This window comes from Pseudomonas sp. S44 (assembly GCF_016624805.1).
GTDB classification, from domain to species: domain Bacteria; phylum Pseudomonadota; class Gammaproteobacteria; order Pseudomonadales; family Pseudomonadaceae; genus Aquipseudomonas; species Aquipseudomonas machongensis.
Genome location: NZ_JACVTY010000002.1, coordinates 55,417 through 166,509, shown reverse-complemented (window position 1 = coordinate 166,509; position 111,093 = coordinate 55,417). Strand labels below are relative to the sequence as shown.

The 111,093-nt window shown below is 61.8% G+C and carries 109 protein-coding genes, 6 tRNA genes, 2 pseudogenes and 1 riboswitch (1 of these 118 only partly in view); of the genes and pseudogenes, 63 read left to right on the top strand and 54 right to left on the bottom strand.

Features of this window, described 5'->3' with window-relative positions:
• The first annotated feature begins 303 nt into the window (after positions 1-303).
• From IAE40_RS03940 to IAE40_RS03930, 3 genes are all read left to right on the top strand, one after another.
• Positions 304-1,212, top strand: coding sequence for an NAD synthetase (locus IAE40_RS03940; protein WP_200602707.1), 909 nt, complete (start codon positions 304-306; stop codon positions 1,210-1,212).
• Positions 1,209-1,658: a hypothetical protein gene (locus IAE40_RS03935; RefSeq protein ID WP_153772541.1), complete on the top strand. Its 450-nt coding sequence runs from the start codon at positions 1,209-1,211 to the stop codon at positions 1,656-1,658. Before IAE40_RS03940 ends, IAE40_RS03935 begins: the two co-directional genes overlap by 4 nt.
• Positions 1,659-2,181: 523 nt before the next feature.
• On the top strand, positions 2,182-2,631 hold the full coding sequence (locus tag IAE40_RS03930) for a hypothetical protein (RefSeq protein ID WP_125930728.1): 450 nt from the start codon (positions 2,182-2,184) through the stop codon (positions 2,629-2,631).
• Between the two features lie 90 nt (positions 2,632-2,721).
• Here IAE40_RS03930 and IAE40_RS03925 read toward each other — a convergent pair whose 3' ends face one another.
• Positions 2,722-2,943, bottom strand: coding sequence for a hypothetical protein (locus IAE40_RS03925; RefSeq protein WP_186667693.1), 222 nt, complete (start codon positions 2,941-2,943; stop codon positions 2,722-2,724).
• 572 nt (positions 2,944-3,515) lie between these two features.
• Here IAE40_RS03925 and IAE40_RS03920 point away from each other — a divergent pair.
• Positions 3,516-3,773 carry a DUF2790 domain-containing protein gene (locus tag IAE40_RS03920; protein ID WP_197892807.1) on the top strand — a complete coding sequence of 86 codons (258 nt, stop codon included), beginning with the start codon at positions 3,516-3,518 and terminating at the stop codon, positions 3,771-3,773.
• Positions 3,774-3,825: 52 nt separating this feature from the next.
• Here IAE40_RS03920 and IAE40_RS03915 read toward each other — a convergent pair whose 3' ends face one another.
• The 3 genes from IAE40_RS03915 to IAE40_RS03905 all read right to left on the bottom strand — a co-directional run bounded on the left by IAE40_RS03915 (position 3,826) and on the right by IAE40_RS03905 (position 6,712).
• Complete coding sequence (locus tag IAE40_RS03915) at positions 3,826-4,986, bottom strand: PAS domain-containing sensor histidine kinase (RefSeq protein WP_200602706.1); 1,161 nt, start codon at positions 4,984-4,986, stop codon at positions 3,826-3,828.
• On the bottom strand, positions 4,979-5,791 hold the full coding sequence (locus tag IAE40_RS03910) for an alpha/beta fold hydrolase (protein ID WP_200602705.1): 813 nt from the start codon (positions 5,789-5,791) through the stop codon (positions 4,979-4,981). Before IAE40_RS03910 ends, IAE40_RS03915 begins: the two co-directional genes overlap by 8 nt.
• Before the next feature lie 417 nt (positions 5,792-6,208).
• Positions 6,209-6,712 carry a winged helix-turn-helix transcriptional regulator gene (locus IAE40_RS03905; RefSeq protein ID WP_063542999.1) on the bottom strand — a complete coding sequence of 168 codons (504 nt, stop codon included), beginning with the start codon at positions 6,710-6,712 and terminating at the stop codon, positions 6,209-6,211.
• Positions 6,713-6,808: 96 nt separating this feature from the next.
• On the opposite strand from IAE40_RS03905, the gene IAE40_RS03900 reads away from it, so the two are divergent.
• Entirely contained in the window at positions 6,809-7,750 is a 942-nt protein-coding gene (locus IAE40_RS03900) for an aromatic alcohol reductase (protein ID WP_197892800.1), read from the top strand.
• 603 nt (positions 7,751-8,353) lie between these two features.
• Here the strand turns inward: IAE40_RS03900 and IAE40_RS03895 are convergent.
• The 4 genes from IAE40_RS03895 to IAE40_RS03880 form a co-directional block, all read right to left on the bottom strand.
• Entirely contained in the window at positions 8,354-9,574 is a 1,221-nt protein-coding gene (locus IAE40_RS03895) for an MFS transporter (RefSeq protein WP_200602704.1), read from the bottom strand.
• 123 nt (positions 9,575-9,697) lie between these two features.
• Complete coding sequence (locus tag IAE40_RS03890; protein ID WP_063542993.1) at positions 9,698-10,558, bottom strand: N-acyl homoserine lactonase family protein; 861 nt, start codon at positions 10,556-10,558, stop codon at positions 9,698-9,700.
• Positions 10,559-10,720: 162 nt separating this feature from the next.
• Positions 10,721-11,269 carry a TetR/AcrR family transcriptional regulator gene (locus IAE40_RS03885; RefSeq protein WP_232233582.1) on the bottom strand — a complete coding sequence of 183 codons (549 nt, stop codon included), beginning with the start codon at positions 11,267-11,269 and terminating at the stop codon, positions 10,721-10,723.
• A gap of 66 nt (positions 11,270-11,335) precedes the next feature.
• Positions 11,336-12,280, bottom strand: a complete 945-nt coding sequence (locus IAE40_RS03880; RefSeq protein ID WP_112897404.1) for a GlxA family transcriptional regulator — start codon at positions 12,278-12,280, stop codon at positions 11,336-11,338.
• 105 nt (positions 12,281-12,385) lie between these two features.
• On the opposite strand from IAE40_RS03880, the gene IAE40_RS03875 reads away from it, so the two are divergent.
• The 6 genes and pseudogenes from IAE40_RS03875 to IAE40_RS03855 all read left to right on the top strand — a co-directional run bounded on the left by IAE40_RS03875 (position 12,386) and on the right by IAE40_RS03855 (position 17,251).
• Positions 12,386-13,180 (top strand): SDR family NAD(P)-dependent oxidoreductase, encoded by a 795-nt coding sequence (locus tag IAE40_RS03875; protein WP_112897402.1) that lies wholly within the window; start codon positions 12,386-12,388, stop codon positions 13,178-13,180.
• A gap of 25 nt (positions 13,181-13,205) precedes the next feature.
• Positions 13,206-13,970, top strand: coding sequence for an SDR family oxidoreductase (locus tag IAE40_RS03870; protein WP_063542985.1), 765 nt, complete (start codon positions 13,206-13,208; stop codon positions 13,968-13,970).
• A 2-nt stretch (positions 13,971-13,972) separates the two neighbouring features.
• Positions 13,973-14,083: pseudogene (locus tag IAE40_RS25690) on the top strand (carboxymuconolactone decarboxylase family protein); the annotation flags it as partial.
• A gap of 180 nt (positions 14,084-14,263) precedes the next feature.
• Positions 14,264-15,271: a zinc-binding alcohol dehydrogenase family protein gene (locus tag IAE40_RS03865; RefSeq protein ID WP_153772551.1), complete on the top strand. Its 1,008-nt coding sequence runs from the start codon at positions 14,264-14,266 to the stop codon at positions 15,269-15,271.
• Positions 15,272-15,298: 27 nt separating this feature from the next.
• Positions 15,299-16,450: an L-dopachrome tautomerase-related protein gene (locus IAE40_RS03860; RefSeq protein ID WP_200602703.1), complete on the top strand. Its 1,152-nt coding sequence runs from the start codon at positions 15,299-15,301 to the stop codon at positions 16,448-16,450.
• 12 nt (positions 16,451-16,462) lie between these two features.
• On the top strand, positions 16,463-17,251 hold the full coding sequence (locus IAE40_RS03855) for a glycine betaine ABC transporter substrate-binding protein (RefSeq protein ID WP_063542979.1): 789 nt from the start codon (positions 16,463-16,465) through the stop codon (positions 17,249-17,251).
• 39 nt (positions 17,252-17,290) lie between these two features.
• On the opposite strand, the gene IAE40_RS03850 is transcribed toward IAE40_RS03855, so the two are convergent.
• Positions 17,291-18,181: a LysR family transcriptional regulator gene (locus IAE40_RS03850; protein WP_200602725.1), complete on the bottom strand. Its 891-nt coding sequence runs from the start codon at positions 18,179-18,181 to the stop codon at positions 17,291-17,293.
• A gap of 51 nt (positions 18,182-18,232) precedes the next feature.
• Between IAE40_RS03850 and IAE40_RS03845 the strand changes: the two genes are divergently transcribed.
• Complete coding sequence (locus tag IAE40_RS03845) at positions 18,233-19,363, top strand: L-dopachrome tautomerase-related protein (protein WP_200602702.1); 1,131 nt, start codon at positions 18,233-18,235, stop codon at positions 19,361-19,363.
• 88 nt (positions 19,364-19,451) lie between these two features.
• Here the strand turns inward: IAE40_RS03845 and IAE40_RS03840 are convergent, their stop codons facing one another.
• Entirely contained in the window at positions 19,452-20,387 is a 936-nt protein-coding gene (locus tag IAE40_RS03840) for a DMT family transporter (protein ID WP_200602701.1), read from the bottom strand.
• A 138-nt stretch (positions 20,388-20,525) separates the two neighbouring features.
• On the opposite strand from IAE40_RS03840, the gene IAE40_RS03835 reads away from it, so the two are divergent.
• Positions 20,526-21,029 (top strand): Lrp/AsnC family transcriptional regulator, encoded by a 504-nt coding sequence (locus tag IAE40_RS03835; RefSeq protein ID WP_200602700.1) that lies wholly within the window; start codon positions 20,526-20,528, stop codon positions 21,027-21,029.
• A gap of 8 nt (positions 21,030-21,037) precedes the next feature.
• On the opposite strand, the gene IAE40_RS25980 is transcribed toward IAE40_RS03835, so the two are convergent.
• Positions 21,038-21,160 (bottom strand): hypothetical protein, encoded by a 123-nt coding sequence (locus IAE40_RS25980; protein ID WP_196759878.1) that lies wholly within the window; start codon positions 21,158-21,160, stop codon positions 21,038-21,040.
• Positions 21,161-21,260: 100 nt separating this feature from the next.
• Entirely contained in the window at positions 21,261-21,611 is a 351-nt protein-coding gene (locus IAE40_RS03825; protein ID WP_200602699.1) for a putative quinol monooxygenase, read from the bottom strand.
• Between the two features lie 365 nt (positions 21,612-21,976).
• Between IAE40_RS03825 and IAE40_RS03820 the strand changes: the two genes are divergently transcribed.
• On the top strand, positions 21,977-22,237 hold the full coding sequence (locus IAE40_RS03820; protein WP_200602698.1) for a DUF2790 domain-containing protein: 261 nt from the start codon (positions 21,977-21,979) through the stop codon (positions 22,235-22,237).
• 50 nt (positions 22,238-22,287) lie between these two features.
• On the opposite strand, the gene IAE40_RS03815 is transcribed toward IAE40_RS03820, so the two are convergent.
• Positions 22,288-23,235: an AraC family transcriptional regulator gene (locus IAE40_RS03815; protein WP_200602697.1), complete on the bottom strand. Its 948-nt coding sequence runs from the start codon at positions 23,233-23,235 to the stop codon at positions 22,288-22,290.
• 172 nt (positions 23,236-23,407) lie between these two features.
• Between IAE40_RS03815 and rclC the strand changes: the two genes are divergently transcribed.
• On the top strand, positions 23,408-24,007 hold the full coding sequence (rclC, locus tag IAE40_RS03810) for a reactive chlorine resistance membrane protein RclC (protein ID WP_112897383.1): 600 nt from the start codon (positions 23,408-23,410) through the stop codon (positions 24,005-24,007).
• Between the two features lie 818 nt (positions 24,008-24,825).
• On the opposite strand, the gene IAE40_RS03805 is transcribed toward rclC, so the two are convergent.
• Both IAE40_RS03805 and IAE40_RS03800 read right to left on the bottom strand, forming a co-directional pair.
• Positions 24,826-24,901 (bottom strand) — tRNA-Thr (locus tag IAE40_RS03805).
• 52 nt (positions 24,902-24,953) lie between these two features.
• Complete coding sequence (locus IAE40_RS03800; protein ID WP_200602696.1) at positions 24,954-25,394, bottom strand: pilin; 441 nt, start codon at positions 25,392-25,394, stop codon at positions 24,954-24,956.
• 213 nt (positions 25,395-25,607) lie between these two features.
• Between IAE40_RS03800 and IAE40_RS03795 the strand changes: the two genes are divergently transcribed.
• Genes IAE40_RS03795 through yacG form a run of 4 tightly spaced genes read left to right on the top strand, consistent with a single transcriptional unit; the run spans position 25,608 to position 28,504 of the window.
• On the top strand, positions 25,608-26,816 hold the full coding sequence (locus IAE40_RS03795; protein WP_200602695.1) for a type II secretion system F family protein: 1,209 nt from the start codon (positions 25,608-25,610) through the stop codon (positions 26,814-26,816).
• A gap of 1 nt (position 26,817) precedes the next feature.
• Entirely contained in the window at positions 26,818-27,684 is an 867-nt protein-coding gene (locus tag IAE40_RS03790; protein WP_200602694.1) for a prepilin peptidase, read from the top strand.
• The gene (gene coaE, locus IAE40_RS03785) at positions 27,684-28,307 is read left to right on the top strand and encodes a dephospho-CoA kinase (RefSeq protein ID WP_054895241.1); all 624 of its coding nucleotides are present in this window, start codon (positions 27,684-27,686) and stop codon (positions 28,305-28,307) included. The genes IAE40_RS03790 and coaE overlap by 1 nt, the downstream gene beginning before the upstream one ends.
• Positions 28,304-28,504, top strand: a complete 201-nt coding sequence (gene yacG / locus IAE40_RS03780; RefSeq protein WP_054895240.1) for a DNA gyrase inhibitor YacG — start codon at positions 28,304-28,306, stop codon at positions 28,502-28,504. Before coaE ends, yacG begins: the two co-directional genes overlap by 4 nt.
• A 178-nt stretch (positions 28,505-28,682) precedes the next feature.
• On the opposite strand, the gene IAE40_RS03775 is transcribed toward yacG, so the two are convergent.
• Positions 28,683-29,378, bottom strand: coding sequence for an energy-coupling factor ABC transporter permease (locus IAE40_RS03775; protein ID WP_200602693.1), 696 nt, complete (start codon positions 29,376-29,378; stop codon positions 28,683-28,685).
• Between the two features lie 112 nt (positions 29,379-29,490).
• On the opposite strand from IAE40_RS03775, the gene IAE40_RS03770 reads away from it, so the two are divergent.
• The 3 genes from IAE40_RS03770 to IAE40_RS03760 all read left to right on the top strand — a co-directional run bounded on the left by IAE40_RS03770 (position 29,491) and on the right by IAE40_RS03760 (position 31,817).
• On the top strand, positions 29,491-30,120 hold the full coding sequence (locus tag IAE40_RS03770) for a DUF1780 domain-containing protein (protein WP_054895238.1): 630 nt from the start codon (positions 29,491-29,493) through the stop codon (positions 30,118-30,120).
• Positions 30,121-30,263: 143 nt separating this feature from the next.
• On the top strand, positions 30,264-30,437 hold the full coding sequence (locus tag IAE40_RS03765; protein ID WP_054895237.1) for a DUF3094 family protein: 174 nt from the start codon (positions 30,264-30,266) through the stop codon (positions 30,435-30,437).
• An 84-nt stretch (positions 30,438-30,521) separates the two neighbouring features.
• Positions 30,522-31,817, top strand: coding sequence for an NAD(P)/FAD-dependent oxidoreductase (locus IAE40_RS03760; RefSeq protein ID WP_054895236.1), 1,296 nt, complete (start codon positions 30,522-30,524; stop codon positions 31,815-31,817).
• 104 nt (positions 31,818-31,921) lie between these two features.
• On the opposite strand, the gene phnN is transcribed toward IAE40_RS03760, so the two are convergent.
• The 8 genes from phnN to IAE40_RS03720 form a co-directional block, all read right to left on the bottom strand.
• Entirely contained in the window at positions 31,922-32,482 is a 561-nt protein-coding gene (gene phnN, locus IAE40_RS03755; RefSeq protein WP_200602692.1) for a phosphonate metabolism protein/1,5-bisphosphokinase (PRPP-forming) PhnN, read from the bottom strand.
• 346 nt (positions 32,483-32,828) lie between these two features.
• Positions 32,829-32,904: transfer RNA gene (locus tag IAE40_RS03750), tRNA-Lys, on the bottom strand.
• Between the two features lie 6 nt (positions 32,905-32,910).
• Positions 32,911-32,987, bottom strand: a tRNA-Pro gene (locus IAE40_RS03745).
• 4 nt (positions 32,988-32,991) lie between these two features.
• A tRNA-Asn gene (locus IAE40_RS03740) sits at positions 32,992-33,067 on the bottom strand.
• A 335-nt stretch (positions 33,068-33,402) separates the two neighbouring features.
• Positions 33,403-35,967 (bottom strand): ATP-dependent chaperone ClpB, encoded by a 2,565-nt coding sequence (gene clpB / locus IAE40_RS03735; RefSeq protein WP_054895234.1) that lies wholly within the window; start codon positions 35,965-35,967, stop codon positions 33,403-33,405.
• 208 nt (positions 35,968-36,175) lie between these two features.
• Positions 36,176-37,540 (bottom strand): DUF1329 domain-containing protein, encoded by a 1,365-nt coding sequence (locus IAE40_RS03730; protein ID WP_200602691.1) that lies wholly within the window; start codon positions 37,538-37,540, stop codon positions 36,176-36,178.
• Positions 37,541-37,564: 24 nt separating this feature from the next.
• Positions 37,565-39,451: a DUF1302 domain-containing protein gene (locus tag IAE40_RS03725; protein WP_112897345.1), complete on the bottom strand. Its 1,887-nt coding sequence runs from the start codon at positions 39,449-39,451 to the stop codon at positions 37,565-37,567.
• A gap of 324 nt (positions 39,452-39,775) precedes the next feature.
• Positions 39,776-41,458 (bottom strand): fatty acid--CoA ligase, encoded by a 1,683-nt coding sequence (locus tag IAE40_RS03720; protein ID WP_200602690.1) that lies wholly within the window; start codon positions 41,456-41,458, stop codon positions 39,776-39,778.
• 195 nt (positions 41,459-41,653) lie between these two features.
• Between IAE40_RS03720 and IAE40_RS03715 the strand changes: the two genes are divergently transcribed.
• From IAE40_RS03715 to IAE40_RS03705, 3 genes are all read left to right on the top strand, one after another.
• The gene (locus tag IAE40_RS03715; RefSeq protein WP_112897343.1) at positions 41,654-42,613 is read left to right on the top strand and encodes a 2-hydroxyacid dehydrogenase; all 960 of its coding nucleotides are present in this window, start codon (positions 41,654-41,656) and stop codon (positions 42,611-42,613) included.
• 304 nt (positions 42,614-42,917) lie between these two features.
• Entirely contained in the window at positions 42,918-43,916 is a 999-nt protein-coding gene (locus IAE40_RS03710; protein WP_200602689.1) for a class I SAM-dependent methyltransferase, read from the top strand.
• A 40-nt stretch (positions 43,917-43,956) separates the two neighbouring features.
• Positions 43,957-44,081: riboswitch (yybP-ykoY riboswitch) on the top strand.
• Positions 44,082-44,167: 86 nt separating this feature from the next.
• Positions 44,168-44,755, top strand: coding sequence for a TMEM165/GDT1 family protein (locus IAE40_RS03705; RefSeq protein ID WP_054895644.1), 588 nt, complete (start codon positions 44,168-44,170; stop codon positions 44,753-44,755).
• Positions 44,756-44,958: 203 nt separating this feature from the next.
• Here IAE40_RS03705 and IAE40_RS03700 read toward each other — a convergent pair whose 3' ends face one another.
• Positions 44,959-45,774 (bottom strand): M48 family metallopeptidase, encoded by an 816-nt coding sequence (locus IAE40_RS03700; RefSeq protein ID WP_054894582.1) that lies wholly within the window; start codon positions 45,772-45,774, stop codon positions 44,959-44,961.
• Positions 45,775-45,929: 155 nt separating this feature from the next.
• Between IAE40_RS03700 and IAE40_RS25975 the strand changes: the two are divergent.
• Positions 45,930-47,180 (top strand): annotated as a pseudogene (locus tag IAE40_RS25975) (HAMP domain-containing protein); the annotation flags it as partial.
• Between the two features lie 12 nt (positions 47,181-47,192).
• Positions 47,193-48,035, top strand: coding sequence for a methyl-accepting chemotaxis protein (locus IAE40_RS25970; protein WP_371105661.1), 843 nt, complete (start codon positions 47,193-47,195; stop codon positions 48,033-48,035).
• An 82-nt stretch (positions 48,036-48,117) separates the two neighbouring features.
• Here IAE40_RS25970 and IAE40_RS03690 read toward each other — a convergent pair whose 3' ends face one another.
• The 3 genes from IAE40_RS03690 to IAE40_RS03680 are packed head-to-tail and all read right to left on the bottom strand — an operon-like array spanning position 48,118 to position 49,196.
• Positions 48,118-48,738: an SOS response-associated peptidase gene (locus IAE40_RS03690; RefSeq protein WP_200602688.1), complete on the bottom strand. Its 621-nt coding sequence runs from the start codon at positions 48,736-48,738 to the stop codon at positions 48,118-48,120.
• A gap of 12 nt (positions 48,739-48,750) precedes the next feature.
• Positions 48,751-49,011, bottom strand: coding sequence for a putative signal transducing protein (locus IAE40_RS03685; protein WP_054894585.1), 261 nt, complete (start codon positions 49,009-49,011; stop codon positions 48,751-48,753).
• Positions 49,011-49,196, bottom strand: a complete 186-nt coding sequence (locus IAE40_RS03680; RefSeq protein WP_054894586.1) for a CPXCG motif-containing cysteine-rich protein — start codon at positions 49,194-49,196, stop codon at positions 49,011-49,013. The genes IAE40_RS03685 and IAE40_RS03680 overlap by 1 nt, the downstream gene beginning before the upstream one ends.
• Positions 49,197-49,323: 127 nt before the next feature.
• On the opposite strand from IAE40_RS03680, the gene IAE40_RS03675 reads away from it, so the two are divergent.
• Positions 49,324-50,490 carry a 1-acyl-sn-glycerol-3-phosphate acyltransferase gene (locus IAE40_RS03675; RefSeq protein WP_054894587.1) on the top strand — a complete coding sequence of 389 codons (1,167 nt, stop codon included), beginning with the start codon at positions 49,324-49,326 and terminating at the stop codon, positions 50,488-50,490.
• A gap of 85 nt (positions 50,491-50,575) precedes the next feature.
• Here the strand turns inward: IAE40_RS03675 and IAE40_RS03670 are convergent, their stop codons facing one another.
• Positions 50,576-50,836, bottom strand: coding sequence for a hypothetical protein (locus IAE40_RS03670; RefSeq protein WP_054894588.1), 261 nt, complete (start codon positions 50,834-50,836; stop codon positions 50,576-50,578).
• 157 nt (positions 50,837-50,993) lie between these two features.
• On the opposite strand from IAE40_RS03670, the gene IAE40_RS03665 reads away from it, so the two are divergent.
• Positions 50,994-51,200, top strand: coding sequence for a hypothetical protein (locus tag IAE40_RS03665; RefSeq protein WP_153772571.1), 207 nt, complete (start codon positions 50,994-50,996; stop codon positions 51,198-51,200).
• 197 nt (positions 51,201-51,397) lie between these two features.
• Here the strand turns inward: IAE40_RS03665 and IAE40_RS03660 are convergent, their stop codons facing one another.
• Positions 51,398-51,982 (bottom strand): YajG family lipoprotein, encoded by a 585-nt coding sequence (locus IAE40_RS03660; RefSeq protein ID WP_054894590.1) that lies wholly within the window; start codon positions 51,980-51,982, stop codon positions 51,398-51,400.
• A gap of 144 nt (positions 51,983-52,126) precedes the next feature.
• Between IAE40_RS03660 and IAE40_RS03655 the strand changes: the two genes are divergently transcribed.
• Both IAE40_RS03655 and mqo read left to right on the top strand, forming a co-directional pair.
• Positions 52,127-52,360 carry a hypothetical protein gene (locus IAE40_RS03655; RefSeq protein ID WP_153772572.1) on the top strand — a complete coding sequence of 78 codons (234 nt, stop codon included), beginning with the start codon at positions 52,127-52,129 and terminating at the stop codon, positions 52,358-52,360.
• 605 nt (positions 52,361-52,965) lie between these two features.
• Complete coding sequence (mqo, locus tag IAE40_RS03650; RefSeq protein WP_153772573.1) at positions 52,966-54,471, top strand: malate dehydrogenase (quinone); 1,506 nt, start codon at positions 52,966-52,968, stop codon at positions 54,469-54,471.
• An 85-nt stretch (positions 54,472-54,556) separates the two neighbouring features.
• On the opposite strand, the gene IAE40_RS03645 is transcribed toward mqo, so the two are convergent.
• The 4 genes from IAE40_RS03645 to IAE40_RS03630 form a co-directional block, all read right to left on the bottom strand.
• Positions 54,557-54,847, bottom strand: a complete 291-nt coding sequence (locus IAE40_RS03645) for a PA4642 family protein (RefSeq protein WP_054894593.1) — start codon at positions 54,845-54,847, stop codon at positions 54,557-54,559.
• A gap of 69 nt (positions 54,848-54,916) precedes the next feature.
• Positions 54,917-55,387, bottom strand: a complete 471-nt coding sequence (locus IAE40_RS03640; RefSeq protein ID WP_054894594.1) for a hypothetical protein — start codon at positions 55,385-55,387, stop codon at positions 54,917-54,919.
• Between the two features lie 65 nt (positions 55,388-55,452).
• Entirely contained in the window at positions 55,453-55,926 is a 474-nt protein-coding gene (locus IAE40_RS03635; RefSeq protein WP_197892548.1) for a WbuC family cupin fold metalloprotein, read from the bottom strand.
• A gap of 2 nt (positions 55,927-55,928) precedes the next feature.
• Entirely contained in the window at positions 55,929-56,486 is a 558-nt protein-coding gene (locus IAE40_RS03630) for a hypoxanthine-guanine phosphoribosyltransferase (protein WP_054894596.1), read from the bottom strand.
• A 165-nt stretch (positions 56,487-56,651) separates the two neighbouring features.
• On the opposite strand from IAE40_RS03630, the gene upp reads away from it, so the two are divergent.
• Both upp and IAE40_RS03620 read left to right on the top strand, forming a co-directional pair.
• The gene (upp, locus tag IAE40_RS03625; RefSeq protein WP_063542927.1) at positions 56,652-57,290 is read left to right on the top strand and encodes a uracil phosphoribosyltransferase; all 639 of its coding nucleotides are present in this window, start codon (positions 56,652-56,654) and stop codon (positions 57,288-57,290) included.
• A gap of 2 nt (positions 57,291-57,292) precedes the next feature.
• Positions 57,293-58,567, top strand: coding sequence for a uracil-xanthine permease family protein (locus IAE40_RS03620; protein ID WP_054894598.1), 1,275 nt, complete (start codon positions 57,293-57,295; stop codon positions 58,565-58,567).
• A gap of 60 nt (positions 58,568-58,627) precedes the next feature.
• On the opposite strand, the gene hemH is transcribed toward IAE40_RS03620, so the two are convergent.
• Positions 58,628-59,641 (bottom strand): ferrochelatase, encoded by a 1,014-nt coding sequence (hemH, locus tag IAE40_RS03615; protein ID WP_200602687.1) that lies wholly within the window; start codon positions 59,639-59,641, stop codon positions 58,628-58,630.
• A 13-nt stretch (positions 59,642-59,654) separates the two neighbouring features.
• Positions 59,655-60,560: a TIGR01777 family oxidoreductase gene (locus IAE40_RS03610; RefSeq protein ID WP_200602686.1), complete on the bottom strand. Its 906-nt coding sequence runs from the start codon at positions 60,558-60,560 to the stop codon at positions 59,655-59,657.
• A 187-nt stretch (positions 60,561-60,747) separates the two neighbouring features.
• Here IAE40_RS03610 and IAE40_RS03605 point away from each other — a divergent pair, with 187 nt between their 5' ends.
• The 5 genes from IAE40_RS03605 to IAE40_RS03585 all read left to right on the top strand — a co-directional run bounded on the left by IAE40_RS03605 (position 60,748) and on the right by IAE40_RS03585 (position 65,820).
• Positions 60,748-61,734 (top strand): NAD(P)/FAD-dependent oxidoreductase, encoded by a 987-nt coding sequence (locus tag IAE40_RS03605; protein WP_063542920.1) that lies wholly within the window; start codon positions 60,748-60,750, stop codon positions 61,732-61,734.
• A 94-nt stretch (positions 61,735-61,828) separates the two neighbouring features.
• Positions 61,829-62,794, top strand: coding sequence for a YbgA family protein (locus IAE40_RS03600; protein WP_153772578.1), 966 nt, complete (start codon positions 61,829-61,831; stop codon positions 62,792-62,794).
• Positions 62,784-63,653: a MerR family transcriptional regulator gene (locus IAE40_RS03595; protein ID WP_153772579.1), complete on the top strand. Its 870-nt coding sequence runs from the start codon at positions 62,784-62,786 to the stop codon at positions 63,651-63,653. The genes IAE40_RS03600 and IAE40_RS03595 overlap by 11 nt, the downstream gene beginning before the upstream one ends.
• A gap of 23 nt (positions 63,654-63,676) precedes the next feature.
• Complete coding sequence (gene phrB, locus IAE40_RS03590; RefSeq protein ID WP_200602685.1) at positions 63,677-65,104, top strand: deoxyribodipyrimidine photo-lyase; 1,428 nt, start codon at positions 63,677-63,679, stop codon at positions 65,102-65,104.
• A gap of 11 nt (positions 65,105-65,115) precedes the next feature.
• Positions 65,116-65,820, top strand: a complete 705-nt coding sequence (locus tag IAE40_RS03585; protein WP_153772581.1) for an SDR family NAD(P)-dependent oxidoreductase — start codon at positions 65,116-65,118, stop codon at positions 65,818-65,820.
• 37 nt (positions 65,821-65,857) lie between these two features.
• Here the strand turns inward: IAE40_RS03585 and IAE40_RS03580 are convergent, their stop codons facing one another.
• The 6 genes from IAE40_RS03580 to hemA all read right to left on the bottom strand — a co-directional run bounded on the left by IAE40_RS03580 (position 65,858) and on the right by hemA (position 71,222).
• On the bottom strand, positions 65,858-66,376 hold the full coding sequence (locus IAE40_RS03580) for an acyloxyacyl hydrolase (protein WP_054894606.1): 519 nt from the start codon (positions 66,374-66,376) through the stop codon (positions 65,858-65,860).
• 117 nt (positions 66,377-66,493) lie between these two features.
• Entirely contained in the window at positions 66,494-67,294 is an 801-nt protein-coding gene (gene murI / locus IAE40_RS03575; RefSeq protein WP_200602684.1) for a glutamate racemase, read from the bottom strand.
• On the bottom strand, positions 67,287-68,042 hold the full coding sequence (locus tag IAE40_RS03570) for a molybdopterin-synthase adenylyltransferase MoeB (RefSeq protein ID WP_054894608.1): 756 nt from the start codon (positions 68,040-68,042) through the stop codon (positions 67,287-67,289). The genes murI and IAE40_RS03570 overlap by 8 nt, the downstream gene beginning before the upstream one ends.
• Positions 68,036-68,866: a peptide chain release factor N(5)-glutamine methyltransferase gene (gene prmC, locus IAE40_RS03565; protein WP_112897334.1), complete on the bottom strand. Its 831-nt coding sequence runs from the start codon at positions 68,864-68,866 to the stop codon at positions 68,036-68,038. The genes IAE40_RS03570 and prmC overlap by 7 nt, the downstream gene beginning before the upstream one ends.
• Positions 68,866-69,948 (bottom strand): peptide chain release factor 1, encoded by a 1,083-nt coding sequence (gene prfA / locus IAE40_RS03560; protein ID WP_054894610.1) that lies wholly within the window; start codon positions 69,946-69,948, stop codon positions 68,866-68,868. Before prfA ends, prmC begins: the two co-directional genes overlap by 1 nt.
• Positions 69,945-71,222, bottom strand: coding sequence for a glutamyl-tRNA reductase (hemA, locus tag IAE40_RS03555; RefSeq protein ID WP_063542909.1), 1,278 nt, complete (start codon positions 71,220-71,222; stop codon positions 69,945-69,947). Before hemA ends, prfA begins: the two co-directional genes overlap by 4 nt.
• A 271-nt stretch (positions 71,223-71,493) precedes the next feature.
• On the opposite strand from hemA, the gene IAE40_RS03550 reads away from it, so the two are divergent.
• From IAE40_RS03550 to IAE40_RS03505, 10 genes are all read left to right on the top strand, one after another.
• On the top strand, positions 71,494-73,221 hold the full coding sequence (locus tag IAE40_RS03550) for a tetratricopeptide repeat protein (protein WP_063542907.1): 1,728 nt from the start codon (positions 71,494-71,496) through the stop codon (positions 73,219-73,221).
• 3 nt (positions 73,222-73,224) lie between these two features.
• Positions 73,225-73,842: a lipoprotein insertase outer membrane protein LolB gene (gene lolB / locus IAE40_RS03545; protein ID WP_200602683.1), complete on the top strand. Its 618-nt coding sequence runs from the start codon at positions 73,225-73,227 to the stop codon at positions 73,840-73,842.
• 4 nt (positions 73,843-73,846) lie between these two features.
• Complete coding sequence (ispE, locus tag IAE40_RS03540; RefSeq protein WP_153772584.1) at positions 73,847-74,707, top strand: 4-(cytidine 5'-diphospho)-2-C-methyl-D-erythritol kinase; 861 nt, start codon at positions 73,847-73,849, stop codon at positions 74,705-74,707.
• Between the two features lie 20 nt (positions 74,708-74,727).
• Positions 74,728-74,802 (top strand) — tRNA-Gln (locus tag IAE40_RS03535).
• 47 nt (positions 74,803-74,849) lie between these two features.
• Positions 74,850-75,791, top strand: a complete 942-nt coding sequence (locus IAE40_RS03530) for a ribose-phosphate pyrophosphokinase (RefSeq protein WP_029614333.1) — start codon at positions 74,850-74,852, stop codon at positions 75,789-75,791.
• Positions 75,792-75,912: 121 nt separating this feature from the next.
• Entirely contained in the window at positions 75,913-76,512 is a 600-nt protein-coding gene (locus tag IAE40_RS03525) for a 50S ribosomal protein L25/general stress protein Ctc (RefSeq protein ID WP_054894615.1), read from the top strand.
• Positions 76,513-76,592: 80 nt separating this feature from the next.
• Positions 76,593-77,177 (top strand): aminoacyl-tRNA hydrolase, encoded by a 585-nt coding sequence (gene pth / locus IAE40_RS03520; protein WP_054894616.1) that lies wholly within the window; start codon positions 76,593-76,595, stop codon positions 77,175-77,177.
• A 22-nt stretch (positions 77,178-77,199) separates the two neighbouring features.
• Positions 77,200-78,300, top strand: coding sequence for a redox-regulated ATPase YchF (gene ychF / locus IAE40_RS03515; protein WP_200602682.1), 1,101 nt, complete (start codon positions 77,200-77,202; stop codon positions 78,298-78,300).
• A gap of 237 nt (positions 78,301-78,537) precedes the next feature.
• Positions 78,538-79,257, top strand: coding sequence for a putative quinol monooxygenase (locus IAE40_RS03510; protein WP_200602681.1), 720 nt, complete (start codon positions 78,538-78,540; stop codon positions 79,255-79,257).
• 27 nt (positions 79,258-79,284) lie between these two features.
• A complete protein-coding gene (locus tag IAE40_RS03505) occupies positions 79,285-79,752 on the top strand; it encodes a DoxX family protein (protein ID WP_197892563.1) in 468 nt (155 codons plus the stop codon).
• Between the two features lie 16 nt (positions 79,753-79,768).
• On the opposite strand, the gene IAE40_RS03500 is transcribed toward IAE40_RS03505, so the two are convergent.
• Entirely contained in the window at positions 79,769-80,695 is a 927-nt protein-coding gene (locus IAE40_RS03500) for a LysR family transcriptional regulator (protein WP_153772617.1), read from the bottom strand.
• Between the two features lie 147 nt (positions 80,696-80,842).
• Here IAE40_RS03500 and IAE40_RS03495 point away from each other — a divergent pair, with 147 nt between their 5' ends.
• Positions 80,843-82,465: an FAD-dependent oxidoreductase gene (locus IAE40_RS03495; RefSeq protein ID WP_200602680.1), complete on the top strand. Its 1,623-nt coding sequence runs from the start codon at positions 80,843-80,845 to the stop codon at positions 82,463-82,465.
• Positions 82,462-82,788, top strand: a complete 327-nt coding sequence (locus IAE40_RS03490) for a 4Fe-4S dicluster domain-containing protein (protein WP_197892567.1) — start codon at positions 82,462-82,464, stop codon at positions 82,786-82,788. The genes IAE40_RS03495 and IAE40_RS03490 overlap by 4 nt, the downstream gene beginning before the upstream one ends.
• Before the next feature lie 17 nt (positions 82,789-82,805).
• Here the strand turns inward: IAE40_RS03490 and IAE40_RS03485 are convergent, their stop codons facing one another.
• From IAE40_RS03485 to IAE40_RS03475, 3 genes are all read right to left on the bottom strand, one after another.
• Entirely contained in the window at positions 82,806-83,684 is an 879-nt protein-coding gene (locus tag IAE40_RS03485) for an SDR family NAD(P)-dependent oxidoreductase (RefSeq protein WP_200602679.1), read from the bottom strand.
• Positions 83,685-83,749: 65 nt separating this feature from the next.
• Positions 83,750-84,325: a TetR/AcrR family transcriptional regulator gene (locus tag IAE40_RS03480; RefSeq protein ID WP_197892571.1), complete on the bottom strand. Its 576-nt coding sequence runs from the start codon at positions 84,323-84,325 to the stop codon at positions 83,750-83,752.
• A gap of 121 nt (positions 84,326-84,446) precedes the next feature.
• Positions 84,447-85,463, bottom strand: a complete 1,017-nt coding sequence (locus IAE40_RS03475) for a 1-aminocyclopropane-1-carboxylate deaminase (RefSeq protein WP_063542893.1) — start codon at positions 85,461-85,463, stop codon at positions 84,447-84,449.
• Positions 85,464-85,620: 157 nt separating this feature from the next.
• Between IAE40_RS03475 and IAE40_RS03470 the strand changes: the two genes are divergently transcribed.
• Positions 85,621-86,130: an Lrp/AsnC family transcriptional regulator gene (locus IAE40_RS03470; protein ID WP_200602678.1), complete on the top strand. Its 510-nt coding sequence runs from the start codon at positions 85,621-85,623 to the stop codon at positions 86,128-86,130.
• 61 nt (positions 86,131-86,191) lie between these two features.
• Here the strand turns inward: IAE40_RS03470 and mdeB are convergent, their stop codons facing one another.
• Together mdeB and IAE40_RS03460 are read right to left on the bottom strand one after the other, a co-directional pair.
• Positions 86,192-88,900, bottom strand: a complete 2,709-nt coding sequence (gene mdeB / locus IAE40_RS03465; protein ID WP_200602677.1) for an alpha-ketoglutarate dehydrogenase — start codon at positions 88,898-88,900, stop codon at positions 86,192-86,194.
• 43 nt (positions 88,901-88,943) lie between these two features.
• Positions 88,944-89,411, bottom strand: coding sequence for a transketolase (locus tag IAE40_RS03460; RefSeq protein WP_197892577.1), 468 nt, complete (start codon positions 89,409-89,411; stop codon positions 88,944-88,946).
• 226 nt (positions 89,412-89,637) lie between these two features.
• Between IAE40_RS03460 and IAE40_RS03455 the strand changes: the two genes are divergently transcribed.
• The 6 genes from IAE40_RS03455 to IAE40_RS03430 all read left to right on the top strand — a co-directional run bounded on the left by IAE40_RS03455 (position 89,638) and on the right by IAE40_RS03430 (position 96,330).
• Positions 89,638-90,117 (top strand): Lrp/AsnC family transcriptional regulator, encoded by a 480-nt coding sequence (locus IAE40_RS03455; RefSeq protein ID WP_200602676.1) that lies wholly within the window; start codon positions 89,638-89,640, stop codon positions 90,115-90,117.
• Positions 90,118-90,250: 133 nt separating this feature from the next.
• Positions 90,251-90,940 carry a hypothetical protein gene (locus IAE40_RS03450; protein WP_200602675.1) on the top strand — a complete coding sequence of 230 codons (690 nt, stop codon included), beginning with the start codon at positions 90,251-90,253 and terminating at the stop codon, positions 90,938-90,940.
• 48 nt (positions 90,941-90,988) lie between these two features.
• A complete protein-coding gene (locus IAE40_RS03445) occupies positions 90,989-92,779 on the top strand; it encodes a hypothetical protein (RefSeq protein WP_153772593.1) in 1,791 nt (596 codons plus the stop codon).
• 132 nt (positions 92,780-92,911) lie between these two features.
• Positions 92,912-93,301 (top strand): YybH family protein, encoded by a 390-nt coding sequence (locus IAE40_RS03440; RefSeq protein WP_200602674.1) that lies wholly within the window; start codon positions 92,912-92,914, stop codon positions 93,299-93,301.
• Positions 93,302-93,386: 85 nt separating this feature from the next.
• A complete protein-coding gene (locus tag IAE40_RS03435) occupies positions 93,387-94,886 on the top strand; it encodes a purine-cytosine permease family protein (RefSeq protein ID WP_200602673.1) in 1,500 nt (499 codons plus the stop codon).
• A 13-nt stretch (positions 94,887-94,899) separates the two neighbouring features.
• Positions 94,900-96,330, top strand: a complete 1,431-nt coding sequence (locus tag IAE40_RS03430; RefSeq protein ID WP_200602672.1) for an aldehyde dehydrogenase family protein — start codon at positions 94,900-94,902, stop codon at positions 96,328-96,330.
• A 156-nt stretch (positions 96,331-96,486) separates the two neighbouring features.
• Here the strand turns inward: IAE40_RS03430 and IAE40_RS03425 are convergent, their stop codons facing one another.
• The 3 genes from IAE40_RS03425 to IAE40_RS03415 form a co-directional block, all read right to left on the bottom strand.
• Positions 96,487-98,889, bottom strand: coding sequence for a DUF3772 domain-containing protein (locus tag IAE40_RS03425; RefSeq protein ID WP_200602671.1), 2,403 nt, complete (start codon positions 98,887-98,889; stop codon positions 96,487-96,489).
• Between the two features lie 54 nt (positions 98,890-98,943).
• The gene (gene ada / locus IAE40_RS03420) at positions 98,944-100,005 is read right to left on the bottom strand and encodes a bifunctional DNA-binding transcriptional regulator/O6-methylguanine-DNA methyltransferase Ada (RefSeq protein ID WP_153772598.1); all 1,062 of its coding nucleotides are present in this window, start codon (positions 100,003-100,005) and stop codon (positions 98,944-98,946) included.
• Between the two features lie 154 nt (positions 100,006-100,159).
• The gene (locus IAE40_RS03415; protein WP_200602670.1) at positions 100,160-100,786 is read right to left on the bottom strand and encodes a DNA-3-methyladenine glycosylase family protein; all 627 of its coding nucleotides are present in this window, start codon (positions 100,784-100,786) and stop codon (positions 100,160-100,162) included.
• Positions 100,787-100,967: 181 nt separating this feature from the next.
• On the opposite strand from IAE40_RS03415, the gene IAE40_RS03410 reads away from it, so the two are divergent.
• The 3 genes from IAE40_RS03410 to IAE40_RS03400 all read left to right on the top strand — a co-directional run bounded on the left by IAE40_RS03410 (position 100,968) and on the right by IAE40_RS03400 (position 105,018).
• Positions 100,968-101,483, top strand: a complete 516-nt coding sequence (locus tag IAE40_RS03410; protein ID WP_063542868.1) for a sigma-70 family RNA polymerase sigma factor — start codon at positions 100,968-100,970, stop codon at positions 101,481-101,483.
• Entirely contained in the window at positions 101,470-102,426 is a 957-nt protein-coding gene (locus tag IAE40_RS03405) for a FecR domain-containing protein (protein ID WP_153772599.1), read from the top strand. The genes IAE40_RS03410 and IAE40_RS03405 overlap by 14 nt, the downstream gene beginning before the upstream one ends.
• A 120-nt stretch (positions 102,427-102,546) precedes the next feature.
• Positions 102,547-105,018 carry a TonB-dependent siderophore receptor gene (locus IAE40_RS03400; protein ID WP_151926520.1) on the top strand — a complete coding sequence of 824 codons (2,472 nt, stop codon included), beginning with the start codon at positions 102,547-102,549 and terminating at the stop codon, positions 105,016-105,018.
• Positions 105,019-105,164: 146 nt separating this feature from the next.
• Here IAE40_RS03400 and IAE40_RS03395 read toward each other — a convergent pair whose 3' ends face one another.
• Positions 105,165-106,334 (bottom strand): MFS transporter, encoded by a 1,170-nt coding sequence (locus IAE40_RS03395; protein WP_153772601.1) that lies wholly within the window; start codon positions 106,332-106,334, stop codon positions 105,165-105,167.
• A 353-nt stretch (positions 106,335-106,687) separates the two neighbouring features.
• Entirely contained in the window at positions 106,688-107,911 is a 1,224-nt protein-coding gene (locus tag IAE40_RS03390) for an MFS transporter (protein ID WP_200602669.1), read from the bottom strand.
• A 578-nt stretch (positions 107,912-108,489) separates the two neighbouring features.
• Here IAE40_RS03390 and IAE40_RS03385 point away from each other — a divergent pair.
• Both IAE40_RS03385 and IAE40_RS03380 read left to right on the top strand, forming a co-directional pair.
• A complete protein-coding gene (locus IAE40_RS03385) occupies positions 108,490-109,422 on the top strand; it encodes a FecR family protein (protein WP_200602668.1) in 933 nt (310 codons plus the stop codon).
• A gap of 94 nt (positions 109,423-109,516) precedes the next feature.
• Positions 109,517-109,593: transfer RNA gene (locus tag IAE40_RS03380), tRNA-Met, on the top strand.
• Between the two features lie 58 nt (positions 109,594-109,651).
• On the opposite strand, the gene IAE40_RS03375 is transcribed toward IAE40_RS03380, so the two are convergent.
• Positions 109,652-110,269, bottom strand: a complete 618-nt coding sequence (locus IAE40_RS03375) for a LysE family translocator (protein ID WP_153772603.1) — start codon at positions 110,267-110,269, stop codon at positions 109,652-109,654.
• A gap of 172 nt (positions 110,270-110,441) precedes the next feature.
• Here IAE40_RS03375 and IAE40_RS03370 point away from each other — a divergent pair, with 172 nt between their 5' ends.
• Positions 110,442-111,093, top strand: partial view of a LysR substrate-binding domain-containing protein gene (locus tag IAE40_RS03370; protein ID WP_153772604.1) — the 5' portion only. It continues 266 nt past the right edge of the window; the window shows 652 of its 918 coding nt (coding positions 1-652); its start codon is at positions 110,442-110,444; its stop codon lies off the right edge, out of view.

Here is a 111,093-nt window from a genome sequence, read left to right as displayed (position 1 = left end):
CGATCGAGCCGAAATCCGCCCCGGCGACCTCCACCGTCGAACCTCACAGCGGCATGCGCGCTCGGAGTGGCGGGCATACGCCTCGGGCGCGGTAATGGTGGCTGAAACTGCCGATAATCTTTGTTATGCCTGGCGGTAAAAGGACAATTTCATCTATCCATGACCTGCCAAGCCTCCTCCGACCACCATCCCGGAACAGTCTGACATACTCCCCAATGCCACCTTCTTATGCTCGCGAGTCCCTCAATCGCGGGCTAGCGGCTGACCCAACGGTCTCTCCTGACGCCCTGCTCAGGACCCGTCATGCCTCGCCCGCCCATCACGGAACTAGGTGGCAACCCGTTCAAGCCTTTCGCCCGAGAGCGGATCGAAAGCTCGATCGATCTTTCCAAACTGTATGCCGCAATCGACCGCGATCCCGCCATCGTTGGGGCGGGGGTGGTTTATGTCGATGTTCATTACAACGCGATTACCTTGCGGGCGTTTCAGCCTGTTTGCAGTGTGCTGCCGAAGAGGGTGGTGTTGCAGGAGCTGCCTAGGGCGGTTACGGCTGAGCAGTATCTTGAGCAACAGGTGAAGGATCCGCGGCAGTCCAGGTTGATTTCGGATATTTGGGATGCGGGGTTGGCGTGTGCAGGGTTGATAGGTGGAGTGGTACTGATGTGGTCGGGCGGCACTGTAGCCGCTTTCACAGGGGGTATCGGACTTGTGATAAGCGCTGCTGGTCATGCTGCACTTGGAGCTTCCGCCGTTCAGTGTTATCTGGGTGGAACGCGTGTTTATCTGGAACTCACGCGACCGGAAGCAAACGATGAACTGGACCACGAAACTTGGTTTAAAATTCTCTCACCGCTTCTGGAAACAATCTCTCTCCTTGGCATCGCCAGCGCATCCCTTAATACAATCAAATATCTCCAGATACTTAAGCGAACCACAGGCTTGGGATGGTTCGGATCGAGCAGAGAGCTGACGCGTCAGCAACGCAGCAAGCTGATGACAGAAATACTTTCCATCCGGCACCCATCGCTAACAGCCAAGCAACTTAAGCTCAAGCAGCGCCTTGGCATTTTCCCCAAACGGTTTACACCTACACAAGTCAGGAACACGACAAAAGCACTTATTATTGAGTCCATTCTCAGCGGCATCGGTATTGCCAGCAGTGAAATAATCCAAAATCTTGCAGTAATTTTGCTTGAGGAGTTAGCAGAATGATGTTCCTCACATTTCCTTGGAGCAAATTTTTCAAACGCTTTTTTCCAATCAAAGCTCTAGGCATGCTCCTGACTATGGTAACTGTCCCGATAGCATGCGGACTGATTACCGATATCTATTTTCACAAGCACCCCCACTACCTTGAGTACATGGTCGCCATGCTTGGACTGTGTGGCGTTGTGCAGGGCAGTGCTCAGTACTCCGTTATTCGCGGTAGAACAGGAGCGACATGGTGGATCGTGGGGATGCTAGCCATATGTCTTATTGCCAGCGGTAGAGGATATTTCGAACCTGGCATGAAGTTGATATCGCTGACTGGCATGCTCTTCGCCGCCTTGGCTCTCGCCTGCTACAACAGCCGCCGCTACCGCCAAATGTGTAAAAGACTTCAAGTGATCCGGCGAATGCGCGAGGAATGGATCGCCTATGAAAAGCTCCGTCGGTAGCTCAAACCCAATCCGTATAGGAGTGGCCTCGTGCCGCGAAAGGGTCGCAAAGCGGCTCCGGCAATTCCAAAGCAGCTAAAAAGGCTCTCGGAGGTAGTCACGATGCAGGCCAGTGGCATCCGGAATTGGCTACGCCAAGTTCGCAGAAGCAATGTCTGGACATTCTTACTTGTGGCAATCCTACTAGTAGTAAAAGCTTGGGCCGGCTACCAGAGCTTTCTCCATCGGGCCGAATTACAAGCCCGCGCAGCAGCCAAAGCCAAGGCGGCCCAAGTGACACCGGTAGCACCACCGCGAAGTCCACCGAGAATCGAAGTCACCGCCCCCCAGGGCATCAGACCCGAAACGATCAAAGCCATAGAGCAGGCAATCCGTCGCTGATCGTGAGAGATAGCCAATTCTTCAACCCAGCCACGTAGTGCGACTCAGCAATGATTGGTGAGTCCTTCAACAGCGGAGTCGGCATCATAGGAAACGGGATGATCGAAAATCTTGCAGTAACGTTGATCGAGGATGTCGGTGAATGATGTTCCTTACCTTTTGTGTGAGGACTTTCCTCAAACGATTTTTCCCGATCCTTGCGCTGGCAATGTTGCTGGCAATTATCGCCATCTCTACGGGAGCAGGCGCCATAGCAGATGTCTACTTTCGCAAGCATCCAAACTACCTTGAGTACTCCTTTACTCTGCTGATGTTGGGCACGACCGTGCTGGGGTGCGCTCAGTACTCGGTAATCCGTGGCAGAGGAAAATTCACATGGTGGATTGTAGGGGTATTGGTGATATGCCTTGCAGCCAACTGCATAAGCTACTTCAAGCCTGGATTAGAGTTGTTTTCGTTGGTGGGCATGCTCTCAGCCGCCTCGGCCCTCGCCTGCTACAACAGCCGCCGCTACCGCCAAATGTGTAAAAGACTTCAAGTGATCCGGCGAATGCGTGAGGAATGGATCGCCTATGAAAAGCTCCGTCGGTAGTTCAAACCCAATCCGTGTGGGAGCGGCCTCGTGCCGCGAAAGGGCCGCAAAGCGGCCCCTGCAGTCGAGGGCCAACAACACCTCCAACAGCTACACAGCCTCCCCCGCCAAATCAATCAACCTCCCACACTCCTCCGCCGTCATCCGACCGATGATGCGGATGGCCTGATGAATCCCCGCCGCACCTCGACCGCTCAACTGCGGGTTGTGCTCACACTCAAGCAGTTCGTCGTATTGAGCCAGTGCCTCGCCCAGGAGTTCGAGGGTCCAGGCATAGGACTGGATTGTGGAAAGGCGCTCGTGGTCAGTCATGGGACACCTGTCTCAGTTCGCGGGTGGACTGACTGTGGATAGGGAAAAAGCGATGGGGTCGAGATACCGGAGCCGATGAGCAGCGGCGGAGAGCGGATGCGAGGATCCTGTAAGGGATAGCGATAAACATGCATGAAACTCCAAGTTAGGTTGGAGCTGCCACGCATCGTCGCCAAACAATTGGGTGGCAGCTGTACGCAGGTTGGCGAACCGGGAACTTGGAACCCGGCAGACCCGAAGGTCTCCCACGCACAGCCGCCATGGCACGAGGCTGCGGACGCAAAAAAAGCGCCTGCAATCGTGTGGGGCGCTTTGCGCCAAGTTTTCCCGGGTCGCCAAACCCGGTCGCGGAGGTTGCCGCGACTGGGGGAATTTATGCCTAACGGGGCATCAGTGCAAGGCGCGGCGAAGCCAGAAGAAGCCGTGAACCGAATTTTGGGAACAGTCCGACATACGCGTTGAGAGGTCGCCCCTGGTCTGTTAACCCTCAACTAATCCGCCTGTAGAACACTGGGTGCAACTCGGCGCTCGCGGCGCCGCAAGCCCCCTCACGACAGACAGGTAACTCCAAAATGAAAGCATTAGTGGCATTGGTGTTTGGCGGCCTTTGCAGCACGGCAATGGCCAATGAAGTGACGCAGGCTTTCAAGCAGCCGCCGGTTGAGCGGTACAACTACTCGCAGCACTTGGACATTGCCCGAGTGATCTCCGTGAGCGAAGTGCCCGACGTGCGCGAATTGGTGCCCGCGCGCATGATCTACGAAGACTCCAAAGGCCAGCGGCATACGCTTGAATACACAGCGATGGGGAAAGGTTTGACTGACGACTGAGACTTTGGAGTGTTTCTGAATCCGTGAAGGAATGTGCCGCAGTGCCGACAGATCAATAGGGCAAGTGGATGATGAAAGTGGTGCCATAGATTGGGTTGGACGTCACGGTAACCCGGCCACCATGGGCTTCGGCGATCTGCTTGACAATGAACAAACCAAGCCCGAGCGAACGCAGCGCATCTTGCCGGTCGCTACCACGCGTCATCGGCTCGAATAACTTCGGCAACAGTTCCTCGGCGATGGCAGGGCCGTGGTTGTGAACGCCCAAAACCACACCTTTGGCGCAGAACTCGGTAGTGAGCGTGATGGGATAGCGAAGGTCGCCATATACCGCACTGTTGGCGACCAGGTTACCGATCATCTGCTGCAACCTGTCCTGGTCCACCTCGAATGTCCCTTGCCCACGAGATAGATGACGAATGCTTGCATTGCCAAAAACAATCCTGAGCTCACTCACGGATTGATCCATGGCCTTCAGAAGATCAACTTGTTGGCGCCGGATGCCGATGCCTTGACCGAGTTTGATCGACGCAAAATCCAGAAGATCGACGATCATCCGCTGAGCTCGCTCAGCAGAAGTGCTAATGCTGTCCAGCAGTCGACGCCCCCGGTCGGATTGGACATCGCGTGCAAGCAACTCTGTAGCCATCTTGATGGCCGTCATCGGATTCTTCAGGTCATGGCTAGCCACAGCGACCATTCGTTCAGCCAGCAGTGCCCGATGTTGCACATCCTCATAGGCTGCGGCCAACTCGACTTGGGCACGTTGCAAAGCCGATTCGGCAGCCGCCTTCTGCGCCAGCAGTTCCTCGGCGCGCTGCATTGCCAAGAATATCCCCCGCTCATTGCGGTCTCGCTGGCTAATGCCGAACAACGCCAACTGGTAGACGACACCGTCTTCACTTGCCTGCCGTACACCATTCAGCAACATGGCAACAGCTGTTCCATTGCGGTGTTGCAGATCGACCTTAACCTCCGCAACAGAGCCCTGCATGTCCATCAATGGCTTCCAGTGTGTGCTTTGGAACACACGCCCAGCCACCGTCAGCAACTGGTCGAAACTGCACGCGTGCATCCGCGTCGAGTCGTATCCCAGCCAATCGCAGAACGTCTGGTTGGCGCGGATGATGGCGCCATCCGCGGCCATGACAACCAGTCCGCACGGGGCATTCTCGAAATACGATGCTGTGAACAACTGCACGGCGTCATCCATCACTGAACCCACGTTCTACGAAGAAAGCATCCATTGCAGCCGTGCATGCACTGGGTGCGCTCAACTGCGGGTAATGGCCGATGTTGTTGATGATGCTCAACTGACTGTTGGGCAGCACGCGGTGCAGATAATCGCCAACCCCCATTGGCACGACCACGTCGCCGGGACATTGCAGGATCAACGTGGGTGTCGACAGCCCGCAAATGTCCTGCCGGTGATCGGACAGGAAAATCACACGGGCAAAATGCCTGGCGATAAAGGCGTTGGTGCGGGCAAAGTTTTCCAGCAGCTCTTCGTGAAGCCCCGGCTGCCCCGGTGCCCCCATCAAGACAGGCGCCATGGTCCCGGCCCAGCCGAGATAATTGTCGTCGATGGTGGCCAGCATTTGCAGCACTTCATCCGGCGAGAATCCGCCGGTGTAGTCACCCTTGTCTACGTAGCAAGGCGAACCGCCGATCATCACCAGTGCAGCAATCCGCTCTGGCGACTGCACAGTGGCCAAGGCACAGATCATCGCGCTGACCGAGTGCCCGACCAGGATCACAGGGCCTTTCGCAAATTCGTTGATGATCTCGTTAAGATCCGCTGCGTGCCCCCACAGCGACGCGTGCCTGCCATGATCGTAAGCTCCCAGGTCAGACTGCCCGGCGCCGGTCAGATCGTAGGTGACAACGCGAAAGCTCTTGGCGAAATGTGGCACCAGCAACCGCCACATGCTCTGGTCACAGCCAAACCCATGCGCCAGGATCAAGGTTGCCCCTCCGTCCCCAGCAATATGCACGTTGTTACGCTTCTGCAGGGTCATAAAAATCCTGGGGTAATTGGCTATTAGCAGCGACTGACCGCCCCAATCTACCGAAAGATTAGGTGAGTCATGGGACAAGCGGGGTACGACTATGGTTTGCGCAGCGGTTGAACGTGACTGTTGTGCCAGCACAGGCACACGTGGGCACCATACGCGATAAGCCTGGACATAGCCCGCGGATTATTGAGCGAGGCGCCGTTCGAGCAGATTTCGGGACGGGCGGGCTCAGATGTAGGCCAGTTTCAAATGCTCGACCTGCTTGCTGATCGAGCACAGATCCGATCTAGAGGTTCAGCGCTAAGCCCCGCCATGTGGACAGGACGTGGCTGTAGGCGTTGTAAAGCGGAAGCGTTAGCGGCCATGAGGGTATCGCGGACCAGACACTTTCGAGGTGAACTCTCGATGTGTCCGCAACAATCATTTGTCTCTCTTCGCTGTTATAGCCTGCTCTATCAGCGGGCTGTCATAGCCAGTAACCGAACTTGCAGGCATCGGAACGGGCTCTTGCCAGAACGGTGTCTTTCCGTCCTGACTGTCGAACCTGTGGCGGGCCTCGCGGATCTGCTCCACGTTTTCAACCACCCACGTCCAAATAGGCGACATGCGGACAAGCAGCTGCATCCCTAGTGCAGTCAGGTCATATTCAACACGGGGCGGAATCTCTTGGAACTCGTGTCGGCTGACCAAGCCATCCCGCTCAAGTGATCGCAGTGTCTTGGTCAGCATGCGCTGTGTAATGCCACGCAACTGCCGTTTGATATCGGCGTGGCGCATCGTGCCGTAGACACCTAGCGCATGCAGAATGCCCAGAGACCAGCGACTGCCCGCATGTGCAAGTACCTCACGCCTGACCCCATCGTCATCCTCTCTAAGCGTCTGGCAGATGGCTTGCGCCTGCCTCAAAGCTTCATGATCGGCCATGCTTCCCCCTGGTATCACGCGTGTGCCTTCTTACGAGCGCTGCATAGTCGTGCAAGCATTTGTCCATCTTACAGGCAACTTTAACCAGGACAAATCATGACCCATCCCACCCAGCCAACCCCTCAATCGATCCTCGTATTAGGCGCAGGAGAGCTTGGGCTGCCCGTGCTTCGCAACCTTGCTCGGGTTGCAGAACGAGCCCCAGGCTCAACGGTCAGCGTGCTGCTGCGCGAATCCACCATCAACACCCAAGTCCCGGCGAAAAAGGCCGAAATCGATGAACTTCGTAGCCTCGGCATTCAGATGGTCGCTGCCGATCTGGTGAGCGACTCCATCGACCAGCTGGCGGCGGTATTCGCTCAATTCGATACCGTCATTGGCTGCGCAGGGATGGTTGCAGGCCGAGAAACTCCGATGAAGCTTGCCACTGCGGCTCTGAAATCCGGCGTCAAGCGCTATTTCCCGTGGCAGTTCGGCGTGGATTTTGAGGTGATTGGACGCGGAAGCCCGCAGGACCTTTTCGATGCCCAGCTTGACGTCCGCGAGTTGCTGAGGGCTCAAGACAAGACTGAGTGGGTCATCATCTCGACGGGGATGTTCACCAGCTTCATGTTTGAGCCCATTTTCGAAGTGGTGGACTTCGAGAATGACACGGTGAACGCGCTGGGCGGCCTGGATAACAGCGTCACCCTGACCACACCCGATGACATCGGAGCGCTGACAGCAGAAATCGTTTTCTTCGAGCCCCGCTTGCGCAACGAAATCGTGTACCTCTCGGGCGATACGGTTACTTACGATGAAGTTGCTGGGCTGCTCGAACGTGTCCTTGGACGACCTTTCAAACGTAACGAATGGACGGTTCCGTATCTGATGGACGAACTGGAAAAAGACCCGACTCATCACATCAAGAAGTACCGGGCCGTGTTTGCCCAGGGCCGAGGCGTGGCCTGGCCGAAAGCGGGCACCTTTAATGAACAGCAGGCGATTCACGTCACGACCGCCGAGCAGTGGGCTCGCGCAAACCTTCAAGGGAGATAAGCGCTAACAGAAGGTGAGGAAGTTCGGAGATGCGCCTGGGAGGGTGAAAGGGTGGGCCTGGTGCGGGAGCCAGGAGTCGTACCAACACGAAAGGGACTGAATTCGTCCGCAGGTGCCAACTGCCTGGGCCGCAGAGCAACTCGGCGACGCTCCGGAGAACCCGGTATTTCCCGTAGAAGCGGTAATGCAGGTCCTCAAGACCACCGACATCCCAGTACTTCACATAGGCGGTGATCACGATATCGTATTCCCTGCAGAGAACTAGGGTCTGTATGAAAAGTTATGAGACGAAGGTCAGGCAAGGCGAAAACAGCCGAGGAACGGTCGGAGTCGCGCTCGACTTTACGGGTTGTAAATGAGCATTTCGACCGGGCTGGCGCACCAGGCTGTTTTCAACGCAGCATCACCGAGTATCAAGGCTTTTCGTGCAGAGCCTAGCAGGCGCTGACCCAACTCAGCTTGCCGGATGCCGGGCACGGCCCCCACATGCAATACCCCATCGCCACTGCCAGGCACATCGGGGCATTCGTCGCGGAGTCGCTGACCAGAAGCTGCACATAGAAAAGGCCACTTAATGTGGCCTTTTCTACTTTTCTACTAGCGTCATACCTTACCGCCACCATTCATCATCCTGAAAACCGCTACGAATGAAAGACTCATTACCAGAATGGCGAAGACTATTGCGGTATCGAAGATGCCGTATCCGCTAGCTACCGCGTACCCAGCGATCATCGCCGGAACACCCATACCGAGGTAGCAACAGAGGAAGACAACGGACAATACACCCGCAACCTCCTCGGCACGTGACTTGGATAAAACCAGTCTGATGCCACCTTGAAAACCAGCACCAAAGCCAGCTCCGGAAATCACAACGCCAAAGATAAAGGGTGTGAGCGAACCGGTGATCAATGAGGCCAAGACCATAGCCATACCGGTCAGCAGCCCCAGTGCACCAATCCAGGAGAGGGTATGCATTGACCGATTAACGAATGTCCCGATAGCAGCTACCCCACTTCCAGCGAAAGCCGCCAACACCAATCCTCCTGCCCATGACGCGGGTAGCGCAAAGAGCTGCTCAATTAGCCGTGGCCCCATCGAAGCAAAAAAACCGGCGACAGCCCAGCCAGCAACGAACAGCGACGATGCAATGATCATTGGTCCGCGCACATGCACGGGTATGCTGAATTGAGGCATCAGTGACCGGGCAGCCCCAGGTATTCTTGCGCGGACATCCCTCATGATGAGTAGACCAACGCCCTGAATGGCCAAAATAAAAGCTAGCGCCGCGAACACGGTATGAGTGGGGTACGGTAATGCCTGTGCGAATACGCTACCCATCAGAGCGCCAACAGCGCTGCCGATGGCAGGAGTGAGGGCATTCACGACCGCGCCGCGCTTGTGGTTGAGGTCAATCAAGGCTGCGCCTACCGCTGGAACAGCAGCTCCTGTCGACACGCCTTGAATCAGCCTGCCAAGCACTAGATCCGTGAAGCCATCAGCTACACCCAGCATGTACATGGCCACCAATTGCAAAACAGTCGTCCACAACAGTACTGATCGACGACCGACATAGTCGGACAGCCGTCCAAACACTAGCAGTCCGGCGAGTACTGATATGGCATAAATACTGAAGATAAAGCTGATGCCCATCGCAGTGAAATGCCACTGGTCCTGATAGATCGGATACAACGGCGTAGGTACGCTGGATCCAGCCAGGAAAGTCACTGTGATGGAAGCAAGCAGCCCAAAACGAGTCCGCGGGCCAAGACGCTGCTTGTCGTCATTGGCAATGCTTATTCCAGGGGTTATCAGAATCTGGTCCATGACTTGTGCTCACAGTAAGCGGTTGATCAACAGGCATACGCCCATCGCAAATACCAGTGTTCCCGTCCCGAAGCGCACGGCTCGCCAAGGGCGAGCGCGTGCAAAGGTGATGAAAGCCATGCGTCACACTGAAGCCAAAAGCGAATAGTTGATCGCTTTTGTAGCGTCAGCTTGTGGATTAGAAATCGCATCGAGCATACGCCCTACGACTTTTCCGCCCTTGATCAAGGCAGGGGCGTCGTGACTTGGAAGCAGGAATTTGCTGTCTGCAAGCGCCCTCTTGAGAGCTCTCTTTTCATCCAGTGTGGACATGGCACGATTCGCTGTAATCGTCGGCTCATGGGACGCTTGATCGAGAATGGGCTCAATCAATTGGTCGTGGATGTCATAGGCGATGTCGCCGCAGATATTCGCCATTCCTTCGTCAGTTTCGACCAGGACCGATATCGAGCCTGGCGTGTGTCCCCCTGACAGTCGAACTGCTACGCCAGGGATAACCTCTTCTTCGAACGTGCCGTCGACATCGAACAGGCGAATTGCGCCTCGAGTGTGGAGACGATCAATCAAATGCTTGGTATCAGCCGCGGTGTACATGAGCGGTCCCATGATGCCGGATGCAGCGAACTCCAGCTCACGACGGGAGATGCCGACAGTAGTCGCCATCGGGAAGAGATCAGTCATGCCGACATGATCGATATGAGCATGCGTGTGGACGATGTGCCGGATGTCTTTCATCCGCAACCCATGCTGGGCCAGATGGTATTCAAGCGTCATTTGCGGCGTCACTTCGTACGTCAGTCCATATTCTTCATACTGCTGGGCATTGCGTGACCCCGTATCGACCAGGATCGGTTCCTCCCCTCCAGTAATAAGAAAACCCAGAACCGGGATGGTGACGTGCTCGCCGGGGTTCCGGAACATGACCAGACCGCTCGAATCCATCTGCATGTTTCCGAGGTTAATAGGATGGATCTTCAGTGCCATGGTGATTCTCCTTGCAGGCGACGCTTGGGTTAAGACAGACCGTCAGGACGGGTAAGACCGTCTTGCACTGCCCCGTTAAGAACCGATCGGTTCAATATAGGGCGACCCAAACTCAGGCGCAAGAGAAAAAACCATTCGGTTCAAAAAGGTGATAGGTCTTGCTCAGAGAGCCCGCAACGCTTCCATGAAGTGGCTGACCCGATCGCCAGTCCCATCAGCAGGCAAGCAGCTTTCAACGCACACCCCAGAGAAAAACACCATGATGATGTCCGCAACAATCTCTGGAGCCAGTCGGGTCTTCTCAGCCCTTACGTTGTCAGCGATTTGCGGGAGCAGGCGACGATGACAATCCACGAGCAGTTGACGGACCTGATCGGAAAGCACGGGAAACTCACGTAGCGCATTGACCGAAAAGCAGCCCATACACCCGTTAGCTTGAGGGTCGCCAAGCCGAAGAAAACGCTCGATATTTGCCCATCCTTGCGGCTGAGCAGTCAGGATTTCTGGTGCTCCGCGGTTTGCGTAGTAATACGCCAAAGCGCTCAGAAACAGATCATCCTTATCCTTGAATTCTGAATACAGGCCTGACTTATTCACGCCCGTAGCCTGCTCAAGATGATGAAGAGAGGTGCCGGAGTAGCCGTACTGCCAGAACACGGGCAGTGCCTTCTCCAGAACCGTCTCACGATTGAATTTTCGAGGGCGTCCCATTTTCGGTACCTAAACGGTCGACATGATCCCAGTATCGAACCGTTCGGTTGGATAGGAAAGCGATTTCTATCCGACTCGCCTAGCATCGCGGCGAACGGCTTGCGGGGGAACCCCAAAACCTCGGATGAAGACCTCGCGCATGTGTCGACGATCCCTGAACCCGGTTTCCCTTGCTACCGTGTCCAGGCTATGGCGACTCTGCTCGATCATTAGCCGAGCTGCCTCTAGTCGTAGACTCTCCACCGCTTTCGCAGGTGATTGACCAGTTTCGGCAGTGAAGACGCGCGTGAATTGCCTTGGGCTCAGATGAACAACTTCCGCGAGCTCTTCAACACTCAGTGCCCTGTTCAAATGCTTACGTGCATAATCCAAAGCGCTCTGAATGCGATCAGACTTGGGCGCCAGAGCAAGCAATTCAGAGTGCTGAGACTGCCCTCCTGATCGGCGTTGGTGCATTACGAGCTTATGGGCCACCGATTTCGCAAGCTCCGTTCCCAAATCCTTCTCCACCATCCCCAATGCCATGTCGAGGCCCGCGGTCATTCCTGCAGAGGTCCAAACAGGGCCGTCCACAATGAAGATTCGATCCTCTTCCACCTCAATGCTCGGGTGCATGCTTTGAAGAGTCTTGGCATATGCCCAATGAGTAGTCGCACGTCGGTTATCGAGGACACCCGCTTGAGCTAAGACGAACGCTCCTGTGCAGATGCCCGCGATGCGCCTGGAGCCCTGGGCAAATCCCTGCACGCTGGACAGAACCTCTGCAGCGGGAGGCGTAAGCGGAGTGAGTGTACCTGTGATCATCCAGCTATCTGCAAGCCCTGGATCATCCAAAGCCAGCGTATCGATGTGCATACCCAAGGATGATCGAATGGTCCCTCCTGACACCGAGTAGTTCTGAATCCGGTACACAGGCTCGCCCGCGACCATGTTCGCGAATTCAAAAACCGCCTGGGTGGCCAGAGACATCACCTGAAATCCATCCGTGACCAAGTAGCCGATTCGATGCATAACCGTGCTCCGATTGCGACGTCCTAAAACATGACCATATGCGTCGTTTAAGACAAATCTATTTTTTTGCATCATGGCTCCACACCCAAACAACGGAGCTGGACCATGACTCAGGAATACAAAGGCACCGCCCTGATCACAGGCGCATCCACCGGCATCGGCGCAATTTTCGCAGACCGCCTGGCTCAACGTGGTTATGACCTGATTCTGGTCGCCCGCAATCGTGATCGCCTGAACGCTCTTGCGAGCCGCATCACCAACGAGACTCAGCAGAGCGTTGAAGTCTTCCCCGCAGACCTGGCCAACGCAGCGGACCTGGCGCGAGTGGAACGCAAATTGCGCGAAGACGCCAGCATCAATCTGTTGGTTAACAACGCAGGCATCGGTACTCACACCCGTTTGCTGGACAGCGATGTGGAGCGAATGGCCGAGATGATCAGCCTCAACGTCACGGCACTCACTCGACTGACCTACGCCGCAGTTCCGGGCTTCATCGCTCGCCAACAGGGCGCAATCATCAATATCTCATCAATCGTCAGCCTGGCACCGGAAATTCTGAATGGCGTGTATGGCGCAAGCAAAGCCTACGTCACGGCCTTCACTCAGTCGCTGCACAAGGAGCTGACAGAACAGGGCATCAAGATTCAGGCGGTACTGCCAGGAGCTACGGCTACCGATTTCTGGGAAATCGGGGGACTGCCCGTCGAGAACCTTGATCCCAACATCGTGATGTCAGCAACCGATCTGGTGGATGGCGCCCTTCAAGACTTCGACAACGGTGTCCTGATCTCCATCCCCTCCATGCAGGACATACAGCATTTCGAGCTGTACGAAAGCAGCCGCAAGGCGCTGTTCGGACATCTCTCCAGCAACAAACTCGCTCCGCGTTACGACGTTTAATCAATCAATTGAAGGGATACAAATCATGAAAACTAGCGCGAACACCATCTTCATTACTGGCGGCACCTCGGGCATCGGCCGCGCTCTGGCCGAAGCGTTCCACCAGCGTGGAAACAAAGTCATCATCGCGGGCCGACGCCAATCGCTGCTGGATGAAATCGCCAGCTCCAATCCCGGCATCGACACCGTTCAGCTTGATATCAATGATCCCCAGCAGATCAAGGATGTCGCACAAGAGGTTATCCGTCGCCATCCCTCGCTGAACGTCATCATCAACAATGCCGGCATCATGCCTTTCGACAACCCAGGCTCTGGCGATTATGACGATGAGCAGGCGGTAGGGCTGCTGCAAACCAACCTGCTGGGCCCGGTGCGTGTTAGCGCAGCGTTTGTAGAACATCTCAAGCGCCAACCCGATGCCTACATCATCAACAACAGCTCGGTACTGGCCTATCTGCCACTGGCCGCGACAGCCCTCTATTCAGCGACCAAAGCGGCGATTCACTCCTACTCGCTATCGCAACGTTTTGCCCTGCGCGATACCAGCGTCAAGGTTCTGGAAATCGCACCGCCATGGGTCGACACCGATCTGATTCACAAAAGTGGTGATGAACGCGCCATGCCGCTGGACGAATTCATCCAAGAGACCCTGGAAAAACTGGAGACAGCGACAACCGAAGTCCTGGTTGACCGCGTCGTACCAATACGAGCCAACCAAGGGCCAAACGAGCATGAACTGATCAACCAGTTCAACGAGGCACTGGCCGCAAACCCTATCCCTGTCGCCTGAACAGCGATGCAAAAATCGTTGATGTCATCGCGCAGGTCTCGCTGCTGACCTTGACGAACTACCTGAACAACGTGGCGAAAACAGATATCGATTTCCCACCGAAAGCGATCTGATCGGACGCCTAACTTAAGCGACGTGTGCGCGCCTCCTAAAACGATCAGCCATTCCGTGAATGGCTGATCGCCTCAACCTTCAGCGAAACGGCGAAAGTCTTCCTCGGGTTAGCTAGTTTTTGAGGCTTACGAAGGGAGTTAGCCTGACATCACTCTCTGACCTGTAAAGGACAACCTCATATGAAAGCCGTAGTTTTCCAAGAAGCTGGTTTGCCGATCCAAAACGCTCGTTCCCTGTTCGAAACGGACCTGCCGAAGCCCACCCCAGGTGCTCGAGATCTGCTTGTCGAAGTGAAGGCGATTGCGGTGAACCCGGTAGATACGAAGGTGCGAGCCCGCAGTACCAGCCAAGAGGTCCAAGTGCTGGGTTGGGATACCGTTGGTGTCGTCCGTGAAGTAGGCAGCGACGTTTCACTGTTCAAAGTTGGCGACGAAGTTTTTTACGCCGGCGCGATCGATCGTCCTGGTAGCTACAGCGAATTTCACTTGGTGGATGAGCGCATCGTCGGCCAAAAACCACGTAGCCTGGACAATGCCAGTGCCGCAGCCTTGCCGCTGACCTCCATTACTGCCTGGGAGCTGTTGTTCGATCGACTGGGCGTTCAGGAGAACGGTGGTAAAGGACAAAGCCTGCTGGTCATCGGCGCCGGTGGCGGGGTTGGCTCGATCCTGGTCCAGCTGGCCCGCAAACTTACCCAACTCACCGTCATCGGTACAGCGTCGCGGCCAGAGACCCAGTCTTGGGTACAAGAACTGGGCGCCCACCATGTGATTGATCACTCCGCCTCGATCCCGCTGCAGCTTGAAAACCTGAAACTCAACCCGGTCGACTACGTTATCAGCCTGACCCACACCGAAACCTACCTGCACCAGATCGTTGAGGTGCTTCGCCCGCAAGGCAAACTGGCGCTGATTGATGACCCAGCACAACTGGACGTCATGCCACTCAAGCGCAAATCGCTTTCGCTGCATTGGGAACTCATGTTCACGCGCTCTCTGTATCAAACCGCAGACATGATCAAACAGCATGAATTGCTGAACAGAATTTCCGAGCTGGTCGATAACGGCGTCATCCAGACCACCATTGGGGAACACTTCGGCAAAATCGGCTCAGATAACCTGAAGCGCGCCCATGCTCTGATCGAGAGCGGTAAAGCCAAAGGCAAGATCGTTCTCGAAGGTTTCTAACCCGCAGATACGCTCAAGGACAAGCATATGAAAGCTTTCTTCCAAGCCACTGGCGTGGCTGTCGCGGTCTCGCTCAGTGCAATGGCCATGGCCGATACCGCCTCGGGCACAGGCACCAACCCCGAACGTGTTTTCGCTTTCAATGGCGCCATGCCTACAGGCGTGACCGTCACCGAAACGGGTCGGATCTTCATCAACTTCCCTCGTTGGGGAGATGAAGTACCCTACACCGTGGCGGAGATTAAACAGGGCCATCTGGTTCCTTACCCGGACCTGAAAACGAATGTGGAAAACGCCAAGGATCCGGCCGCCGGGTTCATCAGCGTGCAGAGCGTCGTAGCTGACGGTCAAGGGCGTGTCTGGGTATTGGATACAGCCGCTCCCGCCTTCTCCGAGCCCAAGGCAGGTGGAGCCAAGCTGATCGCAATCGACTTGAACACCAACAAGATCGTGAAAACAGTTGTGTTCCCGCGTGAAGTGATTCTGCCAACTACCTATGTGAATGACGTACGTTTTGATTTTCGCGTAGGTAAGGAAGGTACCGCTTACGTCACCGATTCGTCGGTAAAAGGGCCAGGTGGAATCATCGTGCTGGACCTGGCCAGCGGTACGGCAACCCGCCGCCTCAGCGGGGCCAAATCGACTTCCGTAGACCCTGAGTTCCGACCTGTCATCGAAGGGAAACCAGCACTCATCACACGCGACGCGCAGGGTAAATCAGGATTGCTGACCGTAGCCTCGGACGGCATCGCCCTGTCGAGCGATGGTAAGACGCTGTATTTCTGTCCGCTTTCGAGTCGACACCTGTATTCGGTTCCAACGGCTTTGTTGCGAGACCCCAATGTAAGCGAAGCCGAACTTGAACAAGCAGTTGTTGACCTTGGTGAAAAAGGCGCCTCCGACGGTCTTGAGGCTGATGCTAACGGTGCAGTCTATGCGGGGGATTATGAGCACAACTCCATCCGCAAACGCCTTGCCGATGGCACTTGGCAAACCGTGGTTGAGGATTCGCGAGTCCTTTGGCCGGATACGTTGTCGATCGGCCCAGACGGATATCTGTACTTCACTGCCAACCAGCTGCACCGCTCACCTGGCTTCAACGATGGCCAAGACAAACGGGTGAAACCTTACAGCCTGATGCGCGTCAAGATCGACGCCAAGCCTGCGCAAACGCATTGATAAGGAAATGACATGCAAAAGCACATTCGCTTGGGCTACATCGACCTCAGCTTCCATGCCGCTAGCGCAGCGCTTGTGCAGCGTACGCTAGAGCGACATGGTTATCTGGTGGACGTCAGCACAGCGCCTCATGAGGAAATGTTCCGGTTGTACAGCGAAGGACAGGTAGAGATGCTCGTATCAGCCTGGCTGCCAGCCAGCCACGGTGCCTACCTGGCAGCTTGCAAGAAACCGAGCACTTCCCTTGGAGTTCTATACAACCCATTCTGCATTTGGGGTGTACCTGATTATGTACCGGAGGATCAGGTCGCTACGATTGCAGACCTGCTGAGGCCGGATGTTGCCCAGCGGATGAGCCGCCGCATCCAAGGCATAAACCCTGGTGCTGGTATCAGTCGCTTTTCCAAAGCCATGGTGACGCAATACGCGTTGGATGCTGAAGGCTACTTTTTTGCGCAAGGCACCGAGGCTGATTGCTTCAATCGTTATGAGCAATCCTATGCCGAGCGGGAATGGTTTGTCGTGCCGCTGTGGCATCCTCAATATTTGCACCATGCCTATCAAATCCGAGCCCTAGATGAACCGCTCGGGCTGTTGGGTGGTGAAGATCAAGCAACGCTCATTGCCGCCAGTGACGTTGTGCAAGAAATGCCGAAAGAGCTGATTGAGGACCTAATCTCGCTACAACCTGGCAATGCCGCGGTCAGTGAGCTTGATTTTCTTATCCGTCACAAAAAGCTTTCAGCCTTGGAAGCTGCAGACATCTGGCTCGCACGTCAGTCGGCACCGGCGGGAGCTTGAATCAGTAGCAGGGCCCCGTGCCCCGCCACTGAGCCCCGACTAGCTTTCGAAACGTTTTGCTAGAAAGGCTCTAAGCGATTGGATGGCCGGCGTGAGCGATGTGCGATGGGCACATACCAGCTGAAGCGGCGCCGGCTGCCCATAGCTTTCCGGGAATAGCTCAACCAGACGGCCGCTACGAAGATCCTCAGCAACATCGAGCCTGGACTTGTAAACGATCCCCAATCCGGCGACAGCCCAACGTCGAACAATGTCGGCATCATCGCTGATTCGATCACCCGTCACCTGAACCGTCCGCACTCCCTGTGGAAAATTGAAGCTCCAACGCTCGTAAGTTTGCTCGCCCATTACATATCTCAGGCAATTATGCCCGCTCAACGCCTCAGGAGATTCCGGCATACCATGACGCGCGAGATACGCCGGCGAGGCGCAGACTGTTCTGCGGTTCATCGGTGCGAGCGCTAAGGACACCAGGCCCGAGTCACTCAACTGTCCATACCTGATACTAGCGTCCAGATGTTCCCCCACCAGATCGGCCACCTGATCACTAACCCGCAATTGCAGACGTACCATGGGGTGCGTTTGCTGAAACTCATCTAGCCATGGGAGCAACACGTTCCTGCCGAGATCAGATGGCATCGACAAACGAATAGTGCCAGCGATCTCGTCACGGCCCTGGGTCAACGCTACCTCACCATTATCAAGTGCTTCCAAGGCTTGCCGCGCGTGCGGCAAGTAGCGTTCGCCATCATCGGATAATCTCAACCGACGCGTCGAGCGAACAAACAATCTCGCGCCCAAGTTGCTTTCCAGACGCTGAATGGCACCGCTCGCCAAGGCGGGCGAGATGTCAAGCAACCGCGCCGCGGCGGAGAAACTACCCGCAGCAGCCGTCGATACGAAGACCTGCAGATCATCGATTCGTATGATTTTCTTCACTTTGACGAAATTCTTTACGTGATGGCGAGGTTTTTCAGCGTAATGGGAAAAATGATCATTGCCCAGCCCTTCAAACAGGAACTTGCAATGACCTTCTCTAAACGATTTGTACTAACAGCTGTGATGGCAGGCTTGATCGGTGTAGCCCACGCCGAAGTGCCGCCAACCCTTCACGTGGTAGCCCAATCGGCAAATGCCGTATGGAATGCGGTGGCTGTGGACAGCGCCGGAAGCCTATACGTATCGGGCCCAAAATGGACTGGCTCAGCGGGGCCATCCGTATCGAAGCTAGACCCAGCAGGCCAGCCCCATCCCTTTCCAAATGAGCGCTGGAATAGCAATGACGCAACCATTCCGGCCGAACAGCGCTTCGTCAATGTCAATGCAATGCGTGTTGATGACAATAGCCGGCTGTGGATTGTCGATGCAGGCGTAACTGACTTCGGCGGTAAAGTCATTCCAGGTGGTGCAAAGGTCGTGGTCGTTGACCTAAAAAGCGGCGAAGTGATCAAGGTCATCCCATTCGACAGCAGCATCGCTCAAGAACATAGCTACATCGACGATATCCGCCTCAATGGCAAGCATGCCTACCTGACGGACGCTGGCGTTCCTGGCATCGTTGTCTTGGACTTCGAAACCAACAAAGCCCGGCGCGTCTTAACGACCAGTCCTGCTGTACGCGCACCCAAGAACCGCGACATTATCCTGAGCGGCAAAGTAGTCAGAGCGCCAGATGGGACAGCATTGAGGGTGCACTCCGATCCCCTTGAAGTATCCCCGGACGGAAAATGGCTCTACTTTGCACCGTTGGAAGGCCCTTGGCACAAGATTGAAACGCGCTGGCTGGATGACGCCAACCTGCCTGAGGCTGAGCTCATCAAACATGTCGAGTTCTGGCGAGACCTGCCGCCGGTCGGTGGAACAGTCATGGACAGCAAGGGCAATTTCTACTTCAGTGACCTGGCTGAGGATAGCGTCAAGCGAATCGCCACTGACGGCACCATTCAGACCATTGCACTGGACAGTCGCCTGCACTGGGTCGATGCACCGGCGTTCGACAACCAGGGCAGATTGTACTTGCCGGCAGCACAAGTTGATCGAGTAGGCTTGTTCAACAATGGCGCATCGAAGGTCGAGCGACCACTGAGCGTCTATCGTATAGACCCTAAGTAACCTCACTGCACCCGTTTCAGAGCCGATGCCTTGTGCATTGCGAGCTCTGAAACGGGTTTATCGAAAAGCCTCCGCCAACCTTTATGGTTTAGGTCCGGCGGGAGCGCGAAGCTAATGCAGAAACCACGACCCCCAAAACCACCAGGCCGAGCCCGGCAAGGAACATGGTGGAAACGGTCGCACCAAAAGCCAAGCAAGAGAACACTGTTCCAATCAGGGGTACCCCAAGGGTGAAATTTGACATGCCAAACGTCGAAATTCGCCGTCCGTACTCCGCAGAGATCACAAAGCACGCCGATGTCGCAATCGGACCAATGAAAAACAATTCCTCAGCCAGTTTCCTATCCAAGACAAGGGATGTCGGTGGGCCTTCGCTGACATATGCTGCAATCGCCAACGGTATGGTAGCCAAGAGCATCTGCCACGGGGCAAGCGCCAGAGGCGGGGTCACCCACCGATGACGTTTCACGTGAAGGATGACAATTGCCCAACTGACCGCTGCAAGAAGCAGGAATATTGCCCCCAACACTGTTTCCCCGTTTGTCCATTCGAGCTCTCCTGGGGAGCACACAGCCGCGATCCCTGACATCCCTATGACAAGCCCTGCAATCTGCAACCGAGAGGGCATTTCACTGAACATGACCCAGGCGACAACCACACACCACAGTGGCGTTGTGTATGCCAAGAGCACAGCGCGGCTAGTATCGACATGAACCATCGCCACCATACCCAGACCTGTGAAAGCCATCATCTGCAACAAACCCACGCTTGCGATGATTGGCATATCCCCTCTAACGGGAAGCTTGAGCTGTCCTCTCGCGACCAGATAAGCAACAAGACAAACCGCGGCACTGGCGAAACGAATGGTAGCCAGCCAGAGCGGAGGTACGTCATGCAATGCAAGCTTAGTAACCGGCCAGCTACTTCCCCACAGAAGCACCATGACACCAAGCCAAACGTAAGTTGAAGATATCCCGAAATTCTTGGAGCGAGTCTTAAACACTTGCTGGGTTGAAGCGCGCATGGTGCCACCTCGTTGCAATCTAGTTACGTAGCACCATGATATTTTTGAGCACGCGAAAAAACGTACCTATCTCTTCCTCAAAAGTAGAAATACCGGTACATTTCATTGGAAAGCTCTCATGCAGAGGAAAAATTCACCATGAGCCGCTCAAAGCTCGATGACGCTAGCCTGCGTATCCTTGATGCACTCCAAGAAAACGCGGAGTTAAGCAATGCCGAACTCGCTGAAATGGTAGGGCTTTCAACTTCGCCGTGCTGGCGACGTGTCTCAGAGATGAAGGTAAGTGGGGTCTTGCGAGGCGCCGTTACACTAGTTGATCCTGCAGCGCTCGGCCTTGCAATAAATGTATTCGTACACGTGTCGCTCAAACTCCAGGACAAGCAGTCTCTAGAAGTATTTACGAACGCGATCAGGGAGCGCCCAGAGGTGATGGAGTGCTATTTGATGAGCGGCGAGGCGGACTTTATGCTGAGGGTGGTAAGCGAAGACCTGACAAAGTATCAGACGCTACTGCTTGACTGTTTGACGACCATACCCGTTGTGGCAAGCATCAAATCGAGTTTCGCACTTAGCCAAGTTAAATATACGACTGCACTGCCCACGAATCACTTGAGAGGGCGCACTTCAGCGAGCAATAACTAACGTTCGTTCTATCTTTCGCTCCTCAACCGAGGAGTGAACTCTTCCTCCATTTCCTTGATCCATCGACTCAGCGTTGGGACGGCAATATTTAGGGAAAATGTGGCGCTAGTAAAATGACTGGCTTCAGCCACCGCCAAGAACACTTAAAAGTTCTGGCCTCCACTAACTTATGTCTCACCTGAGAACCTGAAAAGTCCGAAACCAAACTGAGACGCTACGTTAGCTTAGAGCTCATGGCAAACCGTTTCCAAGCCAGAAGTTTGGGTTTACAACAGTCTCCACCTGTACAGCAGAAGCAGCTGGAGCCAAGCGAAAAACCTGGACACTCGCTTTGCCGTCGATAGCCGCGCTTAAATTTTTAAACGCCTCACCGAGTGTATGTTGAGTCAGCGCATCATCATTTTGCCAAAGCTCAAGCATGGTCCAGTGGCCTTGAGTGTCCATGTTTTCAAAAAGACGATAATGAAGACACCCGTGCTCTGACTGCGTCGCTTCGACAGCTATTAGCAGAGCGCTGTGAACCTCAGCTACTGATGATGGATCTGCGGGGATATGCGCTACAACGGTAATCGTACTAGTCATGCCGAGCACCCAGTTTGTTGATACCTTAGCTTGATCACTTCCACTAGCACGTGAAACCCAAAGGGTAGCGAAACAGTTTCAACAAATTGACGAAAGTCCCTTTGTTGCTCCTGGATGTAGCCCGCGCGTTCAAGGGTAGGAGCAGCCTTACTCCTAACGTCTGCTCTGGCAAGCATCGCACTCCGGAAGGTCGGATCTATCGGCAAAACGGTGCGCTGAGCTACCTGAGATGATTGGACAAGAACCTGAGCCGAAAGCGAAAGAGCTCGTGCAGCTTCGCCAATAGCATGGTCATCAAGGGAGTCGAATAGATCCCGCCAACAAACGAGCGACACGCCGCTCATGCAAACAAATTGGAGATGATCATGAAAAAATTCATTGTTGCACTCGCCTTAATGACCCCGGCCGCTTTCGCGGTAGCACAAGGCAACAATCCGGACACAGACGCTCACCAGTACCGCTACGGTGACGTGATTGACGTGGATAAAGTAGTCTCGCAAGACGTTGTGGATCAGTCCGAAACTTCACAGGCGCTGGAAACGGTGAAGCTGGTGTACCGTGATCACGCGGGGGTAGAGCACGACCTTTACTACAAACGCGTCGCTGAAACTCACCAAGACAGCTGATATACGATTTGGTGATTGGCCCGTCGCAATGCGCCGGGCCCACCGCGAAGTCAATCCGCATCCTTAGCGAGCCTAGCCTCCAATTCACCCAGCTTTCGCTCTCGCCGATATTGTCCAGGGGTCTGCCCCAGCACATCCTTGAAGACTTTGCTGAATGACGCCTGCGTTTGGTAACCCACCTCCAAAGCGATATCACTCAAACCAGAGTCCGTCTTTGCCAACAGCAAGCATGCGATTTCCATCCTGATTCGAACCAGCAAGGTTCCCGGAGGACAACCTGCTATGCGCGTAAAGGCCCTAATAAAGCTGGCGCGCGACATGTTGGCCATTTCTGCCATGCGCTCAACGGTCCAGGCATCTGAGGGATCCTCTAACAACGCATGCCATACCTTGGATAGACGCCGGTCGGCCAGAAGACAGATGCTACTTTCAACAGGTGGGCTGGTATCCAGCCATGACCGCAGAACCATTGTGAACAGCGCGGTAGTCAGGGCATCAACTATAGACCGAGCTCCATGGTGGTTGACTTCGGCTTCGCTACGAATCAGTCCAGTGATTGCAGAGAGCGCAGAAGCGGACTGTGTTGAACTCAAGCTGACATGGATGTACTCAGGCAGCGCCTCGAAAAGTGATGAGCCTGGCTGGTAAATAAACCTCCCACATAGCAGATCCAAGGGCTCACCTTCGCCTTTTAACCGATGCAAGGGTAAAAGCCCCTCGCGAACGACCACCGGACGATTTGGCTGATCAACATCCGAATCACTTTGAAGCCAGTGGTCGGTGCCGTGTGGGAGCAACAGGATGTCGCCCGCGTTGAGTTCTATAAGGCTGTGGTCAGGCAAGCGTAATTGGCAGCGGCCTGAGAGGACGATGTGGTAACGCGCAGTACCGAGCTCATCCGGCTGATGGCCAATCGACCAACGCCCCGCAAAATGGCAACGCAGATCCATGCTGCCGCGCACATCAGCAAGCGTGATGAGTTTGTCTAACGTCGTCATGGTCATCTCTTCAGAAGGCTATCCGGGCGCAATTTAAACCAACCCAGGGGAAAGCGCAGTCGCCAAAGGCGATGAGTGAGACGATTGGCAAAAAGGCGGAGCGCATCCGGCAAAATCGCGAAGCGGAATCTTCTTAGGATGGACTCATCTTGAAACCACAAGGAATCACACCATGAGTCCCTTTCAACTGCTGGTCATTGCAAGCCGCCTGGATAAGCTTGGAATTCATCTCGTTCGCTTTGGCGTGGCCATTGTTTTCCTGTGGATTGGTGCGTTGAAATTCGTGCCCTACGAGGCTGACAGCATCACTCCATTTGTGGCAAACAGCCCATTCTTCTCGTTCCTCTATGCACACCCAGAGGCCTATCGGGAGCACTTCACGCATGAAGGCCAGCTCGACCTAGCGCAGCGTGCTTGGCAAGTTGCCAACCATACCTATGCCTTCTCAAATGGACTGGGCGTGGTCGAGATCAGCATAGGGTTTTTGGTATTGGCTTACCTTGTCTCACCGAAGCTGGGGCTCGCGGGAGCTGTGCTCGCTTTCCTCACACCCATCGTGACGCTGTCGTTCCTGATCACAACGCCTGAAGCGTGGGTAGCGAATCTAGGAGATGCTCAATTCGGCTTCCCGTACCTTTCTGGAGCTGGACGCTTGGTCTTGAAGGATGTGTTGATGCTGGCAGGTAGTGTGTTGATGATTGCTGACTCTGCTAAGCAGCTAATTAATGGCACCAGCCTGATCAATCTGGATAAGAAGAGAGTGAGTGGTTAGGTAGCCCTCCCGCCCCGAGCCAGCGCTACGCGCGGTCGAGAAAAAGGTATCCATGGGTCGATCGCGGTCAGTAGTGACCGGCTGCTTTCGACCCATAGCGGACGTAGTCGTACCTGACTATTTGCCGTTCGGCGAGCCACATTCACTCATGAAAGAGCAGACTCATTTGCCCTAGTGCTGCGGCGAATGCTACTGGCGTCGGGCTCTCCTGCCATTGCGCGATAGTCCCTGGCAGCACCAGCCATGACTGCTTGCGCCGTGTCCAGATATGCGTAACTGGCTCGAAAACGCATTGCTCCTCAAGCTCCTTGAGATACCCTCCCAGCGCCCGGTCGTTTCGATACCTTACGACGTCGAAGTCAACAGGGGTGCCTGACACGAGTAGCTCGGTAGCCACGCGCTGAAAGCTAACGTCGCCCCTGTGAAGCGCAGCCATCACAGTCCAAACCACGTTCATCCCTTTTCGTACTTGGCGCTTCCAGGTGTTGAAGCCCAGCACAGCAAAAATGACTAGCGCTAGAGAGGTGACGGCTTGTGCCGCGGTGGACCAGGCGCCCACCAGCCGCAATTATGTCCTTCATCTCGGCAGCGCTAATCGCGGCTGACGCCAATTGCTGCAGTGAGCAGCAAAAGCGTAGCGGCTAGGCACCAAAAGCCAAAGGCATAAGGATTTCTCATCCCGGATTCACTTTGGTATCGTTGAATCTAATAATGAAAAAAGCTCCACCAGTAAAAACTGCGCGGGGCTTTTTGCTGTCAGGCTGGTGTGACGGTCAGTTAGATCACTGAAAAAAGGACTTCGTAGGGCCCGAATTTACTGGTGCCGGAGACAGGAATCGAACCTGCGACCTTCGCGTTACGAGTGCGCTGCTCTACCGACTGAGCTACACCGGCGTGTCCGCAAAGCTACCACCGCCGCCATCCATACGCAAACCCCTGTTTCCCTTCACTTATTACCCTGCGCCCCACCCTGCCCCGCCGAACCTGCACAGCCGCTGGGCGCAAGATCCTCTTCGATGTCGGTGCTGCACGTCCACCCGGTCGCCGCGCGGGTCAGTGTCAGGCGCTTGCCCACCACGTTCGCAGGCGCATCCGCTAGGGTGCAGACGATGCTACCGGTGCCTGCGGCGGCATTGCCGCTGGCAACGATGGCGCAGTGGTTGGTCGTGGGTTGCCCGCCTAGCGCGGTAACGTCGGCGACGTCCTTGCCTTCGTTCAGGCGCAGGTCCATTGGGGTCTTGAGCGCGGAGATTTCCAGCAGGCCGGCCGCTGCTTTGGTGCGGGCCTGGTGGTTGGTGTACATGGGGATCGCGATGGTCGCGAGGATGCCGATGATCGCGACGACGATCATCAGTTCGATGAGGGTGATACCGCGTTGCCCTTTCATAACAGGTTCCTTGTCGATTCGGTCAGGCCTCGAGCCGCTGGGCGGGCCGGGGTCGGCTGGGGCGCAGTAGAGCCCAATGGACACCTTTTGTCACCCCTGCGTGGCTGGACGTCGTGTCCGCTCAACTACTCTAGTGAGCGTCTGGAATTTCTGCCCTGGGATGGGCGCGGCAAGCTGTTACGGGGCTTGTCGGGTGTGGCAAGGAGCTGGCGAATGAAGGATTCGACTCGGTTGTATGCGTGGCGAGGCGTAGATGCGCAGGGGGCGCGGGTCAGTGGGCAGATGCAGGGGCGTAGCCCGGCATTCGTGCAGGCGGGGTTGTTGCGCCAGGGAATCAAGGGCGCGCGGGTGTGGCCAGCGGGTGGGCGAGGTTGGAAGCTGCCGCTGCGGCGGGAGAAGGTGGATGCGCCGGGGTTTTCGCGTCAGTTGGCGACGCTGTTGAAAGCGGGGGTACCGCTGTTGCAGGCGTTCGAGGTGATGGGGCGCAGTGGTGCAGACGCTGGGATGGTGCGGTTGCTGGGGCGCTTGCAGCAGGATGTTTCTGCAGGGTTGGGGCTGGCGGATGCGCTGCAGCGGCACCCGTGTTGGTTCGATGCGTTGTACTGCAACCTGGTGCGGGTCGGGGAGCAGTCGGGGACGCTGGATCGGCAACTGGAGCAGTTGGCAGACCTGCTGGAACGGCGTCAGGCGCTGCGGCGCAGGGTGCGCAAGGCGATGCTGTATCCGCTGATTTTGCTGCTGACGGGGCTTGGGGTGTCGGCGTTGCTGTTGCTGGAGGTGGTGCCACGCTTCGAGGGGATGTTTGCGGGGGTGGGCAAGGAATTGCCGGTCTTTACACGGTGGGTTATCGAATTGTCTGACGCGCTGGGGCGGCATCTGCTCGGTGTGCTGGGGATATTCGGTGTGGCGGGGCTGGCGGTGCGCAAGCTGTATCGGGAGCACTTGCCGGGGCGCTTGTGGATGATTCGCCAGGCGCTGCGGGTGCCGGTGTTCGGGCGCTTGTTGAGCCATGCGGCGTTGGCGCGCTTCGCACGCAGCCTTGGGACAGCCTATGGTTCGGGGGTGGCGTTGCTCGATGCGCTGGAAACCGTGGCGGCGGCGAGCGGCGATGCCTTGCACGAGCGGGCGATCCGCCAGTTGCGTCAGGGCATGGCCAATGGCTTGGGACTGCATCAGGCGATGGCGCTGGAGCCGTTGTTCGCGCCACTGCTGGTGCAGTTGACGGCGATCGGTGAGTCGAGCGGCACGCTGGAAGCGATGCTGAACAAGGCGGCCTGTCATTACGAGGAACAGGTCGGGCAGGCGCTGGAGCAGTTGACCAGCCTGCTGGAGCCAGCCATCGTGCTGGTCCTCGGTGTTGTGGTGGGTGGCCTGGTGGTGGCCATGTACTTGCCGATCTTCCAGTTGGGTAGCCTGATCTGACATGAATCTGTGGACTTTTCTTGCCGACCAGCCAGGGTTCTTCCTGGTGAGTGCAGCCGTGCTCGGGCTGCTGGTGGGCAGCTTTCTGAATGTGCTGGTGCATCGGTTGCCGCTGATGCTCGAACGCCAGTGGCAGAACGAGGCGCGTGAGGTGCTGGGGATGCCGGTGGAGGCGCATGAGCGTTTCGACCTGTACCTGCCGGCCTCGCACTGTCCGGGCTGCGGGCATCGGATTCGGGCGTGGGAAAACATTCCGGTGGTGAGTTACCTGGCCCTGCGTGGGCGCTGCTCGGCGTGCAAGGGGCGGATCAGCCTGCGTTATCCGCTGGTGGAGCTGGCCTGCGCGGGGCTGTCGCTGGTGGTGGCCTGGCATTTCGGGGTGAGCGTGCAGGCGCTGTTCGCGATGGTGCTGACGTGGTGCCTGCTGGCCCTGAGCCTGATCGATGCGGAGCATCAATTGCTGCCGGATGTGCTGGTGCTGCCGACGTTGTGGCTGGGGCTGGTGGTCAATGCCTTCGGGGTATTCGTGCCGTTGGCCGATGCGCTGTGGGGTGCGGTGGTCGGTTACCTGAGCCTGTGGTCGGTGTATTGGCTGTTTCGGTTGGTCACCGGCAAGGAGGGCCTGGGCTATGGCGACTTCAAGCTGCTGGCGCTGCTGGGCGCATGGGGCGGCTGGCAGGTGCTGCCGCTGACGCTGTTGCTGTCGTCGGTGGTGGGGGCGGTGATCGGGCTGTGCCTGCTGCGGCTGCGCAAGGCTTCGCTGGGGACGACGATGCCTTTTGGGCCCTATCTGGCAATTGCGGGCTGGATCGCATGGCTCTGGGGTGATGAAATATACGCTTCCTACATGCAACTGCTCGGATACTGATGACCACTGCTGCATTTACCCCCTGGATTCTCGGACTGACCGGCGGCATCGGCAGCGGCAAGAGCGCTGCCGCCGAGCGTTTCGTCGAGCTTGGCGTGCACCTGGTGGATGCCGACCAGGCGGCGCGCTGGGTGGTCGAGCCGGGTCGGCCGGCGCTGGCGAGCATCGTCGAGCGCTTTGGTGCGGGCGTGCTGCTGGATGACGGCACCCTTGATCGCTCGGCCCTGCGCCAGCAGATCTTTGCCGACCCTGCGCAGCGGCGCTGGCTCGAGCAACTGCTGCACCCGCTGATCGGGCAGGAGATCTTCAGCTACCTGGCCAAGGCCGAGTCGCCCTATGCGGTGTATGTGTCGCCGCTGCTGATCGAGTCGGGGCAGTACCAGAAGACCCAGCGCATCCTGGTGATCGATGTGCCGCAAGCGCTGCAGATCGCGCGCACGCTGCAGCGTGACAACACCAGCGAGGAGCAGGTGCAGGCGATTCTCAAGGCGCAGTTGGCGCGGGAAGAGCGCCTGCGCCATGCCGACGATGTGGTGGTCAATGACCGCGACCTGCCGTGGCTGCATGAGCAGATCGACCAGTTGCATGCCTTTTACCTGACTTTGCGAGGAGGCCAGCCTTGAGCCAGCCAATGACCGTCGATTGCCCGACCTGTGGCGCACCTGTGGAATGGAGCGAGAAGAGCCCGAACCGGCCGTTCTGCTCCGATCGCTGCAAGCTGATCGACCTGGGGGCCTGGGCGGCCGAGGAGCACAAGATTCCAGCGGCGCCGGAGTCGGAGGATGAGCTGTATTCGGGGGATCTTGAGCCTCGGCATTGATTTGATGAGGGGGTGGGGATGGCACCGGCTTTGCCGGTGATCGCGGGACAAGTCGGAGCGCCGAACCGCCGCCCCCACAGGGATTGGGCTGGTCTTTATTTTGAGCAAGCCAGTTGCTCCCACAGATCATTTCCACAGGGATTTTTAGAAAGGGTTCCACTGGGGTTTTAGAGGCGATTCAGTCCTTCCCCTCGCCCTCTTCATCCTTCCACGGGGCCTGCAGATAGCGGGTGCGGTTGAAGGTTTCCAGCCACTCGGGGCAGAACACCACCAGGGCGCTGATCACGGTGCCGTTGATGAAGGCCTCGGGGAATATCATCAGCCACAGGTAGCCGACGAAATCGCTGAGCCACTCGGGCATGGCGAACAGCCCGTCCAGCCATAGCACACCCAACGCGGCCATCAGGCACAGCAGGGTCGCCAGGGCGGCCGCGAAGAATCCCGAACAGAAGATATAGACGAACAGGTTACGCGGCTGGGCGCGTTCGACCAGGATCGCGCACATCTCGGTGACCAGCACCGGCAAGCCGATGATCAACAGGCCGTTGACGCCCAGCGCTGCCAGGTCCTGGCGGCCGAGGGCGAGCAGGCCGAGCTGGGCAAGAAAACCGCCGAGTATGGCCAGCGGCCAGTCCAGCAGGAGGGTCACGGCGGTCATGCCGATGAAGTGGTAGGACACGCCGGTGTCGAAATCGCGCCGCACCAGCCACAGCGCGAACAGGCCGAATACGGTGCCGAACAGCAGGTGCTGGCGGCGCGGGTCGCTGAACAGCTCGACCCAACGGGTGCGGCTGGCCGCCCAGATCAACAGGGGAACATAGGCCAGCCAGCCAAGCGTGAGACTGGTGGAGGACAGGACCTGTGCGCTGATCACCGCGACCTCGCGTGCATGCCGGATGCTTTCGAGTCTACACCCATTCCCTGATGACGATTCCCACGAACAAACAAGCCCTTATCCTTCACAATTGCAGGCTAAGCTTGTTCCCATGGATGACTCAGACTACCTGCGCCTGCTTACCATCCAGGCCGAACAAGCCAACGCGTTCCTGTCCAATGCCCGCAAATGGGAGCGTGAGCGTTGGGTCTGCCAGCGCCTGCTGCAAGGGTTGAACATTCCCTACCGCAGCGAGGACTTCACCCCGGCCGGCCAGGAGCCGCCTGACGTGCTGTTTCGCGATGCGGCGTTCGAGGTGTTCTTCGTCCTCGACGAAGGGCGTCGGCTCAACGACGAATGGCGCGAGGAGCTGCAGCGTCGGCGCAGTGCCTTCTCCCTGGCCCAACTGGTGCGCCGCGAGGCGCGCCCCCGGCGAATCAGCGCACAGGAGCTGCTCGCGCGCCTGGCCCCGACCCTGCGCAAGAAGGCGCACAACTATCGCGAGCGCGGGCTGGACTTGGGCGAGCTGGACATCATCGCCTTCGCCAGCCTCAAGCGCGAGGTGCTCGACCTCAACAGCCATTTCCCACCGCCCACCGAATACCTGCGCCAGGGCTGGCGCTCGTTGTCGCTGGTAGGGCCGACCTTCGCCCGGGTGCTGTTCGCCCACCCAGACGCGCCGGATTTCCTGCGCGGCAACCTGGGGCGCAGTATTCTGTTCGATGTCGGTATCAGTCTTTGATCGCGTGCCGGGTGTCTTTGCGATGGCGTACACTCGGCGGCGGAGATGAAAGGTATTATCATTTGTTTCACGTGCTTGCGATAACGCTGCAGGAAAGGTTGTAGCGTTCTCGTCATCCCAAGCGTCTACCCACGAGGCCCACCATGACCAGCCGCCTGAATCCGGAAGATCAGCGTCGCGTCGATGAGTATCTGCGAGCCCCCCAGCATCAAGTCGAGCGCAAGCCTTTCAGGCCCTGGCTGCTCCTTGCCCTGGTGGTGATCGTGACCATTGGTCTGGGCCTGTTGAGCCGCTTGCTGAGTGGACTGGTGCTATGAGCTGCCTTGCGCTCGCCCTCCTCTCTTGCACGCAGCGGCCGGACCTTGTGTCCAGGAATTCCGTAAAACTTGTGAGATATCCCCATGACTCATCGCATCGTGATTGTCGGCGGCGGCGCCGGCGGCGTGGAACTGGCGACCCGCCTGGGTAAGAGCCTCGGCAAGCGCAAGCGCGCCGAGATCACTCTGGTCGACGCCAACCTGACGCACATCTGGAAACCGCTGCTGCACGAAGTGGCTGCCGGTTCGCTGAACTCCTCGGAAGACGAGCTGAACTACGTGGCCCAGGCCAAGTGGAACCACTTCAACTTCCAGCTGGGGCGCATGAGCGGCCTGGACCGTGAAGGCAAGCAGATCCAGCTGGCCGCGACCCTCGACGAAGAAGGCCGCGAGCTGCTGCCGGCGCGCACCCTGGGCTACGACACGCTGGTGATCGCCGTAGGCAGCAACACCAACGACTTCGGCACCCTGGGCGCGGCGCAGCACTGCCTGTTCCTCGACAGCCGCAAGCAGGCCGAGCGCTTCCACCAGCAACTGCTCAACCACTACCTGCGCGCCCACGCGGGCGATCAGGCCAGCGAGCAGATCAGCGTGGCCATCGTCGGCGCCGGTGCGACCGGTGTGGAACTGGCGGCGGAGCTGCACAACGCAGCCCACGAGCTGGCGGCCTACGGCCTGGACCGCATCCAGCCCAAGGACATGCACATCACCCTGATCGAGGCTGGCCCGCGCGTGCTGCCAGCGCTGCCGGAGCGCATCAGCGTGCCGGTGCACAAGACCCTGGAGAAACTCGGGGTGACGGTGATGACCAACGCTGCGGTCAGCGAAGTGACCGAGGAAGGCCTGAAAACCGCGACCGGCGAAGTGATCCAGGCGAGCCTGAAGGTGTGGGCGGCAGGTATTCGTGCGCCAGGCTTCCTCAAGGATATCGACGGCCTGGAGACCAACCGGATCAACCAGCTGGTGGTGCGTCCTACGCTGCAGACCACGCGGGATGACGACATCTTCGCCTTCGGCGACTGCGCCGCCTGCCCGCAACCAGGCAGCGACCGCAATGTGCCGCCACGGGCGCAGGCGGCGCACCAGCAGGCTTCGATGCTGGCCAAGAGCCTGAAGGCGCGGCTGGAGAACAAGCCATTGCCGACCTACGCGTACAAGGACTACGGCTCGCTGGTGTCGCTGTCGCGGTTCTCGGCGGTAGGCAACTTGATGGGCAACCTGACCGGCAGCGTGATGCTGGAGGGTTGGCTGGCGCGGATGTTCTATGTGTCACTGTACCGCATGCACCAGATGGCGCTGTATGGGGTGTTCCGCACGGCGATGTTGATGATCGGCAGCAAGATCGGCCGCGGCACCGAGCCGCGCCTGAAGCTGCACTGATCAGCTGAGATCACGAGGGCCGCTTTGCGGCCCTTTTTGCGAGCACGTCGCCGCGCAGGTGCCGCAAGCTCTGGCGTGATCGGCAGGGCAGAGGCCAGGCAGGGTCAGTTGCATGGCCGCTCAAGGTGCGCGAGCAGACGCGAGACGGTGTCGGCCAGTGGCCCGGAGTTGTCGAGCACCAGCAAGCCGGGGTCGGCCTCGCGCGCTTCGCTGGCAAAGCGGGCATTACGCGCCAGGCGCGCCTCCACTTCCTCCTGCGACTCACGTCCCCGCGCCAGCAGGCGCTGGCGCAGGATGTCCTGTTCGACACTGAGCAGTACCACCTGCAAATTCGGATAACGCTGCCGCGCCGTGTTCAGGTAGCCACGCGAGCCGTTCACCAGCACGTCGTGCCCTTCCCCCAGCCACTGGTCGATGCCCCGTGGAATGCCGTAATGCAGGCCATTGGCCTGCCAGTGCAGGGCAAAGGCGCCGTCCCCGCGCATCTGCTCGAACTGTGCGGCGCTCACCGCCAGGGCGGCTTCGCCCATCGCTTCGGCAGACCGGGTGATGACCCGCCGGGCAATGCGATAGCCACGCGCTGTCAGTTGTTCGCGGGCGGCGTCCAGCAGGCTGTCCTTGCCGGATCCGGACGGCCCGATCAGGTAAATCAACCTGCCTGCCATCAGTACACCCTCTTCGCTTCTCGCCATACCTGCCGCACCGACGCGGATATCGCCACGGTCATGCAACCCTCACAGCACTGACCCTTTGGCACAATACGGGGCAAACCGATGCCGCTTTGCTCGGCTGTGCCGAGAATGAACACGGCAGCAGGCTGGTCGAATGATAATCGCTGGGAGGATATCCAGCAGCCCCTAGCGCGCCAAGTCGGCCGCTGCCACAGAGATTGTGGCTGGCCTTCAGATTTTGAACAGGACAGTTGCTACCCAGGAAAACAGCCGCGAGTTACGAAATGATTTTCTTGAGACAAAAGAAAAAGGGCATCTCATTCGAGATGCCCTTTTTACATGGTGGGTCGTGTAGGATTCGAACCTACGACCAATTGGTTAAAAGCCAACTGCTCTACCAACTGAGCTAACGACCCGGAAAATGGTCGGGGTGAGGGGATTCGAACTCCTGACATCCTGCTCCCAAAGCAGGCGCGCTACCGGACTGCGCTACACCCCGAAATTGGCTCCGCGACCTGGACTCGAACCAGGGACCCAATGATTAACAGTCATTTGCTCTACCGACTGAGCTATCGCGGAACTGAACTTCGTACAACTCTTACAGCTTCGAAGCTTGTGTTAGCTTCAATCTCTTTAGCGTTGTCGCTGCTGAGGTCGGCTATTCTACATTCTTCGTTTTGCTTGTCAACCACTTTTTTTTACCCAACTTACTGATTTGTAAGTTGTTTTCAGATCATCTTTACCGCCGGTGATCTGCGTAGTGCCTGACAGCGGGGCGAATATTAGGGGCACTCGTTTTTTTGTGCAAGCATTTTTTTCAAAATTTTCAGCGAGTTAGATCCAGCGCCGAAAAATCAGGGGTTTGCGGGGTTGCGCAGGTGCCATCGCGGGGCAAGCCCGCGATGGCAACACCGTCAGGCGAAGACGATCTCGTCGCCCTCCACCTTCGCCGTGATCGCGGCACCCGGCACGAACTGGCCACCGAGGATCAGCTGCGCCAGCGGGTTTTCGATCCAGCGCTGGATCGCACGCTTGAGCGGCCGTGCGCCGTACACAGGGTCGTAGCCAACGGCAATCAGCTTGTCGAGGGCCTCCGGGCTCAGGCTCAGCGACAGCTCGCGCTCGGCCAGACGACCGCGCAGGCGGCCCAGCTGGATCTCGGTGATACCGGCGATCTGTTCGCGGCCCAGCGGTTCGAACACCACCACTTCGTCGATCCGGTTGATGAACTCCGGACGGAAGTGCGAACCCACCGCATCCATCACCGCCGCACGTTGCGCCTCACGGTCGCCGACCAGTTCCTGAATCTGCGCCGAACCCAGGTTGGAGGTCATGACGATGACCGTGTTGCGGAAATCAACGGTACGCCCGTGGCTGTCGGTCAGGCGGCCATCCTCCAGTACCTGCAGGAGCACGTTGAACACATCCGGGTGCGCCTTTTCCACCTCGTCGAGCAACACCACCGAGTAGGGCTTGCGACGCACCGCTTCGGTCAGGTAGCCGCCCTCCTCGTAACCCACATAGCCTGGCGGTGCACCGATCAGGCGAGCGACAGAGTGCTTCTCCATGAACTCGGACATATCGATGCGCACCATGGCCTCCTCGGTGTCGAAGAGGAATTCGGCGAGCGCCTTGCACAGCTCGGTCTTGCCCACGCCGGTCGGGCCGAGGAACAGGAACGAGCCGCTCGGGCGATTCGGGTCGGACAACCCGGCACGCGACCGGCGCACGGCGTTGGCCACGGCAGTGACCGCCTCGTCCTGACCGATCACCCGCTCGTGCAGCAGGCCTTCCATCTTCAGCAGCTTCTCGCGCTCGCCTTCGAGCATCTTCGACACCGGGATGCCGGTCCACTTGGAGACGACCTCGGCGATCTCTTCCTCGGTGACCTTGTTGCGCAGCAACTGGTTCTCGGTCTTGCCGTGCTGATCGACCATCTGCAGGCTGCGCTCCAGGTCGGGGATCACCCCGTACTGCAACTCGGCCATGCGACTCAGGTCGCCTTTGCGGCGGGCGGCCTCGAGTTCCTGGCGAGCCTGTTCGATCTTTTGCTGGATCTGCGCCGAACCCTGTACCTCGGCTTTTTCCGATGCCCAGATTTCCTCGAGATCGGAATACTCGCGCTCAAGGCGCTCGATTTCCTCGGTGAGTTTTTCCAGGCGCTTCTTCGCCGCTTCGTCCTCTTCCTTCTTCAGGGCCTGGGACTCCACCTTCAGTTGGATCAGGCGACGGTCAAGACGGTCGAGCACCTCTGGCTTGGAGTCGATTTCCATGCGGATGCGGCTGGCGGCTTCGTCGATCAGGTCGATGGCCTTGTCCGGCAACTGGCGGTCGGTGATGTAGCGGTGGCTGAGCTTGGCCGCAGCGATGATCGCACCGTCGGTGATGGCCACCTTGTGGTGCACTTCATAACGCTCTTTCAGGCCGCGAAGGATGGCAATGGTGTCTTCCTCGCTCGGCTCCTCGACCAGCACCTTCTGGAAACGCCGCTCGAGCGCTGCGTCCTTCTCGATGAACTGGCGGTACTCGTTGAGCGTGGTGGCGCCAACGCAGTGCAGCTCGCCACGGGCCAGGGCCGGCTTGAGCATGTTGCCGGCGTCCATCGCGCCCTCGCCCTTGCCGGCGCCGACCATGGTGTGCAGCTCGTCGATGAACAGGATGATCTGGCCTTCCTGCTTGGACAGCTCGTTGAGCAGGCCTTTGAGGCGCTCTTCGAACTCGCCGCGATACTTGGCGCCAGCGATCAGCGCACCCATGTCCAGGGCGAGCAGGCGCTTGCCCTTGAGGCCATCGGGCACTTCACCATTGATGATGCGCTGGGCCAGGCCTTCGGCGATAGCGGTCTTGCCGACGCCGGGCTCGCCGATCAGCACGGGGTTGTTCTTGGTGCGGCGCTGCAATACCTGCACGGTGCGGCGAATTTCGTCGTCACGGCCGATCACCGGATCGAGCTTGCCTTCTTCGGCACGCTTGGTCAGGTCGACGGTGTACTTGTCCAGCGCCTGGCGCGATTCCTCGGCGTTGGCATCATTGACCGCCTCGCCGCCGCGCAGGTTGTTGATGGCGTTTTCCAGAGCCTTCTTGCTCACGCCCTGGCCAAGCAGCAGCTTGCCAACCTTGCTGTTCTCGTCCATGGCGGCGAGCAGCACCAGCTCGCTGGAAATGAACTGGTCGCCCTTCTGCTGGGCCAGGCGGTCAGCCTGGTTGAGCAGGCGCGCCAGGTCCTGGGACATGTTCACGTCGCCCGTGGGGTTCTGGATTTTCGGCAGCTGGTCGAGCTCTTTGGTCAGCGCCTTGCGCAGGCTGCTGATGTCGAAGCCTACCTGCATCAGCAGGGGCTTGATCGAACCGCCCTGCTGCTCGATCAGAGCCTGCAGCAGATGCACAGGTTCGATGGCCGGGTGGTCCATGCCAACGGCCAGGGATTGGGAATCGGATAATGCCAGTTGCAGCTTGCTTGTCAGTCGGTCTATTCGCATGGGGATACCTTCCTTTAAAGGGCAGGCGGAGCGATGGACAGCACCTGTAATGAAGAACCTGCCTGAGATGACCAATAGATAAGGCTGATTCTGGAAGATTCAAGCTTAGCGGGGTTGACCGAGGTCAGCCTGATGAACCGACCGAAACAGAAACGCCCCGGCAAGCCGGGGCGTTCTGGGAGATGACACGGAGTTGGTTTTTGAACGCTTAACGCACACCACTCTGACGCAGGGCCGCAGGCTGGAAGTCAGCCTTGTTGGCGCTGAAGGTGAAGTCGTAGGATTTTTTCTCCTCGTTCTTCATGCCCAGTGCCAGGTAACGGCCCGACTGCAGGTCATAGATCGCTTCGAGGGTGTACCACGGCACCTGGTTGTTGTAGTACGGCTGGGCATGCGCCTCGGACACGCGCCACAGCTGGTTGCGCCCGTCGTACTGGTCGATCACCGCGGCCTGCCAGGTATCTTCGTCGATGTAGAAGTCACGCTTGGCGTAGATGTGGCGCTGGCCTGGCTTCAGGGTCGCGACCACATGCCACACACGGCGCAGCTCGTAGCGGGCCAGGTCCTGGTTGATGTGGCCGGCCTTGATGATGTCGGCGTACTTGAGCTTCGGATCGTCGAGCTTGTAGGCGTTGGAGGCGATATACATCTCCTTCTTGCCTTCGAGCTTCCAGTCGTAGCGGTCCGGCGCGCCGTTGTACATGTCCAGGTTGTCGGAGGTGCGCAGGCCGTCGGCGGCGGTACCCGGGCCGTCGTAGGAAACCTGCGGCGCCTGGCGCACACGGCGCTGGCCGGCATTGTAGATCCAGGCCTTGCGCGGTTCCTTGACCTGATCGAGGGTCTCGTGCACCAGCAGCACGGTCCCGGCCAGACGCGCCGGCGCAGTCACTTCCTGCTTGAAGTAGAACAGCACGTTGCCCGGGTTGTTCGGGTCGTAGTCCTTCATCTTGTCGCGGAACACGAACTGGTCGTTGAAATACACCAGGCTGTAGGAACCGTTCTGCTGCGGCGTGGCCTGGGTGACCAGACGCGACACACTGCCACCGCGATAACGGGTGATGTGGTTCCAGATCACCTCGACACCGCTCTTGGGAATCGGGAACGGGATCGCGCCACGGAAGTTGTTCAGGCCGTTGCCGCCTTCGACCAGGGTGGTCTGGGTGGCGTTGGACTTGATGTCGGCGTACACGGCATCCGGCACGGTGGCGCCGCGGTGGGTCTTGTACACCGGCAGCTTGTAGGTGTCCGGATAGCGCTTGAGCATCGCCAGTTGGCCAGGGGCCAGCTTGTCCTTGTACTGGTCGGCGTTCGCGGCGGTGATGGTGAACAGTGGCTTTTCGCTGCCGTACGGGTCGGACAGGAAGCCCCTGGCATCGACACTGCCGGCGGTCTTGGCCAGCGGCTCCCACGGGCCGATCGAGCCATCGGCGTTACCGGCCTTCTCCGCGCCCATCGGCGTGAGCGTGGTACCGAGTTTGGCCGCCTCATCGGCGGAAACCGCAGCCATGACGCTGGTCGCCAGCAGGGACATGCCCAGCACACCGGCTTTCAGCAGACTTGTGGTCATCTTCATCGTTGTCGTCCTGGATCAGAGTTCTTAGAAGTTCACGCCGAAGCTGAGGGCGACGAAGTCGCGGTCATCCACGGTGCTGTACTTGCCATCGAAGAAGTTGGTGTACGACAGGCTCGCCGTGTAGGTGTTCTGGTACTCCGCGTCCAGGCCCAGGCTGATCGCCTTGCGGCCTTCCTCGAAGTTGCCACCAGGGCCCGGCGAGTAGCCGGACACGTCGTGGGACCAAGCCACGTTGGGCTTGAGGTTGACCCCGGCGAAGACGTCGTTGTAGTCCCAGATCACCCGGGCGCGATACCCCCAGGAGGTGCTGGTGGTATAGCCGTCGTTCTCGCACTTGCGATTGAGGTTGGTGGTCGAGGCGCCTGCACCGGCACCAGCGATGGTGCTGGCATTGAGTGCCTGGCAGGTGTTGGCGCCGCCGGTGGCCGGCAGCGGGCCTGGGCCGAACACCGGGTCACGGCCGTAACGGGTGTCGTGTGCGCTCTCCAGGCCGCCCACATGGGTGACGCCCAGTTCGCCCACCACGGTCATGCGGCTGGCGCCCATCACCTGGTCGAAGAAGTGCGTCAGGGTGGTCTGGAACTGGGTGATTTCCTTGCGGCGATAGCCGTGCAGGTCCTGACCCGGGGTACCGTTGAGCAGCGAAGCGTTGGCCAGGGCGCCGCCCAGTGGACGCACACCGGCGAACAGGATGTCGGTGGTATTCAACTGCACAGGAGCGTTGGGACGGTAGCTGATTTCACCGCTCCACGCCGTGCCGGTGGGCAGGGTGGTGGAGAAGCTCAGACCGTACAGGCGGATGTCTTCAGGGTACTCGACGAAGTACTGCGAGTTGCCCGCGACGATCAGCGGCGCCAGCGGACGCAAGTTGGCTGGCAGCGACGGAATGCCAGCGAACACCGCAGGCGAGGCGCCGGTGGCGCTGAAGATCGGCGCACGGCTGTGGTAGTTCATGAAGTAGGCACCGAACTCGGTGTCCAGCGGTTCGAACATGTAGCGCAGCGCCACGCCGAACTGGCCGCTGTCACGCGCGTCGCGGTCCGGACCACGGCGCACCATCACGCCTTCTTCGTTGATGTTCACGCCACGGGTGGCGAGGAACTGCTGCGCTGCGCCTGGCACCGTGCGGCTGCTGTTGAGCACGCGCAGGTTGTCGGTGCAGCCGTCGGAGATGATGTCGGGCTGGGAGAAGAAGGTGCCGCAGTTGTCGGTGACGGTCTGGTCCCATTCGAGCTGGTAGAAGGCTTCGGCCGACAGGTTGTCGGTCAGGCTCTGGGAGATGTAGAACATGTTGACCGGGATCAGGCCTTCCTTGATCTCGGCGCCTGGGCGGCGGAAGGCAGCGACGTCGATCGGGTTGATCGAGTTGATGCCGCCCCCGATGAAGGTACTTTCACCCCAGCTCACCACCTGCTTGCCGAAGCGCACCGAACCCGGCATGTCGGCGATGGCGTAGTTGTGGTAGATGAACGCGTCGAGCAGTTGCGCGCCCGAGGACTTGGCCCCCGACTTGCGCCCCGAGTCGCTGATATCCTTGAACTCGCGGCCTTCGTCCTTGAGCTCGAAGTCGTACCAGTACTTGCCACGGACGAAGACGCCGGTGTCGCCGTACTTGAGTTCGAGATCGTGGATACCCTTGAAGATCTTGGAGAAGGTCTCGCCTTTCTTGAAGTTCAGGTGGCCATCGTCGGAGGTCTGGGACAGGCCCTTGCCACCGTTGTTGACGCCGATCAGGTTCTTGTTGGGGTTGGCAGTCGACCAGCTGGCCCCGATGGAGAGCGATGAGTCGAACTGACCTTCGATTTCCCCGATGTTGAAACTCACACCGAATGCGGGACTTGCGAGCGTGGAAGCGAGGCTGACGGCCAAGGGCAGCTTGGCCCGGCGCCAGAACGGGTTTGCAGATGTCATCGACGCTACTCCATGTACTTTTTTGTTATGGCAGTGAGTCCTTTCAGAAACGGCCCCGAGCGCTGCGAGCAGGCTCCTGCCAGAGGCAGCACGGCATGCGCGTGCGCCCTCCCCCATTTCTGAAAATCCCCTGACCCGACTATAGCCAGCGGCCACACGCGCTTGATCCCTCTAAAGTGTGATTTGCGTCTCGCAAGCAGAGGCATCGCAAATGGCCACTTCGATCGCTGGCAGTGCAGAAGCATGGCTCAATTTCGTCGTTTGACAAGGCGCGATACCTCTAACACGCGGGTCACGCCAGAACAGGCGTGACCCGGGCAAGTGTTACAGGGTCGAGAGGAAAGTACTGTTACTGGCCTGCCACTGGGTGACGTCCACGCGGATACGCTTCTTGTCGAGCTTGCCCACGCTGGTCTTGGGAATTTCAGTAACAACGGCGATCTGGCTCGGAATCGCCCACTTGTTGATGTGCCCCAACTCGACGAACGGCTTGAGATGCTCCTTGAGCACCTTGGCGTCCAGCTGCTGGCCTTCGTGCACGACCAGCAGCGCGAATGGCCGCTCGCCCCACTGCGGATCGGGCACGCCGACCACCGCCACCTCGCGCACGGCCCCGTGACGGCTGATCAGGTCTTCAAGGTCGAGGGACGAAATCCACTCGCCACCGGTCTTGATCACATCCTTGATGCGGTCGCGGATGTCGATGTAGCCCATGCCATCGAGCGTGGCGACATCGCCGGTGTGCAACCAGCCGCCAGCCCACAGCTCGTTGCTCTTTTCCGGTTCGTTGAAATAGCCCATGGTCAGCCAGGGGGCGCGCAACACCAGCTCGCCCTGGGCCTCGCCGTCGGCGGGCAGGAAGTTGCCGTGGTCGTCGACGATGGCCGCCTCCACCAAGGGTACGGGTACGCCAGCCTTGATGCGGTAGCTGACGCGCTCGTCTTCACCACCGGCCAGCAGTTCTTCGTTCAGGTGCGCGCAGGAGATCAGCGGGCAGGTTTCCGACATGCCATAGGCCGCAGTGAGCTGGATGCCCCGCGCCAGGGCAGCCTCGTACAGCGCCCGGTTGAGCGCGCTGCCGCCGATGATCACCTTCCAGCCACCGAAGTCCTGGCCCTTGGCTGAAGGGCAGTTGAGCAGCATCTGCAGGATGGTCGGCACGCAGTGGGAGAAGGTGACCTTTTCCTCGCGCCACAGCTTGATCAGCATGTCTGGCTCATAGCGCCCCGGATACACCTGCTTGATGCCCATCATGGTCGCCGCGTAGGGGATGCCCCAGGCATGCACGTGGAACATCGGCGTGATCGGCATGTAGACGTCGTTGGTGCTGAGCAGGCGCACGCTGTCGAGACTGCCGAGCACCGAGGTTTCGGCCAGGGTGTGCAGCACCAGTTGACGGTGGGTGAAGTACACGCCCTTGGGGTTGCCGGTGGTACCGGTGGTGTAGAAGGTGGTGGCCACCGAGTTCTCGTCGAAGTCGGGGAAGTCGTAATGCGGGCTGGCGGCGGCGAGCAGTTGCTCGTACTCACCGACCAGGTTCGGCAGCTCGGCGGTCTTGTCCGGGCCGTCAGTGATCAGCAGGGTCTTGTCGACCGTGGTCAGTTGCCCGGCGATGGCCTGGTAGAGGCCGACGAAATCGCTGTTGACCAGCACGAAGCGATCTTCGGCGTGGTTCATGGTGTAGAGGATCTGCTCGGGAGACAGGCGCACGTTGATGGTGTGCACCACCGCGCCGATCATCGGGATGGCGAACATGCATTCCAGATAGCGGTGACTGTCCCAGTCCATCACCGCCACCGTGTCACCGGCCTTGACCCCGGCTTCGGTGAGCACGTTGGCCAGCCTGGCGATGCGCTCGCCGAGTTCGGGATAGGTCAGCCGCACCTTGTCGCGGTAGACGATTTCACGGGTCTTTTCGTAGCGGCTGCCAGACATCAGCAGGCGTTTGATCAGCAGCGGGTAGGTGTAGGCGCCGTCGGCGGGCTTGAGGAGGCGGGTCTGCAGCATGGGTATCCCTTTTCTGAAAAGCGTGCCGGATATTCAAGGATTTACTGTAGATCGGTGACGCGACGGTCAAATCAGCCGAAGGAATGATTTGGCGTCGCAAAGTATGAGTGGCAATGTGCGAACAGGGCGTTACAGCGCCGCAGAATCCGGAGCCGATGCGCTCCCCACCTCTGGCCTTTGCCGACGGAGCCGCCAATGTCGCGTCATGCAGTTTTTCTCGACCACCACTCCCTTGACCTGGGAGATCTCGACCTTTCTGCGCTCGAACAGCAGTTCGACAGCCTGCAACTGCATGCCGCCAGCGCAGCGGAACAGGTCAGCGAACGCCTGCAGGGTGCCAGCGTGGTGATCAGCAACAAGGTGATGCTCGATGCTGCGGCGCTCGCGGCCAATCCACAAGTGAAACTGATCCTGGTGGCCGCCACCGGCACCAACAACGTCGACCTCGCCGCCGCCCGCGCCCAAGGCATCACCGTGTGCAACTGCCAGGGCTACGGCACACCTTCGGTGGCGCAGCACACACTGGCGCTGCTGCTGGCCCTGGCCACCCGGCTATGCGACTACCAGCAAGCGGTAAAGGACGGCGCATGGGCCAAGGCTAGCCAGTTCTGCCTGCTGGACTTCCCCATCGTCGAGCTGGAAGGCAAGACCCTGGGCCTGTTGGGGCACGGCGAGCTGGGCGGCGCGGTGGCGCGCCTGGCCGAGGCGTTCGGCATGCGTGTGCTGAGCGGGCAGATCCCTGGACGACCGGCGCGCGCCGACCGCCTGGCGCTGGATGAACTGCTGCCGCAAGTCGATGCCCTGACCCTGCACTGCCCGCTGAACGAGCAGACCCGCCACATGATCGGCGCCCGTGAACTGGCCTTGCTCAAGCCGGGTGCCCTGGTGGTGAACACCGCCCGCGGCGGCCTGATCGATGAACAGGCGCTGGCCGATGCCTTGCGCAGCGGTCACCTGGGCGGTGCGGCGACCGATGTGCTGAGCGTCGAGCCGCCGGTAAACGGCAATCCGCTGCTGGCGGCAGACATCCCGCGCCTGATCATCACCCCGCACAGTGCCTGGGGTGCGGTGGAGTCGCGCCAGCGTATCGTCGGGCAACTGGCCGAAAACGCCCAGGCGTTCTTCGCCGGTCAGCCACGGCGGGTGGTGGCCTGAAGCGCAGACCCGCTCGGTCGCCACTGCCAGCCCGTGCACGGCCCTCAGCACGGGTGCGGTACCTGTAGGAGCGGGCTTGCCCGCGAAAAAGGTACTGCGCTGCCTGGCACGGGCTACGCCCGTGTTCGCGGGCAAGTCGCAGCGGCGAACCGCCGCTCCCACAGATTTTGAGCAAGACAGTGGCTCCCACGGGGGATTGGGCTGGCCTTTAGATCTTGAACAAGACAGTTGCTCCTGCAGCGACCACGCCGCGTCCCGGTACGCCAAGTGATACACTTCGCGCTTTTTCAGGAGGCGTCCGCCGATGGACCCGCGCAGTGAAGTGTTGCTCCGCCAGGCGGACCTGTTCCAGGGCCCGCTGCTGATCGCCGGCGCCGCCGCCGATGGCCTGCTCGGGCAACTGCCGCAAGCGCACGCCTGGACCTGGCACGCCGGTGATCAGGCGCTGCTGGAGCAGCGTTTCACTGGCCGCAGCCACTACGGCGTGGAGGTGCCACAGGTTCAGTTCGACGCGGCGGTACTGTTCCTGCCCAAGTCCCGCGACCTTGCTGCCTACCTGCTCAATGCCCTGGCCTCGCGCCTGGGCGGGCGCGAGCTGTATCTGGTCGGCGAGAAACGTGGCGGAATCGAGGGCGCGGCCAAGCAACTGCAGGCCTTCGGCAAACCGCGCAAGCTCGACAGCGCCCGGCATTGCCAACTATGGCAGGTGACCGTGGACAATGCGCCCGAGGCCAAGCCTCTGGAGAGCCTCGCGGAGCGCTTCGAGCTGGCGCTCGAGGATGGCCCGCTGCAGGTGGTCAGCCTCCCGGGTGTGTTCAGCCATGGCCGCCTGGATCGCGGCACCGCACTGCTGCTGCAGCATCTGGAGCAACTGCCGATCGGCCATGTGCTGGACTTTGGCTGTGGCGCGGGCGTACTCGGCGCGACCATCAAGCGACGTTATCCACAAAGCGATGTCACCCTGCTCGATGTCGATGCCTTCGCCGTGGCCGCCAGTCGACTGACCCTGGCTGCAAATGGTCTGCAAGGCGAGGTGATCAGCGGTGATGGCATTGATGCAGCACCCGATAATCTCACCGTTATCCTGAGCAATCCCCCGTTCCATACCGGGGTGCACACCGACTATCAGGCGGCGGAAAACCTGCTGAGAAAAAGCAGCAAAATTCTGCAAAAAGGCGGCGAAATACGCTTGGTTGCCAATAGTTTCCTGCGCTATCAACCCCTGCTCCAGGAGGCCTTGGGCAACTGCGAAATCCGCGCCGAAGCAGACGGCTTCCGGATCTACAGGGCAACACGCGGTTAAAAAATTAACGCTTGCCCAAACCGTTTCGGCTAGGCAGAATCCGCTCCGTCCTAGGGGAGTAGTCTCCCGCAAGCACCCTCTGCTTGCCCGGTACGCGTCAACACACTTGGCCCACAGGCCATGGCGCGTGCGACCTCACGGCTCACACAGATGAGCCCGGGGTTTGACAAGACCTATGACACGCACACCTTACCCGGGGCGGGGAGGCTGTACGTGTCATAGCCGTGTCGACCCGCCCCGTAGGAAGCCTGATGCTCGAATCCCTGCTCGTTCCCACCGCCATCGTTGCGCTCGCCGAAATAGGCGACAAGACGCAATTGCTCGCGCTCATTCTCGCGGCGCGCTTTCGCAAGCCTTGGCCGATCATCGCCGGCATCGTCGCCGCCACCCTCGCCAACCATGCGGCCGCCGGCGCCGTGGGAGCCTGGGTCAGCGGGTTCTTCACCGAAAGCGTGCTGCACTGGATCCTGGCTGCGAGCTTCACCGCCACCGCCCTGTGGACCCTGGTCCCGGACAAGATGGACGATGACGAAACCAGCAATGCACGCCGCTTCGGCCCGTTCCTGACCACGTTGATCGCGTTCTTCCTGGCGGAGATCGGTGACAAGACCCAGGTCGCCACAGTGATGCTGGCCGCGCAGTACCCGCACCTGATCATGGTCATCATCGGCACTACGCTGGGCATGTTGATCGCCAACGTACCGGTGGTACTGGCGGGCAACTTCGCGGCCGACAAACTGCCGCTGGCGTTGATCCGTCGACTGGCGGCGGCAGCGTTCTTCGTGCTGGCAGCGGTCGCGGTGTATTCGGCGATGAAGACCAGTGGGTGGATTGGCTAAGGCACCGAAGACAGGACAGGACCGTGAGAGCGGTCCTGACTGTGGGAGCGGGCTCGTCCCGCGATCACCGGCAAAGCCGGTGCCAGACACCGCAGCACCTGGCACCGGCTTTGCCGGTGATCGCGGGACCAGCCCGCTCCCACAGAAATTGCTCCAGCCGCGGGATAGTTGAACCAGACAACTACCCCACAGCGCAGAGCGGGTTACTTCTTCGCCGCCTGGTACAGCGGCATCACCTTCGGAATCGCGGCCTGCAGCGACGCGATGCGGCTGGCCGAAGCCGGGTGAGTGCTCATGAACTCAGGCGGTGCGCCTTCGGACGCCTTGCTCATCTTGTTCCACAGGGTGATCGCCGCATTCGGGTCGTAACCGGCCCGTGCCGACAGTTCCAGGCCGATCAGGTCGGCCTCGTTCTCGTTGGCCCGGCTGTTGGGCAGGGTCATGGAGTAGTTCACCACGGTGTCGGCCAGCGCCATGCTGTCCTGGCCAAGGCCGAAGATCGCACCGGCGCCCTGGCGCGCCATCTCGATACCGTAGGCCTTGGACATCGCCTCGCGACCATGCTCACGCAGGGCGTGGGCGATTTCATGGCCCATGACCGCAGCCAGCTCAGCGTCGGTGAGCTTGAGCTGATCGATCAGCCCGGTGTAGACGATGATCTTGCCGCCCGGGCCGCAGTTGGCGTTGAGCTCATCGCTCTTGATCACGTTGACCTCCCACTTCCATTGCGCGGCATCCGGCCGGAATTGCGGGGCCTGGGCAATCAGGCGGTCGGCAATGACCTGCACACGCTTGGCATCGGCACTGCTCTTGTCCAGCACGCCCTTGCTCGACGCTTCACCGAGCGTCTGCTGGTACGACTGCGCATACATCTGGTTGACCTCATCGGTCGACAGCATGCTGAACATGTACTGCTTGCGCTCGACGCCAACCGCTCCGCCGCTGGTGGTATTGACCGCCTGGCAACCACCCAGCAGAACGCTGGCGCTCAACAGGCTGATCACGAAAGACTTACGCATGAAAACACTCCCTTTTTACATGCCGCGTATCCTAGGCCCACTCGCCTGACCCTGCCAGAGCCGCAGGGAAGATTTCTCTCATCTTCCCCTCATGCTTTCCCTCGACCACGCCGATAACAAAAGAAAACGACCTCCTTGCGTGGAGCTTTCCAGTAATGAAGTTCAAGTCGATCCAGTTTTCCGTGGCGGCCCTGGCCGGTGCCATTGTATTGAGCATTGTCGCGGCGCTGGTGCTGTACGCCGTGTACTCCGGGGCCCGCACCCAGGACCTGGTACAGCAGCGCACCCAGCAGCAGTTCGAAAGCGTGATCGAACAGCGCCTGTCGGCCCTGGCCCGCACCCAGGTGAGCGAGATCCAGCGCGGCCTGGAAGCGCCGCTGCTGATCAGCCGCAGCCTGGCCACGGTCAACGCCATGCTCGGCATGCAGGACGCCGACGGCAAACCGCTGATGCAGATCGACCGCGCCTACCTGAACAACCTGCTCAAGCGCACCGTGGAGGTCAACCCGACGGTGCTCGGCGCGTATCTGGGCTGGGAACCGAACGCACTGGATCACGCCGACATCAATGGCGAACGCTACCTGCCCTGGTGGTTCCGCAACGCCGACGGCAGTCTCGGCCAGGACCGCCTGGTGGACGTGAACGACCACACCGTGCTGTCGACCGGGGTACGCGCCAGTGAGTACTACCTGTGCCCGAAGGAAACCAAGAAGGCCTGCGTGATCGACCCGGCGCCCTACAAGGTTGGCGACAAGATGGTGATGCTCGCGTCGTTCGTCGAGCCGATCATGGTCAACGGTCAGTTCCAGGGCATCGCCGGGGCCGACCTGTCGGTGAACTTCATCCAGGACCTGCTCAACGCTGCCGACCGCCAGCTGTACAACGGCGCCGGCGAACTGGCACTGGTGTCGAGCAACGGTCGTCTGGTCGCCTATACCAAGGACGCCTCCAAGTTCGGCGAGAAGGCCAGCGACGTGCTGGACCCGGCCGAAGCCGCAACCCTGGCCAGTATCAGCGGCGAAGACCTGCACTATAAAGTCGACACCGCCAAGGACCGTATCGAGCTGTTCCTGCCGTTCAAGGTCGCCAGCACCGACGCGCGCTGGGTCCTGCTGCTGGAAATGCCGCTGAGCACGGTCATGGCCGACGTCAACCAGCTACAGAAAGACCTCGGCGAGCAGCGCCGTACCGACATCGCCGGCATGACCCTGGTCGGCCTGGGCATCGCCGCCCTCGGCCTGCTGGTGATCTGGCTGCTGGCCCATGGCATTGCCCGTCCGCTGAAACAGATGGTGGCGATGCTCGACGACATCGCCCAGGGCGAAGGCGACCTCACCCGCCGCCTGCAGAGTGATCGCGCCGACGAGCTGGGCGCCATCGCCAAAGGCTTCAACACCTTCCTGGCCAAGCTGCAGGCGATGATCAGCCAGGTGGTGACCTCGGTGCAGAAAGTCAGCGATTCCTCGGAGCACACCGCCGACATCGCCATCCGCACCAACCAGGGCGTGCACAAGCAGATGGCCGAGATCGACCAGGTAGCCACCGCCGTGCAGGAGATGACTGCTACCGCCCAGGACGTGGCACGCAATGCCACCCACGCCGCGCACGCGGCCAGCAATGCCGACCAGGCTGCCAACCAGGGCATGCAGATCGTGCGCGACACCTCGCAGTCGATCAGCATCCTGGCCAGCGAGATCGGCCGTGCAGTGACCGTGGTGCAGACCTTGGCCCGCGACAGCGAGAACATCAATGCCATCCTGGTGACCATCCGCGCCATCGCCGAACAGACCAACCTGCTGGCGCTCAACGCTGCCATCGAGGCGGCCCGCGCCGGAGAGCAAGGCCGCGGCTTCGCCGTGGTCGCCGACGAGGTGCGCAACCTGGCGCAGAAGACCCAGCAGGCCACCCAGGAAATCCAGCAGATGATCCAGCAGTTGCAGCAGGGCACCCGCGATGTGGTCAAGGTGATGGAAGACAGCCAGGGCAAGACCGACGACAGCGTGCAGCAGGCCAGCCGTGCTGCCGAAGCGCTGGAGAGCATCACCGAGGCCGTGTCGGTGATCAACGACATGAACACCCAGATCGCCAGCGCCGCCGAACAGCAGAGCGCGGTGGCCGAGGACATCAACCGCAACGTCATCAACATCGGCCAGGTGGCCGGCGAAGTGGCCGGCGGGGCTGACGAATCGAGCCAGGCCAGTGCCGAGCTGACCAAGCTGGCCGAGCAGCAGCGGCGGTTGATCAATCAGTTCAGGGTTTGATTCAAATACCGAGTCGCTCTTTTCGCGGGCAAGCCCATCTCTGTGAGGAGTGGGCTTGCCCGCGAAATGCTCGCCATAAATCTCAAGCCGGAGTCAGGCACTCCGGCCCATCGAGCTTCGGATCATTGACCAGATGCGCCAGCGCCCGCTCGCGCAACGCCGCTGGAGGGCTGGCCAGCAGCTCGTGCAGGCGCGCCAGCGGTGTGTCGGGATCCAGCCAGGCGGCCTGCCCGGCCTCATCGAGAATCAATGGCCGACGCTGGTTCATCGCCGCCTGAGTGACCACCGCACAACTGAGCCAGACCTGCTCCTGCACCGGATACGCCTCCCACACCGCGGCATAGAACAACGACGCGCCCTCCCCCGGCGTAACCCAGTACGGGCGCTTGCGCGCCGTTCCGCGCCACTCGTAGAAGCCGTTGGCCGGCATCAGGCAACGGCGCTGGCGAAATGCATCACGAAACATCGGCTGCTCGGCGAGGGTCTCGGCGCGGGCATGGGCGGGGGTGCGGGACAGGTCGGTGAGCCAGGCCGGGGTCAGGCCCCAGCGTGCCCTGGTCAGCTGCAACTGGCCGTCGAGCCGGCGTTGAATCAGCACCGACGCCCCAGGCGAGATGTTCCATTGGGCCTGCTGGTCGGCGGGAAATCCGGGCAGGGCGGCAAAAGCCTGGGACCAGCGAAAGAGGGCGTAACGTCCACACATAAGACAGCAAACCTAGCAGATCAGGGTACCGGGGATACTCTCCGGCTCGTCCCCGGCAAGGGGCTGGGCGGCATTGTACTCATCGATCAGCTGCCGTGCGTACCCGGCCTGTTCATCGGCAACCGCCAGGGCCAGCAAGCCCTGCATCGGCAGATCGCCCATGGCGCCGACCAGATCGCCGCCGATCAGGTGCACCTGGACGCCTTCGCTGGCCAGCATGCCTACCAGCATCTGCGCCTCCATCAGGCTCTCGGGTTCGTAGATGCGGCGCATCAGGCATCGTCCTCGCGGCGTACTTCGAGCATCCATTCGTCACCATGCACCTGCAGGATGAACACGATGGGCTGGCAGCACACCTGGCAGTCCTCGGTGTAGTGCTGGTCGCCACCGGAAATATCGACCGTGGTTTCCACACGCTCACCGCAATAAGGACAGTCATAAAAGTCGATTTCGAGCATCGGGGGCCTGCGCAGTGACTTATGCGTATAATTGCCGGTCTGTTTACGGGGTCCGTGTGTGTCCGAGCCGTTTTTTTCGGCCCCGCCCCTACTTTATTACTCTAGCCGTTTCCAACAAGAGAGCATGATGGGCGAATTCGATGCCATCCGACCTTACGACGACGCTGAAGTGCCTGCCGTGCTGGCACGCCTGCTCAGCGACCCGGCATTCCTCGATATCCTCACCCACTTCCGTTTCCCGCGTATCGCGGGCGCCTTCGGCTGGCTGCTCAAGCCGCTGATCGCCCGGCGCCTGCGCAAGGAGTTCGCTGGCGTGACCAGCGTCTCGACCCTGCAGGACAAGGTCGAATACTACGTCGACCGCACCATCGACCGAGCCACCGACGGGGTCACCTACACTGGCGTCGAGCAGCTCAAGTCGGGCAGTGCCTACCTGTTCCTGGCCAATCACCGCGACATCGTCATGGACCCGGCGTTCGTCAACTATGCGGTCTATCACGCCGGCCTGCCGACGCCACGCATCGCCATCGGCGACAACCTGCTGCAAAAGCCGTTCGTCAGCGACATGATGCGTCTGAACAAGAGCTTCATCGTGCACCGCTCGATCAGTGGCCGACGCGAGAAGCTCGCGGCTTACCAACTGCTGTCGGCCTACATCAACCATTCGATCCGCAACGACAGCGCCTCGATCTGGATTGCCCAGGCCGAAGGCCGTGCCAAGGATGGTGACGATCGCACCGATTCGGCGATCCTCAAGATGTTCCACATGAGCCGCAAGGACGAGCCGTTCGGCGCAGTGATCCAGAGCCTGAACCTGATCCCGGTGTCGATCAGCTACGAATACGACCCCTGCGACCAGGCCAAGGCGCGCGAACTGTATATCCGCGCCACCACCGGCACCTACAAGAAAGTGCCCGGCGAAGACGACAACAGCATCGCCCAGGGCATCACCGGCTACAAAGGCCGGGTGCACATCAACTTCGCACCGCCGGTGACCGAGTACCACGAGGACACCAAGCAACTGGCCCTGGCCATCGACCGGCAGATTCTCGGCGGCTACCGGCTGTTCCCGGTCCACTACCTGGCCTATGCGATGTGGGACGGGCAGGACGCGGCGCTGGAAGTACCCGCCGCAGAGAAAGTGTTTGCGGCCGAGGAGCTGGCACGCGCCAAGGAGGAGTGGCAGCGTCGCCTGGAGGCCTGCCCTGCGGAGCACCGGCCATACCTGGTGCAGCAGTATGCGACGCCGGTGCGCAATCAGTACCAGGTCAAGCGCCAGGCCGAGGTGGTTTGAGACGAAGCCGCTCCCGCAGGAACACCGCCGCGTTCATGAACGGCGCCATACCTGCAGGAGCGGCCTTGTGCCGCAGAAAAGCTGTTCAGATCCAGGTGCTGAACCACGACAACAGCAGCGCCATCGCCAGGCACGAGAAGCCCAGGATGTAGTAGTAGCGCGGTACACGCAGGTCGAACGCATCGACCAGCCCTTCCTCGGCAGCCAGGCTTTCACGCACATCGCTCTGGCGACGCCGCGCACTGTGCAGCAGCAGGCCGCCGGGGCAGGTGATGAACAGCGCCAGGACATTGATCAGCTTGGCGGGATGGGCGGCCAGGAACCCCCAGAGGACTTGCAGGGACATCGCGCAACCTCGAAACGACGATAAGCAAAGCCCGGCATTCTACCCAAGCTCCACCCAACCTCCCGTTTTTTGCGACCAAGTGTCATTAAATTTCATCTGTCACACGCTCGTCATCCAGACAGGCCACCCTGTCGGCCTTTCCAGACCGGAGCTTGTCATGCTGCACGCCGAAAACCAGGACCGTCTCTACCTCGTCTCGCAGAGCGACGAGCAGCAGGCACTGATCGACGGATTCGCGATCAATGTCCACGACCAGCGCTGGCTGGTGTATTGCGCCCTGGGCGGACACGCGCACCAGGACCTGCCGGAGGTCGATATGGACACCGGGCTGAGTATGCTGGATTTCGGCATCGAGGCGGCCTGACCGCCCACTCGCGACCCAGTGGGAGCGGGCTTGCCCGCGAAAAGTACACCGCGGTGCATGGCACCGGCGAAGCCGGTGTTCGCGGGCAAGCCCGCTCCCACTGGGACCACGTCTACCAGGGGTTGGGCATCGTCCGACCAAAGAAAAACCCGCTGCCTGTCGCCAGGCAGCGGGTTTTGTTCATTCAGGCGGCGTGCTTATTCAGCCAGGACCTGACCGATGGTCGGGTCCTTGAACAGCCGGGTCAGCGCATCGCTGAGTACGTCACTGACCAGCTTGGTGTTGGTTTCCTGGTTCGGCGCCATGCCGAAGCGCTGGTCAAGCGAGGCGCCGTAACGGCCGCTGTAGCGACGGTTGGCGTTGGACACGTCGGCACGGAAGGTGGCACCGATGGTGGCCTCGGTCACGTACATCTTGTCCTTGGGCGACTGGTACTTCAGCTCGGCCAGGGTCACGGTCAGCTGTGGCGCGCTGCCGGCCCCCGAGGTGGGGGTGAAGCCGAGCAGGCGTACTGCCGCTTCGGCCTGGGCCTGCAGCTTGGGCACGACGTCATTGCCGTTGACGGTAATGGTGCTGGTCTCGGGGTACATGCCACCCCGCGTGCCCAGCGACTGCGAAGCACGGCCGTCGACCACCCGCACGACCACCGGCTGGCCACGACCTACCGGATTGAGCTGAGCGGTGAGCTTGGGTTGCGGGCTGAGTTGCTGCGGGCTGTGTGCACAGCCGACCAGGCTCAGGGTGGCCACCGCCATCAAACCGAACAACAGACGTTGCAGCATGCGCATTTCTCCAGAAAAAGCGGCAAAGGCCCACAGTATACCCAGCCTGGAGCAAGCCAGTCATCGGCCCGCAGCTGCTGTCACAATGGTTTCATGGCCCCGGCGTTATCCTTGCCCCAGCCCGATCAAACAGGACTCGCCGCCATGGCCTCGCTCTGGACCTTGCTCTTCCAACGCCCGCGCCACAACACCTACGCCCGCCTGGATGCCGATGGCAAATGCCTGGCCTTCAAGCAGTGCCACCAGGCACCGAGCGGCGTTGGCTGGGTCCAGGTCAGCGAAGCGCACCTGGGCTGGCTGGGCCATCCGCTGCCCAACAGTGCCCGGATTTGCGTACCTGCAAGCCGCCGTTGGCAGCAACGCATCCTCCCCGCCTGACAAACGCTGCAATAAAAACCCAAGAAGAACGACCTTTCTGCCCGCGACCTCGTTATAATCTCCCCCCGATTATAAGGACGTCTCCTGATCGGGCCCCGCACTCGCCGCTTGACCCCGGCACCTTCACCGCTTCGCCCACAGAGAGCCTTCCACTCAGGTCTTGCATTGGCTGTCGTGCCTGCTGTCTCTGGCCGTCTGCTGCGCATGAACCTGCGGGTTGCCACCGCGCAGTCCACTTTTGAGGTTCACGACTCCAAAAGAGCGTGAAAAAACGGTTTTTCACAACTTCACGAGAGTGTGGCGAGCAAATGAACAGTCTGGCATGTGCAAAAGCGGCAGATACGTCTCGAACAGCCCTGAACAGACGGCAAAAGCGCTCATCCTGGATGGGAGCCTGAGGCCGGTCCATAACGCACGACGGAACACTTGACCATAAGTCGAATTGCCGCACCCGTGGCAAATGGCGTTCAATTATCGAACACCCAAGACTGATTGGCGGTGTCCGCGGAAGTTGCAAGAACTGCGAAGAGTCGGACATGGCGATCCTGGCCAACCCAGGGGTCCTATGCTGTCAATTAGGTGCTGTAGATTGTGGAGACGCGTTAATGGCGCAGAACGAATCGGTTGATGTGGTACTGGTAGGCGCGGGCATCATGAGTGCCACCCTGGCCGTACTGCTCAAGGAGCTGGACCCTGCGATCAAGCTGGAAGTCGTCGAGGCGATGGACTCCGGGGCCGCGGAAAGCTCCAACCCCTGGAACAACGCCGGGACCGGCCACGCCGGCCTGTGCGAGCTGAACTATACGCCCCAGGCCGCCGATGGCAGCATCGACATCAAGAAGGCCGTGCACATCAATACCCAGTTCGAGGTGTCCCGCCAGTTCTGGGCCTACCTGAGCAAGAAGGGCGGCTTCGGCTCGCCGCGCGACTTCATCAATCCCGTGCCGCACCTGAGCTATGTCGAAGGTGACAAGGGCGTGCAATTCCTCAAGAAGCGCTTCGAGCTGCTCAAGCAGCACCACGCGTTCTCCGAGATGGAATACACCGAAGACAAGGCGCTGATGAACGAGTGGATGCCGCTGATGATGCCTGGCCGCCCGGCCGACCAGCACATCGCGGCCACCCGCGTGCTCAAGGGTACCGACGTCAACTTCGGCGCCCTGACCAACAAGCTGCTCAAGCTGCTGGGCGACAGCCCCAATGCCCAGGTCAAGTACAGCAAGAAGGTCACCGGCCTGCGCCGTAAAGGCGACGGCTGGACCGTGAGCATCAAGGACGTCAACAGCGGCAACAGCCGTGAAGTCGACGCCCGCTTCGTCTTCCTCGGCGCAGGTGGCGCGGCGCTGCCGCTGCTGCAAGCGTCGGGCATCCCGGAGAGCAAGGGGTTCGGCGGTTTCCCGGTCAGCGGCCAGTGGCTGCGCTGCGACAATCCGGAGATCGTCAAGCAGCACCAGGCCAAGGTCTACAGCCAGGCCGCGGTCGGTGCCCCGCCAATGTCGGTGCCACACCTCGACACGCGCGTGGTCGACGGCAAGAAATCCCTGCTGTTCGGGCCTTACGCCGGCTTCACCACCAAGTTCCTCAAGCATGGCTCGTTCATGGACCTGCCGCTGTCGGTGCGCATGGGCAACATCGGTCCGATGCTGGCGGTGGCCCGCGACAACATGGACCTGACCAAGTACCTGGTCAGCGAAGTGATGCAGTCGATGGAGCAGCGCCTGGAATCGCTTCGCCGCTTCTACCCCGAAGCGAAAGCCGAGGACTGGCGCCTGGAAGTGGCCGGTCAGCGCGTGCAGATCATCAAGAAGGATCCGAAGAAAGGCGGCATCCTGCAGTTCGGCACCGAGCTGGTCTCGGCCGCCGATGGCAGCCTGGCTGCGCTGCTTGGCGCCTCGCCGGGCGCGTCGGTGACGGTCTCGATCATGCTCGAGCTGATCGAGCGCTGCTTCCCCGAACAGGCCAAGGGCGCCTGGGCTGCCAAGCTCAAGGAGATCTTCCCGGCTCGCGAGAAGACTCTGGCCGCCGATGCCGCGCTGTACCACAAGATCAGCGCCGACAACGACGTGGCCCTGGACCTGGCACAAAACAGCCCGGCCAAGCACTACGCCTGAAACGGCTGAAACGAAAAAACGCCCCGAGGGGCGTTTTTTTGTGCCTGGAATCCCTGCCGCGAACAGGGCAGGACCGGCTCGAGGATCAGCCGCGGGCGTTAGCGATGATCTCGATGTACTCGGGCGCGTTGCGCTGGTCGGCGATCACTTCGGCGAAGGTCTTGCCGTGCTCGTCCTTGCCATCGACATCGTATCCAGCTTCAACGAAGAAGCCGACGAAACGCTCGAAGTCATCGATGCGCAGGCCACGGTAGGCCTTGATCAGCTTGTGGTGCGACGGCGAGGTCAGGCCATCGGCCGGCTCGAACTGAAGGAACGTCTTGATGTAGTCGTCGCTGATCTCGTCACCGATAACCTGCTTCTTGTCTTTACGCATTGCCGACTCCAACTGGGCCATCACGGGCATTTCAAAGGCGGGCAGTGTACCGCTGGCTGCCCATGCGCCTCAACGCGTACGTACGGTTCCAGTGTGCAGGTCGGCCCAGACATGGCCGTTGGCGTAACTGAGGAACTGCACGTACAGCGTCTCGTTGCGCAGCAGGTCCATGATCACCCGGTAATCGGCCTGTGGATAATTCAGCGTCAGGGTACGGGTCTTGTCATCGTAGGTCGGCCGCTTGAGGCTCTTGCCGCCCTCGCCGTCGAAGGTGACCAGCACCTGCGCGATGGTTGCCCCCTTGCTCATGGGCTTGCCCTTCAGGCGCAAGGTCAGGGACGAGGTGATGGGAATCGGCTGCTGGCTGGACTGACGCTGGGCACCGACCACCACCGAGTAATCGGTGACCTGCAGCAGTTGTTGCGACTCGGGTTCTTCCTGGCGCAGCGAGAGGTCATCAGGCGGGAGGAACTGGCTGTGCAAAGGCGCTGCCGACAGCGGCAGGCTCAGCGCCAGCAGAAGGGGAAAGATCGCGCGCATGAAGGGCTCCTTGGCATAGGGGAGCACTCTAGCACGCCTGATCGATCGCTACTGGCAGCGTACGCTCAATCGAACTGCGCGCGCATCCAGGCCTGGTACTGTGCCACCCCGTCCTCACCCTCGCGCGGTGCCCAGTAGGCATGCTCGCCGTCGCCTACCGGGCGGTAGGGGCCGGACTTGCATTCGAACAGGATGCTGTCATCTTCGAGCACCACCAACCCGTGATAGGTGCCAGGCGCCAGGTCGACCCCCAGGCAATCGCCGCCGGCTTCGAGCACGCGCTTGTCGCACACCGCGCCCTGCTCGTCGAAGATCAGCAGCCCCAGACGCCCCTTGAGCACCACCAGCGCCTCGGCCTTGTCATCCTTCAGATGACGGTGCGGCGGAATATAGGTATTCGTCTGCAAACCGACTGCCATGCGGTGGCAAGGTTCTTCCATCTCGTGAAAGTTGTGGTGCTGGCGACCGCGCGGACTGGCAGCGGCTTTTTCAGCCAACACCCCGAACAAGGCCTGATCCATGAAAGCCGGCTTGCGCATGATCACATTCCTTTTACGGCGAAGATGCCATTGGCGTTGCGCCAGTAACCCTTGTAGTCCATGCCATAACCGAAGATATAGCGATCGACGCACGGCAGGCCGACGTAGTCAGCCTTCAAGTCCGGGCTGGCCTTGCGGTCGTGGTCCTTGTCGATCAGCACTGCGGTATAAACCGAGCGCGCACCAGCATGCTTGCAGAAGTCGATGATGGCGCTGAGGGTGTGGCCTTCGTCGAGGATGTCGTCGACGATCAGCACGTCACGGTCGATGAAGGAGATTTCCGGCTTGGCCTTCCAGAACAGCTCACCGCCGCTGGTCTGGTTGCGGTAGCGAGTCGCGTGCAGGTACGAGGCCTCCAGCGGGAACTGCAGGTGGGTCAGCAGTTTGCCGGCGAAGATCAGGCCGCCGTTCATCACGCAGAAGACCACGGGGTTCTTGTCGTGCAGGTCTTTGCAGATCTGCTCACCGACCTGGGCGATGGCCGCTTCGACCTGGGCTTCGTTGTACAGGCAATCGGCCTCGTTCATCACTTGGCGGATATGCTCGAGATCGGCGGACATGGCGCTCTCCAGGAGGTGCATTTTGGAAAAGCGGGCAAAGGTACGCATCCGCTCGTCCCAGATCAAGCATTTATGGACTAACGTGCTCAATGACTGCACGACAGCAAGGACTGAATAGATTAACCTAGCGCGGTTTTTTTGCCCGCCTCCCGGAGCCCTCCCCCTATGCCCATTCGTGAGATCCGCCATCCGCTGATCCGCCACAAGCTCGGCCTGATGCGCCGCGCCGATATCAGCACCAAGAACTTTCGCGAACTCGCCCAGGAAGTCGGTGCGCTCCTGACCTACGAAGCCACCCAGGACCTGCCGCTGGAAACCTACGAGATCGACGGCTGGTGCGGCAAGGTCCAGGTCGAGAAAATCGCCGGCAAGAAGATCACCGTAGTGCCGATCCTGCGGGCCGGCATCGGTATGCTCGATGGCGTGCTCAGCCTGGTCCCGGGCGCCAAGGTCAGCGCCGTGGGCGTGGCGCGCAACGAGGAAACCCTCGAGGCGCACACGTACCTGGAAAAACTCGCGCCGGACATCAACCAGCGCCTGGCACTGATCATCGACCCGATGCTCGCCACTGGCGCCTCGATGGTCGCCACCATCGACCTGCTGAAGAAGGCCGGTTGCCGGGAAATCCGCGCCATGGTCCTGGTCGCGGCGCCCGAAGGTATCGAGGTGGTCGAGAAAGCCCATCCGGACGTACAGATCTACACCGCGTCCATCGATCAGCGCCTGAACGAGCACGGTTACATCGTTCCGGGCCTCGGCGATGCCGGCGACAAGATCTTCGGCACCAAGCAGAAGGACGCCTGACCATGCAGGACGGCTTCAACGACCCGCTGTGGCGCCAGGTCGTCTCGGGCGCGCAGATGCTCTTCGTGGCATTCGGCGCGCTGGTGCTCATGCCGCTTATCACGGGCCTGGACCCTAACGTGGCACTGTTCACCGCCGGTATCGGCACCTTGCTGTTCCAGCTGGTCACGGGCCGTCAGGTGCCGGTGTTCCTGGCATCGAGCTTTGCCTTCATCACCCCGATCATCCTCGCCAAGGGCCAGTTCGGCCTGGCCGCGACCATGGGCGGCGTGATGGCAGCAGGCTTCGTCTACACCTTCATGGGCTTGATGGTGAAGATCAAGGGCACGGGGTTCATCGACCGCATGCTGCCTCCGGTGGTCATTGGCCCGGTGATCATCTCCATCGGCCTGGCCATGGCGCCGATCGCCGCCAACATGGCCATGGGCAAGGGTGGCGACGGCGCCGCGCTGATGCCCTACAAGACCGCCATGCTGATCTCCATGCCAGCGTTGCTGACCACCTTGATCGTCGCCGTGTTCGGCAAGGGCATCTTCCGCCTGGTACCGATCATTGCTGGTGTGCTGGTGGGCTTTGCCCTGTCGTTCGCCTTCGGCGTGGTCGACACCGCGAAAATCGCCGCTGCCCCCTGGCTGGAACTGCCCAACTTCACGGCGCCAGAGTTCAACTGGCAGGCGATCCTGTTCATCGTTCCGGTGGCCCTGGCGCCGGCGATCGAGCATATCGGTGGGGTAATCGCGGTCGGCAGCGTGACCGGTCGCGACTACCTGAAAAAGCCCGGCCTGCACCGCACCCTGTTCGGTGACGGCCTGGCCACCACGGCTGCCGGCCTGTTCGGCGGTCCGCCCAACACCACCTACGCCGAAGTGACGGGCGCGGTGATGCTGACCAAGAACTACAACCCTAAGATCATGACCTGGGCTGCAGTGTTCGCGATCACCCTGGCGTTCATCGGCAAGTTCGGCGCGCTGCTGCAGAGCATTCCGGTGCCGGTGATGGGCGGCATCCTCTGTCTGCTGTTCGGTTCGATCGCGGCAGTGGGCATGAACACCATGATCCGCCACAAGATCGACCTCTCCGAGGCGCGCAACCTGGTGATCGTTTCGGTGACCCTGGTGTTCGGTATCGGTGGTGTGCTGATCGGCAGCGGCGACGGCCCGGACGACTGGGGCCTGAAGGGCATCGCCCTGTGCGCCGTGGTCGCCATTGCCCTGAACCTGATCCTGCCGGGCAACGACGGTTGGAAGAACAAGAAGCTGGATGACCAGTTGCCTTGACCAGGCGTTGAACCGAATCGGCCTCTTCGCGGGTTTACCCGCGAAGAGGCCATCACCCAATCAAGCCCTCTCGCACATCCCTGCCAATACCTGCGCCCACTGCGGGTGATCGTTCAGGCACGGCACCAGCACCAGTTCCTCGCCCCCCGCTTCGATGAACTGCTCCTTGCCACGATCGCCGATCTCCTCCAGCGTCTCGATGCAATCGGCAACGAAGGCCGGGCACATCACCAGCAGTTTCTTCACCCCCGCCTTGGCCAGCTCATCAAGCCGCGTTTCGGTATAGGGCTCGATCCACTTGGCCCGCCCCAGCCGCGACTGGAACGAGGCTGACCACTTGCCATCGGGAATTCCTGCCGCCCTGGCGAACGCAGCAGCGCTGGCCAGACACTGCGAGCGATAGCAGACCTTGCGCACCTGGGCACAGGCCTTTTCGCAGCAGTTCGCGCTCTGGAAACAATGGGAGCCGGTCGGGTCAAGCTTCTTCAGATGGCGCTCGGGCAGGCCGTGGAAGCTCAACAGGATGTGATCGTATTCCTGCTCCAGGTATGGGCGCGCGCTGGTGACCAGGGCATCGATGTACTCGGGCTCGTCGTAGAAAGGCTGCAGCACCCGCATGTCGAACGGCAGTTGGCGGTCGGCGACGGTCTGGCGAGTCAACTCCACCACCGTGGTCACGGTGCTGTCGGCGAACTGCGGGTACAACGGCGCCAGGGTCACCTTGCGCACACCCTGCGCAGCAAGACGCTCCAGCACCTCTGGCAGCGCCGGTTGACCATAGCGCATGGCGATTTCCACCGGACCATGCGGCCAATGCGGGGTGATGGCCGCCTGCAGGCGGCGGGTCAGCACCACCAGTGGCGAACCCTCGTCCCACCAGATCGACGCATAGGCGTGGGCGGACTGCTCCGGGCGCTTGATCAGGATCAGCGACACCAGCAAGCGCCGCACCGGCCAAGGCAGGTCGATCACATACGGGTCCATGAGGAACTGGTTGAGGTAGCGGCGCACATCGGCGACCGAGGTGGATGCCGGTGAACCCAGGTTGACCAGCAGCAGGGCATGATCGGTCATGCAGCGTCCTATATCAGAGGCGGTCGGACAGGTCGTCCAACGCCGATTGCAGATCGTTGAAGCGGAACGTGAAACCTTCGGCCAGCAGGCGCACCGGGCGCGCACGCTGGCCACCCAGCAGCAGGGTCGACAACTCGCCCAAGCCGGCCTTGAGCACCAGCGCCGGCACCGGCAGCAGCGCCGGGCGATGCAGTGCCCGCCCCAGACGCCTGGCGAACTCGCGGTTGCGTACCGGATCTGGCGCGCAGGCATTATAGGGACCGCTGGCGTCGTTGTGCTGCAAGAGAAAATCAATGAGGCCGATCTGGTCCTCTATATGGACCCAGGGCATCCATTGCCGACCGTTGCCGATCGGCCCACCAAGACCCAGCTTGAATGGCAGGCGCAGGCGCGAAAGAAAGCCTCCATCGCTGGCCAGTACCAACCCGGTACGCACCAGCACTACGCGCATGCCGAGGGTTTGCGCACGTTGTGCGGTCTCTTCCCAGGCGATGCACAGCTGACTGGCGAAATCTTCTTTCACCGGCTGCGAGGCCTCGGTCAACTCACGCTCGCCACCATCGCCGTACCAGCCCACAGCCGAGCCCGAAATCAGCAACCCGGGACGCTGCTCGCGGCGCTCCAGCCAGCTCAGCAACTGCTCGGTGAGGGTGACACGACTGGCCCACAACAGTTGCCGGCGTGCCGCCGTCCAGGGTCGATCGGCGATGGGGGCGCCGGCCAGGTTGACCACCGCGTCCAGCGGATCGTCCGGCTCCAGCTCCTCCAGCCGAGCGATGCCGCGCACGCCGCTGCCGCAACGCTTGGGCACCTGGCCAGGCTCGCGGCTCCACACCGTCAGGCGATGACCCTGGCTGAGCCAGAGCTGGCACAAGTGTCGGCCGATCAACCCAGTACCGCCTGTCAGCAATATATGCATGGCTGTGTCCTCACAAGCTGCGGCCATGGTCTATTTTTAAGATCAAGGCACTTTTTAAACCGATAGCTCTCGGATAAACATAGGCCAACCTGTCCTATCGAGCGGAATAACCTTATACAAAACTTCTGTATTGTACAGGTTTGTCTGACAGCGTAGTCTGCTTAAAGCAAGGTTCGAAGAGGCCATCATGACAGTACCTATTGCCATTATCGGTGCCGGTATCGCCGGTCTGTCCGCCGCCCAGGCCCTGCAGAAGGCCGGACAGAGCGTTCACTTGTTCGACAAGGGCCACGGCAGTGGCGGGCGCATGGCCAGCAAGCGCAGCGACGCCGGCGCGCTCGACCTCGGCGCCCAGTACTTCACCGCTCGCGACCGACGTTTCGTCGAGCAAGTCCAGCAATGGGTTGCGGCCGGCTGGGTCGCGCAGTGGAAGCCGCGGCTCTACAACTACCGCGACGGTGAACTGACCCCCTCTCCCGACGAACAGACCCGCTGGGTCGGCGTGCCACGCATGAGCGCCATCACCCGCGGCCTGCTCAAGGATGTCACGGTCAACTTCGGGTGCCGTATCGCCGAGGTCTTCCGCGGCAAGCAGTACTGGCATCTGCAGGACACCGAGGGCTGCAGCCATGGCCCGTTCAGCCGGGTGGTGATCGCTGTGCCAGCACCGCAGGCCACGCCCCTGTTGGCGGCCACGCCCAAGCTCGCCGCGGTCGCCGCCGGGGTGCAGATGGAACCCACCTGGGCCATCGCTCTGGGCTTCCAGACACCACTCGACACCCCGATGCAAGGCTGCTTCGTGCAGGACAATCCACTCGACTGGCTGGCACGCAACCGCAGCAAACCCGGCCGCGATGAGCAGCTGGACACTTGGGTGCTGCATGCGACCTCCAGCTGGAGTAGCGAACACCTGGACCTCCCCAGGGAGAAAGTCATCGAGCAGTTGTGGGGCGAGTTCGCCGAACTGGTCGGCTGCGTGGTGCCAGCCCCCACCTTCGCCCTCGCCCACCGCTGGCTCTATGCCCGCCCCGCCGGTAACCATGAATGGGGCACCCTGGCCGACGCCGACCAGGGCCTTTATGCCTGCGGTGACTGGTGCCTGTCGGGACGCGTGGAAGGTGCCTGGCTCAGCGGCCAGGAGGCAGCGCGGCGCTTGCTCGAACACCTTGAGTGAAGTTGTACAAGAAATTTGTCTTGCATAAGTTTTTCGATGTGCTGGAATAGACCTGTACAACATTTTTGCCTTGTACAGGTCTACGGAGGCCACGATGAACTTTCCCCACTCGACAGGCAAACCCCGCATCGCCATCAGCGCCTGCCTGGCCGGGCAGGACGTGCGCTACAACGGCGGACACAAAGCCTCGGACCTGTGCCAGTCCCTTGATGAGCATTTCGACTGGCTGCCGCTGTGTCCGGAAGTTGCCATCGGCCTGGGCATTCCCCGCGACGCCATTCGCCTGGTCGGCGATCCGCAGGCACCGGAAGTGATCAACCCGCGCGATCCCGGTACCGATCTCGCACCACCCCTGCGTGCCTACGGCCAGCAGATGGCCGATGCGCTCGACGACATTTGCGGCTATGTGTTCATGCAGAAGTCGCCGTCCTGCGGGCTCGAGCGGGTCAAGGTCTATCAGGACAATGGCCGTCCCTCCGTGCTGGGCGGGCGCGGCGCCTATGCCCAGGCGTTCTGCGAGCGTCGCCCGGACCTGCCGGTGGAAGAGGAAGGCCGCCTGCACGACCCGGTGCTGCGCGAAAACTTCATCAGCCGCGTCTACGCCTATGCCGACTGGCAGCACCTGCTGGCACAAGGCTTGAGCCGCGGAGCCCTGATTCGTTTCCACTCACGCTATAAATACCTGCTGATGGCCCACAACCCGCAGGCCTACCGCGAACTCGGGCGCCTGCTGGGCAGCATGAGCCGCGACGACGACCCGCTGCAGATCGGCCCGCGCTACTTCAGCCAGCTGATGCAGGCTCTACGTCGCTGCGCCAGCCGCGGCACCCACAGCAACGTTCTGCAGCACCTGTGCGGCTATCTGCGCGATGCCCTGGACAGCAGCGACAAAGCCGAACTGCAGCGCCTGATCAACCAGTACCAGCAGGGTTGCGTGCCGCTGGTGGTCCCGCTGACCCTGCTCAAGCACCACCTGCGCATTCATCCCGACCCTTATTTGATGCAGCAGGCCTACCTGCAACCGCACCCGGAAAACCTGGGCCTGCGCAATGCACTCTGAAGACAGCTTGCCGATCGGCGAACTGGCCCGACGCACCGGCGTCAACCCTGTCACCTTGCGAGCCTGGGAACGGCGCTACGGCCTGCTGGTGCCGGAGCGCACACCCAAGGGCCATCGCCTTTACAGCACACTGCATATCGAGAGAGTTCAGGCCATCCTGCAGTGGTTGGAGCGCGGCGCCTCGGTGAGCCAGGTGCGTGATCTGCTCGAAAACCGCGACGAAGCCTCGCCAAGGCTGGAGGGTGACTGGCAAGCTCGCTGCCAGCAACTGATCGAGGCCATTGCCGACCTTGCTCAACGCTCGCTGGACCAGCAGCTCAACCAGGCCATGGCGCTTTATCCCGCCTCGACCCTGTGCGAGCAATTGCTGCTGCCGCTGCTCGAGCGCCTGGAGCAACGCTGGCGCAAGCACTTCGACGCCAGCCTCGAGCAGGCCTTCTTCCACACCTGGCTGCGCAGCAAGCTGGGCGCGCGGGTCTACCACGACAACCATTCGCTCGAGGGGCCGCCCGTGCTGTTGGCCACGACCCTCGACGCCCCCTTCGATGCTCAACTGTGGCTCTGCGCCTGGCTGCTCAGCAGCAGCGGCTTTGCCGTGGAAGTGCTCGAACAACCGGTCGGCTGCAAACAACTGCTGCACGCAATCGCCCGACTTGCCCCCCGCGCCCTGGTGCTGCACCTGGGGCCGCGTATCGACCTCCAAGCACTGGCCCCGCTGCGAGATGTAACGCTGATGAAACTCCTGGGAGGCGCCAGCGTCTTCATTAACGAGGAGCGACTGCGCAGCCTGGAACTTCCGGCGCTGCAGCTCTTCGAGACTCCGCAGGGGGCATTGCGCCTGCTTCAGCAATCACGCTGAACCCGACTGTCAGAGACCCTGAGATGCAATTGATCTGGCTGCGCAGCGACCTGCGCATAAGCGACAACACCGCCCTCTCCACCGCCAGCGCACAGGGGCCGACCATTGCCCTGTGGATCGCCAGCCCCGAGCAATGGCAGGCGCACGACGATGCGCCGAGCAAGGTCGACTTCTGGATACGCAACCTGCGCGACCTGCGTCAGGCTCTCGAACGCCTGAATATCCCGCTGCTGATCCGCCATACCGACACCTGGCAACAGGTGCCCGAAACCGTGCTGGAGGTTTGCCGCATGCACAAGGTGCAGACGGTGCACTGGAACGATGAGTACGGCGTCAACGAAAGCCAGCGTGACCAGCGTACCCAGTCTTTGCTGGAGCGCTCCGGCGTGGCCACCCGCACGCACCTGGACCAGCTGTTCTTCCATCCCGGCACCCTGCTGACCAAGGCGGGCAACTACTTCCAGGTCTTCGGCCAGTTTCGCAAGGCTTGCCTGGAACATCTGCATCGCAGCCTGCCAACCCTTGCCCATCCCGTGAAACCACAGGCCCCGCTGGGCATCGCCAGCGACTCGATCCCCAGGCATATCGAAGGCTTCGACACGCCCGCTAAGGCCTTGCGCGACCACTGGCCTGCCGGTGAAGACGAGGCTCAGGGCAGGCTGTCGCGCTTCGTCGACGAAACCATCGACGACTACCAGACCCTGCGTGACCTGCCGGCCAGGCCCGGCACCAGCCAACTCTCGCCCTATCTTGCCGCCGGCGTGATCTCGCCGCGCCAATGCCTGCACGCCGCACTGTCGAGCAACCGTGGCGAATTCGACAGCGGCAGCCAAGGTGTACGGACCTGGATCGACGAACTGCTCTGGCGCGAGTTCTACAAGCACATCCTGGTGGGCTATCCTCAGGTCTCGCGCCACCGCCCCTTCCGCGCCCCTACCGAGGCTCTGCCCTGGCGCGATGCGCCCGAGGATCTGGAGGCGTGGGAACAAGGCCGCACCGGTTTCCCGTTGATCGACGCAGCCATGCGCCAGCTGCTGCATACAGGTTGGATGCACAACAGGCTGCGCATGGTGGTAGCCATGTTCCTGAGCAAGAATCTGCTCATCGACTGGCGCAAGGGTGAGCGGCATTTCATGCGACACCTGATCGACGGCGACCTGGCGGCGAACAACGGCGGCTGGCAGTGGAGCGCCTCCACCGGCACCGATTCGGTGCCCTATTTCCGGATCTTCAACCCAGTGACCCAGTCGCAGCGTTTCGATCCAAAAGGACGCTTTATCCGCCATTGGTTACCAGAACTCACCCATCTGGATGACAAACACATTCATTTGCCTGTGAAATCTTCCGGACTATTTGATACAAATGAATACATCAGCCCGATCGTCGATCTGGACAGCAGTCGCCATAGGGCACTGGCGGCATTCAAGGCGCTACCCGCCTCCACCAACTGAAGGACACGGTATTGAGTAGTACGCGCAGGTTCTGGGTGACAGGGGCCAGCAATGGCGTAGGCCTCGCCCTGGTCGAACGGCTGCTCGAAGAGGGTCATCGAGTCGCCGCCAGCGGAAAGAATTGCCAGGAACTCGACACGTTGGCCGAGCTGCACGAGGCACGCTTGCTGCGCCTGCCCGTGCACGTGCACGAGCTGGCCGAGGCGCAGGCGGCGGCCGAGCAATTGCAGTCGCACTGGGGTGCACTGGATGTCTTGATCGTCAATGCCGGCACGTGCGACTACCTGCCAGACAGCCTACCTGCCAACGCGATAATGGAAGCCATCGTCAGCAGCAACCGGCACGCCAGCGAGCATGTCTTGGCCAACGCACTGTCCTTGTTGGCCAGAGGCGACAGGCCACAGGTGATGGCGCTGTTCAGTCGCTATTCGACGCTGCAGCTGTTTGCGCCAGCGCAGAACCCGGCAGGGCACAACAACCTGCCCCAGTGGTTCCGCGAGCAACGCAAGGTCCTCGACGATCTGACGGTGCAGCTTACGGTGGTCGCGCCGCAGTCGCTCAAGGCGCCGGTTAGCAGCAGCATGGCGATACCTGAATCCTGGACGGCGCAGAGCGCAGCAGAGGAGTTGGTGCGCAGGCTCGATCAACCCGAGGCCGAATTGGTGCTCGAAGTGTTGGATCCGACCTTGCTGTGGCCACTGCCCAGGGAAGCCTGAGGTAAATCCGGGGCGCTACACGCCCCGGTGATCCGGGTCAGAGCGCCATTCGATAATGCAGCGAATAGCTCTCGACGCCATCATTTGGCTGCTTGATCCCGGCGTTGGAGTAGTGGATCGCGCGAACCCCGATCTCGTGCCCACCTGCAAAGCGCAGGCCGAAACCGATGCGGTCCTCGAACTGGAACGACGAGCCCAGGTCATTGCTTTCCAGCTTGGTCCGCGAGAATGCCGCCACACCGATCCCCGCCTCGATGTAGGGCTTGACCGAGTCCCCGGCGAACTCGTACACGAACACAGGGGCGAACGACAGGCTGTGATTGCTTGCCCGCTCATCGCCATCCCAGAACGTGTAGGCGCCGTCCCAGTACCCAGTAATACGGCCTACGCTGGTCTGCCACCAACTGGCATCCCAGTTCGACTGCAGCCCCAGTCGGTAGACCATGGTGCTGTCGCCGGTCTGCCCCACCGACAACGAGACATCGGCCGCCTGCGCCGATACCGTCTGCCCCAACGCCAACGCGGCAACCACTGCCACTCCAAGCAAATGCCTCATGAGCCCGTCCTTCTTCCTGGTGTTGTTATCAAGTGTCTGCCTGTAAGTCAGGCTCAATGATAGAAATCAGCACTGGGACGATAGTTCAGCTTTGCCGGGGGAAATTTCACATTTTTTTTACAAGTGGAACGCACTGACCTGTTCGACCGAGGCGCCCCACAGAAGCGGGAGGATCTTGTGCAAGTGCTGCGTGTCGCCACTGCTGCAGAATTCGGCCTCACGCGCAGGCCCGTCGGCCAGCAGGTCGCGGGCCAGCAACAGGCGTTGCAACTGACGCGCCACGGCAGCACCGGTATCGATGATCGCCACCTCGGCCGGCACCATGTCGGCCAGCAGCGGGCGCAGGAAGGGATAGTGCGTGCAGCCGAGGATCAGCGTGTCGCAGCCGGCAGCCAGCAGCGGCTGCACGTAGCCGAGCAACATCTGGCGTAGCAGTGGACTGTTCAGGTCACCGGCCTCGATCAGCTCGACCAGCCCAGGGCATGGCTGGGTGACCACCTGCACATCGTTGGCAAAGCGGTCGAGCAAGGCGGCAAATTTTGCACTCTGCAAAGTGCCGGTGGTAGCCAGGACGCCGACCACACCGGAGCGTGTCGCCGCAGCGGCCGGCTTGACCGCAGGCTCCATGCCCACCAACGGCCAGTCGGGGTAGCGTTCGCGCAAGTCGGCCACGGCCGCCACGGTCGCGGTATTGCACGCCAGGACCATGGCCTTGGCACCGCGTGCGTGGAAGAACTCGGCGATGCGCCGGCAGCGCTCACGGATGTAGTCGGGGGATTTCTCGCCATAGGGTACGTGGCCGCAATCGGCGACGTAGAGCAGCGACTCGTGGGGCAGCAAGCGCCGAATCTCGGCAAGCACCGACAAGCCACCGACCCCCGAATCCATCACGCCCACCGGCGCCGAGCGATCAGCCATGGCGATCGCCGCACACCGTGCAGGCCGGGTCTCGCTTGACCCGCAGCTCGCGCATGCGCGTGCCGAGGGCATCGATCAGCAACAAGCGGCCCACCAGGGGCTCGCCGAACCCGGCCAGCAGCTTCAGTGCTTCCAAGGCCTGCAAGCTGCCCACCAGCCCCACCAGCGGACCGATCACGCCGGCTTCGCTGCAGGTCAGCTCGGCCTCGCTGCCATGGCCATAAAGGCAGTGATAGCAAGGGCTGTAGTCGCGCCGGGGGTCGAACACCGACAACTGCCCCTCCAGGCGAATGGCCGCGCCGCTCACCAACGGCTTGCCAGCAGCCACGCATGCGGCGTTGACCGACTCGCGAGTGGCGAAGTTGTCGGAGCAGTCCAGCACCAGGTCCACCGCCGCCACCGCCGCAGCCAGCGAGTCGTCGTCCAGGGCATGGCGATGGGCGACCAGGGTGACCTCCGGATTGATCGCCTGCAGACGCTGCAACGCCGAGTCGACCTTGGTCATGCCGACGCTGTCGCTGTCATGGAGGACCTGGCGTTGCAGGTTAGTCAGGTCGACCGTGTCGAAGTCGGCCAGGTGCAACTCGCCCACGCCAGCAGCCGCCAGGTAGAGCGCGACGGGCGACCCCAGGCCACCGAGCCCGACCACCAGGGCCTTGCTCTGCTTGAGCCGCAACTGGCCGTCGATATCCACCTGCGACAGCAGGATCTGCCGGCTGTAGCGCAACAGTTCCTGGTCACTCAGCATGGCAGGCGCCCCAGGGAAATACGCTCATGCCCACCCAGGTCGCGGCGGCTGTCCACCTCGATGAAACCGCTACCAACCAACAGGTCACGCACTGCGCCAGCCTGGTCGTAGCCATGCTCGAGCAACAACCAGCCGCCGGGCAACAGGTGCTGCGGCGCCTGGGCGATGATCAGGCGCAGATCGTCAAGGCCATCGGGGCCGGCCACCAGCGCACTGCTGGGCTCGAAACGCACATCGCCCTCGCTCAAGTGCGGATCTTCGGCGGCAATGTAGGGCGGGTTGCTGAGGATCAGGTCGAAACGCTCGTCGGCCAGGGCGTCGAACCAGTGACTACTGCGCACCTGAACATTCATCAGGTGCAGGCGCGCGCGGTTGCGCTCGGCCAGGGCCACGGCCTCGTCGATGCGATCGACTGCCGTCACCTGCCAGGCCGGGCACTCGCTCGCCAGGGCCAGGGCGATGGCGCCGCTGCCGGTGCCAAGGTCAAGCACCCGGGCAGGTTTGGCAGGCACCCGTTCGAGCGCGGTTTCCACCAGCAACTCGGTGTCTGGTCGAGGAATCAGGGTGTGCGGCGCGACTTCAAGGTCAAGCTTCCAGAAGCCCTGCTGACCGAGAATGTACGCCACCGGCTCACCTGCGCGACGGCGTTCGAGAAAGGCCGCGAAGGCCTGCGCCGCCTCGCTGCTGACGATACGCTCGGGCCAGGTGTGCAGGTAGCTGCGCGACTTGCCCAAGGCAGCGGACAGCAACAACTCGGCGTCCAGGCGCTCGGTGGGCGAATCGGGCAATTGCGCATTGCGCAGCAGGCTGGCGATGATGGTCATCAGTCCCCCAGGGCGGCCAGTTGATCGGCCTGGTATTCGGCCAGCAAGGGTTCGATCACCGCATCCACGCCACCAGCGAGTACATCGTCGAGGGAGTAGAGCGTCAGGTTGATGCGATGGTCGGTGACCCGACCCTGCGGGTAGTTGTAGGTGCGGATGCGCTCGGAGCGGTCGCCCGAGCCCACCAACAGCTTGCGCTCGCTGGCAATCGCATTCTGCGCGGCGCTGGTCTGCATGTCGTTGAGCTTGGCCGACAGCCACGACATGGCGCGGGCGCGGTTCTTGTGCTGGGAACGTTCTTCCTGGCACTCGACGACGATGCCGGTCGGCAAGTGGGTGATGCGGATCGCCGAATCGGTCTTGTTCACATGCTGACCACCCGCACCCGAGGCGCGATAAGTGTCGACGCGCAGGTCGGCCGGATTGATCTCGATCGCGGCCTGCTCGTCAGGCTCGGCCAGCACCGCCACCGTGCAGGCGGACGTGTGGATACGGCCTTGCGATTCGGTTTCCGGCACGCGCTGCACCCGGTGCGCCCCGGACTCGAACTTGAGTTTGCCGTATACGCTGTCGCCCTCGACGCGGGCGATGATTTCCTTGTAGCCGCCGTGTTCACCCTCGTTCTCGGAGAGAATCTCCAGGCGCCAGCCACGTTTCTCGGCGTAGCGCGAGTACATGCGGAACAGATCGCCGGAAAAGATCGCAGCCTCGTCGCCGCCGGTGCCGGCACGGATCTCGAGAAACACGTTGCGCCCGTCGTTGGGGTCCTTGGGCAGCAGCATGCGCTGAAGCTGCGACTCCAGGACGACGAGTTGCTCCTTGGCTTCGCGCACTTCCTCCACGGCCATCTCACGCAGGTCCGGGTCGCTGTCCTTGAGCAGCGCCTGGGCGCCCTCCAGATCCTCCTGGACCTTGCACCACTCCTTATAGGCGACGAACACCGGCTCGACTTCGGCATATTCACGGGAATAGGCGCGGAAACGGGTCTGGTCGGAAATGACTTCGGCATCACCCAGCAGGGCGGTGAGTTCTTCGAAGCGGTCCTGGAGGATGTCCAGTTTTTTCAGCAGCGACGCTTTCATTGCGTGGGTTTGTCCGTCGAGCCCTCGTGGAGGGCAAAGAGTTCCTGGGCCATGGCCAGCGCATCGACGCGGCCTTCGGCAGAGAGCTTTTTAAGTTGCACGCTGGGCGCGTGCAACAGCTTGTTGGTCAGGCCGCGCGCCAGCTGGGCGAGTACTTCTTCGGGGTTACCGCCGTTGGCCAGCAGGCGCTGGGCTTTTTGCAGTTCCTCATCGCGCAACCGCTCGCTCTGCTGGCGGTAGGCCTTGAGCACGTCCACCGCAGCCAGCTCGCGCAGGCGCGCCATGAAATCATCGGCACCGAGATTGACCAGCTCTTCGGCGGCCTGTGCTGCACCCTGGCGGCTCTTGAGGTTTTCGGCGACGACTTCGTGCAGGTCGTCGACCGTATAAAGATAGACGTCGTCCAGCTCGCCCACCTGCGGCTCGATGTCCCGCGGCACAGCGATGTCGACCATGAAGATCGGCTTGTGCCGGCGCTGCTTCAGCGCGCTCTCGACCGCGCCCTTGCCGAGAATCGGCAACTGGCTGGCGGTGGAACTGATGACGATGTCACTGTTGGCCAGTTCCTGCGGGATGTCCGCCAACAGCACGGCATGGGCACCGAACTGCTCGGCGAGGATACTGGCGCGTTCGAGCGTGCGGTTGGCGACGACGATCCGCTTGACCCCCTGCTCATGCAAGTGGCGGGCGACCAGGGTGATGGTTTCGCCGGCACCGATCAGCAGGGCCTGGCTGCGGCCCAGGTCGGCGAAGATCTGCTTGGCCAGGCTGACGGCGGCGAAGGCGACCGAGACCGGGTTCTCACCGATGGCGGTGTCAGTGCGCACCTGCTTGGCGGCACTGAAGGTGGCCTGGAACAGACGCCCGAGCAACGGGCCGATGGTGCCGGCCTCACGGGCCACGGCGTAGGCCGATTTCATCTGGCCGAGGATCTGGGGCTCGCCCAGCACCAGCGAGTCGAGCCCGGAGGCGACACGCATCATGTGTTTGACCGCATCGTGCTCTTCGTGAACGTAGGCACTGGCACGCAGCTCGTCGAGGCTCAGGCGGTGGTAGGCGGCCAGCCATTGCAGCACGGCGTCGGCGCTGAGCTGGTCCTGCTCTATATAGAGCTCACTGCGGTTGCAGGTCGACAGGATCGCCGCCTCGCGGCTGGCGGTCAGTCGGCAGAGCTGCTGCAGGGCATCGACCAGCTGCTCGGGCGTAAACGCCACGCGCTCGCGTACGTCTACCGAGGCAGTCTTGTGGTTGATACCGAGGGCGAGAAAGGCCATGCAAGGTCGCTGGTTGGGACGGGAAGCCGATAATTGTCCTACTTCGCAGGATTCAGGACAACCACCGTTCGCTATTGTCGTGATGAGCCTGGGCTATCGTGAGGCCTGCAGGCATGGCCCGAACCCGGCCAGGCATCTGCCGCAAACACGTGTGACAGTCGGCCTGCCCCCGAACATCACGCGCTCAGCGCGGTCACACACTTCGCGGGTGGGTTTGCCCCCGCGCTTGTGTCATCATGCTCCGACCGCCGGTTAGTCCACCAAAGCCTCTATGAACAGACCCTACGCATTGCTGCTTGCCTTCGCCCTGCTCCAGGGCTGCCAGAGCCTGATCCCGCACAAGAGCGAGGATCAGCAAGCTGTTGCCGAAGCCGACAAGCCCGAGGCGAAAACCCCTGTGGTGTATGGATCGTTCAAACAGGACACGCTCTACAGCCTGCTGGTGGCTGAACTTGCCGGCCAGCGCAACCGCTTCGACATCGCCCTGGCCAACTATGTCGACCAGGCACAGAAAACCCAGGACCCGGCCGTCTCCGAGCGTGCCTACCGCATCGCCGAGTACCTCGGGGCCGATGAACCGGCCCTCGACACCGCGCTGATCTGGGCCCGCAACGACCCGCAGAACCTCGACGCCCAGCGCGCCGCGGCGATCCAGCTGGCCCGCTCCGGCCGCTACGACGACGCCATGGCCTACATGGAGAAAGTGCTCCAGGGCCAGGGCGATACCCACTTCGACTTCCTCGCCCTGTCTGCCGCCGAAACCGACCAGAGCACCCGCGACGGGCTGATGCAAAGCTTCGACCGCCTGCTGGTCAAGTACCCGGACAACAGCCAACTGGTCTTCGGCAAGGCCCTGCTGCTCAACCAGGACGGCAAGACCGAACAGGCACTCGAACTGCTCGAAAGCCATCCGCCACGCAATGGCGAAATCGCGCCGATCCTGCTGCGCGCGCGCCTGCTCCAGGCCCTGGACCGTGGCGGCGAAGCCCTGCCACTGCTGCGCGGGGCGATTCGCGACAATCCGGACGACAAGCGCCTGCGCATCACGTATGCCCGCACGCTGGTCGAACAGGACCGCATCACCGACGCCAAGGCCGAGTTCGAAAGCCTGCTGCAACAGTACCCGGATGACGACGAACTGCGTTATTCGCTGGCGCTGGTGAGCATGGAGAACAAGAACTGGGACGAGGCCGAAGGCTACCTGCAGGAGATGGTCGAGCGCGACAGCAACGTCGACGCCGCGCACCTGAACCTCGGGCGCATTCGCGAAGAACGCGGCCTCCCGGCAGCGGCCCTGCGCGAATACGCGCTGGTCGGCCCAGGCCCGGACTACCTGGCCGCGCAATTGCGCCAAGCCGATATCCTGATCGCCAACGGCCGCAGCGCCGAGGCCTCGCGCCACCTGGCCGAAGCCCGCGAAGCACAGCCCGACTATGCGATCCAGCTCTACCTCATCGAGGCCGAAACCCTGGGCAACAATGGCAAGGAAGCCCAGGCCGACCAGGTACTGCAGCAGGCCATCAAGCGCTACCCCGACGATCTCAACCTGCTCTACACCCGCGCCATGCTCGCTGAAAAGCGCGACGACCTGCCGCAGATGGAAAAAGACCTGCGCGCCATCATCGCCCGCGAACCGGAAAACGCGATGGCCCTCAACGCCCTGGGCTACACCCTGGCCGACCGCACCACACGCTATGGCGAAGCAAAAGCACTGATCGACAAAGCCCACCAGCTCACCCCGGACGATCCAGCAGTGCTCGACAGCCTGGGCTGGGTCAATTATCGCCTGGGCAACCTGGACGAGGCCGAGCGCCTGTTGCGCCAGGCGCTGGAGCGCTTCCCCGACCATGAAGTCGCCGCCCACCTCGGCGAGGTGCTGTGGGCCAACGGCAAGCGCCGCGAAGCGCGCCAGGTCTGGGCCAAGGCCTTCGCCGAACAACCCGACAGCCCTATCCTGCGCAAGACCGTCCTGCGCCTGACCGGATCCGAGAACCTTTAAATCATGCGTTTGCGTCATCTCATCACCTTCGCCCTGATCGCCCTGCTCACCGGCTGCGCCGGTTTCGGCACCCGTGAAGCCGTCCAGGGCAAGGGCAGCCCGCAACAGTGGCGCGAGCACAAGCAACAGCTGAGCACCCTCGACGGCTGGCAGATCAACGGCAAGGTCGGCATCCGCGCCCCGCGTGACTCGGGCAGCGGCACGCTGTTCTGGCTGCAGCGCCAGGACTACTACGACATTCGCCTGGCTGGGCCCCTGGGTCGCGGCGCCGCACGCCTGACCGGCCGCCCCGGCGGCGTGGTGCTGGAAGTGGCCAATCAGGGCCGTTACGAGGCAGCGACCCCCGAAGCCATGCTCGAAGAGCAGCTCGGTTGGCGCCTGCCGGTATCGCATCTGGTCTGGTGGGTGCGCGGTCTTCCGGCCCCGGACAGCAAGAGCCAACTGACCCTCGACGGCGACAGCCGCCTGGCCCGCCTCACCCAGGACGGCTGGGAAGTCGAATACCTGAGCTACATCGAACAGAACGGCTACTGGCTGCCCGAGCGCCTGAAGCTGCACGGCGAAAACCTCGACGTCACCCTGGTGGTCAAGGACTGGCAACCCCGCCAGCTGGGACACTGATCCGATGCAAAGGCTCACCCTGCCCGCCCCGGCCAAGCTCAACCTGTGGCTGCACATTACCGGCCGACGCGACGACGGCTATCACGAGCTGGAAACCGTGTTTCAGTTCCTCGACCACGCCGACCAGCTGAGCTTCGAGCTGCGTGACGATGGCCTGATCCGCCTGAACACCGAGATCGCCGATGTCCCCCACGACAGCAACCTGATCGTGCGCGCAGCGCGCAAGCTGCAGGAACAGTCCGGCGCACAGCTGGGTGTCGACATCTGGCTCGACAAGGTCCTGCCCATGGGCGGCGGTATCGGTGGCGGCAGTTCCGATGCGGCCACTACCCTGCTCGCCCTGGATCATCTGTGGCAGCTCGACTGGCCGGTCGACCGCCTGGCTGCGCTGGGGCTGACACTGGGGGCCGATGTGCCGGTGTTCGTACGTGGTCATGCCGCCTTCGCCCAAGGCGTGGGCGAACAGCTGACCCCGGTCGATCCGGAAGAACCCTGGTATGTCGTGCTGGTGCCGCAAGTGTCTGTCAGCACAGCGGAAATTTTTTCGCATCCAGAGTTGACACGTGATTCCCTCCCCCTTAAGATGCGCCCCGTTCCCGAGGGAAACAGTCGAAATGACTGCCAACCGGTGGTAGAGCAACGTTATCCAGAAGTTCGCAATGCGCTGAATTCGCTGGGTAAATTTACGGAAGCTCGAATGACCGGCACTGGAAGTTGCGTGTTTGGGGCCTTCCCAAGCAAAGCCGAAGCTGATAGAGTTCTGGCCCTTCTTTCAGAGACCCAAGCAGGGTTTGTGGCAAAAGGAAGCAATGTTTCGATGTTGCATCGCAAGCTGCAAAGTCTGATCAAGAAGTCGAGCGCATAAGCGTTCGCAGCAACAGATACAGGGGCGTCGCCAAGCGGTAAGGCAGCAGGTTTTGATCCTGCCATGCGTTGGTTCGAATCCAGCCGCCCCTGCCATTTTCCTTATACTCATCCAGGTTACCCTCAGCCTTCAGGTACTGCGCGTGTCCAAGATGATGGTCTTCACGGGGAATGCCAACCCCGATCTGGCTCGGCGTGTCGTACGTCAGCTGCATATCCCACTGGGTGATGTTTCTGTCGGTAAATTCTCCGACGGCGAAATCAGCACTGAGATTAATGAAAACGTCCGCGGTAAAGACGTCTTTATCATTCAGCCGACCTGCGCTCCGACCAACGATAATCTGATGGAACTGGTAGTGATGGCCGACGCCTTCCGCCGCTCCTCAGCTTCCCGAATCACCGCCGTGATTCCTTACTTCGGATACGCCCGCCAGGACCGCCGTCCGCGTTCGGCACGTGTAGCCATCAGCGCCAAAGTCGTCGCTGACATGCTCACTGTCGTGGGTATCGACCGTGTTCTCACCGTCGACCTGCACGCTGACCAGATCCAGGGTTTCTTCGATATTCCTGTCGACAACATCTACGGTTCGCCCGTACTGGTCGACGATATCGAAGACCAGCGTTTCGATAATCTCATGATCGTCTCCCCCGACATCGGTGGTGTGGTGCGTGCACGCGCCGTCGCCAAGTCGCTGGGTGTCGACCTGGGTATCATCGACAAACGCCGCGAGAAAGCGAACCACTCCGAGGTGATGCATATCATCGGCGACGTCGAAGGGCGCACCTGCATCCTGGTAGACGACATGGTCGACACCGCCGGCACCCTGTGCCACGCGGCCAAGGCCCTGAAAGACCACGGCGCTGCCAAGGTCTACGCCTATTGCACTCACCCGGTTCTGTCGGGTCGTGCGATCGAGAACATCGAGAAGTCGGTGCTCGACGAGCTGGTGGTGACCAACACCATCCCGCTGTCCGCCGCTGCTCAAGCCTGTGACCGTATCCGCCAACTGGATATAGCACCGGTAGTCGCTGAAGCGGTCCGCCGCATCAGCAACGAAGAATCGATCAGCGCGATGTTCCGCTAAGCGGAACGCACGCTGACGAAAAGCGCCCCGCCCCGGCATCGATGTCGGGGCGGGGCTTTTTTGCCATCCCCGTCCGGCGCTGGTCGCAAACGCCCTCGGGGGGCTATTTTGGAGAAACAAAATGACTGATTTCACCCTGAACGCCCAAGCGCGTACTGACCTGGGGAAAGGTGCGAGCCGCCGCCTGCGTCACTCGCTGAACATCCCTGCCGTTGTCTACGGTGGTAACAAGGACGCCGAGTCCCTGACCATCCTGGCCAAGGAAATCACCAAGCTGTTCGAAAACGAAGCTGCCTTCAGCCACGTTCTGGAACTGAACGTCGACGGCAAGAAGCAGAACGTCATCGTCAAGGCCCTGCAGCGCCACCCGGCCAAAGGCTTCATCATGCACGCCGACTTCGTTCGCGTCGTTGCTGGCCAGAAGCTGACCGCCAAGGTTCCGGTTCACTTCGTTGGTGAAGAAGCCCCGGTCAAGAAAGGCGGCGAGATCTCCCACGTAGAATCCGAGATCGAAGTTTCCTGCGAAGCCAAGGACCTGCCTGAGTTCATCGAAGTCGACCTGTCCAAGGCCGAAATCGGCACCATCATCCACCTGTCGGACCTGAAAGCTCCGAAAGGCGTAGAGTTCGTCGCTCTGGCCCACGGTGATGACAAAGCTGTTGCCAACGTTCACGCTCCACGCGTGTCCGCTGAAGCTGCTGAAGAAGGCGCTGCCGAGTAATCCACTCGCACGCCGGCGTTGATCGGGTTACAGTGCCGCGCGCACCGTAACCCACCAACTCCAAGGAAAGAGCCCCTGACGTGACCGCCATCCAGTTGATCGTCGGCCTGGGTAACCCCGGCCCCGAATACGAACAGACCCGGCATAACGCAGGGGCTCTTTTCGTTGAACGCATTGCCAGCGCCCAGCGCGTTTCGCTGTCCGCTGACAAAAAGTATTTTGGCCTGACGGCTAAGTTCAGCCATCAGGGCAACGATGTTCGCCTGCTGATTCCCACCACCTACATGAACCGCAGCGGCCAGTCCGTGGCGGCATTGGCCAATTTCTTCCGTATCAAGCCGGAAGCGATCCTGGTGGCACATGACGAACTCGACCTGCCTCCCGGCGTCGCCAAGCTCAAGCGTGGCGGCGGGCATGGCGGGCATAACGGCCTGCGCGACATCATCGCGCAGCTCGGCAACCAGAACGACTTCCACCGCCTGCGGCTTGGCATTGGCCACCCGGGCGACGCCAAACTGGTCTCCAACTTCGTCCTGGGCCGCGCGCCGCGCGCCGAGCAGGAGAAGCTCGACGCCAGCATCGATTTTGCCCTCGGCGTGCTGCCGGACGTGCTGGCCGGCGACTTCGCCAAGGCCATGCGCGAACTGCACAGCCAGAAGGCCTGACTTTCTAGAAAGGGGAATTCCCATGGGTTTCAATTGCGGCATCGTCGGCCTGCCCAACGTCGGCAAGTCCACCCTGTTCAACGCCCTGACCAAATCCGGTATCGCGGCGGAGAACTTCCCCTTCTGCACCATCGAGCCGAACAGCGGCATCGTGCCAATGCCCGACGCACGCCTGGCGGCGCTGGCCGAGATCGTCAAGCCGAACCGCATCCTGCCGACCACCATGGAATTCGTCGACATCGCGGGCCTGGTCGCCGGCGCCTCCAAGGGTGAAGGCCTGGGCAACAAGTTCCTCGCCAACATCCGCGAGACCGACGCCATCGCCCACGTGGTGCGCTGCTTCGAAGACGAGAACGTGATCCACGTCTCCAACAGCGTCGACCCCAAGCGCGACATCGAGATCATCGACCTCGAACTGATCTTCGCCGACCTCGACAGCTGCGAAAAGCAACTGCAGAAGGTCGCTCGCAACGCCAAGGGCGGCGACAAGGAGGCCCTGGCACAGAAGGCCTTGCTGGAAAAGCTGATCCCGCACTTCACCGAAGGCAAGCCAGCGCGCAGCCTGATGAAGAACATGGCTGAGGACGAAAAGGCTGCGATCCGTGGCTTCCACCTGCTGACCAGCAAGCCGGTCATGTACATCGCCAACGTTGCCGAGGACGGCTTCGACAACAACCCGCACCTGGACGTGGTCAAGGCCATCGCCGAGGAAGAAGGCGCGGTCGTGGTGCCGGTGTGCAACAAGATCGAAGCGGAGATTGCCGAGCTGGAAGACGGTGAGGAGAAGGACATGTTCCTCGAGGCCCTGGGCCTTGAAGAGCCTGGCCTGAACCGCGTGATCCGCGCCGGCTACGAGCTGCTCAACCTGCAGACCTACTTCACCGCCGGTGTACAGGAAGTCCGCGCCTGGACCGTCCGCGTTGGCGCCACCGCCCCGCAAGCGGCCGGTGTCATCCACACCGACTTCGAGAAGGGCTTCATCCGCGCCGAAGTGGTCGCCTATGACGACTTCATCCAGTTCAAGGGTGAAAGCGGAGCCAAGGAAGCCGGCAAGTGGCGCCTGGAAGGCAAGGACTACATCGTCAAGGACGGCGATGTGATGCACTTCCGCTTCAACGTCTGATCGCGCTGCAGGAGCATTCGGTACGCCGTCTCACTCCGAGCCAATAAAAAACCGCGCCCTTGCGCGGTTTTTTATTGGCTGTGCAAGCCTTAATAGTCAACGGGTGCCGGCTGACTGAACATCATGGCCACTGTTAATGCAACTGGAATTGACAAGTCCAATCCAACCTCTTTATCCCGCCCACATCAACCACCATCATCGACATACGGTGTGCCCCACGGCCTCAAGGACCCGCTCATGTCGATAACAAAAACCCTCAGCCCTGTCCTGCTTGCCATGTCGCTGGTCACGGCAAAGCCCGCTTCGGCAAGCGACACCGCGATTCAGCCCGTCACCTCGCCTCTGCAACTGTTCGTGACCCTGCCGGTCAAGCCCGACCACCTCGAACGCTTCCTGGCCACCATGCACAAGGAAGTGGCCGGTGCGCGCTCCGAAGCGGGCAACGTCGCGTTCGATGTCTACGAAGACGCGCAGCATCCCAGCCGCCTGTACCTGTTCGAGCATTGGCACACTGCCGAGTCGTTGGCCTCGCATACCAAGCAGCCTTACTACAAGGCGATCCGCGCCCAGGAGGCCGATGACCTGGGCGGCACGGTCGAGGAACGCAAACTGCGGGAGCTCTCCCCCGCCGCGCCTGCACGGTCTAAGGCCCCCGCCCAGTACAGCGTGTTGAGCACACTGCATCTGGCGCCAGGCAAGTTCGAACAACTCGCCACCCAGTTCGCGGCTCAGGCTGGGGCGATTCGCAGCGCCAAGGGTAATCTGGGGCTGGCGCTCTATCAGGATGAGGAAAAGCCCGATGAGCTGCTGCTGATCGAACGCTGGAGCGACCGCACCGCCCGTGACGCCAGCGCCTCTTCGCCGGCCGCTCGACGGCTCCTGGCCTCGCTGAACGAGGTGACTGACACGCAGGTGCTGCAATTGCGCCTGATCGATCGCTCCACTGCCGACCACTGACGCAAGCAACGCTGCGAGGGCCCGAACATGACCAGCATTCCCCGCGACACCCCGTCATCCGTCCGCAATCTTCAGGCACGCCTGGAGCCGGTGTTCTACGCCCTGCTGCGCGGTGTACTGGGCATCGTCATGTTCACCCACGGGCTGCCCAAACTGCTGGGTGACTCACATGGCTCGATGGCCGATCCGATGGCCAGCTCGACCCACCTCATCGGCAACGTGATGGGCCTGCCGTTCGCTGCCGAACTGGCGTTTCTGGTGATGCTGCTGGAAACCGTCGGCGCGCTGATGCTCGTCGTCGGCGTGCTGACCCGGCCCGTTGCCCTGGCCATGGCCGCGGAGATGGTCGGGATCAGCTACGCCCTCGGTCCGACCTGGCCGTGGGTGGACCGGGGCATCGAATACCCGGTCATTCTCGGCAGCCTGGCGTTGTACATGGCCATCCGGGGCGGCGGACGCTTTGCCTTGGACCACAAGTTGTGGCACGGGCGCTAAGTGCAACGCGGCCCGTTCAGGCAACGCTCGCCCCCCCACCTGGCGCCTGGTCCACCGCCTGCAACAACTCGATGAACGCCTCGGCCTGGGGCGACAGCACATGACGGCGCAGGCTCACCACGCCGTCACGAATCTGCAGGGCTTCAAGGTCCGGTGAGATGTCCACCGGCTTGAGCTGATGCAATCTAGCCCCCTCCTCTGCCGCCAGACTCAGTTGCAGCTGTGATGCACAGCCGATGGCATCGGACTGCAGGACGATATCCAGCAACGGCCGCCCGTTCTCGCACTCCACCGCCGGCAGGTAATCACGACGCCCCGAGTACTGCAGCACGAGGCTGCGCACACCGAAGGAGCACACCATCGGGAAGACGAGCAGTTGCTCGCGGGTAACACCTTCCTGGGTTGCCAGTGGATGGTCGTGACGGCAGAAAAAGCACCAGCTGCGCGGCTGCAACTGACGGATGCGGTAGTTGGGGTCGAGCTCGAAGCTTTGCGAACTGGCGATGAAAAACTCGATTTCTTCGGCCATCAAGCGCCTGTTGAGGTTTTCACGGGTATCGACGACGAAATGCGCGTTGACCTGCGGTTGCAAGGCGATGAAGCGCGCCAGCGTGCGCGGCACCAGGCCGGCAGCCGGTGCCGGAGCGCAGCCGAAGTACAGCATGTCGCGATCAGCGCTGTTGAGACGGCTGATCTTCTCACCGAGCTCTTGCGCCTTGCCGAGGATGTCCAGTGCATACGACAGCAGCAGTTGCCCCTGTGCTGTCGGCGGCAATCCCTTTTGCTCGCGCTCTAACAGCTTGCAGCCGGCCTGATGCTCGAGGGCCTGGATGCTGCGGCTGAAGGCCGGCTGCGACAGGCTCACGGCCTGCGCCGCGAGGGAAAAACTCCGGTGATTCATCAAGGCAACGAAATGCCGGAGATTCCTCAGCTCGTAATGCATTTGATGCATGACCTCTTTTGCAAAAAGCAATTGTGTATGCGGGTGGGGGATCTTAGTCTTAAAGAACCAAAACAAACAAATATTTATATTTTAATAACTTTCTGGAATATTAACTGCCGTTACTCCGGATGCAGCAGGACAGCCACCATGAGTATTGCGAAAGAAGACACTTCAGCAACTGAACGCGAATACAGCGCCGATGTGCTGGTAATCGGTGGCGGCCCAGCCGGCGCGTGGGCGGCGATCGGCGCTGCCGCAAAGGGCGCCAAGGTCATCCTGGTCGACAAAGGCTATTGCGGCGCCTCCGGGGCTACCGCGCCCTCCGGCACTGCCGTGTGGTGTGTGGCGCCGGAGGCCGAAGCCCGCAAGGTCGCCAAAGCCAGCCGCTATGCCATGGGCGGCGAGCTGGCCGAGCCGCAGTGGATGGATCGCGTCCTGGAGCAGACCTGGCGCAATCTGGAGTTGCTCGCCGAATGGGGCTATCCGTTCCCGGTGGACGAACAGGGCCGCCAGCGTTGGGTATCGCTGCAGGGCCCCGAGTACATGCGCCTGATGCGCAAGCGGGTCAAGCAGGCGGGTGGGCGCATTCTCGATCACAGCCCGGCGCTGGAACTGCTGGTCGATGAGCACGGCCAGGTCAGCGGCGCCACCGGCATCAGCCGGCAGAAGCAGCAGCGCTGGAGCGTGCGTGCCGGGGCAGTAGTGCTGGCCACCGGCGGCGTGGCTTTTCTCAGCAAGGCGCTGGGCTGCAATGTGCTGACGGGCGACGGCCACCTGATGGCTGCCGAAGCAGGCGCGGAGTTTTCCGGGATGGAGTTCTCCAATGCCTACGGCCTGGGGCCAGCCTTCGCCTCGGTGACCAAGTCGGCGCTGTACTCATGGGCCACGTTCTACCATGCCGATGGCCGTGAGATCGAAGGGGCAGGCTCGGCGCGAGGTCGCGGCGTGATCGCCAAGACCTTGATGAACGAGCCGGTGTTCGCCTGCATCGACCGAGCCGATGCCTCTACCCGCCAATGGATGCGCTCGGCGCAACCGAACTTCTTCCTGCCCTTCCAACGCATGGGGCTCGATCCGTTCAGCGATCGCTTCCCCGTGACCTTGCGCCTGGAAGGCACCGTGCGCGGCACCGGCGGCCTGCGTATCTGCAACGACCAGTGCGCCACCTCGGTACCCGGGCTGTATGCCGCTGGCGATGCTGCAACTCGCGAACTCATCTGCGGCGCCTTCACCGGCGGCGGCAGCCGTAACGCCGCCTGGGCGCTGTCCTCCGGGCTATGGGCCGGGGCCGGGGCCGCCGAATTCGCCCGCGACCAGCGCAGCAGCGCCATGCGCCGCCTGCTACAGTCCGGTACGGTCGGGCTGCGAGGGCAAGGCAAGCATGCCTTCGACCCGGAAGCGACGATCCGCGCCGTCCAGGCCGAAGTCTTCCCGTACGAACGCAACTGGTTCCGCCAGGGCGAGCGACTCGACGCTTCGCTTGGCCGCCTCGACCCCCTGTGGCAGCAGCTGCGCCAGGCCGCGCCCGCCAGCCCCGAACACCTGCTGCGCGCCCGTGAAGCGGCCGCCCTGCTCGCCACCTCACGCTGGATGTACCGCAGCGCTTTGGCACGCACCGAAAGCCGGGGCATGCACCGGCGCGACGATCATCCCCGGCTCGACCCCGGGCAGCGTCACCGCCTCATCAGCGGCGGCCTCGACGAGGTCTGGACCGCACGCGAAACACTCGGCCCCGCCGACCACAGCCTGCTGCCGGAGAAAGCCGCATGATCGAACTGATCAGTGCCGACCGCTGCACCGGTTGCAACATCTGCGTGCTGGTGTGCCCGACCGACGTGTTCGAGGCGGTGTCCGGCCAGGCACCGCTGATCGCACGACAATCCGAGTGCCAGACCTGCTTCATGTGCGAGGTCTACTGCCCGGAAGATGCGCTGTTCGTCTCGCCACTGGCCGATGAACAGGCCGCAGTGGACGAACAGCAACTGACCGCACAGGGCTTGCTCGGCGGTTACCGCGAAGCACTCGGCTGGGGCAAGGGACGTCACTCGACCGCTGCCCTCGACGAAAGCTACCAGTTCATCAAAGGCATCTAGAGGCTGTCGCCGCGGGATCACCTGCGCCGTTTCAGGCCGTCCATGCCGGCGGGCAACTGGGCATCGGGGAAGTGCGTCGAGAGCGTCGTCTCGCGCCACTGCTCCAGTTCTTCGGCACGCGCACGCTCGTCGAGCCCATAAACGTACAACGCATCGCCACCGAGCAGCAGGCGCAGCGGCAGGTCGTCGCGGCGCGACAACTGCACGATCAGTTCGGCGATCTTCCGCGGGTCACCCACTTCGTTGCCACCGTAGCCCGCCAGCAGGCGCAGCACATGGCCGACGGTCACATCGTAGTCTTCCAGTATGCCCTCGACCGGACGCTTGGCCTCGCTCGCCCAGTCGGTGCGCATGCCACCGGGCTCGAGGGTGCAGACCTGGATGCCCAGCGGCGTGACTTCCTTGGCCACCACATCGCTGAAACCACCCACCGCCCACTTGGCCGCCTGGTAGGCCGAAAGGCCGGGCGTCGAGGTGCGTCCCCCCACCGAAGACACCTGGAAGATATGGCCGCTACGCTGCTGACGCATCACCGGCAGAACTGCACGCGTCAGGTTGACGACACCGAACAGGTTGGTCTCGACCTGCGCACGGAAGTTATCCGCGGTCATCTGCTCGAACGGCGCGGTATGGCCATAACCCGCATTGTTGACCAGTACATCGAGGCGGCCAAAGGCATCGAGCGCAAGCTGCACCGCGTTCTGCGCGGCCTGCTCGTCGGTGACGTCCAGGGCAACGACCCGGACCTGCTGCTCGCCGTACTGCGCCACCAGATCGTCCAGGCGCCGTGGGTCACGGGCGCCAGCGACCAGAACATCGCCGTTGCGCAGTACTGCTTCACTGATGGAACGACCCAGGCCACGAGCCGCACCGGTTACAAGCCAGACTTTGGACATGATTCGACTCCTTCGTCGATGATATGAGTGATTAATCACTCATTTAAAGAGCATAAAAAAACCTGTCAGCGCCCCCCAAGGGCCGCCCACAGGGCATTGAATCCAGCCGTACGATAAGCCTCGGCCTGATCGGGTGACTGCTTGATGAACTCCATGGCCGTCTCGGCCATGGACACGAACATCGCGCCATAGAACGCCTGCGCCTGCTCTGCCGGCAACCCGCTGGAAGCCGTGCGCTCGCGCAGCAGTGCACCCACCTCATTGAAGCCCTCGCTCCCTGCAGCACGATGCTCGGCATCGATGCGCCCGCTGACGCTCAACTGGCGCAATGCCTCACGCGCCGCAGGGCTGTCGATACCCCAGTCGACGTAACCGTTCCAGGCATGTCGAATAGAGGCCTCGGCCGTCGCGTCACGGGGAAAGTCAGCCATCATGGCCAGGCGCAGACCGGCCTTCAGTTCCAGGTACAAGGCGTTGAGCAACACATCCTTGTTTTCGAAGTAGGTGAACACTGTCCCCTCGGCCACACCCGCCAACCGCGCAATGCGCGCGGTGGTGGCGCTCAGGCCATCCTCGGCAAGCGCCTGGCTGGCGGCGGCGAGGATGGCGTTGCGCTTGTCGTGACTGCGGGGACGGGCCATGGCGATGTGGACACTTAACTGAGTGAGCGCTCAATCATATTCATATTCGCCTCCAACGCAAGCCCTCCCGACCTGCGGTACCCTTGCCGACCCAGCGCAAAGAGCACCGCAGCGTCACCGATCAGCCGTTGCGGAACAGGAAGCTGTAGGCGTTGAGCGCCGGCACGCCGCCCAGGTGCGCATACAGTACCCGCGAACCTTCGGGGAACTCCCCATCGCGCACCCTACCGATCATCCCCGCCATCGACTTGCCCTCGTACACAGGGTCAGTCAGAACACCCTCCAATCGGCCACACAGGCGGATCGCCTCCAGCGTGCCCTCGTTCGGCAGCCCGTATTCGGGATAGGCATAGCGGGTATCGAGCACTACATCGTCCTCGGTGATCTCGCGGCCCAGGTCCACCAGCTCGGCGGTGTGACGAGCGATGCGCAGGATCTGTGCCTTGGTCTGCTCCGGCTTGGCTGACGCGTCGATGCCGATCACCCGCTGCGAGCGGCCATCGGCGGCAAAACCGACCACCATGCCCGCCTGGGTGCTGCCGGTGACCGAACAGACCACGATGTAGTCGAACTTGAAGCCCAGCTCTGCCTCCTGCTGGCGCACCTCCTCGGCAAAGCCGACAAAGCCCAGCCCGCCGTAGGGATGCTCGGAGCACCCTGCCGGAATCGGGAACGGCTTGCCGCCCTTGGCGCGAACATCAGCCATTGCCTGCTCCCAGCTGGGGCGGATACCGATGTCGAAGCCCGCGCTGTCGAGCCGCACATCGGCGCCCATGATGCGCGACATCTCGATATTGCCAACGCGGTCATACACAGCGTCGGAGTAGTTCACCCAGTTTTCCTGCACCAGCACGCACTTCATGCCCAGGTGCGCGGCCACTGCGGCGACCTGACGCGTCTGGTTCGACTGAATGCCGCCGATCGACACCAAGGTGTCACAGCCTTGTGCCAGCGCTTCAGGGATCAGGTATTCGAGCTTGCGTGTCTTGTTGCCACCAAAAGCCAGGCCGCTGTTGCAATCCTCGCGCTTGGCATAGAGCTCGACCTTGCCGCCCAAGTGGGCACTCAAGCGCTTGAGCGGGGTGATTGGGGAGGGTCCGAAGGTCAGCGGATAACGCGTGTAGCGACTCAGATTCATGGCTGTGCTCCCAATTGCGAAACGCGCGGATCGCGGGCTCCGATAGCGTCAATGCTAGGGAGGTTGGCCAAAAAACGGGTTGCAAGTTTTCCCTGAATTTCGAGCTATTGTTTTATTGAAAAATGATTTCACATCACTTTGTTGTGAGGCTCAAGCATTGAAAGCAACAAATGAACACGAGCAAAAAAAGTCGTCACTGTCCGGCCCACCACAGCTAGACCGTATCGACCGCGCGATCCTGCGCGCCCTGCAGCAGGACGCCTCGATCGCCAACGTGGCCTTGGCCGACAAGGTCAAGCTCAGCGCCCCGGCCTGCCTGCGACGGGTCGAACGCTTGAAGCAGGCGGGGTTGATCAAGGGCATCGTCGCCCTACTGGACAGCGAACGTCTCGATGCTGGGATGGTGGTGCTGATAGGCGTGGTGCTCGACCGCTCCACCCCGGAATCCTTCGCCGCGTTCGAAGCGGCCGCGCAGAAGGTCTCCGGGTGCATGGAGTGCCATGTGGTGACGGGGGAGTTCGACTACTTCATGTTGCTGCGCACACGCGACAGCCAAAGCTTCAACCGCCTGCACGCCGAACAGTTGCTGTACCTGCCAGGAGTACGCCAGATCCGTTCGTTCATGGGCTTGCGCCAGGTGCTTTCGACGACACGAATCGTGTTGTAGAGGGGAGATTGCGCTGTTCTTTTCGCCAGCAAGCCCGCGAAGAGAACAGCGCAATCGGTGATCAACACGCCCAAGGCACTGGCGCCTCAGCCTCGATGCCATAGCGCGCGATGGCCTCGGCACACCGCTGGCGTTCCAACACACCGTCATCGGCCAGGCTCGAAAGCGCCGCCAGCACGATCTGCCGGCTGTCGACCTCGAAGAAGCCACGCAGTTGCTCACGACTGTCGCTGCGCCCGAAGCCATCGGTGCCCAAGGCAACGAAACGATCCTGCACATACGGCGCAACCAGGTGCGGCCAGGCGCAGACATAATCGGTCGCGGCGATCACCGGCGCGCCCTTGGGCAGGCACTGCACCAAGTGACTGGCCCGCGCCGGCTCCTGCGGATGCAGCCGGTTCCAGCGCTCCACCTCCCGTGCCTCGCGCGCCAGCTCGCTGAAACTGGTGGCGCTGAACACTTCGCTGGCCACGCCCCAGTCCTGCGCCAACAGGCGTGCCGCCGCCTGCACCTCGCGCAGGATCGTGCCTGAGCCCAGCAACCGTACCTTGCCAGTAGCCCCCTCCGGCATGTGCTGCTCCAGTCGGTAGAGCCCCCGGATAATGTCGCCTTCGACCCCGTCCGGCAGGCTTGGCTGTGGATAACTTTCGTTCATCAGGGTCACGTAGTAGAACGCGTCTTCCTGCGCTTCGAGCATGCGCCGCATGCCGTGGTCGAGGATCACCGCGAACTCACCGGCAAACGCCGGATCGTAGGCACGGCAGTTGGGCACGGTCGAGGCGATCAGCAGGCTGTGGCCGTCCTGGTGCTGCAGCCCTTCGCCACCCAGGGTGGTGCGCCCAGCGGTAGCGCCCAGCAGGAAACCACGGGCGCGCTGGTCGGCGGCAGCCCAGATCAGGTCGCCGATGCGCTGGAAGCCGAACATCGAGTAGTAGATGTAGAACGGCAGCATCGGCAGGCCATGGGCGGAATAACTGGTGGCCGCCGCCACCCACGAGCTGATCGCCCCCGCCTCGCTGATGCCTTCTTCGAGGATCTGCCCGTCCAGCGCCTCGCGGTAGCAGAGGATCGAACCGATGTCTTCGGGCTCGTAGCGCTGGCCGACGCTGGAATAGATACCGATCTGCTTGAACAGGTTGGCCATGCCGAAGGTACGCGCCTCGTCGGCGACGATAGGCACTACCCGCGGCCCGAGCTGGCGGTCCTTGAGCAGCCCGCCGAGCATGCGCACGAAGGCCATGGTAGTGGACATTTCCTTGCCATCGGCCTGGGTGGCGAACGCCGCGTAGCTGGACAGCGCCGGCACCGGCAGCCCCTCGGCCTGGCGTGGCCGCGACGGCAGGTAACCGCCCAGTGCCTGGCGACGTGCATGCAGGTAGCGCATCTCGTGGCTGTCGTCGGCGGGCTTGTAGAAGGCCAGGGCCTCGGTCTGCTCATCGCTCAATGGCAGGTTGAAGCGATCGCGGAAGGCCATGAGTGCCTCGCGGTCGAGCTTCTTCTGCTGGTGCGTGGTCATCTTGCCCTGCCCCGCCTCACCCATGCCGTAGCCTTTCTTGGTCTGCGCCAATACCACGGTCGGGCGACCATCGCCTTGCTGGGAGGCATGGTAGGCGGCGTGGATCTTCACCATGTCGTGCCCCCCGCGCTTGAGCCGGTCGATCTGCTCGTCGCTCATGCCCTGGGCCATCCGGGCCAGCGCCTCGCTCTGGCCGAAGAAATGTTCGCGGTTGTAGCGCCCATCCTTGGCGGCGAAGGTCTGAAACTGCCCATCGACGGTAGCCGACAGCGTGCGCTCCAGCTCGCCGCTTGCGTCGCGGGCGAACAGGCCATCCCAATCCGATCCCCAGACCAGCTTGATCACCCGCCAGCCAGCACCGCTGAACAATGCCTCCAGTTCATCGATGATGCGCCCGTTACCACGTACCGGGCCGTCCAGGCGTTGCAGGTTGCAGTTGACCACCCACACCAGGTTGTCCAGGCGCTCGCGCGCCGCAAGAGTGAGCGCCGACATGCTTTCCGGTTCATCCATCTCGCCGTCGCCGAATACCCCCCACACGCGCCGCCCAGCGCCCTGACGCAGGCCCCGGTGTTCCAGGTAGCGCATGAAGCGCGCCTGGTAGATCGAACTGATCGGCCCGATGCCCATGGAGCCGGTGGGAAACTGCCAGAAATCAGGCATCAGCCAGGGATGTGGATAACTCGACAGGCCCTGCACATCGCGGCGCCGTGCAGTGATTTCCTGTCGATAGTGCTCCAGCTGCTCAACCTGCAAGCGGCCCTCGAGGAAGGCCCGGGCGTAGACACCCGGCGCCGAGTGCGGCTGGAAGAACACCAGGTCGCCAGTGCCCGGCGTATCGCCGCCACGGAAGAAGTGGTTGAAGCCGACCTCGAACAAGTCGGCAGCACTGGCGTAGCTTGCAATATGACCGCCCAGCTCACCGTAGGCCTGGTTGGCGCGCACCACCATGGCCAGCGCGTTCCAGCGCATGATCGAGGCCAGACGTTCCTCGGTCGCCAGATCGCCCGGAAAGGCCGGCTGCTGCTCGACGCCGATGCTGTTGATATAGGGCGTGCCATGCCCTGGCTGCCAGCCGACGGCATGATGCCGCGCCAGGGCCGCAAGCCTGTCGAGCAGAGCCCGCGTGCGCGGCGCGCCTTCGTGTTCGAGCAGCGACAGTAACGCGTCGCGCCACTCATCCAGGCCCTGGGTGTCGATGTCGTCCTCGGCGGACGGCTCGCGCAATGATCCTGCAGCGTGATGGATGCTCATGACAGCACTTGCACCTCGGTGTACTTGTTGGAGGGGGACGGTTTCAGACCGCCAGGAAGCGTTCCTCGAGAATTCGCTTGACCAGCATCCGCGCGACATCGACGACCTGCTCGACCTGTGTCACGGGCGAGCCCTGGCGATTGATCGCGGGATCGAGCTGCAGGCAGCGCAGCTCATGGCCACACACTGAGCCTAGCCATGCCAGGCGCACCTGCCCGTCGCTCTCGAGGTCCAGCAGGTAGCAACGCTTGGAGACCGCTCGCAACAGGGCGCTGGCCTCGCATGCCGACTCGGCGGCAAGCGTGCGCTGCCCATCGCCTGCTGCCAGCCAGTTGGCCTGCAGGCCGTCCATGTCCTGCACGTGCAGATGGGCAACTTCGTTCCAGCCCTCAAGCGCAGCGTGCAACCCGATGCCCAGCATTTCTGGCAACGCTGCGCTGGACACCACCACCACCGCTACGTCCTGCGATGGCGCCTTCACCCACCTTGCGAATCTGGAAATCGCCAGCATGGCCTGCTCCCTCTCGTCGGGTCTGTGCGCATGAAACCTGCTCCAAAACGATACTCAGCGCACGATTGAATTTCATACCTATTCTTACCCTTGAACAGGAACAACCTTCCAAGCTTCAACCCCCAACTGAAGGCTGTCCCGTCATGGCTTCGTAAAGCAGGCAATCATCCCGGCAGCCGCACAGACCTGACGGCAAGCGGGCTACATACCAGACCGAGGAAACGCGATGAAAGAGCCCGCCAAGCCCATCGAGGTCAACACCCACGAACGCAAGATCCTGCGTGCACTACAAGCCAACGGCCGAATCAGCAACGCGGAACTGGCGAAGAAAGTCGGGCTGAGCACCACCGCGTGCTGGAACCACACCAAACGGCTGTTCGATGCGGGCGTGATCAAGGGGGTCCATGCTCACATCGATCCGAACGTACTGCAGCAGGGCACCGTGGTGCTCATCGGCGTGGTGCTGGATCGCTCCACCCCCGAGAGCTTCGCCGCGTTCGAAGCGGCCGCGCGCAACCTGCAGCAAGTGCTGGAATGCTGGCTGGTGGCGGGGGATGTGGACTACTTCCTGAAGATCCGCGTGCGTGACCTGCCGGCCTTCAACCACCTGCACAATACGCAGATCATCGCCCTGCCTGGGGTGCGCCAAGTGCGCACGTTCTTCGTGCTCAACGAGGTAAAGTCCGGCGGTCTCATCTCGATCTGAGGCAACGCCACCCGCCTTGGTAAACCGTCCCAGGCGTGCATCCATTCCTTCTTTTTCGAGCTGTGCCCCGACGCTCTAATGCCGGGAGCGGTGCGTCGAAGACGCTCCGCTTCCCCCAGGAACGGAGCGTCCCATGCCACTCATCAACGCGTTCATGCAATTGCCAGGTCTGGCGGTGGCCTTGCTGTATACCGGGCTCGCCAGCGCACAGCCAGCCGACCCGCAGACCGAGACCCTGCAACTGGAAAGTCGTGCGGCACAGTGCGCACCACATCTGGAGAGTCTGGAGCGGCTGCTCGTCGACAGGATTAATGGCCTGGAGCCCGCGATGGGTGAAAGGCTACGGCAGATTCCCGAAATCGAACGTCGTATAGCACGCCTACGCCAGCAGCTGGACCAAGAGCGCCAGGACTACGAAAAACTGCCGTGGCGCCCAGAGCACCGCATACGTCTGGAAGCGCTTGAAAACGAAATCTGGAGCAACCAGAGCGCCATCCGTTCGACCCAGCTCGACGAGCGCAACCTGACGGTGATGAAACCGGCACTCAGCAGCACCCGCCAGCAACAGAGCGCCCTAATCCTGCAACTGGACGCATTCGTCGCCGCACGCCATGACTGTGAACACCCCCAACACAGCCCTCAGTGCTACGCAGAGGAGGTCGCACCGCTGCACCCTCTGCTGAAGTCGGCACTCGACGACACCCATGCGCTGCTCGAAACGCTCTGGTCACCGCTCAGCAACGTTGTCTTCTATTCGATGGCATGGATAGACGACTGCGCTGCAACAGCCTCCCCGGGATTCGGCCAACAGCCATCCCTCTAGTTCCACGCCCCCGCTGGATAGTTCCCCAAATCTCAGAAGAGGTCCACCATGTCTGAACTCACCCCATTCATCAGCCGCAGAGCCCTGATCGAAAAAAACATCCGTCAGGAACTGACAACCCATGGCGCATCCCAACCGTTGAGCCTGCCAACTGTCGACAGCCCGCTCGTGGCTCACTACGTGAACAGGATCGAAGGCTCCTATGACTCATCACGCGCGAAAATCGATACGGACCACGCCATCGAGCTGCTCTACATCGCCTACAACACCACGCCCCAGCGCAACGGCGAAATCCGCGTCAAGATCAACAGCATCATGGACAAGCTGCTCAAAGCACAGCAGGACAGCGAACGCCAGATCAGGGCCGCCAGCACTGCCGCCAGCCGTCTCACCCGAAAGCTCAACCGCGGCCTGACCGGCTGGACCGCCGCCAAGGAAACCGGTGACATCGCGCAGATCAAGCGCTTCGTAAACAAAGAACTGATGGACATGGCCAACGAGATCAAAAACTCGGCCATGGCGGTCAACGCGAGCCTGCAAACCATCGTCGACCGCTACGATGGCATCATCGATGACACCCACGAAGTGACCGCCAGCAGCGAGATGGCCTTGAGCACAACACTTGAGGCCAACGAAAAAGTTCGCCAGGAAATTCTTCAGCACAAGGCTCGCAGCAAACAACTGGAATCGCTGATAGCCGACATGCAACAACAGGTCAAGCGCTACGAGTCCCTCGCCCGCGACTATGCAGATCAAGCCAAGTCTTCCGAGGAGCGCGCCTTCTGGGCAGGCATGCTGCGTGGTGCTGCGCAGGTGATATCGGCCGCCATGCCACTGGCGGCCATGGCTGCCAGCGGCGGCAGCTCGTCTCTGGTCGCCGCGGCCTCAGTCGCCGCAGGCGTCGGAAAAGGCGCCAACGGTGCCCAGGGCAACGCCACTGGCGACCTCATCCGCCTGAAGAAAGAGCGCTCCGAGCATCGCGCCGAACTGGCGTTGATACAGGAGGAGGTGGACAAACTGCAGACGTCGATCTCAGGTTATCAGGCGCAGAAAGGCAAGGTGGCCGACACCGGCAAACTCAAGGTGCTGGAGAACCGGATCACCGAAGCCGAAGGGCTTCTGGTCAAGGCCAAGGCCAAGTACCAGGAGGCCAAGGAGCACCTTGGATCACTGGAGTCCGCGCTCCAGACTCTGGCCTCGGCAGCCGGTGATATCAGCGATGCCAGCCGGGCACAGGCCAACAACCTGCGCCAGATGCAGCTGCAGATGCTCGATAATGCCGACAAGTACGAGACCGCCAGGCGCGAACAGGCAGCCGAACTGCTGGAAGTTTCCGTGCTGATGGCAGGCAAAGGCAGCGAGCAGGAGATCATCGAGCTGGCGATCAGGTCACTGAACCTGAGCGTGAGCGCCCTCAAGCGCACCCGTGAAATCGTCGTGGAAATAGCGTTCTTCTTCCGCTCGTTCTGCGACTTCATGGAGGTCATCCGCCAGGATGCCCAAGAGCAGATCGAAGAGTTCGAAGATGCCGAAGACATCGACTCGAACCGCGACTACCTCTTTTCGCAATTGTGTGAGTCCACCGACGCATTCTTCATCAGCCAGACCGGGCAGTGGATCGCCGTCGGCATTGTCTCCGATCATTTCGCCCTGACATTCAAGGACGGCTGGAGCAAGCTCAACAAACTGTCCGGAAAGTACATCACCAACGATGAACTGCCCGCCTATCTCACCGAGGCGGCGGGCAAGCTGGACATGATCGCAGCCGATCGCAATGCCGCCAGCCACGAGCGTCAGGTGTACCTGGAAAACTACCGTAACGAACTCAACGCCGATTAATGGCCGCCCGGCGGGGGCAAATAATCAGTTCAGAAAATCGTGAACTGATTATTTGCCCCCGCCGATTTTTCCCCTTGGCACGTCTCTCCAGAATCGCCTCACCACAATCACAATAACCGTGAGGCCACTCCCGTGGACCAGACTCTCCAGGTACGGCAAGCTGCCGCCGACCTCGTCGACGCCTTTGCCAGTAACGACACCTCCCGCTATTTCGCCTGTTTCAGCGAAGACGCCACCTTCCTGTTCCATACGCTGCCCCAACCGCTGCTGTCTCGGCGCGCCTATGAAGACCTTTGGGCTCAGTGGCAAGCCGACGGCTTTGCCGTGCTCGACTGCGCGTCGAGCAATGCCCACGTGAGCCTGCAGGGCGATCTGGCGATCTTCATGCACGACGTGGCCACACGCATTCGCATTGCCGAGCAGGAACAGGCGCTGAACGAGCGCGAGACCATCGTGTTCCGCCTGCAAGGCGAGCGCTGGCTGGCGTGCCATGAACACCTGTCGGTCGCCTCCTGCGCCTGACCTTCGACAACGGCCTTGCCGCACTGCCATCGCACCCACAACAAAGCCTGCCACAGGCCAACAACACTCGCGCTGGAGCATCACCATGAGCCACTCGACCGGTATCGAGACCAATGGCGTCGAACAGATCCCCGACGATCAACGCGACGCCACCCCGCTTGACCTGTTCCGCCTGATCTTCGGCGGTGCCAATACCTTCGCCACCGCCGTGCTCGGCAGCTTCCCGGTACTGTTCGGGCTGTCCTTCCAGGCGGGGCTGTGGGCGATCCTGCTCGGCGTCGGGGTCGGTTCGCTGATCCTTGCACCCATGGGGCTGTTCGGCGCACTCAACGGCACCAACAACGCCGTCTCGTCCGGTGCGCATTTTGGCGTACACGGACGCATCGTCGGCTCGTTCCTGTCGTTGCTGACCGCCGTGGCGTTCTTTTCGTTGTCGGTGTGGAGCTCGGGCGATGCCCTGATCGGAGGCGCCAAGCGCCTGGTCGGACTGCCCGAAACCGACCTCACCCTGGGTCTGGCCTATGGGCTATTCGCAGTGCTGGTGCTGGTGGTATGCATCTTTGGTTTCCGCTTCATGCTGTGGGTCAACAAGATTGCGGTATGGGCATCGAGCCTGCTGTTCCTGCTCGGCATCGCCGCCTTCGCCGTGCCGTTCGACGCAAGCTTCGCCGGCAGTGTCAATCTCGGTCAGCCAGGGTTCTGGGCGGCTTTCGTCGGTGCCGCGATCCTGGCCATGAGCAACCCTGTCTCGTTCGGCGCCTTCCTCGGCGACTGGTCACGCTATATCCCGCGCCACACGCCCAAGCGGCGCATCATGCTGGCCGTGATCCTGGCCCAGGCCGCCACGCTTATCCCGTTCCTGTTCGGCCTGTGCACCGCGACCCTGGTGGCCAGCCAGGCCCCGGACTACATCGCGGCCAACAACTATGTCGGCGGCCTGCTGGCGATTTCGCCGACCTGGTTCTTCCTGCCGGTGTGCCTGATCGCTGTGATCGGCGGCATGTCCACCGGCACCACCGCGCTCTACGGCACCGGCCTGGACATGTCCAGCGTATTCCCGCGCCTGCTCAGCCGCGCGGCCGCCACTCTGCTGATCGGTGTGCTCGCGATCGCCTTCATCTTCATCGGCCGCTTCGCCTTCAATCTGGTGCAGAGCGTGTCGACCTTCGCCGTGCTGATCATCACCTGCACCAGCCCGTGGATGGTGATCATGATCCTCGGCCTGATCACTCGCCGCGGCTTTTACCACGCCGACGACCTGCAGGTGTTCACCCGCGGCCAGCGTGGCGGCCACTACTGGTTCCTGCACGGCTGGAACTGGCGCGGCATGGGGGCCTGGGTCCCCAGCGCCGCCGTGGGCCTGTGTTTCGTCAATCTGCCGGGACAGTTCGTCGGCCCGCTCGGGGACCTGGCTGGCGGCATCGACCTGAGCCTGCCGGTCACCCTCGGCATCGCCGGCGTGCTGTACCTGATCCTGCTCAACCTGTTCCCCGAACCTGCCGGTGTCTACGGCCCGCGCGGCCCGCGCTGGGTACGCTGCAAAAGCGCTCCCGTGACACCCGTGACCACTGCCGAAATGGCCTGACTGGAATCCGACCATGACCACTCCCCACTACATCGACGGCCGCTGGGTCGAAGGCCAAGGCAACGACAGCATCAGCGTCTACGATCCCTCTCTGGGCGCACCTTTCGCCGAGCTGAGATCGGCCAGCAGCGCCCAGGTGGACGAGGCGGTGCAAGCCGCACGCCGTGCCCTGCCCGCCTGGAAGAGCCGCCCGGCCGCCGAGCGCGCTGCCCTGCTGCGCGGATTTGCCGAACAGCTTGGTGCCCGTCGCGAAGAACTGATCGCGCTGCAGATGCGCAACAATGGCAAGCCACGGCACGAGGCCGAGATCGATCTGGACGACGCGGTGGCAACCTTCGACTACTACGCCGAGCTCGCCGAACAACTGCCGCAGAAGAACCGCGACGTCCCCCTGGCCGCTCCAGGCTTTACCGCACGTACCCGCCTGGAAGCCGTCGGCGTGGTCGGCTTGATCGTGCCGTGGAACTTCCCGCTGGTGACCAGCGCCTGGAAGCTCGCCCCGGCCCTGGCCGCCGGCTGCACCGTGGTGCTCAAGCCTTCGGAGATCACCCCACTGATCGAACAGGCCTACGGCCAGATCGCCCAGCAGCTTGGGCTGCCGGCCGGGGTGCTGAACATCGTCAACGGCAAGGCCGAGACCGGCGCGGCGCTGAGTGGCCACAACGGCCTGGACAAGCTGTCGTTCACCGGCAGCAATGCCGTCGGCAGCCAGGTCATGCGCAGCGCCGCAGCCCAGTGCCGGCCAGTGACACTGGAGCTGGGCGGCAAGTCGGCGATCGTTGTGTTCGACGACTGCGACCCAGACCAGGCAGTGGAGTGGATTGTCGCCGGCATCACCTGGAACGCCGGGCAGATGTGCTCGGCCACCTCGCGCCTGCTGGTGCAGGACGGTATCGCCGACACGCTGCTACCACGGCTGCAGGCGGCGCTGGAGAAACTGCGCGTGGGCAACCCGCTGGTCGAGGAAGTAGAGATGGGACCGCTGACCAGCCAGGCGCAGTGGCTCAAGGTCGCCGGCTATTTCGCCACCGCGCGCGAGGAAGGGCTGAAGTGCCTGGCCGGAGGCAAGGCGTTGGACGCAGAGGGTTGGTTCGTCAGTCCGACACTGTACGTCGATGTGCCCGAGACCAGCCGCTTGTGGAGCGAAGAGATTTTCGGCCCGGTGCTGTGCGCACGCCGGTTCACCACCGAGGAACAAGCGATCGCCCAGGCCAACGACAGCCGCTTCGGCCTGGTAGCCACGGTCTGCTCGGCGGACCTCGAACGCGCCGAGCGCGTGGCCGATGCGCTGGAGGTCGGGCATGTATGGATCAATTCGGTGCAGGCGGTGTTCGTCGAAACTTCATGGGGGGGCACCAAGGGCAGCGGGATCGGGCGCGAGCTTGGGCCTTGGGGATTGTCGGGGTATCTGTCGGTGAAGCACGTGACGCGGTGCGTAGGCTGAGGTCTCGGTAATGCAGTTGGGGCTGCCTTGCAGCCCATCGCGGGACCAGCCCGCTCCCACACTGATCGGGGCATGCCCAGAGGGTGGACGGATGTCCCACTAAATCTGTGGGAGCGGGCTGGTCCCGCGATGGGCCGCAAAGCGGCCCCATTTGCGTCACACCGACTCGTCGGCCGCCCGCGTCCCTTCCTGCAGCAACACCATGCTCTGCGGCGACGACAGCGCGATGCCTTCATCGCGCAGGCGCCCGAGAATGGCGAACAGCAGGTCGCTGCGCGCGCCCGATACCTGACGCGGCCCGGCCACGTAGCCGCTGGCGCTGAGCACCATGCCGCTGGCGGTCAAATCCTTGAAGGTTACCGACGGCGCCGGGGCATCGAGGATCGCCTCGTGGTCGCGATAGGCCTGCAGCAGCAGCTCGCGCACGTGGTTGGCATCGGTCTCCAGTGGCAGGGTCAAGGTTACACCGACCACACCCAGGGCGTTGGCCATGGTCACGTTGCGCACGTTCTGCGAGATGAACTGCGAGTTGGGCACGATCACCGTCGAACGGTCTGACATCTGGATCTCGGTGGCGCGCACGTTGATGCGCCGGATGTCACCCTCCACCCCCGCCAGGCTGACCCAGTCGCCCACTTTAACCGGGCGCTCGGTGAGCAGGATCAGGCCGGAGATGAAGTTCTGCACGATCTGCTGCAAACCGAAACCGATACCCACCGACAGCGCACTGACCACCCAGGTCAGGCTGGTCAGGTTGATGTGCAGGGTCGACATCACCAGCATGGCCAGGAACAGGAAGCCCAGGTAGCCAACCAGCGTCACCAAAGAGGCACGCATGCCAGCGTCCATGTCGGTTTCCGGCAACAGACGCTCGCTCAGCCAGCGCTTGACCACACGGATGGCGAACAGCCCGCCGAAGAAGATCGCCAGCGCCAGGAAGATATCCTGGGGCACGATATTCAGATTGCCGAGGATCTTGCCGCCGCTGCCATCCCAGTCGGCCAGGCTCAGCAGCAGCTCGCCGGGGCTGGTGCCCGAGGGCATGAAGGCCAGCAACGCAGCGATGAACAGCAATACGGTCCGACCGATACCGGCCAGCACCGTGCTGGCCTGGGCCTGGTGGCGCTGCTGCAGGCCTAGCGCCGAGGCCAGCGCCAGCCCACCGGGCTGACGCGGCGACAGCAAGGTTTCGCAGAGGTCGCCGAACACGGTCACCAGCAGGTAGGCGCACACCGCCACGACGCTGATCCACAGCAACTTGGCGGTCAGGAAGTAGGCCAGGGTGAGGTAGCCGGTGAGCAGCGCCAGCAGGATCGCGATGACCCACACCACCACCACGAAGGGGATCAGACCCGCCAGGCCCGCCGGACGCTCCAGCCCGTGCTGGCGGCGAGTGCGGCGATAGCGCACCAGCACAGCGACGAACAGCAGCGATACCACCAGCGCGGTCAGGCCGTTGGTGGCCAGGGTCAGCGCCAGGCTGGTGCCGATGACGCTGTTGATGCGCTCCTGGGTCAGCAGCAGCACCAAGGCCAGGGCCAGGGCCTGCGGGAACCAGCCCAGGGCGCTGGCCACTTCGTCGGGAATCGGCGGCAGGCGCCAGGATGGGCGCTGCAGCATCAGCATGGCGCGGCCCAGGCCAGAAATGAAGGCGCTGAACACCACCAGGGTAAGGACGTGGTTGGTCAGGCTGGCCAGATCCGCGCCCAGCTCGGCACTGCTTTCCAGGCCCCAGCGCAGCAGCGACACGGACCCCGCGATCGTCGCCAGGGTGGCCAGCGCCACACTCAAGGCCAGGGCGCTGCGGCGCAAGCGGCCTTCGGGCAGCCAGCGGATCATCGCGTCGGCCAGCAGGCGCTCGAGCACCTTGCGCACCAAGGTCCAGACCAGCACAGCAGCGACCAGCGCGGTGATGAACAACCAGCGGTGCTCGGCGCTGAGGGCACTGGCCACAGCATCTGCCGCCTCGCCGCGCAGGTCGCGCAGGCGCGCCACGTCTTCATCGGTAGGACGGATCAGGCTCGACCAGAACGCCGGGCTCAGCGGGCTGGCGGCGCGGCTGGTGATCTGCGAGTTGAACAGGCTGCGGCGCAGGTTGACGATCTGGGTAGACAGGTCACGCGCCGACTGGGTGAGCTGGGTAGCCTCGGTCTGCTCGGCCACCAGGGCCTTTTTCTGCTTGTCCAACTGCTGGCGCTGGCGCGTCAGGCTCTCGGCCTCCTCGGGCTGCACCGGCCCCAGCACATTGAGCTGATCATCCAGCCGGGCGACATCCGCCGTACGCTGCGTGGCCAGGGCATCGGCCTGGCGCTGAACCTGCAACGCCGACTGACGCAGTTGCGAGAGCAGATCGTCATTGGCATTGCTGGTCACGCCCTGGCGGATCTGGTCGAGCCGGTCGCTCAACTGATCCAGGCTGGCATCTTCGTCCAGCACCTGCTGTTCGGCAGCGGCCAGGCTCGATACCGGCGTGGCCGGTGCGGACCAGGCAGGCGTCGCCACCCACAGCAACAATGCCAAAATTCCTACGTAAAAACGCTCAAGGCTTATACGCCTCATCGAAATCCCCTCTATACAGCTCGACAGGCGGAGGATTCTACGCTGCCGCGGCGATCAGGTGATGACCGTTTCTCGCGCCAGCAACTGACGCTTGCGTTCCACGCCCCAGCGATAGCCACTGATATCGCCGTCACGCCGTACCACTCGGTGGCAGGGAATTGCCACGGCAATGCGGTTGGCTGCGCAGGCCAGGGCTACGGCACGCACCGCCTTGGGTGCGCCGATACGCTCGGCGATATCGCTGTAGCTGACCCGGCCGCCCGCCGGTACCTCGCGCAGCGCCTGCCAGACACGCTCCTGGAACGCGGTGCCCTGTACATCGAGGGGCAGTTGCAGCCCCAGCGACGGCTGCTCGACAAAACCCACCACCTCGGCAACCAGGCGCTCGAAAGCAGGATCACCACCGATGAAATGGGCCTTGGGGAACTGGTCCTGCAACTGTTCGAGCAGCGTTTGCGGGTCATCGCCGAGCAGGATCGCGCAGATGCCGCGCTCGCTTTGCGCCACCAGGATCGCCCCGAGAAAGCACTGGCCAAGGGCAAAACGAATGGTCGCGCCCACGCCGCCGGCCCGGTACTCACGCGGCTGCATGCCCAGGCGCTGGCCCGCGCTGGCATAGAAGCGACTGTTGGAGTTGTAGCCTGCGTCGTAGATCGCGTCGGTGACGCTGCCGGCCTGCTCCAGCCCTTCACGCAAGCGTCGGGCACGAAAGGCCGAGGCATAGGCCTTGGGTGTGAGGCCGGTTTCGGCCTTGAACAAGCGGTGCAGGTGGAAGGGGCTGACTCCCAGTTCGGCACCCAACTGCTCGAGTTGAGGCGCGCTGTCGTGGGATTCGATCAGCCGGCAGGCACGCGCAACCAGCGCGGTACGCTTGGCGCCAGGGTCGGCGAGGGTTGCCGTGCAGCGTTTGCACGGGCGGTAGCCGGCGGCTTCGGCAGCGACGGCATCATCGAAGAACTCGACGTTTTCGCGCTTGGCCATGCGCGACTTGCAGCCTGGCTGGCAATAAATGCCCGTGGTGCGCACGGCATAGACGAAGTGACCGGCAGCTTCTGGATCGCGGGCCTGGACGGCCTGCCAGCGGGCTGCATCGGTGTTGTACGGGGTGGCTGGCATGGGCGGGGCCTCTGGGGTGATTGGTTGTCAGCGTGGCAGGTTCTGTTGGACTGGGCTCTCCGGTTCTTGCGGGGGTTATTTTGTGCCGGCCTTTTAGCGGGCAAGCCCGCTCCTACAAGAGCCAGCACACCCTTGCCCGCGAAAAGGCCCCGCCTCAAGCCCGCCACAGATACCAGGCCGCCACCGTCCGATAAGGGCTCCAGACCCCGCCCAGCGAGCGCATCTGCGCAGGCGTCGGTGCCTTCTCCAAACCCTTCAGGCGACGGTATCCCTCGCGCACCCCGAAGTCATCCACCGGCAGGATGTCCGACCGCTCGAGGCTATAGATCAGCAACATCTCCACCGTCCAGCGCCCCACGCCACGCAAGGCCACCAGGCGCTCGATCAGCGCCTCGTCCTTCATCGCCAGCGCCTCCTCGCGCCCGGGCACTGCCCCTTCGAGGCGGGCCTGGGCGATGTGCAGGATGCTCGCCAGCTTGCTCGCCGAGAAGCCACAACCGCGCAACACCTCGGGGTCAGTGGCGAGCAACTGCTCGGGCGCAGGAAACGCCACCTGCGGATACAACGCCAGCAAGCGCCCGAGTATCGCCTCGGCCGCCCGCGCATGCAGTTGCTGGTACGCCACCGCCCGCACCAGCGCCTCGAACGGCTCACGCCCAGGCGTAGCGCGGTGCCGGCACGGCCCGACCGCGGCGATATGCCGGGCCCAGTCCGGGTCCAGCCCGCTGAGGAAGTCGATCGCCTGCTGATAGGCGTGCGGCGAGAGATCGGCATGGATCATGGCACGTTACCCGTGGAATGAGCTGAAAGCCCCATGTTAGACCAACCGTTCATCGCAAGATCGCCGAATCTTGCGCGACAAATTCCTGGTATGCCATTGCTCCGACAGCATTGCCCCGCATAGAATTGAGAACTATTCACAGTCACCTCCTCACTTCTTCGCAACCAGGGCCGCAGCCACGATGCAGATGAACGACATGCTCAAGCCTGCCGAAGTCGATCTGCTCTACCAGGCTCACCACGCGTGGCTGCGCGGCTGGTTGCGGGCACGGGTCGGCTGCCGGGAACATGCCGCGGACCTCGCCCAGGACACCTTCGTACGCCTGCTGCGCGCGCGTCAGGTTTCGCCGCTGAAAGAGCCGCGCGCCTACCTCAGCAGCGTCGCCCGCGGGCTGATGATCGATCAGTTCCGGCGCCGTGCACTGGAACGCGCCTATCAGGAAAGCCTGGCCTGCCTGCCCGAAGGCGAAGCGCCCAGCGAGGAGCATCGCCTGGTGATCCTCGACACCCTCGAACGCCTCGACCGCGCCCTGCAACTGCTCAAGCCGCGGGTGCGCCAGGCATTCTTGCTGGCCCAGCTCGATGGCCTGAGCATCCCGCAGATCGCCGCACACCTGGAAGTGTCCCGGGCCACGGTCGAGCGCGACCTGGCCCGGGCGCTGGGCACCTGCTACCGGTTGCGCTATGCCGACGCCTGAGCGCATCCCTGCCCAGGCCCAGGTCGATGAGGCGATCGACTGGCTGGTGAAACTGCGCTTCGACGATCCATCGGCACACCATCAGCAGCAATTCCAGCACTGGCTGCACAGCCATCCGCACAACGCCCTGGCCTGGCAGCGGGTCAACAGCCTGGGCAACGAACTGGCCGGCCTGCCTCCTGACCTGAGCCGGCGCACCCTCGAGGGCAGCCAGCGCCAACGTATGAGCCGGCGCAACAACCTCAAGCTGTTGGTCGCATTCGCCGTTGCCGGCGGGGCTCTCTGGACTGCGCGCGAGCCCCTGGGCCTGCCAGCGCTGATGGCCGACAGCCGCACCGCGACCGGCGAGCGCCGCGACTTGCAAGGCAGCGACGGCAGCCGGATCCAGCTCAACACCGCCAGCGCCATCGACCTGCGCTACAGTGCCGACCAGCGCCTGCTGACACTGATTCGCGGCGAAGTCAGCCTGGACAGCAATGCCAGCGACAACCGCACCTTTCACATCGACACGGCCATCGCCGACATGGACACCCGCAACGGCCAGTTGCTGCTGCGCGAGAACGACGACGGCCTGCTGCTGGCGGTTCGCCGTGGCGAGGTACTGCTGTTCCCCTCCTCCGCTCGCCCACGGTGGGTGAAGACCGGCGAGGTGCTGCAGGTGAGTGCCTCGGGGCAAACCGAGGTGGCGGCCCTGCATGGCGACCCGTGGGGCTGGACCGATGGCGTGCTCAGCGTGCAGCAGATGCCGTTGGGCGAGTTCGTGGCCGAACTTTCGCGGTATCGGCCGGGGCTGCTCAGGTGCGCACCGGAAGTCGCCGGGCTGAAGGTTTCCGGGACTTATCACCTGGCAGACACCGATCAGATCCTGCTGTTGATCGCACGAAGCTTGCCGGTACGCATCGACTACCGCACGCGCTACTGGGTGAGCATCGACCTGGCCTGATCCCCGGGCGTTTGGCCAGTCACCCTGTGTCATGAAAATAAATGAGGTGGAATCTCATTCTCGTTCGGCCTGAAGGAACAAAGCCCGAAAAGTGGTCTACCCAACCTTCAGGAGCGTTTCATGATTCGCCCGTGTTCCCCCCGCAACGACAGCCTGCGCAGCGCCATCCACGCCGCTGCCTTCGGTCTGGGCTTGGTCACTGCTGCACTCTCCGCCCAAGCCCTCGCCGCCCCGGCCAGCCAGAACCAGCAGATCGCCTGGAACATCCCGGCAGGCCCGTTGGCCCCAGCGCTGGACCAGATGGCCCGCCAGGGCGGCCTGAACCTGTCGTTCGACGCGAACAGCCTCCAGGGCAAGACTACCCGTGGCGTGCAGGGCAGCTACGACAGCGCCCAGGCCCTGTCGATCCTGCTGCAGGGCAGCAACGTGCAAGTCCAGCAACAGAGCGACAAGAGCTTCATGCTGATCCCGGCGCTGGACGTCGGTGATGCACTCGAGCTTGGCGCCACCAGCATCTCCAGCGATCGCCTGGGCGAGACCACCGAGAACACCGGCTCCTACACCACCGGCGCGGTGACCATCGGCAAGACTCCGCAAAGCATCCGTCGCACCCCGCAGTCGGTGACCGTGGTCACCCGCCAGCGCATCGACGACCAGAACATCACCAACCTCACCAACCTGCTCGAACAGACGCCCGGGGTAGTGGTCAACCTGACCGACAGCGAGCGCGTGCAGTATTACTCGCGCGGCTACTCGATCGACGCCATCCAGTACGACGGCGCCACCGTGGTGCAGAGCAGCGGCGGTGGCTCGTTCATCCAGAGCGACTCGGCAATCATCGACCGCGCCGAGATCCTGCGTGGGGCCACCGGCATGCTGCGCGGGGCGGGCAACCCTTCGGGCACGGTGAACCTGGTGCGCAAGCGCCCGACCTACCAATACCAGGGCAGCGGCAGCATTACCCTGGGCACCTGGAACGCCCAGCGCTATGTCGCCGATATCTCCGGGCCATTGACCGAAACCGGCAACGTGCGTGGGCGGATCATCGCCGTGCACGACGACAAGGACCACTTCCAGGAGTCGCGCCAGGAACGCAAGGACGTGCTGTACGGCGTACTGGCCTTCGACCTGAACGACAGCACCACCCTGACCACCGGCCTTGAATGGACCAAGCTCGACGCCACCGGCGCATGGGGCAACCTGCCCGCCAACTACGACGGCTCGCCGCTGCCGTTTGGCCGCAGCACCTACCTGGGTGCCGACTGGAACCGCTGGAACCGCAGCAACCTGCAGACCTTCGCCGAGCTCGAACATCGTTTCGACAACGACTGGAAGCTCAAGCTGATGGCCCAGCGCACCCACTTCGAATTGGCCGACGATGGTTTCAAGCAGACCTACTTCACCCGCGCCACCGGCGCCGCCAACCCCACCAACAATCCGTACCTGATGAGCTACCAGGTCACCGAAGGTGATGGCGGCGAGAGCCTGCAAAACAACCTGAGCGCGACCCTCAATGGCCCGTTCGACCTGCTGGGTCGTACCCACGAGCTGATGCTGGGCGTCGAGCGTATCCGCAACGATTCCTACGCCTCGGCCACCAACTACGTTCAGTCGGGGGTGTTCGACATCCGCAACTGGGACCCCAAGACCAGCCTGGCCAACCCGTCTATCGACATCCTCGCCCACCCGGTGCGCACCCGTACCACCCAGGAAGGTGCCTACGCCACCTGGCGCATTTCCCTGGCCGACCCGCTCACCGCGATCATCGGCGCACGCACCAACTGGTACGACTACGAGCAGGAAAACAACACCCGCTCCAACGGCAAGTTCAGCGTCGACAACGAAGTGGTGCCCTACGCGGCGCTGATCTATGACCTCAACGACAACTTCAGCACCTACGCCAGCTATACCGAGATCTTCAACCCGCAGACCGCCACCGACGCCACTGGCTCGGTGCTCGCGCCGGTCACCGGCGAGGCCTACGAGACTGGCATCAAGGGCGAGTTCTATGACGGGCGGCTGAACACCTCGCTGGCGTTCTTCCGCATCTATCAGGTCGGCAACCCGCTGGACGACATCAGCGGGCCAAATCCCTGCCCACCGAACTACACCAGTGGCTACTGCAAGGTTGCGGCTGGCAAGAACCGCAGCCAGGGCTTCGAACTGGAGATTTCCGGCGAAGTGCTGCCGGGCTGGAACGTGACCGGTGGCTACACCTACAACACCACCGAGTACCTGAAGGACACCACCAGCAACACCGGCAATGCGATTCGCACCACCGACCCCAAGCGCATGCTGCGGCTGTTCACCAGCTACCGCCTGCCGGGTGAACTGGACGCCTGGACCATTGGCGGTGGCGTGCAGGCCCAGAGCGACATCTACAACCGCAGCGGCACTGCGGTCGCCACGCAGTCGGGGTATGCGGTGTACAACGCGATGGTCAACTACCGCTTCAACGACCACTATTCGTTGCAGGTCAACGCCAACAACATCTTCGACAAGCAGTACTACCGCCAGGTGGCACCGACACCGACCGGCTACTACTGGGGCGATCCGCGCAATGTGTCGGTGACCTTGCGCGGCAGCTTCTGACCTTCCCGGACTGAATGGGTCTGTTCGCAAGCCAGTCGCAGCGGCGGTTCGGCGCCCCACAGGCCCTCTCCCACGGAGATACCGCTGCTGTCCACAGCGTCTGTGGGAGCGGCGGTTCGGCGTCCTGACTTGCCCGCGAAGAACCCTCACTGGCCCGGGCTGACTTCCACGCAAACCCGCCCGGCCCGCCGCCACGCCTGCCGTGCAAAGCACACGAACAACCCTGCCATCACCGCCAGCGCCATGGGCAACCCATGCGGCGCGACGTCCATTGCCGCACCGCTGACCAGCGGCCCGACCAGGCTACCTACACCCCACAACAAGCCGACACTCGCATTGGCCGTCACCAGGTCCTTGCCCTTGAAGCGCTGCCCGATCAGCACCAGCGCTAAGGTATAGATCCCCCCGGCCACCGCCCCCAGCACCACCAGCAACGGCCACAGCAGCCAGGTCATCTGCAGCAGCCACGGCAGTGCAATACCGATCGCCATCGCCACCAGCCCACACACCAGGTGCAGCCCGGTGCGCTCTACCCGGTCCGCCAGCCAACCCAGCGGCAGCTGGAACAGCATGTCGCCAGCGAACACCACTGTCACCATCAGCGCGGCCACGCCTATTGCAAAGCCATGGCTGGTGGCATACACCGGCAACAACGACAGCACCACGGCGTCGAAGAACGAGAAGAACAGCACCGCCACGCACAGGGCCGGGGCAACACGGAAGAAGCCGCCCAGGGTGAAGCTCTTGTCGTCTTCCTCGCCATGCTCGACATGATCGTTCGGCACCGTGAACAGGATGCATAGCAACGCCAAGCCATAGCAGGCGGTGACCACCCCCGTCACCCAGGGGCTGTTGGCACCGACCAGCGCCAGCATCGCCGGGCCCAGTACCTGGAAGCCTGTGAAACTGGTGGCGTACAGGGCCATGATCTTGCCGCGGTTGTGCTCCGGGCACAGTTCGTTGACCCACGACTCGCCCAGGATGATCGCGATGCCCATGCCGACCCCTAGCGCCAGGCGCAGCAGCGCCAGCAGCCAGATCGACGCGAACGACCACTCCAGCAGGCCGATGCTCAGGGCACAGAGACTGAAGCACAACAGGTAGATGGTGCGCCGGGTGAGGAGCCGGCAGCAGGCGTCGACCATGAACGCCGAAAGCATCATGCCCGCAGCGGGAATGGCCGAGACGATGCCGATTTCCAGGGTGCCAGCCCCCGCCTCGTGCAGACGCAACGACACCAGCGGCAGGCTGGCCCCCAGGCTGAAGCCCACCACCGACACGGCGAACAGAAGGCCCGCCAGCAAACGCATGTTCATGTACCACTCCAGACAACTGAAAAAGACGTGCAAACGCAGGCGCCCACGGCCACGCCGAGGCGGCGCAGCAGACAGGGGCGCAGATCAGTTCAGTGCGTGGTGTGTGGCGAGAAGGTGAAGGCGAACAGGACGCTGCGCCGGCGCTTGAGCACCGTGTCGCTCGGCCACGCGCGACGCGCTGTCGGGGGGACAGGCAGGCATGTGTGGCTGAGGGAGGGTGAGCGGCGCATTGCTTGAATCGCAGGGAAAAATGAAGGAGGCGGCACTCTAGGCCAGGGCTGATCGTTCAGTCAACTGGGCGGCCCCTTTCGCGGACGAACCCGCGAAAGGGGCGCAACACGCGCCCTGGTGTCTCAACGCTTGCCGGTGGAAGGCAGGAACACCGCCAGCAAGCCGAACAACGGCAGGAACGAGCACAGCCCATATACGTACTCGATCCCGCGCAGGTCCGCCAGATAGCCCAGCAGCGCCGCGCCGATGCCACCGAAGCCGAACATCAGCCCGAAGAAAATGCCCGCGATCATGCCGACGTTCCCCGGCACCAGCTCCTGGGCATATACCACGATCGCCGAGAACGCCGAGGCGAGGATGAAGCCGATCACCAGGCTCAGCACCGTGGTCCAGAACAGATCGGCGTAGGGCAGCGCCAGGGTGAACGGTGCCACGCCCAGGATCGAGAACCAGATCACCGCCTTGCGCCCGATGCGGTCACCGATCGGCCCACCGAAGAAGGTGCCCGCCGCCACCGCACCGAGGAACAGGAACAGGTGCAGTTGCGAGCTGGCCACCGACAGGTCGAACTTCTCGATCAGGTAGAACGTGAAGTAGCTGGTGAAGCTGGCCATGTAGAAGTACTTGGAGAACACCAGCAGCCCCAGCACGATCAGCGCGGCGAGCACACGCTGGCGCGACAGGCCATGGGTGGCGGCACCGGCCTTGCGCGCCTTGAACTGGTTGAGGTGATCCTTGTACCAGCGGCGCAGCAGCAAGGTCACTCCAAAGAAGAACAACGCCGCCAGGCCGAACCAGGCGACGTGGGTCTGACCGAACGGGATGACGATCGCCGCCGCCAGCAGCGGGCCGAAGGCCGAGCCGGCGTTGCCCCCCACCTGGAAGGTCGACTGCGCCAGGCCGAAGCGTCCGCCGGAGGCCAGGCGGGCGATGCGCGAGGTTTCCGGGTGGAAGGTCGAAGAGCCGATCCCCACCAGCGCCGAGGCCAGCAGGATCATCGGGAAGCTGCCGACGAACGCCAGCATGACGATACCCACCAAGGTACACAGCGTGCCCAGCGGCAGCAGGTTCGGCGTCGGCCGCTTGTCGGTATAGAAACCGACCCATGGCTGCAGCAGCGAGGCGGTGACCTGGAAAGTCAGGGTGATCAGGCCGATCTGGGCGAAGCTCAGGTCGTAGTTGACCTTGAGCATCGGATAGATCGCCGGCAACACCGACTGGATCAGGTCGTTGATCAGGTGTGCAAGTGCGCAGAAGGTGATGATCCGCATCACCAGCGGGCTGCTGCCGGAAGTCGGCGTTGCGCTGCTGGTCGCGGGGCTGGACGAGGTACTGCTGATGGCCATGGGCTCGACATCCGTGCTCAGGTTGGGATCCGATTATTAGAAACATCTCGATACGAAGCCACCCTTAATTTGTTTTTTCTGTGCTGGATGTTGGCTTTGGTCCAGGGTGCTCGCCGAAAGTTTTTTAGTGCCTGTGAGATCGAGCGCCGCCCGCGCGGCGCTTCGCGGGCAAGCCCGCTCCTACATTTGTTTCGGGCCAATGAGTCCTGTGGCATTTTCGCGCGACCCCCTTTGGCGCAGGCGCGGTACCGAGTCGTACACACCAGGCGGTCGCGCGCCTGTGGCACAGGCATAAGTGGCCCGAAACAAATGTAGGAGCGGGTTTACCCGCGAAGCGCCGCGCGGGCGGCGCTCGATCTCACAGGCGCTGAAAAGCTTCAGGCAAGCACCTCTCAGCCCCCACGCAATCAGATGCGAACACCTTGAAAGACATGCCTGTAAAAGCGCAAAGACGCTTAAACCACAACACCACCCATCGCTCACACACTTGCAAATGGTTCTCACTATATTTAGCATCCTCAACCAATTCCCCCGTAGATACAGGGCCAAACCGCCCTTTTCGCGAGCAGACCGATCCCATGAACCCGATGCCCGCCGTGCAGTTCGATCACGATCCCCAACGCGAAGCACTGGAATGGTTCGCCCGCCTGCGCCAGCCGGGCGGTGATGAGCGGCAGCGCAAGGCCTTCGCCCTGTGGTGCCAGGATCCGGACAATGCCCGCGCTTTTGCGGCGCTGGAAAGCCGCTGGCAACAATTGCAGAGCCCGCCTGCGCGGCTGCGGCCACGGGAGGTGGCGGTACGTCGCAGTCACTGGGGCAAGGCGCTGGGGGCGTTGTTCCTTTTGCTGCTGGCCGCGCTCGTCTATCTCTACTGGCCATTGATGCAGCGCCTGGGCAGCGAATTGCACACCGCTGCGGGCGAGCGCCGTAGCCTGCGCCTGGCGGACGGTTCGACCCTGCATCTGGACAGCGCCAGCGCCATGAACGTCGACCTGCGCAGCCGCACCCGCCAACTGCAGTTGGTGCAGGGCCAGGTGTACCTTGAAGTGATGCTTGATGGGCGCGCGCTGGAAGTGCACGTGGACGATGCACGGATCCAGGTGTTCGGCACCCGCCTGATGATCGCTCGCCACAGCGACTACGACGAACTGGTGGTGCTCAGCGGCAAGGCCATGGTCAGCCAGGGCGGCGACCAGCGCATGGTGTCGGCGGGCGAGCGGATCAGGTTCAACCCGGTGCGTATCGACGCGGTGGAAAAGGCCGACCTCAAGACTGCCGATGCCTGGCGTAGCGGTCAGCTGGCCGCCCGGGACATGCCCTTGCAGCAGGTGCTGGAACGGCTTGCCAGCTACCAAGGGCAGCGGGTGTGGCTGATGGGCGAGCAAACCGCTTATCGGCGCATCAGCGGTGATTTCAACCTCGACCGCGCAGGCGAAACCCTCGACAGCCTCGCCGCCGCCCAACAACTGCGGGTCAACAACCTGCTCGGGCAGTGGCTGATCGTCCGCTGAAGCGGGCCTTCCGGCTAAGTTTTTGAAAGCGTGCAGATTTTTTTTGAAATGAGTGTTGACAGAGGGTCATCACAAGAGAATAATGCGCGCCATTGGCTACATAGCTCAGTTGGTTAGAGCATAGCATTCATAATGCTGGGGTCCGGGGTTCAAGTCCCTGTGTAGCCACCAAATACGAAAAGGGCTTACCGCAAGGTAAGCCCTTTTTCTTTGCCCTCGAGAATCCCCTTCAGCGTATTCCCGCCATGGCGACGGCCACCCCCAGGCCAATCAATGCCACTCCGATCACCCGATCCACCACGACCTGTCGTTCGATCATCGCCTTGCGCAGCCCGGCGCTGGAGAAAAACACCGCCACTAGGCTGAACCACGCCCAATGGGCCAACGACATGAAGGCACCATAGGCCAGATTTATCGCCAGTCCGCTGCCCGGCTTTACCACCTGCGTGTAGGCGCTGATCACGAACAGCATGGTCTTGGGGTTCAGTGCGTTGGTGAGAAACCCCGTGCGCAGGGCCGCGAATGTGCCCGCCGCACTGACCGGCTCCTGGCTGTCGAGACGGATGCGTTGGGTATTGGTCAGCGACCGGTATCCCAGATAGACCAGATACCCCGCCCCCAGCGTTTTCATCAGCACGAACAGCGTCGGGCTGCGGCTGATGAGCACAGCGATGCCGAACAATGTGTACAGCACGTGCACCTGAACCCCCAGGGCGATCCCCAAAGCTGCCGCCAGCCCAGCTCGACGCCCTTGTGCATAACTGCTGCGGGTGACCATGGCGAAGTCCGCGCCGGGGCTGATGACAGCCAGGAGGGTGAACAGGGCAATGGCGATCAGTTCGGTCATGCGAGAAGCCTCGATAGGTGACGTCAGAACACAGGAATCACGATTATCGAAGGCGCTGATGCGGGAAAAAATCGATTTTGCCGCTACTCTATCTGCTAGTTTTCATCACCTATCTTTTGTCGCGCATGGCGTCTTCCCACTACTGCAGCCCAGAACAGACAGCGAACGCCCCATGAAACTCCCCCACCTCACCGCCCTGCGCTACTTCGACAGCGCTGCGCGCAGCGAAAGCTTCGTGCGCGCCGCCGAGCAACTGCACGTCACCCATGGCGCGGTCAGCCGCCAGGTCCGTCTGCTCGAAGAGGGCCTGGGGATCGAACTGTTCGAGCGCCGCAACCGCGCAGTCTTCCTCACCGCGGCCGGGCGAACCCTCTTCGACACCACCCAAACGATTTTCGAACAGCTCGCCAGCACGGTGCAGCGCCTGCAGGAACACGCACAGGACAACGTCCTGGTGCTGTCGTGCGAGCCCACCCTCGCCATGCGCTGGCTGATCCCGCGCCTGCCGGACTTCCATGCCCACCAGCCGGACCTGCAACTGCACCTGGTGGCCGCGGGCGGCCCGGTCGACTTCACCCGCGGCGGTATCGACCTGGCGTTGCGCCGAGACGACTTCCGCTGGGATCGCCAACTGCACAGCCTGATGATCTGCGAGGAATGGATCGGCCCTGTCGCCCGCGCGGGCGCGCCCGCCACGCTCGACGGCCAGCGCCTGCTGCACAGCCACACCCGCACCACAGCGTGGAACACCTGGCTGAGCCTGAGCGGCCACAGCGCCACCGGCACAGAACGCAGCGACTACGAGCATTTCTATCTGTCGATCC

Coding starts and splice junctions, on each gene's coding strand:
- IAE40_RS03940 (WP_200602707.1), top strand. CDS start 304: ATGCCTCGCCCGCCCATCACGGAACTAGGTGGCAACCCGTTCAAGCCT.
- IAE40_RS03935 (WP_153772541.1), top strand. CDS start 1,209: ATGATGTTCCTCACATTTCCTTGGAGCAAATTTTTCAAACGCTTTTTT.
- IAE40_RS03930 (WP_125930728.1), top strand. CDS start 2,182: ATGATGTTCCTTACCTTTTGTGTGAGGACTTTCCTCAAACGATTTTTC.
- IAE40_RS03925 (WP_186667693.1), bottom strand. CDS start 2,943: ATGACTGACCACGAGCGCCTTTCCACAATCCAGTCCTATGCCTGGACC.
- IAE40_RS03920 (WP_197892807.1), top strand. CDS start 3,516: ATGAAAGCATTAGTGGCATTGGTGTTTGGCGGCCTTTGCAGCACGGCA.
- IAE40_RS03915 (WP_200602706.1), bottom strand. CDS start 4,986: ATGGATGACGCCGTGCAGTTGTTCACAGCATCGTATTTCGAGAATGCC.
- IAE40_RS03910 (WP_200602705.1), bottom strand. CDS start 5,791: ATGACCCTGCAGAAGCGTAACAACGTGCATATTGCTGGGGACGGAGGG.
- IAE40_RS03905 (WP_063542999.1), bottom strand. CDS start 6,712: ATGGCCGATCATGAAGCTTTGAGGCAGGCGCAAGCCATCTGCCAGACG.
- IAE40_RS03900 (WP_197892800.1), top strand. CDS start 6,809: ATGACCCATCCCACCCAGCCAACCCCTCAATCGATCCTCGTATTAGGC.
- IAE40_RS03895 (WP_200602704.1), bottom strand. CDS start 9,574: ATGGACCAGATTCTGATAACCCCTGGAATAAGCATTGCCAATGACGAC.
- IAE40_RS03890 (WP_063542993.1), bottom strand. CDS start 10,558: ATGGCACTGAAGATCCATCCTATTAACCTCGGAAACATGCAGATGGAT.
- IAE40_RS03885 (WP_232233582.1), bottom strand. CDS start 11,269: ATGGGACGCCCTCGAAAATTCAATCGTGAGACGGTTCTGGAGAAGGCA.
- IAE40_RS03880 (WP_112897404.1), bottom strand. CDS start 12,280: ATGCATCGAATCGGCTACTTGGTCACGGATGGATTTCAGGTGATGTCT.
- IAE40_RS03875 (WP_112897402.1), top strand. CDS start 12,386: ATGACTCAGGAATACAAAGGCACCGCCCTGATCACAGGCGCATCCACC.
- IAE40_RS03870 (WP_063542985.1), top strand. CDS start 13,206: ATGAAAACTAGCGCGAACACCATCTTCATTACTGGCGGCACCTCGGGC.
- IAE40_RS03865 (WP_153772551.1), top strand. CDS start 14,264: ATGAAAGCCGTAGTTTTCCAAGAAGCTGGTTTGCCGATCCAAAACGCT.
- IAE40_RS03860 (WP_200602703.1), top strand. CDS start 15,299: ATGAAAGCTTTCTTCCAAGCCACTGGCGTGGCTGTCGCGGTCTCGCTC.
- IAE40_RS03855 (WP_063542979.1), top strand. CDS start 16,463: ATGCAAAAGCACATTCGCTTGGGCTACATCGACCTCAGCTTCCATGCC.
- IAE40_RS03845 (WP_200602702.1), top strand. CDS start 18,233: ATGGGAAAAATGATCATTGCCCAGCCCTTCAAACAGGAACTTGCAATG.
- IAE40_RS03840 (WP_200602701.1), bottom strand. CDS start 20,387: ATGCGCGCTTCAACCCAGCAAGTGTTTAAGACTCGCTCCAAGAATTTC.
- IAE40_RS03835 (WP_200602700.1), top strand. CDS start 20,526: ATGAGCCGCTCAAAGCTCGATGACGCTAGCCTGCGTATCCTTGATGCA.
- IAE40_RS03825 (WP_200602699.1), bottom strand. CDS start 21,611: ATGACTAGTACGATTACCGTTGTAGCGCATATCCCCGCAGATCCATCA.
- IAE40_RS03820 (WP_200602698.1), top strand. CDS start 21,977: ATGAAAAAATTCATTGTTGCACTCGCCTTAATGACCCCGGCCGCTTTC.
- IAE40_RS03815 (WP_200602697.1), bottom strand. CDS start 23,235: ATGACGACGTTAGACAAACTCATCACGCTTGCTGATGTGCGCGGCAGC.
- rclC (WP_112897383.1), top strand. CDS start 23,408: ATGAGTCCCTTTCAACTGCTGGTCATTGCAAGCCGCCTGGATAAGCTT.
- IAE40_RS03800 (WP_200602696.1), bottom strand. CDS start 25,394: ATGAAAGGGCAACGCGGTATCACCCTCATCGAACTGATGATCGTCGTC.
- IAE40_RS03795 (WP_200602695.1), top strand. CDS start 25,608: ATGAAGGATTCGACTCGGTTGTATGCGTGGCGAGGCGTAGATGCGCAG.
- IAE40_RS03790 (WP_200602694.1), top strand. CDS start 26,818: ATGAATCTGTGGACTTTTCTTGCCGACCAGCCAGGGTTCTTCCTGGTG.
- coaE (WP_054895241.1), top strand. CDS start 27,684: ATGACCACTGCTGCATTTACCCCCTGGATTCTCGGACTGACCGGCGGC.
- IAE40_RS03770 (WP_054895238.1), top strand. CDS start 29,491: ATGGATGACTCAGACTACCTGCGCCTGCTTACCATCCAGGCCGAACAA.
- IAE40_RS03765 (WP_054895237.1), top strand. CDS start 30,264: ATGACCAGCCGCCTGAATCCGGAAGATCAGCGTCGCGTCGATGAGTAT.
- IAE40_RS03760 (WP_054895236.1), top strand. CDS start 30,522: ATGACTCATCGCATCGTGATTGTCGGCGGCGGCGCCGGCGGCGTGGAA.
- phnN (WP_200602692.1), bottom strand. CDS start 32,482: ATGGCAGGCAGGTTGATTTACCTGATCGGGCCGTCCGGATCCGGCAAG.
- clpB (WP_054895234.1), bottom strand. CDS start 35,967: ATGCGAATAGACCGACTGACAAGCAAGCTGCAACTGGCATTATCCGAT.
- IAE40_RS03730 (WP_200602691.1), bottom strand. CDS start 37,540: ATGAAGATGACCACAAGTCTGCTGAAAGCCGGTGTGCTGGGCATGTCC.
- IAE40_RS03725 (WP_112897345.1), bottom strand. CDS start 39,451: ATGACATCTGCAAACCCGTTCTGGCGCCGGGCCAAGCTGCCCTTGGCC.
- IAE40_RS03720 (WP_200602690.1), bottom strand. CDS start 41,458: ATGCTGCAGACCCGCCTCCTCAAGCCCGCCGACGGCGCCTACACCTAC.
- IAE40_RS03715 (WP_112897343.1), top strand. CDS start 41,654: ATGTCGCGTCATGCAGTTTTTCTCGACCACCACTCCCTTGACCTGGGA.
- IAE40_RS03710 (WP_200602689.1), top strand. CDS start 42,918: ATGGACCCGCGCAGTGAAGTGTTGCTCCGCCAGGCGGACCTGTTCCAG.
- IAE40_RS03705 (WP_054895644.1), top strand. CDS start 44,168: ATGCTCGAATCCCTGCTCGTTCCCACCGCCATCGTTGCGCTCGCCGAA.
- IAE40_RS03700 (WP_054894582.1), bottom strand. CDS start 45,774: ATGCGTAAGTCTTTCGTGATCAGCCTGTTGAGCGCCAGCGTTCTGCTG.
- IAE40_RS25970 (WP_371105661.1), top strand. CDS start 47,193: ATGATCAGCCAGGTGGTGACCTCGGTGCAGAAAGTCAGCGATTCCTCG.
- IAE40_RS03690 (WP_200602688.1), bottom strand. CDS start 48,738: ATGTGTGGACGTTACGCCCTCTTTCGCTGGTCCCAGGCTTTTGCCGCC.
- IAE40_RS03685 (WP_054894585.1), bottom strand. CDS start 49,011: ATGCGCCGCATCTACGAACCCGAGAGCCTGATGGAGGCGCAGATGCTG.
- IAE40_RS03680 (WP_054894586.1), bottom strand. CDS start 49,196: ATGCTCGAAATCGACTTTTATGACTGTCCTTATTGCGGTGAGCGTGTG.
- IAE40_RS03675 (WP_054894587.1), top strand. CDS start 49,324: ATGGGCGAATTCGATGCCATCCGACCTTACGACGACGCTGAAGTGCCT.
- IAE40_RS03670 (WP_054894588.1), bottom strand. CDS start 50,836: ATGTCCCTGCAAGTCCTCTGGGGGTTCCTGGCCGCCCATCCCGCCAAG.
- IAE40_RS03665 (WP_153772571.1), top strand. CDS start 50,994: ATGCTGCACGCCGAAAACCAGGACCGTCTCTACCTCGTCTCGCAGAGC.
- IAE40_RS03660 (WP_054894590.1), bottom strand. CDS start 51,982: ATGCTGCAACGTCTGTTGTTCGGTTTGATGGCGGTGGCCACCCTGAGC.
- IAE40_RS03655 (WP_153772572.1), top strand. CDS start 52,127: ATGGCCTCGCTCTGGACCTTGCTCTTCCAACGCCCGCGCCACAACACC.
- mqo (WP_153772573.1), top strand. CDS start 52,966: ATGGCGCAGAACGAATCGGTTGATGTGGTACTGGTAGGCGCGGGCATC.
- IAE40_RS03645 (WP_054894593.1), bottom strand. CDS start 54,847: ATGCGTAAAGACAAGAAGCAGGTTATCGGTGACGAGATCAGCGACGAC.
- IAE40_RS03640 (WP_054894594.1), bottom strand. CDS start 55,387: ATGCGCGCGATCTTTCCCCTTCTGCTGGCGCTGAGCCTGCCGCTGTCG.
- IAE40_RS03635 (WP_197892548.1), bottom strand. CDS start 55,926: ATGCGCAAGCCGGCTTTCATGGATCAGGCCTTGTTCGGGGTGTTGGCT.
- IAE40_RS03630 (WP_054894596.1), bottom strand. CDS start 56,486: ATGTCCGCCGATCTCGAGCATATCCGCCAAGTGATGAACGAGGCCGAT.
- upp (WP_063542927.1), top strand. CDS start 56,652: ATGCCCATTCGTGAGATCCGCCATCCGCTGATCCGCCACAAGCTCGGC.
- IAE40_RS03620 (WP_054894598.1), top strand. CDS start 57,293: ATGCAGGACGGCTTCAACGACCCGCTGTGGCGCCAGGTCGTCTCGGGC.
- hemH (WP_200602687.1), bottom strand. CDS start 59,641: ATGACCGATCATGCCCTGCTGCTGGTCAACCTGGGTTCACCGGCATCC.
- IAE40_RS03610 (WP_200602686.1), bottom strand. CDS start 60,560: ATGCATATATTGCTGACAGGCGGTACTGGGTTGATCGGCCGACACTTG.
- IAE40_RS03605 (WP_063542920.1), top strand. CDS start 60,748: ATGACAGTACCTATTGCCATTATCGGTGCCGGTATCGCCGGTCTGTCC.
- IAE40_RS03600 (WP_153772578.1), top strand. CDS start 61,829: ATGAACTTTCCCCACTCGACAGGCAAACCCCGCATCGCCATCAGCGCC.
- IAE40_RS03595 (WP_153772579.1), top strand. CDS start 62,784: ATGCACTCTGAAGACAGCTTGCCGATCGGCGAACTGGCCCGACGCACC.
- phrB (WP_200602685.1), top strand. CDS start 63,677: ATGCAATTGATCTGGCTGCGCAGCGACCTGCGCATAAGCGACAACACC.
- IAE40_RS03580 (WP_054894606.1), bottom strand. CDS start 66,376: ATGAGGCATTTGCTTGGAGTGGCAGTGGTTGCCGCGTTGGCGTTGGGG.
- murI (WP_200602684.1), bottom strand. CDS start 67,294: ATGGCTGATCGCTCGGCGCCGGTGGGCGTGATGGATTCGGGGGTCGGT.
- IAE40_RS03570 (WP_054894608.1), bottom strand. CDS start 68,042: ATGCTGAGTGACCAGGAACTGTTGCGCTACAGCCGGCAGATCCTGCTG.
- prmC (WP_112897334.1), bottom strand. CDS start 68,866: ATGACCATCATCGCCAGCCTGCTGCGCAATGCGCAATTGCCCGATTCG.
- prfA (WP_054894610.1), bottom strand. CDS start 69,948: ATGAAAGCGTCGCTGCTGAAAAAACTGGACATCCTCCAGGACCGCTTC.
- hemA (WP_063542909.1), bottom strand. CDS start 71,222: ATGGCCTTTCTCGCCCTCGGTATCAACCACAAGACTGCCTCGGTAGAC.
- IAE40_RS03550 (WP_063542907.1), top strand. CDS start 71,494: ATGAACAGACCCTACGCATTGCTGCTTGCCTTCGCCCTGCTCCAGGGC.
- lolB (WP_200602683.1), top strand. CDS start 73,225: ATGCGTTTGCGTCATCTCATCACCTTCGCCCTGATCGCCCTGCTCACC.
- ispE (WP_153772584.1), top strand. CDS start 73,847: ATGCAAAGGCTCACCCTGCCCGCCCCGGCCAAGCTCAACCTGTGGCTG.
- IAE40_RS03525 (WP_054894615.1), top strand. CDS start 75,913: ATGACTGATTTCACCCTGAACGCCCAAGCGCGTACTGACCTGGGGAAA.
- ychF (WP_200602682.1), top strand. CDS start 77,200: ATGGGTTTCAATTGCGGCATCGTCGGCCTGCCCAACGTCGGCAAGTCC.
- IAE40_RS03510 (WP_200602681.1), top strand. CDS start 78,538: ATGTCGATAACAAAAACCCTCAGCCCTGTCCTGCTTGCCATGTCGCTG.
- IAE40_RS03505 (WP_197892563.1), top strand. CDS start 79,285: ATGACCAGCATTCCCCGCGACACCCCGTCATCCGTCCGCAATCTTCAG.
- IAE40_RS03500 (WP_153772617.1), bottom strand. CDS start 80,695: ATGCATTACGAGCTGAGGAATCTCCGGCATTTCGTTGCCTTGATGAAT.
- IAE40_RS03495 (WP_200602680.1), top strand. CDS start 80,843: ATGAGTATTGCGAAAGAAGACACTTCAGCAACTGAACGCGAATACAGC.
- IAE40_RS03490 (WP_197892567.1), top strand. CDS start 82,462: ATGATCGAACTGATCAGTGCCGACCGCTGCACCGGTTGCAACATCTGC.
- IAE40_RS03485 (WP_200602679.1), bottom strand. CDS start 83,684: ATGTCCAAAGTCTGGCTTGTAACCGGTGCGGCTCGTGGCCTGGGTCGT.
- IAE40_RS03480 (WP_197892571.1), bottom strand. CDS start 84,325: ATGGCCCGTCCCCGCAGTCACGACAAGCGCAACGCCATCCTCGCCGCC.
- IAE40_RS03475 (WP_063542893.1), bottom strand. CDS start 85,463: ATGAATCTGAGTCGCTACACGCGTTATCCGCTGACCTTCGGACCCTCC.
- mdeB (WP_200602677.1), bottom strand. CDS start 88,900: ATGAGCATCCATCACGCTGCAGGATCATTGCGCGAGCCGTCCGCCGAG.
- IAE40_RS03460 (WP_197892577.1), bottom strand. CDS start 89,411: ATGCTGGCGATTTCCAGATTCGCAAGGTGGGTGAAGGCGCCATCGCAG.
- IAE40_RS03455 (WP_200602676.1), top strand. CDS start 89,638: ATGAAAGAGCCCGCCAAGCCCATCGAGGTCAACACCCACGAACGCAAG.
- IAE40_RS03450 (WP_200602675.1), top strand. CDS start 90,251: ATGCCACTCATCAACGCGTTCATGCAATTGCCAGGTCTGGCGGTGGCC.
- IAE40_RS03445 (WP_153772593.1), top strand. CDS start 90,989: ATGTCTGAACTCACCCCATTCATCAGCCGCAGAGCCCTGATCGAAAAA.
- IAE40_RS03435 (WP_200602673.1), top strand. CDS start 93,387: ATGAGCCACTCGACCGGTATCGAGACCAATGGCGTCGAACAGATCCCC.
- IAE40_RS03430 (WP_200602672.1), top strand. CDS start 94,900: ATGACCACTCCCCACTACATCGACGGCCGCTGGGTCGAAGGCCAAGGC.
- IAE40_RS03425 (WP_200602671.1), bottom strand. CDS start 98,889: ATGAGGCGTATAAGCCTTGAGCGTTTTTACGTAGGAATTTTGGCATTG.
- ada (WP_153772598.1), bottom strand. CDS start 100,005: ATGCCAGCCACCCCGTACAACACCGATGCAGCCCGCTGGCAGGCCGTC.
- IAE40_RS03415 (WP_200602670.1), bottom strand. CDS start 100,786: ATGATCCATGCCGATCTCTCGCCGCACGCCTATCAGCAGGCGATCGAC.
- IAE40_RS03410 (WP_063542868.1), top strand. CDS start 100,968: ATGCAGATGAACGACATGCTCAAGCCTGCCGAAGTCGATCTGCTCTAC.
- IAE40_RS03405 (WP_153772599.1), top strand. CDS start 101,470: ATGCCGACGCCTGAGCGCATCCCTGCCCAGGCCCAGGTCGATGAGGCG.
- IAE40_RS03400 (WP_151926520.1), top strand. CDS start 102,547: ATGATTCGCCCGTGTTCCCCCCGCAACGACAGCCTGCGCAGCGCCATC.
- IAE40_RS03395 (WP_153772601.1), bottom strand. CDS start 106,334: ATGAACATGCGTTTGCTGGCGGGCCTTCTGTTCGCCGTGTCGGTGGTG.
- IAE40_RS03390 (WP_200602669.1), bottom strand. CDS start 107,911: ATGGCCATCAGCAGTACCTCGTCCAGCCCCGCGACCAGCAGCGCAACG.
- IAE40_RS03385 (WP_200602668.1), top strand. CDS start 108,490: ATGAACCCGATGCCCGCCGTGCAGTTCGATCACGATCCCCAACGCGAA.
- IAE40_RS03375 (WP_153772603.1), bottom strand. CDS start 110,269: ATGACCGAACTGATCGCCATTGCCCTGTTCACCCTCCTGGCTGTCATC.